Source organism: Pantoea sp. Lij88 (genome assembly GCF_030062155.1).
Lineage (GTDB): Bacteria > Pseudomonadota > Gammaproteobacteria > Enterobacterales > Enterobacteriaceae > Pantoea.
In genome coordinates this window covers 450097-565439 of the sequence record NZ_CP118267.1, presented here as the reverse complement: position 1 = coordinate 565439, position 115343 = coordinate 450097, and the positions used below count along the sequence as shown (strand labels likewise).

At 57.2% G+C, this 115343-nt stretch carries 97 protein-coding genes (2 of these 97 only partly in view); 48 read left to right on the top strand and 49 right to left on the bottom strand.

The annotated features are described in order from the left end of the window. Window positions 1-425, top strand: partial view of a DeoR/GlpR family DNA-binding transcription regulator gene (locus PU624_RS02870; RefSeq protein WP_283544782.1) — the 3' portion only. It extends 346 nt beyond the left edge of the window; 425 of the gene's 771 nt are visible here — the last part of the coding sequence; its start codon lies beyond the left edge, outside the window; the stop codon is at window positions 423-425. Between the two features lie 143 nt (window positions 426-568). Continuing rightward, the gene (locus tag PU624_RS02865) at window positions 569-973 is read left to right on the top strand and encodes a GFA family protein (protein WP_283544781.1); all 405 of its coding nucleotides are present in this window, start codon (window positions 569-571) and stop codon (window positions 971-973) included. A gap of 22 nt (window positions 974-995) precedes the next feature. On the opposite strand, the gene PU624_RS02860 is transcribed toward PU624_RS02865, so the two are convergent. Next, entirely contained in the window at window positions 996-1481 is a 486-nt protein-coding gene (locus PU624_RS02860) for a helical membrane plugin domain-containing protein (protein ID WP_283544780.1), read from the bottom strand. Next, a complete protein-coding gene (gene fdhF, locus PU624_RS02855) occupies window positions 1481-4453 on the bottom strand; it encodes a formate dehydrogenase subunit alpha (RefSeq protein ID WP_283544779.1) in 2973 nt (990 codons plus the stop codon). Before fdhF ends, PU624_RS02860 begins: the two co-directional genes overlap by 1 nt. Window positions 4454-5282: 829 nt before the next feature. On the opposite strand from fdhF, the gene PU624_RS02850 reads away from it, so the two are divergent. Continuing rightward, window positions 5283-5903: a response regulator transcription factor gene (locus PU624_RS02850; RefSeq protein ID WP_283544778.1), complete on the top strand. Its 621-nt coding sequence runs from the start codon at window positions 5283-5285 to the stop codon at window positions 5901-5903. 28 nt (window positions 5904-5931) lie between these two features. Here PU624_RS02850 and PU624_RS02845 read toward each other — a convergent pair whose 3' ends face one another. The 5 genes from PU624_RS02845 to PU624_RS02825 form a co-directional block, all read right to left on the bottom strand. Then, the gene (locus PU624_RS02845; RefSeq protein ID WP_283544777.1) at window positions 5932-11472 is read right to left on the bottom strand and encodes an AAA family ATPase; all 5541 of its coding nucleotides are present in this window, start codon (window positions 11470-11472) and stop codon (window positions 5932-5934) included. Next, window positions 11472-11855, bottom strand: coding sequence for a response regulator transcription factor (locus PU624_RS02840; protein WP_283544776.1), 384 nt, complete (start codon window positions 11853-11855; stop codon window positions 11472-11474). The genes PU624_RS02845 and PU624_RS02840 overlap by 1 nt, the downstream gene beginning before the upstream one ends. A 43-nt stretch (window positions 11856-11898) precedes the next feature. After that, a complete protein-coding gene (locus PU624_RS02835; protein ID WP_283544775.1) occupies window positions 11899-12153 on the bottom strand; it encodes a XapX domain-containing protein in 255 nt (84 codons plus the stop codon). 2 nt (window positions 12154-12155) lie between these two features. Then, complete coding sequence (locus PU624_RS02830) at window positions 12156-12380, bottom strand: XapX domain-containing protein (RefSeq protein ID WP_283544774.1); 225 nt, start codon at window positions 12378-12380, stop codon at window positions 12156-12158. A 61-nt stretch (window positions 12381-12441) separates the two neighbouring features. Further along, window positions 12442-13134: a hydrolase gene (locus PU624_RS02825; RefSeq protein WP_090965561.1), complete on the bottom strand. Its 693-nt coding sequence runs from the start codon at window positions 13132-13134 to the stop codon at window positions 12442-12444. 287 nt (window positions 13135-13421) lie between these two features. On the opposite strand from PU624_RS02825, the gene PU624_RS02820 reads away from it, so the two are divergent. From PU624_RS02820 to PU624_RS02805, 4 genes are read left to right on the top strand one after another with little or no spacing between them, the layout of a single operon-like run. Then, the gene (locus tag PU624_RS02820) at window positions 13422-15299 is read left to right on the top strand and encodes an amidohydrolase (protein WP_283544773.1); all 1878 of its coding nucleotides are present in this window, start codon (window positions 13422-13424) and stop codon (window positions 15297-15299) included. A gap of 2 nt (window positions 15300-15301) precedes the next feature. Continuing rightward, window positions 15302-15724 carry a DoxX family protein gene (locus PU624_RS02815; RefSeq protein WP_283544772.1) on the top strand — a complete coding sequence of 141 codons (423 nt, stop codon included), beginning with the start codon at window positions 15302-15304 and terminating at the stop codon, window positions 15722-15724. Further along, window positions 15711-17339 (top strand): MFS transporter, encoded by a 1629-nt coding sequence (locus PU624_RS02810; protein ID WP_283544771.1) that lies wholly within the window; start codon window positions 15711-15713, stop codon window positions 17337-17339. The genes PU624_RS02815 and PU624_RS02810 overlap by 14 nt, the downstream gene beginning before the upstream one ends. A 49-nt stretch (window positions 17340-17388) precedes the next feature. Continuing rightward, entirely contained in the window at window positions 17389-18210 is an 822-nt protein-coding gene (locus PU624_RS02805) for an alpha/beta fold hydrolase (RefSeq protein ID WP_283544770.1), read from the top strand. Between the two features lie 304 nt (window positions 18211-18514). Here PU624_RS02805 and PU624_RS02800 read toward each other — a convergent pair whose 3' ends face one another. From PU624_RS02800 to PU624_RS02780, 5 genes are all read right to left on the bottom strand, one after another. Continuing rightward, window positions 18515-19240: a pirin family protein gene (locus PU624_RS02800; RefSeq protein ID WP_003855194.1), complete on the bottom strand. Its 726-nt coding sequence runs from the start codon at window positions 19238-19240 to the stop codon at window positions 18515-18517. A 162-nt stretch (window positions 19241-19402) separates the two neighbouring features. Further along, a complete protein-coding gene (locus PU624_RS02795; RefSeq protein ID WP_283544769.1) occupies window positions 19403-20383 on the bottom strand; it encodes a LacI family DNA-binding transcriptional regulator in 981 nt (326 codons plus the stop codon). A gap of 54 nt (window positions 20384-20437) precedes the next feature. Beyond that, window positions 20438-21499: a sugar phosphate isomerase/epimerase family protein gene (locus tag PU624_RS02790; protein ID WP_283545160.1), complete on the bottom strand. Its 1062-nt coding sequence runs from the start codon at window positions 21497-21499 to the stop codon at window positions 20438-20440. 25 nt (window positions 21500-21524) lie between these two features. Beyond that, a complete protein-coding gene (locus PU624_RS02785) occupies window positions 21525-22754 on the bottom strand; it encodes an MFS transporter (RefSeq protein WP_283544768.1) in 1230 nt (409 codons plus the stop codon). Window positions 22755-22896: 142 nt separating this feature from the next. Beyond that, on the bottom strand, window positions 22897-23808 hold the full coding sequence (locus PU624_RS02780) for a DMT family transporter (RefSeq protein WP_283544767.1): 912 nt from the start codon (window positions 23806-23808) through the stop codon (window positions 22897-22899). A gap of 232 nt (window positions 23809-24040) precedes the next feature. Here PU624_RS02780 and lplA point away from each other — a divergent pair, with 232 nt between their 5' ends. Continuing rightward, window positions 24041-25057: a lipoate--protein ligase gene (gene lplA, locus PU624_RS02775; RefSeq protein WP_283544766.1), complete on the top strand. Its 1017-nt coding sequence runs from the start codon at window positions 24041-24043 to the stop codon at window positions 25055-25057. 172 nt (window positions 25058-25229) lie between these two features. On the opposite strand, the gene cspE is transcribed toward lplA, so the two are convergent. Together cspE and PU624_RS02765 are read right to left on the bottom strand one after the other, a co-directional pair. Further along, a complete protein-coding gene (gene cspE, locus PU624_RS02770; RefSeq protein ID WP_003855207.1) occupies window positions 25230-25442 on the bottom strand; it encodes a transcription antiterminator/RNA stability regulator CspE in 213 nt (70 codons plus the stop codon). 419 nt (window positions 25443-25861) lie between these two features. After that, window positions 25862-27058 (bottom strand): MFS transporter, encoded by a 1197-nt coding sequence (locus tag PU624_RS02765; protein ID WP_283544765.1) that lies wholly within the window; start codon window positions 27056-27058, stop codon window positions 25862-25864. 305 nt (window positions 27059-27363) lie between these two features. On the opposite strand from PU624_RS02765, the gene PU624_RS02760 reads away from it, so the two are divergent. Next, a complete protein-coding gene (locus PU624_RS02760; RefSeq protein WP_283544764.1) occupies window positions 27364-28113 on the top strand; it encodes an NAD-dependent epimerase/dehydratase family protein in 750 nt (249 codons plus the stop codon). Between the two features lie 103 nt (window positions 28114-28216). On the opposite strand, the gene PU624_RS02755 is transcribed toward PU624_RS02760, so the two are convergent. After that, on the bottom strand, window positions 28217-29110 hold the full coding sequence (locus PU624_RS02755) for an ABC transporter six-transmembrane domain-containing protein (protein WP_283544763.1): 894 nt from the start codon (window positions 29108-29110) through the stop codon (window positions 28217-28219). Window positions 29111-29214: 104 nt separating this feature from the next. Between PU624_RS02755 and PU624_RS02750 the strand changes: the two genes are divergently transcribed. The 4 genes from PU624_RS02750 (at window position 29215) to PU624_RS02735 (ending at window position 33841) form a co-directional block, all read left to right on the top strand. Then, window positions 29215-29790, top strand: a complete 576-nt coding sequence (locus PU624_RS02750; protein WP_283544762.1) for a TetR/AcrR family transcriptional regulator — start codon at window positions 29215-29217, stop codon at window positions 29788-29790. A 472-nt stretch (window positions 29791-30262) separates the two neighbouring features. After that, window positions 30263-31648: a diaminobutyrate--2-oxoglutarate transaminase gene (locus tag PU624_RS02745; RefSeq protein WP_283544761.1), complete on the top strand. Its 1386-nt coding sequence runs from the start codon at window positions 30263-30265 to the stop codon at window positions 31646-31648. Window positions 31649-31662: 14 nt separating this feature from the next. Further along, window positions 31663-33129: a pyridoxal phosphate-dependent decarboxylase family protein gene (locus tag PU624_RS02740; RefSeq protein ID WP_283544760.1), complete on the top strand. Its 1467-nt coding sequence runs from the start codon at window positions 31663-31665 to the stop codon at window positions 33127-33129. A 586-nt stretch (window positions 33130-33715) separates the two neighbouring features. Next, entirely contained in the window at window positions 33716-33841 is a 126-nt protein-coding gene (locus PU624_RS02735) for a hypothetical protein (protein WP_283544759.1), read from the top strand. A gap of 62 nt (window positions 33842-33903) precedes the next feature. On the opposite strand, the gene PU624_RS02730 is transcribed toward PU624_RS02735, so the two are convergent. After that, window positions 33904-35217, bottom strand: a complete 1314-nt coding sequence (locus tag PU624_RS02730; RefSeq protein WP_283544758.1) for an MFS transporter — start codon at window positions 35215-35217, stop codon at window positions 33904-33906. Window positions 35218-35424: 207 nt separating this feature from the next. On the opposite strand from PU624_RS02730, the gene PU624_RS02725 reads away from it, so the two are divergent. Further along, window positions 35425-35736 (top strand): VF530 family protein, encoded by a 312-nt coding sequence (locus tag PU624_RS02725; protein WP_283544757.1) that lies wholly within the window; start codon window positions 35425-35427, stop codon window positions 35734-35736. Window positions 35737-35806: 70 nt separating this feature from the next. On the opposite strand, the gene mqo is transcribed toward PU624_RS02725, so the two are convergent. Then, on the bottom strand, window positions 35807-37456 hold the full coding sequence (gene mqo, locus PU624_RS02720; RefSeq protein ID WP_283544756.1) for a malate dehydrogenase (quinone): 1650 nt from the start codon (window positions 37454-37456) through the stop codon (window positions 35807-35809). Window positions 37457-37762: 306 nt separating this feature from the next. Here mqo and PU624_RS02715 point away from each other — a divergent pair, with 306 nt between their 5' ends. Together PU624_RS02715 and dcuR are read left to right on the top strand one after the other, a co-directional pair. Beyond that, window positions 37763-39397 (top strand): sensor histidine kinase, encoded by a 1635-nt coding sequence (locus tag PU624_RS02715; RefSeq protein WP_502921557.1) that lies wholly within the window; start codon window positions 37763-37765, stop codon window positions 39395-39397. Next, complete coding sequence (gene dcuR, locus PU624_RS02710) at window positions 39394-40113, top strand: two-component system response regulator DcuR (protein WP_283544755.1); 720 nt, start codon at window positions 39394-39396, stop codon at window positions 40111-40113. Before PU624_RS02715 ends, dcuR begins: the two co-directional genes overlap by 4 nt. Here the strand turns inward: dcuR and PU624_RS02705 are convergent. After that, complete coding sequence (locus tag PU624_RS02705; protein WP_283544754.1) at window positions 40107-41069, bottom strand: FAD:protein FMN transferase; 963 nt, start codon at window positions 41067-41069, stop codon at window positions 40107-40109. The genes dcuR and PU624_RS02705 overlap by 7 nt on opposite strands. Window positions 41070-41133: 64 nt before the next feature. Further along, a complete protein-coding gene (locus PU624_RS02700; RefSeq protein WP_283544753.1) occupies window positions 41134-43914 on the bottom strand; it encodes a flavocytochrome c in 2781 nt (926 codons plus the stop codon). A gap of 590 nt (window positions 43915-44504) precedes the next feature. On the opposite strand from PU624_RS02700, the gene PU624_RS02695 reads away from it, so the two are divergent. After that, window positions 44505-46013: an anion permease gene (locus tag PU624_RS02695; protein ID WP_283544752.1), complete on the top strand. Its 1509-nt coding sequence runs from the start codon at window positions 44505-44507 to the stop codon at window positions 46011-46013. A 156-nt stretch (window positions 46014-46169) separates the two neighbouring features. Next, the gene (fumA, locus tag PU624_RS02690; RefSeq protein ID WP_283544751.1) at window positions 46170-47816 is read left to right on the top strand and encodes a class I fumarate hydratase FumA; all 1647 of its coding nucleotides are present in this window, start codon (window positions 46170-46172) and stop codon (window positions 47814-47816) included. Window positions 47817-48102: 286 nt separating this feature from the next. Here the strand turns inward: fumA and PU624_RS02685 are convergent, their stop codons facing one another. Beyond that, complete coding sequence (locus PU624_RS02685) at window positions 48103-48759, bottom strand: SDR family oxidoreductase (RefSeq protein ID WP_283544750.1); 657 nt, start codon at window positions 48757-48759, stop codon at window positions 48103-48105. A gap of 88 nt (window positions 48760-48847) precedes the next feature. Next, complete coding sequence (locus PU624_RS02680; RefSeq protein ID WP_283544749.1) at window positions 48848-49915, bottom strand: SDR family oxidoreductase; 1068 nt, start codon at window positions 49913-49915, stop codon at window positions 48848-48850. A 100-nt stretch (window positions 49916-50015) separates the two neighbouring features. Here PU624_RS02680 and PU624_RS02675 point away from each other — a divergent pair, with 100 nt between their 5' ends. From PU624_RS02675 to iolG, 4 genes are all read left to right on the top strand, one after another. After that, a complete protein-coding gene (locus PU624_RS02675) occupies window positions 50016-50918 on the top strand; it encodes a LysR family transcriptional regulator (RefSeq protein ID WP_283544748.1) in 903 nt (300 codons plus the stop codon). 320 nt (window positions 50919-51238) lie between these two features. Then, entirely contained in the window at window positions 51239-52681 is a 1443-nt protein-coding gene (locus tag PU624_RS02670; RefSeq protein WP_283544747.1) for a sugar porter family MFS transporter, read from the top strand. A 97-nt stretch (window positions 52682-52778) separates the two neighbouring features. Beyond that, on the top strand, window positions 52779-53606 hold the full coding sequence (locus PU624_RS02665; RefSeq protein WP_283544746.1) for a TIM barrel protein: 828 nt from the start codon (window positions 52779-52781) through the stop codon (window positions 53604-53606). Window positions 53607-53616: 10 nt separating this feature from the next. Continuing rightward, a complete protein-coding gene (gene iolG, locus PU624_RS02660) occupies window positions 53617-54627 on the top strand; it encodes a bifunctional inositol 2-dehydrogenase/D-chiro-inositol 1-dehydrogenase (protein WP_283544745.1) in 1011 nt (336 codons plus the stop codon). A gap of 110 nt (window positions 54628-54737) precedes the next feature. On the opposite strand, the gene yfiB is transcribed toward iolG, so the two are convergent. From yfiB to malT, 4 genes are all read right to left on the bottom strand, one after another. Then, entirely contained in the window at window positions 54738-55211 is a 474-nt protein-coding gene (yfiB, locus tag PU624_RS02655) for an outer membrane lipoprotein YfiB (RefSeq protein WP_283544744.1), read from the bottom strand. A gap of 13 nt (window positions 55212-55224) precedes the next feature. Next, the gene (gene dgcN, locus PU624_RS02650; protein WP_283544743.1) at window positions 55225-56433 is read right to left on the bottom strand and encodes a diguanylate cyclase DgcN/YfiN; all 1209 of its coding nucleotides are present in this window, start codon (window positions 56431-56433) and stop codon (window positions 55225-55227) included. A 1-nt stretch (window position 56434) separates the two neighbouring features. Next, the gene (gene yfiR / locus PU624_RS02645; protein ID WP_283544742.1) at window positions 56435-56992 is read right to left on the bottom strand and encodes a regulatory sequestration protein YfiR; all 558 of its coding nucleotides are present in this window, start codon (window positions 56990-56992) and stop codon (window positions 56435-56437) included. Window positions 56993-57217: 225 nt separating this feature from the next. Continuing rightward, a complete protein-coding gene (gene malT / locus PU624_RS02640) occupies window positions 57218-59920 on the bottom strand; it encodes an HTH-type transcriptional regulator MalT (RefSeq protein ID WP_283544741.1) in 2703 nt (900 codons plus the stop codon). Between the two features lie 281 nt (window positions 59921-60201). Between malT and malP the strand changes: the two genes are divergently transcribed. Next, window positions 60202-62604: a maltodextrin phosphorylase gene (gene malP, locus PU624_RS02635; protein ID WP_283544740.1), complete on the top strand. Its 2403-nt coding sequence runs from the start codon at window positions 60202-60204 to the stop codon at window positions 62602-62604. An 8-nt stretch (window positions 62605-62612) separates the two neighbouring features. After that, the gene (gene malQ, locus PU624_RS02630) at window positions 62613-64688 is read left to right on the top strand and encodes a 4-alpha-glucanotransferase (protein WP_283544739.1); all 2076 of its coding nucleotides are present in this window, start codon (window positions 62613-62615) and stop codon (window positions 64686-64688) included. A gap of 67 nt (window positions 64689-64755) precedes the next feature. Here malQ and PU624_RS02625 read toward each other — a convergent pair whose 3' ends face one another. Then, on the bottom strand, window positions 64756-65766 hold the full coding sequence (locus PU624_RS02625) for a GlxA family transcriptional regulator (RefSeq protein WP_283545158.1): 1011 nt from the start codon (window positions 65764-65766) through the stop codon (window positions 64756-64758). Between the two features lie 159 nt (window positions 65767-65925). On the opposite strand from PU624_RS02625, the gene PU624_RS02620 reads away from it, so the two are divergent. From PU624_RS02620 to PU624_RS02610, 3 genes are read left to right on the top strand one after another with little or no spacing between them, the layout of a single operon-like run. Then, window positions 65926-66681 carry an alpha/beta fold hydrolase gene (locus PU624_RS02620; protein ID WP_502921556.1) on the top strand — a complete coding sequence of 252 codons (756 nt, stop codon included), beginning with the start codon at window positions 65926-65928 and terminating at the stop codon, window positions 66679-66681. Between the two features lie 45 nt (window positions 66682-66726). Further along, window positions 66727-67350, top strand: coding sequence for an FMN-dependent NADH-azoreductase (locus PU624_RS02615; protein WP_283544738.1), 624 nt, complete (start codon window positions 66727-66729; stop codon window positions 67348-67350). 9 nt (window positions 67351-67359) lie between these two features. Next, complete coding sequence (locus PU624_RS02610; protein WP_283544737.1) at window positions 67360-67677, top strand: YciI family protein; 318 nt, start codon at window positions 67360-67362, stop codon at window positions 67675-67677. 163 nt (window positions 67678-67840) lie between these two features. On the opposite strand, the gene malM is transcribed toward PU624_RS02610, so the two are convergent. The 3 genes from malM to malK form a co-directional block, all read right to left on the bottom strand. Beyond that, window positions 67841-68779 (bottom strand): maltose operon protein MalM, encoded by a 939-nt coding sequence (malM, locus tag PU624_RS02605; protein WP_283544736.1) that lies wholly within the window; start codon window positions 68777-68779, stop codon window positions 67841-67843. 104 nt (window positions 68780-68883) lie between these two features. Further along, the gene (locus tag PU624_RS02600) at window positions 68884-70185 is read right to left on the bottom strand and encodes a maltoporin (RefSeq protein WP_283544735.1); all 1302 of its coding nucleotides are present in this window, start codon (window positions 70183-70185) and stop codon (window positions 68884-68886) included. A gap of 42 nt (window positions 70186-70227) precedes the next feature. Continuing rightward, the gene (gene malK, locus PU624_RS02595) at window positions 70228-71337 is read right to left on the bottom strand and encodes a maltose/maltodextrin ABC transporter ATP-binding protein MalK (RefSeq protein ID WP_179897946.1); all 1110 of its coding nucleotides are present in this window, start codon (window positions 71335-71337) and stop codon (window positions 70228-70230) included. A gap of 362 nt (window positions 71338-71699) precedes the next feature. Between malK and malE the strand changes: the two genes are divergently transcribed. The 3 genes from malE to malG are packed head-to-tail and all read left to right on the top strand — an operon-like array spanning window position 71700 to window position 75395. Further along, the gene (gene malE, locus PU624_RS02590) at window positions 71700-72890 is read left to right on the top strand and encodes a maltose/maltodextrin ABC transporter substrate-binding protein MalE (RefSeq protein ID WP_283544734.1); all 1191 of its coding nucleotides are present in this window, start codon (window positions 71700-71702) and stop codon (window positions 72888-72890) included. Window positions 72891-72945: 55 nt separating this feature from the next. Further along, entirely contained in the window at window positions 72946-74472 is a 1527-nt protein-coding gene (gene malF, locus PU624_RS02585) for a maltose ABC transporter permease MalF (protein WP_283544733.1), read from the top strand. 32 nt (window positions 74473-74504) lie between these two features. Next, on the top strand, window positions 74505-75395 hold the full coding sequence (gene malG, locus PU624_RS02580) for a maltose ABC transporter permease MalG (RefSeq protein WP_283544732.1): 891 nt from the start codon (window positions 74505-74507) through the stop codon (window positions 75393-75395). Window positions 75396-75480: 85 nt separating this feature from the next. Here malG and PU624_RS02575 read toward each other — a convergent pair whose 3' ends face one another. The 11 genes from PU624_RS02575 to PU624_RS02525 all read right to left on the bottom strand — a co-directional run bounded on the left by PU624_RS02575 (window position 75481) and on the right by PU624_RS02525 (window position 86087). Further along, window positions 75481-76089 carry a TetR/AcrR family transcriptional regulator gene (locus PU624_RS02575; RefSeq protein ID WP_283544731.1) on the bottom strand — a complete coding sequence of 203 codons (609 nt, stop codon included), beginning with the start codon at window positions 76087-76089 and terminating at the stop codon, window positions 75481-75483. Next, window positions 76079-76681: an NAD(P)H-dependent oxidoreductase gene (locus PU624_RS02570; protein ID WP_283544730.1), complete on the bottom strand. Its 603-nt coding sequence runs from the start codon at window positions 76679-76681 to the stop codon at window positions 76079-76081. The genes PU624_RS02575 and PU624_RS02570 overlap by 11 nt, the downstream gene beginning before the upstream one ends. A gap of 97 nt (window positions 76682-76778) precedes the next feature. Then, a complete protein-coding gene (locus PU624_RS02565; protein WP_283544729.1) occupies window positions 76779-77849 on the bottom strand; it encodes an iron-containing alcohol dehydrogenase family protein in 1071 nt (356 codons plus the stop codon). 9 nt (window positions 77850-77858) lie between these two features. Further along, a complete protein-coding gene (locus tag PU624_RS02560) occupies window positions 77859-78527 on the bottom strand; it encodes a methionine ABC transporter permease (RefSeq protein WP_283544728.1) in 669 nt (222 codons plus the stop codon). Then, complete coding sequence (locus tag PU624_RS02555; protein WP_283544727.1) at window positions 78515-79303, bottom strand: methionine ABC transporter ATP-binding protein; 789 nt, start codon at window positions 79301-79303, stop codon at window positions 78515-78517. Before PU624_RS02555 ends, PU624_RS02560 begins: the two co-directional genes overlap by 13 nt. Next, the gene (locus PU624_RS02550; RefSeq protein ID WP_283545156.1) at window positions 79296-80099 is read right to left on the bottom strand and encodes a MetQ/NlpA family ABC transporter substrate-binding protein; all 804 of its coding nucleotides are present in this window, start codon (window positions 80097-80099) and stop codon (window positions 79296-79298) included. The genes PU624_RS02555 and PU624_RS02550 overlap by 8 nt, the downstream gene beginning before the upstream one ends. Before the next feature lie 22 nt (window positions 80100-80121). Then, the gene (locus PU624_RS02545) at window positions 80122-81141 is read right to left on the bottom strand and encodes an isopenicillin N synthase family dioxygenase (RefSeq protein ID WP_283544726.1); all 1020 of its coding nucleotides are present in this window, start codon (window positions 81139-81141) and stop codon (window positions 80122-80124) included. Between the two features lie 131 nt (window positions 81142-81272). After that, entirely contained in the window at window positions 81273-83588 is a 2316-nt protein-coding gene (locus tag PU624_RS02540) for a molybdopterin-dependent oxidoreductase (RefSeq protein WP_283544725.1), read from the bottom strand. Between the two features lie 3 nt (window positions 83589-83591). Further along, the gene (locus tag PU624_RS02535; protein WP_283544724.1) at window positions 83592-84260 is read right to left on the bottom strand and encodes a methionine ABC transporter permease; all 669 of its coding nucleotides are present in this window, start codon (window positions 84258-84260) and stop codon (window positions 83592-83594) included. Further along, window positions 84253-85278, bottom strand: coding sequence for a methionine ABC transporter ATP-binding protein (locus PU624_RS02530; protein WP_283544723.1), 1026 nt, complete (start codon window positions 85276-85278; stop codon window positions 84253-84255). The genes PU624_RS02535 and PU624_RS02530 overlap by 8 nt, the downstream gene beginning before the upstream one ends. Further along, entirely contained in the window at window positions 85275-86087 is an 813-nt protein-coding gene (locus PU624_RS02525; protein WP_283544722.1) for a MetQ/NlpA family ABC transporter substrate-binding protein, read from the bottom strand. The genes PU624_RS02530 and PU624_RS02525 overlap by 4 nt, the downstream gene beginning before the upstream one ends. Window positions 86088-86306: 219 nt before the next feature. Between PU624_RS02525 and PU624_RS02520 the strand changes: the two genes are divergently transcribed. Both PU624_RS02520 and proP read left to right on the top strand, forming a co-directional pair. Next, the gene (locus PU624_RS02520; RefSeq protein WP_283544721.1) at window positions 86307-87485 is read left to right on the top strand and encodes an aminotransferase class I/II-fold pyridoxal phosphate-dependent enzyme; all 1179 of its coding nucleotides are present in this window, start codon (window positions 86307-86309) and stop codon (window positions 87483-87485) included. Window positions 87486-87787: 302 nt separating this feature from the next. After that, a complete protein-coding gene (proP, locus tag PU624_RS02515; RefSeq protein ID WP_283544720.1) occupies window positions 87788-89254 on the top strand; it encodes a glycine betaine/L-proline transporter ProP in 1467 nt (488 codons plus the stop codon). Window positions 89255-89306: 52 nt separating this feature from the next. Here proP and PU624_RS02510 read toward each other — a convergent pair whose 3' ends face one another. After that, entirely contained in the window at window positions 89307-89894 is a 588-nt protein-coding gene (locus PU624_RS02510; protein WP_283544719.1) for a CGNR zinc finger domain-containing protein, read from the bottom strand. A 177-nt stretch (window positions 89895-90071) separates the two neighbouring features. Here PU624_RS02510 and PU624_RS02505 point away from each other — a divergent pair, with 177 nt between their 5' ends. Continuing rightward, window positions 90072-90938 (top strand): alpha/beta fold hydrolase, encoded by an 867-nt coding sequence (locus tag PU624_RS02505; protein WP_283544718.1) that lies wholly within the window; start codon window positions 90072-90074, stop codon window positions 90936-90938. Between the two features lie 46 nt (window positions 90939-90984). On the opposite strand, the gene PU624_RS02500 is transcribed toward PU624_RS02505, so the two are convergent. Further along, window positions 90985-91533: a YbhB/YbcL family Raf kinase inhibitor-like protein gene (locus tag PU624_RS02500; RefSeq protein WP_283544717.1), complete on the bottom strand. Its 549-nt coding sequence runs from the start codon at window positions 91531-91533 to the stop codon at window positions 90985-90987. A 255-nt stretch (window positions 91534-91788) separates the two neighbouring features. Between PU624_RS02500 and PU624_RS02495 the strand changes: the two genes are divergently transcribed. Continuing rightward, complete coding sequence (locus PU624_RS02495; protein ID WP_283544716.1) at window positions 91789-92667, top strand: LysR family transcriptional regulator; 879 nt, start codon at window positions 91789-91791, stop codon at window positions 92665-92667. Window positions 92668-92681: 14 nt separating this feature from the next. Here PU624_RS02495 and PU624_RS02490 read toward each other — a convergent pair whose 3' ends face one another. Continuing rightward, on the bottom strand, window positions 92682-94319 hold the full coding sequence (locus tag PU624_RS02490; protein ID WP_283544715.1) for a dihydroxyacetone kinase subunit DhaK: 1638 nt from the start codon (window positions 94317-94319) through the stop codon (window positions 92682-92684). A 258-nt stretch (window positions 94320-94577) separates the two neighbouring features. Here PU624_RS02490 and fucO point away from each other — a divergent pair, with 258 nt between their 5' ends. The 5 genes from fucO to glsB all read left to right on the top strand — a co-directional run bounded on the left by fucO (window position 94578) and on the right by glsB (window position 98858). Beyond that, on the top strand, window positions 94578-95726 hold the full coding sequence (fucO, locus tag PU624_RS02485; RefSeq protein WP_283544714.1) for a lactaldehyde reductase: 1149 nt from the start codon (window positions 94578-94580) through the stop codon (window positions 95724-95726). A 308-nt stretch (window positions 95727-96034) separates the two neighbouring features. Further along, window positions 96035-96208, top strand: a complete 174-nt coding sequence (locus tag PU624_RS02480; RefSeq protein ID WP_008924737.1) for a GhoT/OrtT family toxin — start codon at window positions 96035-96037, stop codon at window positions 96206-96208. Window positions 96209-96312: 104 nt separating this feature from the next. After that, window positions 96313-96486, top strand: coding sequence for a hypothetical protein (locus tag PU624_RS02475; protein ID WP_283544713.1), 174 nt, complete (start codon window positions 96313-96315; stop codon window positions 96484-96486). 174 nt (window positions 96487-96660) lie between these two features. Beyond that, window positions 96661-97860 carry a CynX/NimT family MFS transporter gene (locus tag PU624_RS02470; RefSeq protein ID WP_283544712.1) on the top strand — a complete coding sequence of 400 codons (1200 nt, stop codon included), beginning with the start codon at window positions 96661-96663 and terminating at the stop codon, window positions 97858-97860. 59 nt (window positions 97861-97919) lie between these two features. After that, window positions 97920-98858, top strand: a complete 939-nt coding sequence (gene glsB / locus PU624_RS02465; RefSeq protein WP_502921555.1) for a glutaminase B — start codon at window positions 97920-97922, stop codon at window positions 98856-98858. A gap of 136 nt (window positions 98859-98994) precedes the next feature. On the opposite strand, the gene PU624_RS02460 is transcribed toward glsB, so the two are convergent. Then, complete coding sequence (locus tag PU624_RS02460; RefSeq protein ID WP_283544710.1) at window positions 98995-99948, bottom strand: Rpn family recombination-promoting nuclease/putative transposase; 954 nt, start codon at window positions 99946-99948, stop codon at window positions 98995-98997. A 215-nt stretch (window positions 99949-100163) separates the two neighbouring features. Continuing rightward, window positions 100164-101102 carry a D-2-hydroxyacid dehydrogenase gene (locus PU624_RS02455; RefSeq protein WP_283544709.1) on the bottom strand — a complete coding sequence of 313 codons (939 nt, stop codon included), beginning with the start codon at window positions 101100-101102 and terminating at the stop codon, window positions 100164-100166. Window positions 101103-101320: 218 nt separating this feature from the next. Between PU624_RS02455 and PU624_RS02450 the strand changes: the two genes are divergently transcribed. The 3 genes from PU624_RS02450 (at window position 101321) to PU624_RS02440 (ending at window position 104320) form a co-directional block, all read left to right on the top strand. After that, entirely contained in the window at window positions 101321-101740 is a 420-nt protein-coding gene (locus PU624_RS02450; RefSeq protein ID WP_283544708.1) for a DUF2946 domain-containing protein, read from the top strand. A gap of 45 nt (window positions 101741-101785) precedes the next feature. After that, window positions 101786-103516: a DUF2534 family protein gene (locus tag PU624_RS02445; RefSeq protein WP_283544707.1), complete on the top strand. Its 1731-nt coding sequence runs from the start codon at window positions 101786-101788 to the stop codon at window positions 103514-103516. Window positions 103517-103642: 126 nt separating this feature from the next. Then, the gene (locus tag PU624_RS02440) at window positions 103643-104320 is read left to right on the top strand and encodes a pirin family protein (protein ID WP_283544706.1); all 678 of its coding nucleotides are present in this window, start codon (window positions 103643-103645) and stop codon (window positions 104318-104320) included. 43 nt (window positions 104321-104363) lie between these two features. On the opposite strand, the gene PU624_RS02435 is transcribed toward PU624_RS02440, so the two are convergent. Next, window positions 104364-104591, bottom strand: coding sequence for a hypothetical protein (locus PU624_RS02435; RefSeq protein WP_283544705.1), 228 nt, complete (start codon window positions 104589-104591; stop codon window positions 104364-104366). A gap of 172 nt (window positions 104592-104763) precedes the next feature. On the opposite strand from PU624_RS02435, the gene PU624_RS02430 reads away from it, so the two are divergent. The 6 genes from PU624_RS02430 (at window position 104764) to crtB (ending at window position 111265) form a co-directional block, all read left to right on the top strand. Then, window positions 104764-105294, top strand: a complete 531-nt coding sequence (locus tag PU624_RS02430; protein ID WP_283545155.1) for a YtfJ family protein — start codon at window positions 104764-104766, stop codon at window positions 105292-105294. Between the two features lie 209 nt (window positions 105295-105503). Beyond that, window positions 105504-106412 (top strand): polyprenyl synthetase family protein, encoded by a 909-nt coding sequence (locus tag PU624_RS02425; RefSeq protein ID WP_283545154.1) that lies wholly within the window; start codon window positions 105504-105506, stop codon window positions 106410-106412. A gap of 9 nt (window positions 106413-106421) precedes the next feature. Beyond that, window positions 106422-107717: a glycosyltransferase gene (locus tag PU624_RS02420; RefSeq protein ID WP_283544704.1), complete on the top strand. Its 1296-nt coding sequence runs from the start codon at window positions 106422-106424 to the stop codon at window positions 107715-107717. Beyond that, entirely contained in the window at window positions 107704-108864 is a 1161-nt protein-coding gene (crtY, locus tag PU624_RS02415) for a lycopene beta-cyclase CrtY (protein WP_283544703.1), read from the top strand. Before PU624_RS02420 ends, crtY begins: the two co-directional genes overlap by 14 nt. Further along, window positions 108861-110339 carry a phytoene desaturase gene (locus PU624_RS02410; RefSeq protein WP_283544702.1) on the top strand — a complete coding sequence of 493 codons (1479 nt, stop codon included), beginning with the start codon at window positions 108861-108863 and terminating at the stop codon, window positions 110337-110339. The genes crtY and PU624_RS02410 overlap by 4 nt, the downstream gene beginning before the upstream one ends. After that, window positions 110336-111265: a 15-cis-phytoene synthase CrtB gene (gene crtB, locus PU624_RS02405; RefSeq protein ID WP_283544701.1), complete on the top strand. Its 930-nt coding sequence runs from the start codon at window positions 110336-110338 to the stop codon at window positions 111263-111265. The genes PU624_RS02410 and crtB overlap by 4 nt, the downstream gene beginning before the upstream one ends. Here the strand turns inward: crtB and PU624_RS02400 are convergent. The 3 genes from PU624_RS02400 to PU624_RS02390 form a co-directional block, all read right to left on the bottom strand. After that, complete coding sequence (locus tag PU624_RS02400) at window positions 111204-111731, bottom strand: sterol desaturase family protein (protein ID WP_283544700.1); 528 nt, start codon at window positions 111729-111731, stop codon at window positions 111204-111206. The genes crtB and PU624_RS02400 overlap by 62 nt on opposite strands. 179 nt (window positions 111732-111910) lie before the next feature. Further along, complete coding sequence (locus PU624_RS02395) at window positions 111911-113020, bottom strand: fimbrial protein (RefSeq protein ID WP_283544699.1); 1110 nt, start codon at window positions 113018-113020, stop codon at window positions 111911-111913. A 1-nt stretch (window position 113021) separates the two neighbouring features. Next, window positions 113022-115343, bottom strand: partial view of a fimbria/pilus outer membrane usher protein gene (locus PU624_RS02390; RefSeq protein ID WP_502921554.1) — the 3' portion only. It continues 210 nt past the right edge of the window; the window shows 2322 of its 2532 coding nt (coding positions 211-2532); its start codon lies beyond the right edge, outside the window; the stop codon is at window positions 113022-113024.

Below are 115343 nucleotides of genomic sequence, written 5' to 3'. Positions count from 1 at the left end.
CTGAAATGCGTCTGACCGTCGTCACCAATGCGCCTGATATTGCCGCGCTGTTGATCAACCATCCTGTCGCGGAGGTGATTATGCTGGGCGGTCAGATACTGAAGAGTACGGGCGGCGCGGTCGGGCAAACTGCGATTAACCAGATTCAGGGAATCTTGTTTGATCAGGCGTTTATTGGCGGCTGCGCGATGAGCCCGGAGGCCGGGCTGACTGGTTTCGACTATGCCGATTGCGAATTTAAGAAAGTCGCGATGGCGCAGAGCAATCAGGTCATTGTCGGGCTGACGGCGGACAAAATCCCCGCGGTAGCGCGCTTCAGCGTGGCGAAATGTTGCGATATTTCAACGTTGGTGGTGGAAGAGAAGCTCGATAAAACCCTGCTGGAGGCCTTTGCCGCTGAAGAGGTTACGCTGATTACAGTCTGACAGAGGCGCGATTCATGGCAGAGGTCGCAACGCGAACAGTAAAGCGCGTGCTGAATCGGCGGCAAAACAGTCTCTGATGCTGCCAAATCCCGGGCTTTGGCGTAGGCTGAAACCTGGCGTGTTTCACTAAACAGGAGATCACGATGCAGAATGAAATGACAGCACAATGCCACTGTGGCGCGGTGGCATATCGGGTGACGCTGAAGGACGGATTTAACACGGTGCGCCGCTGCAACTGCTCGTTTTGCCGGATGCGCGGCGCGGTGGTGGTGTTTGCGACGAAGGTTGAGCTGACGCAGGGCGAAGCACAGCTCACGGAATATCGCTTTAACAGCAAAGCGGTGGGCCACTACTTCTGCTCCCTCTGCGGCATTTACACCTTTCATCAGAGCCGCTCACAGCCCGATCAGTTTGGGGTTAATGTCGCCTGTCTTGAAGGCGTTTCCCCGTTTGATTTCATTGATGTGCCGGTCTCCGATGGCATCAATCATCCTAAGGATGGCGGTGCGGGCGGTGTAGCCGGTCATCTGGTCTACACCCCCACGTAATCCTGAACGATCGCAGACTGAGTTACTCCCGGCTGGGCTTGCCACTGAAGCGCGTAATCGGCTTCTCCTCTTCACGGTCGATCTGGTGTGAAAAGACTTCCAGCGCCGCGAAGATCGGGCGCAGCCCGCGCCAGAGATCCTCATCATTCAGTAACCGGATAATGCCGCGAATGCCCGGCGCAGCTTTTCCCTGCCGGGCCTCATCACGGGCGGGTTTCACGGCCATCGCGGCATCACGCACCGCCAGTAGCAGATGATTAAATTGCTCGGGCGGCACGCTGCCCAGCGTCATCATCAGCAACGAAAGATTCTGCAGCGCATTCTGCGTGCCGGGCTGATTAAGCCCGGAGATCAGAATTTTCCCTACCTCGTTGTTCGATTTAACCAGATCGTTCGCCAGTCGCAGAAAGCCATGCTGGTGGAGATTTTCGAGCAACTCATCCATCGCCTCACGAGCGGTCGGTTCGGTGCGCGTCGGCGGGACCTGATACTTCATCCGTTCTGCCATTAAAATTTCTCCGGTTTTTCGACATGTTCAGGCGGTTCACGATAACCGGCCTGCTGCCATTTTTGTTCAATCGGCAGGTGTTCAAGCGGCGTACGACTGCCGTGGCGGAAATTGTGAAGCGGCACCGGATTGGGCTGCGGACGGCGATCGACCCGCTTCATGTTGACCGCGATCTCTTTATAAGCCGGGGTATTCACGTCAGGATCGTGATGCTCACCGGTCAGCGCGTTGACGCCATCCTTACCATGGTGAATCGGCATAAAGAGCACGTTGCCCGCCACGCGCTCGGTGATAACCACCGGCACATCCAGCGATCCGCGTCGCGAGGTGATGCGCACCCACTCTCCTTCGCTCAGCGCGCGTGAGGCGGCCAGTTCGGGTGAGATCTCGACAAAAGCATTGGGCGACAGCGACATCATGCGGCCACCCTGGCCGGTCTGATTCATCGACTGGAAATGCTCCAGCATCCGGCCATTATTCAGCAGCAGATTATATTCGGCATCCTCCTGCTCGGCGGGCGGCTGCCAGCTCAGCGGGTAGAGGCGCGCTTTGCCATCCGGGAAATTGAACCGTTCCGTATAGAGACGCGGCGTGCTTTCGCCTTCGGCGCTGACCGGCCAGAGCTGTGACTGCCAGCCGACCAGATTCTCATAGCTGACGCCCGCGAAAATCTCTGCAATGCCCGCCGCTTCTGCCATGATCGCGCCCGGATTCGGGTAATGCCAGTGATGACCGAGGCGGGCAGCGAGCTCGGTGAAGATCTGCCAGTCGGGACGACAATCGCCCAGCGGTTTCATCGCCGGAGAAAAGTGCTGGATGCGCCGCTCGGTGTTTACAAACGTGCCCTCTTTCTCCACGCTCGGCGCACCGGGCAGAACCACGTCGGCAAACTCGGCGGTACGTGACATAAAGATGTCCTGCACCACCATAAATTCCAGCTTGCTGAAGGCGGCATGCACCGAAGCGGCGTCAGCATCCGCAAACGCCGTCTCTTCGCCGGTGATGTACATCGCGCGGATTTTGCCTTCACCCGCCTCCTGCACCATCCTGAAGTTATCGGCCCCTGGCTTGTCGGAGAGTGCATCAGGAGCGACGCCCCAGGCGCACGCCCATTTTTCCCGTACCGCAGCGTCCGTGACTTTTTCATAACCCGGATAGAGATTGCTCAGGCAGCCGAAGTCACTGGCGCCCTGCACGTTGTTATGACCGCGCATCGGATAGCCGCCGGTGCCTGGCCGGCCGTAGTTACCGGTGACCAGCAGCAGGTTTGACAGCGCGGTGCTGGTGTCAGCCCCGTGGCTGTGCTGGGTAATCCCCATCGCCCACAATATGCAGGCGCTGCCCGCCTGGCCGATCATCTCCGCCGCCTTTGTCAGCTCTGCCTCGCTCAGGCCACAGATCGCGCTGGCAAAAGCCAGCGTAAACGCGTCGAGTGAGGCGCGATACTCTTCAACCTGATTTACCCGCTGCGCCAGAAACGCCTCATCGGCATGACCGTGATCAAACATATACTTCGCCATCGCCGAGGCCCAGACCAGGTCGGTGCCAGGCCGTATACGCAGATAGCAGTCAGCCCGTTCCGCCATTTCATGACGACGCGGATCAACGACCAGCAGTTTCTGACCACGATGTTTATGGCTCTGCTTAATGTGCGACGCAATGACCGGATGATTTTCAGAGAGGTTACTGCCGACCAGCACAATCAGGTCGGTCTCCTGCAGATCCTTTATCGTTCCGGCATCGCCGCCGTAACCGACGGTGCGGAACAGCCCTTCTGTCGCCGGGTTCTGACAATAGCGCGAGGAGTTATCGACGTTGTTGGTACCGAAGATTAAACGGGCGATTTTCTGCGTGAGATAGGCTTCTTCATTGCTGGCTTTGCTGGATCCGATAAAGCCAATCGCATCGCCACCATAATTCTGCGCGATGCCCTGCAAGCCTTCGGCAACGCGCTGCAACGCTTCGTCCCAGCTGGCAGGCCGGAAGCGGCCATTTTCGCGGATCAGGGGGGTAGTCAGGCGCTCCGGGCTGTTGACGAAATCCCAGCCGAATTTACCTTTCACGCAGGTGGAGATGCCATTGGCCGGCGCATCCGCGACTGGCTGAATTTTCAGGATATGGCGATCGCGGGTCCAGATCTCAAAGCTGCAGCCCACGCCGCAATAAGTACAGACGGTTTTGGTGCGGTTGATCTCCGATTGACGCAGCGCCACGTCTATTTTCGACACGCCGGTAATAGGCTCCATGCCGATGCTGTTTTCCAGCGTTTTCACAAAGTCGATCAGGGGACGTTTCAGCCCCTCATCCATTGCGGTGAACGGACCCGCATCGGGCTGCATGGTTTTTTCCAGCAGGGCATTACACGGGCAGACCGTGACGCAGTGGCCACAGCTGACGCAGCTGGAGCCGGCGATTTCAGTGCCGCCATCCCACAGCACGCGCGGATGTGCCTGGGTGTAGTCAATAGAAAGCGTCTCATTGACCTCAACATTCTGGCACGCCTCGACACAGCATCCGCACAGGATGCACTGGTCAGGATCGTAGGTGTAAAACGGGTTGGAGTGATCTTTTGCATACGGCTTGGGCTGATGAGGATAGTACTGAATCGGAATGTGCATATCAGCAACGGCATTATGCAGGGTGCAGTCACCGGTATTGTGCTCGCAGACGGTGCAGTAAAGCTCATGACGGTTGAGCAGCCGATCCATGCCCTCCTGCTGCGCAGCCCTGACCGCACTGCCTTCACTCTGCACCGTCAGGCCCTCTTCAGTGCGAAGCGTGCAGCCGCGTACCCGCTCGCCATTGGCATCCACCCAGCAGACATCGCAGCTCTGCAGCGGTTGCAGCGCCGGGTGATAACAGACATGAGGTAATTTTTTCCCGTGAGCGTCCAGAAAATCGATTAGCGGTTGATTAGCTAACCCTTTCAACCGTTCACCATTAAAGAGAATGGTGCAGTAATTTTCACTCATATAAGCCTCATGACGACAGTGCGTAGAGATTCCGGCTGGAAAAATATCCCTGTATTTAAAGGGTTGCCTCACAAGCTTAGTGAGGATTAGCCACCGCGCCATGAATACCGCTACGCTTATCAAGGTTAATGGCTGACAGTTAAGGGTTTTTTAAATGTAATGACTTTTTACCGCGTGAAGTTCGTCGTGTTTTACAAACGCGTCAGTGACAAAGTGAGCGGGACTTTTGCGGTGATAAGCGATAACTGCTCGGGGGCCGGGTATGCGACTTGATATGAAATATAAAAGTATGTTGTAACTATGAAGCCAGCTTACCTTATCTTCTTTCAGGGCCAGATGCGAGCATCAACACTCTGCACAGTCTGCCCCGTGAATCCTGTGAATTAATCCATTATCCGCCCCGGCCTGAGTTACCGTACCGCTTAATATCTGAATTAATTTCGCACTGCTACTTTCTTATTGTGTATAAACTCCTGCTGAAACGATTTTATCCGGCAAAGCGGTTTATGGACTATTTCCGGTCCTGCTAAGTACTATTCTCCTGGCCGAGATTAAGTGTGCAATGCGTGGCCCGAATATGGCGTTTAAATGACGGTTCACTCCCTTCACAACCGCAATTTCATCCCACACCTCACAGCCAGCCGCTCATGATTTAACCATACCTATCAGTAATTTATCCGAATTTTAACAAGCCGTTAATTATAAGATGATAATGATTACTGTTATGGTAATATCCTGTTAACCCTGCGCGACTCATGCTTATCAGGGCCTCTTTGCACATCATGCTTAATTAAATCATCAGTAAAACTCTGGCTGAAATGAGGTCCTTATGAATCCCATCGTATATATCGTTGACGACGACGCGGCTGTAACTTCTGCACTGCGTAATCTGCTCACCGCCGACGATTACACGGTTATCTCTTTCTCTTCAGCTGATGATTTCCTGGCGCACGCGATAACTCCCCTTCCCTGTTGTCTGATTCTGGATATTAACCTGCCCGGCGCGGATGGATTTGATGTCGCCCAGGCGTTGATCGATCGCGGCTATACCCTTCCCACGATTTTCCTGACCGGTTTCGGAACCATTCCTGTCACGGTGCGGGCGATGAAAACCGGTGCTTATGAGTTTCTGACTAAGCCTGTCGATCCTGAGCGTATTTTGCAGGCGGTCTCGGAAGCCTTAAACATTGCGGAGCAGAATCTGGCCTCTTCTGAGGCGCGGCGCGAGATATTTCAGCGGCATCAGACACTGACACCGCGTGAAAGCGAGGTGATGCTGCTGGCGATCAGTGGCCTGCTGAATAAGCAGATCGCCGCCGAAATGGGCGTCAGTGAGATTACTGCGAAAGTGCACAAGCGGCGGGTCATGGAGAAGATGAATGCGCGCTCGCTGACCGATCTGGTGCGGGCGGCAGAGCGGCTCAATATTGATCACAGCCGACGCCGCTAAGACCAGGCATTCAGCCTGGCCCGCTCGCCTATCCCAGCGGCAGCGTAAACCAGAAACAGCTGCCGCCCTCGGGCCGGTTCTCAGCGCCTAACTCACCACAGTGCTTTTTGATGATCCCTTTGCTGATGGTGAGCCCCATGCCCATGCCGCTTTTTTTCGTGGTGTAGAAAGACTCAAAGATCCGTTCCCGCACGTCATCAGGTAATCCACAGCCGCTGTCCAGCACCTCAAATCTCAGGGTATCAGGCGCAGGATTTTCTGAGGTGAGGCGTAACACCGCCGCACGCGGCAGGTCGTCGGACATCGCATCGATGGCATTGATCACCAGGTTCAGCAACACCTGCTGAATCTGAACGCGATCGCAGACAATATCTGCCTTCGCGGCCCGCAGTTTCAGCTCCAGCGAAATCCCGCGTCGTTCCAGCTCTATCCGGGAGAGCGCCAGAATGTCCCGGGCGATCAGATGCAGGTTTTCCGGCGCAAAGCTCGATTCATGTTTGCGGGTCAGCGCCTGCAGGCCACGGATGATCTCCCCGGCGCGCTGGCCCTCTTTGATAATCTCATCCAGCCCCCTGCTGGCATTTTCCAGCATCAGCGGTTCCCGCTTCAGCCAGCGCAGCGTGGCCCCCGCATTGGCGACGATCGACATCAGCGGCTGGTTAATTTCGTGGGCGATGGACGCGGTCAGCTGCCCGACGGTGGTGGCGCGGGTGACGCGAGCCAGATCCGCCTGCGCCATACGCGCGCTGTCTTCCGCCAGACGCTGCGAAGTGATGTCGGAAATGGTGCCGAAGTACTCTTTAACCTCCGGGAAATTGTCTACCGGTTCCCCGATACCTTTGATGTAGCGACATTCCCCATCCGGTCTCAGCACCCGGAACTCAGCCTGCATGCTGCGTCCCTGACTGACACTGTGCGTCACCAGTTCGCTGATACATTCATAGTCATCGGGGTGAACGCGGGTCAGGAAGTCGGCCATCGACAGTCCCTTCTGTCCGGCTGGCAGCCCCAGAATCCGGCCATACTCTTCAGAGACCATCATCATGTCCTCCGTCACTTCCCAGCGCCACGTACCGGTATGACTGATCTTTTCGCCGAGCATCAGCGAGGTTTTGCTGGCACGCAGCTGTTTCTCCACCCGCCGCCGGTGGGTGTTCTCCTCCAGCAGTTCCGCGTAAAGCCGGGCCGTTTCCAGCGAAACCGCCGCCTGCGCACTCAGGGTTTTCACAATGTGCGAGTGCTCAGCGGTGAACGCATCGGGCATCAGGCGGTTTTCCAGATAAAGCACGCCCACCATATTGGCCTGCCTGAACATCGGAACACAGAGCACCGCTGCGCCCGAAGCGACCAGGTAGGGATCCTGACTGAATGGACTGAACGCCTCGGGTTTGCCCGTGCGAATCTCCTGCCCGGTCCGAATGACTGCGGACAGCACCGATAGCGGCAGGTCGGTCGCGTCGGGTCGCTCTTTGACAATCTGCACCCGCACGCCATCGGCCGTGCTTTCCGCCCAGGCCTGCGTCTCTGGCAGATTGCCATCCAGAATCCGGATGAGGCGACAGCGCTGAGCCCCGGCCCGCTCCAGCAGCATGCGCATCAGGGTGTGAATCAGACGATCAAGGTTGATCTCCTCCGTCAGGGCACGCACAGCGGTCAGCACACTTTCCAGATCGTAATAAGCGGCATCCTGAGTAAAGGGGATGGTCGCCAGCGCGCTGTTCTGCACCGGCGCAGCCAGATGCGGATAATGCTGCTCCAGCTGGCGCACCATCGCCTGCGCCCCCCAGTTCTCCCAGCTGACCATCGCGGCCCTGATGTAAGCATCAGCGGCGGTATCAAGCCGTAAGGCCTTGCAGCATCGGCCCGCCAGCTGATTCGCCAGCGCATGAATGTGCAGATATCCGGCCTGGCGGGAAAGACGAATCGCATTTTCAAACTGCTTCAGTGCCTCGCCTGTGTCGCCCTTAAGGCGGGCACACTCTGCCCTCAGCAGGGCATATTTGTCCGCAAACAGGCCGGGATTAAGCTCAGCCCAGCTGGCAAACTTGTCCAGATGGTTTCGCAGCGCGTCGCTGTCAACAGCATCAGGCTGATGACTCAGGGATAATGCACTGTAAAAATGCATATCCATCAGGTAGATATATGCGGGCACCGCGTTAATCAACAGCTGGATTCCGGTCAGACAGCGCAGCGCGTCACCGTATTCACCCGCAAAGAAATGGGCCATTCCCCGATACAGTCCCGCCCAGAACCGCACCATCGCTTTAGGGCCGGAGACCGGCCCCGGCTCACCGCCCGCCACCAGCGACAACGCCTCGTCGCGCTCGCCTGCTCTGAACCCGTTGCTGTTACGCAGTTGCATGACCAGCTGCTTCTGCATCAGCAGGACGTTCCCGACATCGGGATAAACCGTTTTACGGGTAAAGGCGAGTCCGCGCTCAATGGAGGTCATCACCGACTCCAGATGATCGCCACGGGTCAGCGTGTTCATGATCTGATGGCGTAATGAGAGACAGGCAAAAGAGCGATCGCCGTGCCTCACCGCGACGCGGAAAGTTTCACGGGCACACTCGACGGCGACATCCAGCGGCTGCGTCCAGATCCCCACCTGATCCAGCGGCAGCAGCGTGCGGGCTTTGTAGCGGATAAAGTCATGCCGCTCCACCAGATCACGCGCGACCTGGCCACAGGCATAACTCAGGTGCCAGGCCTGATAGCGTTCCCCCGTCAGCACGCTGAACCACGCCAGGCCAAACGCAGAGGCACCGGTCATGCCGTGCTCCAGCGTCATCTCCAGCATCCGGCAGACCAGAATCAGATGCAGCTGCGGGCAGTCGTAGGCAGAGACAAAAATAGTGCTGGCCATCAGGTTCAGCACCGACTCAATTTCGGGATTGCTGTTCAGCGGCAATCCGGCAAAAGCGGCCTGCGGCGAATCGCCGATCCGGGTCCTGAGCGCCAGCCAGGCGGCGTCGATCTCCGCGTCATCCGGATCCCGGTTGAGATGCACACCAGACACCGCCAGCCAGGCCAGCGCGGTTTCCAGCGCCAGATGGTTGTCAGACTGCCGCATGTGAATTTCCGCAGAGAGGCAGGCGGCCAGTGATTTTTCACTCAGGGTGCCCGGCTCACTCAGCAGTCGGGTACAGAGCGTTTGGGCTGTCGTAAGATTTCCGTGCAGAAACTCGCACTCCGCCTCATCAAAGCCCAGCATAAAGTCATTGCCAGTCACCATCCGAAGGCTGAGGCGCTGGGCAGTGCGCAGATAGCGCAGCGCCGAGAGATAATCCCCGGCACGTTTTGCCGCCTGCGCAGCGCGCAGACAGAGGGGGTAGTAACGTTCACGATCTGCGACACCGAGCGGCAGTTCAGCAATCATGCCAATGTGATAAACCGCCCGGAACAGTGTCTCACTGTTATCCGCAGTCGCAACGGCTGCGGACAGCCAGGCCGCCGCCTGCTGATGAAGATGCTGTTGCTGCCGGAGGTCGGGCAGCAGTAACGCTGCGTTATGCACGCGATCGTGCGTAAAGGCATAGCGCCCGCCGGTCAGGGTGATGAACCGGCTGCTGACGGCCGGTTCAAGCTGAAGCTGTATCAGCGTCACGGGCGTCCCGTTGAGTTGACTTAACAGCGACAGCTCGCCACTGGCTCCCAGGCAGGCCAGCGATCCCAGCAGCTGACGTGTGCTCTCCGGCATCCGCGCCAGCTGATTTAGCACCAGCGAGGCCACATTGTCGGTGTAGTGACGCGCCATCAGCGCCTGCCTGTCGTAATGCCATTTCGGCGGGTTCTGCCGAAAGTTAATCACGCCGTCCTCCACCGCCTGCCGGAAAAACTCCTGCATCGAAAGCGGATTGCCGCCGGTTTTCTCAAAGAGTATCTGTGCCAGCTCGCGATTGCCGCCTGGACGGGTATGCAGCCTCCCCGCCAGCCAGCGCCCGATGCTTTTAACACTCAGCGGCTGCGGCGTCAGGGCGACCACCCGGGGTGCTGACGCTCTGAGCCGTAGCAGGAATCCGGCAATCATCGGACAGGGCATCGATTCACCCTCCCGGAAGGCGAGCACCAGCATAAACGGCAGATGCTCATGTCGGGTTATCAGGTTTTCCAGCAGTTGCAGCGTGGCATTATCCGCCCAGTGCACATCATCAATCAGCATCACCAGCGGGCGACCCGGTGTGGCAAAAGCCTGAATAAGCGCCGAAGCCATCTGATTGAACTGCTCGCGGGCGTCGGGCGCATGGCGGACCACCGGCGGTAAGCTCTGGATATTCAGCAGCTGTTTTAACTCAGGCACCAGCTCAATGGCTAAGTCGGTGTATCCGCCCAGCAGCCGCAACAGTCTTCCCCGCCACTTGCTGACTTCCAGGGCCGACAAGCCCAGCAGATAGAGCGTGACCGTGCGAAATGCGGAGGCCACAGCGGCGTAGGGTGCGGCGGGAGAATGTTGATCGGCCTTGCTGGCGGCCAGCAGAATCTGTCGGTGCTGCAGGCTTTTCAGGGCGGAAGCGATAATGGCGGACTTACCCGAGCCGGGCGCACCGCTCAGCATCACCAGGCTCTGCGTTCCGGTGCGGTTGACCGACTCCAGCGTTGTCAGCAACACGCGGGCCTGTGGATGCCGGGTGAACAGCGTTTCGGGGCGGAAACTGGTGCTGAACCGCTCCTGCAGACCGGGCGTAAAAGGTGCGATGGTGTTCTCCGCTGTCAGCGTCGCCTGACAGCGGCGCAGGTCGGCCATCAGCCCCTGCACGCTCTGATAGCCGTCAGCGGGTGACTTGGCCAGCAGACGCAGCAGAATCACCGAGAGCATCGGCGGTACATCCGCTCTGACCTGATCGGCTGGCCGGGGCGCGCTGGCGATGTGATGGTGGATCCACTCCGCTTCACCCGCAGCCGGTGAGCCAAACGGCAGCTTACCGGTCAGGTATTCATACAGCACCACGCCCAGGCTGTAGAGATCGCTGAGGCTGCTGACCGGATGCGGCGTGCGGCCGGTATGCTCGGGGGACATATAGGCCAGCGTGCCGCCTGAGGCGCGCAGGTTATTTTTCTCCGCCGCCTGCGCCGCCAGCGAGGCGAGTCCAAACCCGCCCAGCCGGAAGCGTCCCTCATCAGTAATGAAAAAATGGCCCGGCTTGATATCCCCATGCACGATGCCCTGATGATGCGCCTGACCCAGCGTGTAGCAAAGCTGCAACGCAACCTGCAGAAAGTCGGCGATGTTGTCGGGAGGGGTGGAGAGAGTGTCAGCCAGGGTGCGAAACGGAAACGGGGGGTAAATCAGCGCATACCGGTTGAGGTAGCGGGTGGTGCCGATGGCGGTAATGGCCCAGCGGGGAGAGAGATACGCGGCCAGCGCGCGCTCATTTTTAAGCCGCTGCGTCGCCTGAAACGTGACATCGTCACTCTGTCCGGTGGCGATAATCACTGACTCGCCAGACGGGCGGCGCGCCAGCATCCAGAGCAGACAGCCCTCGTGCGCCAGCGGTGTCAGTGTATCGACATCTTCAATCGCGATCCCTGCGTCGTCACTCTCCTGGAAATTAACCGAAAGAAGGCTCATCAGCGCACATCTCCCTGAGATAACTCGCAACGGATCAGTGTCAGCAGCGTATCAACATCAATCGGCTTTCGCAAAAAAGTGACGGCACCCAGCGCAATGCCATACCACAGCGTGGTTTCTTCCGAATCCGCCGAGATAAAAATCACCGGCGGCAGATCGGCCCGTTGTTTCAGGATCGTAAATAGCTCAAAACCGGACATGCCCCGGAGGCCGACATCAATGATCAGCATGGCCGCCTCTGAAAGCGCATCGTCGTCGTCCAGCAGCGCCTCACCGGATTCAAATGATCGGGTTAAGTAGCCGTCTGAATGCAACAGATTGCTCAGTCCACTGCGGACCGTGCGTTCATCATCAACAATGACAATACGCCGGGAGAGCGTCATGCAGGTTTCCTCTGAAACGCCTCACCGTGCGGCACGCGAGGACTTAAGGGGTGTTATCGCCATCGGGTGGAGGTGTCCCACTGATTTTTGGTACACACTCATGGCTGAACCACTTCAGCGTCACCGGCTGTCGCCGGAACAGACGTTTAGCCAGCGGAATCAACTGTTCCCCCACCAGCATGCCGAACAGCCCCACCAGCGCAATGATAGGTGGTGCCGGAGAGTTAACGTTGATCAGGGCATAGATTACCCCGGCGAGCAGGCCCACCGCGAGAGAAATAATGTAGGATTTCAACATGTTCAGCTTTTCCGCAATAAGGATGGAACGGGCGGAACATCGGGCTGATGCAGGGCAGTCGCAGGCTTTTCAGCGGGTGAAAACGCATGGACCAGCGCCCCGCCCAGCAGCATGCCCAGCAGGCCCACCAGCGCAATCGCAGGCGGAGCCGGGGAACGCACCTTCAGCAGGCCATAAAGCAGGCCAATCACTACCCCGGCAGCCAGAGATACAAGTAGAGGATTCATGACCCGCTCCTGTGATGCTACTCTGCTGACCGGCAACCTCTGCCGATCAGCAGGACGCCGCTTAGCGGACCGGTGCGTGAACCGGCGCCAGGGTACGGTGTTCACTTTTCTGACGTGAAGGCGCTTTATGCACCATGGTGTAGGCGTAATCCACACCAATACCGTAAGCACCGGAATGCTCTTTGGCGATGTTCATCACCGCATCGTAGGTGTCACGGTTGGCCCAGTCACGCTGCCACTCCAGCATCACCTGCTGCCAGGTCACCGGCACCACGCCCGCCTGAATCATGCGCTGCATCGCGTAGTCGTGTGCTTCTTTAGTCGTGCCGCCTGATGCGTCCGCCACCATATAGATTTCGTAGCCGCCTTCCAGCATCGCGCAGAGCGCAAAGCTGTTGTTGCACACTTCTGTCCAGAGGCCAGACACCACCACTTTCTTCTTCCCGTTGGCGGCCAGCGCATCACGCACTTTCTGATCATCCCAGGAGTTCATTGAGCTGCGCTCCAGAATATCCAGACCCGGGAACACATCCAGCAGTTCCGGGTAGGTGTGACCCGAGAAGCTTTCGGTTTCGACCGTGGTGATGATGGTGGGGATATTGAAGACTTTCGCCGCCTTCGCCAGCGCAACGGTGTTGTTTTTCAGCACCTGGCGGTCAATGGATTGCACGCCAAAGGCCATCTGCGGCTGCTGGTCGATGAAGATAATCTGGCTGTTATGTGGCGTGAGGACTTCAAGTTTAGCGTTGGACATGCGTTCACCCATAGAGGTTATGTAACGGAATTTCCGCCAAACGGCGCGGAGCAAAAAGACGGTCAGTGCAGATTTAACGCCCTGCTGCTGGCTGTCTGGTCGCAGTGTAGGGCGACGTGCAACGGCAAACTATTATCTCTGCGTATAACTATACGAAGGTATAGGTATCCCTCTGTATAACTAGACGCCCCCGCAGCCCGCTCACCATAATCCGGCTTATTCGTGCCCTGTTGTCTGCGGCACTTCCTGTCCCGCATTAAGCCGGACACCCCCGTTGAGGAGCATCTATGGTTACGCTGGGTAAAGCAGAACTAATACTGACCCATGGCAAATTTCATACCGTCGACCGCAGCAATCCGGTGGCAGAAGCGGTTGCGATTCGCGATGGTAAGTTCGTTGCGGTTGGCACGCTGGCTGAGGCGATGGCGTTTCACTGCGACGGCACCAAAGTGGTCGATCTTAAGGGCCATACCGCCGTGCCGGGCCTGAACGATTCACACCTGCATCTGATTCGCGGGGGGCTGAACTACAATCTTGAGCTGCGCTGGGAAGGCGTGCCATCGGTTGCCGATGCGCTGCGGATGCTGAAAGAGCAGGCGCTGCGCACGCCATCACCGCAGTGGGTCCGCGTCGTCGGTGGCTGGACCGAGTTCCAGTTTGCCGAGCGCCGGATGCCGACCCTGGATGAGATCAACGAAGCCGCGCCCGACACGCCGGTGTTCGTGCTGCACCTTTATGATCGCGCCCTGCTCAACCGCGCCGCACTGAAAGTGGTTGGCTACACCAAAGAGACGCCGAACCCGCCGGGCGGTGAAATTCAGCGCGACAGTAACGGCAATCCTACCGGCCTGCTGATCGCCCGTCCCAATGCGATGATCCTCTACGCCACGCTGGCGAAAGGACCGAAACTGCCGCTGGAACAGCAGGTCAACTCGACGCGCCAGTTTATGCGCGAACTGAACCGTCTGGGTCTGACCAGCGCCATCGATGCGGGCGGCGGCTTCCAGAACTATCCCGAAGATTACGAGGTGATCGCTGAGCTGCATCAGAAAAAGCAGATGACGCTGCGTATCGCCTACAACCTCTTCACTCAGCGTCCGGGTCATGAACTGGAAGACTTTGAGAAGTGGACAGATATGCTGACGCCCGGTCAGGGCAGCGACTATTTCCGTCACAACGGCGCAGGTGAAATGCTGGTCTTCTCGGCCGCCGACTTCGAAGATTTCCTGGAGCCGCGTCCGGACTTAGCGCCTGGCATGGAAGACGAGCTGGAGCGCGTGGTCCGTCATCTGGTCGAGCATCGCTGGCCTTTCCGCCTGCATGCGACCTATGACGAGTCGATCAGCCGGATGCTGGATGTGTTCGAAAAAGTCGACCGCGATATCCCGTTCAACGGCCTGCACTGGTTCTTTGACCACGCGGAAACCATCACTCAGCGCAATATCGATCGGATTAAAGCGCTGGGCGGCGGCATTGCCGTGCAGCATCGTATGGCGTTTCAGGGGGAATACTTTGCTGAACGCTACGGCATCGAAGCCACCCGCCACACGCCGCCGGTTCAGAAAATGCTGGAGACCGGCGTGCCGGTAGGACTTGGCACCGATGCGACCCGCGTCGCCAGCTACAACCCCTGGACCGCGCTCTACTGGCTGGTTTCCGGCCGCACCGTGGGCGGCATGCAGATGTATGACGTGAACGCCCGCCTTGGCCGTGAAACAGCGCTCATGCTCTGGACGCAGGGCAGCGCCTGGTTCTCCAGCGAACAGGGTAAAAAAGGTCAGCTTAAAGTGGGCCAGCTGGCGGATCTGGCGGTGCTGAGCAAAGACTTTTTCAGCGTACCGGAAGAGGAGATCAAAGGCATTGAATCGGTGCTGACCGTGGTGGACGGCAATATCGTCTATGCCGCCGGATCGTTCGGTGCAGATGCACCTCCTGCGATTCCGGTCCTGCCTGAGTGGTCGCCGGTAGTGAAGGTGCCGGGTCACTATCGCAGCGCCCCGCCGGTTGCGCAGAGCCGTGCAGGCATGATGCCCGCCGTGCACCACTGCAGCGGCCCGTGCGGTGTTCATCGCCACTCGCATGAGATCGCCCGTGGCTCCAGCGTCCCCGTCGCCGAAGATAACGCCTTCTGGGGCGCGCTCGGCTGCAGCTGCTTCGCGTTTTAACCATGAATAACGCTATCGCTCTTTCGCCCCGCATCAACGCGGGGCTGTTCTTCCTGCGCCTGACCGGCAGCCTGCTGCTGTTACAGGTGCATGGGCTGCCGAAAATTCTGCATTTCAGCGAAGAACTGACGCGCATCGAAGATCCCTTCGGGATGGGCCCGATGATGAGCCTGCTGCCAGCCATACTGGCGGAAGTCATCTGTCCAATCTTTATTATCCTCGGCTGGGGAACCCGGATTGCCTGCCTGCCGATCATCGCGGTACTGCTGGTTGCGATGCTGGTCGTCCATCCTGGCTGGTCACTCGCGGAAGGTCAGTTCGGCTGGCTGCTGCTGATTATCTTTACCACGCTGGCACTGACCGGGCCTGGCGGCTGGCGCATCGGTGCGACAAAACCTCAGGGGAGACGTTATGGCACAGGTTAATGATATCCACCAGCTGGAGCAGGAGCCGCCCGAAGCGCGGCCCGCCAGTGAGGTTTCGCCCTTACAGCCGCTGCGCCAGCCGGTGTTCCGCATGCTGTGGATCGCCACCGTGGTTTCCAACATCGGTTCATGGATGAACGATGTCGGCGTGAACTGGACCATGCTGACGTTAAGTGCCGATCCGCTGGCCGTGGCGCTGGTGCAGGCGGCCAGCAGCCTGCCGATGTTTCTGTTCGCGCTGCCCTCCGGCGTGATGGCGGATATCGTCGACCGTCGCAAATATCTGCTCTTTTCCCAGCTGTGGACTTTTACCGCTGCCGCCGGGCTGACCGTGCTGGCCTGGACCGGCCATGTGACACCTGAAGTGCTGCTGGGCGCTGCCTTTTTGCTGAGCGCGGGCGCCGCCATGAGTTCGCCGCCCTTCCAGGCGATCGTGCCGGATCTGGTGACCAAAGCGGAACTCGGGCCTGCCATTGCCCTGAACTCACTCGGTATTAATATCAGTCGCGCCATCGGACCGGCGCTGGGCGGCCTGATCCTCTCGTTCACCGGCCCCTGGATGGTCTTCCTGCTCAATGCCCTGTCGGTACTGGGCGTCACCTGGGTGCTCTGGCGCTGGAAAGCGGAGCCGAGCGTGCAGCGACTCCCGCCAGAGCATTTTTTCCCGGCGGTGCGGGCCGGTCTGCGCTACGTTCATGCGGCTCCGGTACTGCGTAACGTGCTGGTGCGGACCTTCTCGTTCTTCCTGTTTGGCAGCGCGGGCTGGGCATTGCTGCCGCTGGTGGCGCGCCGTGAACTCGGCCTCGGCCCTGGCGGCTACGGCATCATGCTGGCCTGTATTGGGGTTGGCGCGATCACTGGCGCGGTGCTGCTGCCGCGTCTGCGCCGTCGCCTGAGTTCCGATCGCCTGATGGTGATCGCCAGTCTCCTGTTTGCCCTGACCATGCTGGCGCTGGCCTTTGTGCGCCACTTCTGGCTGCTGAATGCGTTTGAGTTCTTCACCGGATTTGCCTGGATTGCGGTGCTGTCGACGCTGAATCTTGGCGCACAGCGTAGCGCCGCGAAGTGGGTGAAAGCCCGCGCGCTGGCGGTCTATCTCACGGTGTTCTTTGGCTCCATGACCGCAGGCAGCGCCCTCTGGGGACAGCTTGCATCGCACGCCGGCATTCCGCTGTCGCTCTGCATCGCCGCGCTGGGCATGGTACTGGCCAGCAGCACCGTCTGGCGCTGGCGGCTCGATCAGGATCCCGATCTTAATCTCGATATGATCGGCGATGGCGTTAATGCGCCCGCACTGGATATCCGTCACGAACGAGGGCCGGTAATGGTGAATTACGAATACCGGATTAATATTGATGAAGCACATGCCTTTACCGTCTGCATGCAGGATATGCGGCGGGTCAGACGTCGCGGTGGCGCCATCAACTGGTCACTGTATGAAGATATCCTGCAGCCCGGCATTTTCGTTGAGACGTTTGTGGTCGGCTCCTGGGTCGAACATCTGCGTCAGAAAGAGCGCTACACTATCAACGACAAAAAGATAGAGCGGCGGGTTTTCGCTTTTCATCAGGGTGAAAATCACCCCGAGGTTCGCTATCTGGTGGCGCCAGTGTGACTGGCCCCCACCTTCTTTTCATTCATCACGTCATACAGAGGGCAATATCATGAGCACCTTTAAAACGACCGACGGTACACAGATCTACTTTAAAGACTGGGGCACCGGTAAGCCTGTTTTGTTCAGCCACGGCTGGCCGCTGGATGCCGACATGTGGGACAGCCAGATGAACTTCCTGGCCGACCACGGCTATCGGGTTATTGCATTTGACCGTCGTGGCTTTGGCCGCTCTGATCAGCCCTGGACCGGCAATAACTACGATACCTTTGCCTCTGATATCAACGATCTGATCACCCATCTCGACCTGCAGAACGTGACGCTGGTGGGCTTCTCCATGGGTGGCGGCGACGTCACACGCTACATCGGCAGCTATGGCAGCGATCGCGTCGCGGCGCTGGTGCTGCTGGGTGCCGTTACGCCGATCTTTGGAAAGACGGCGGACTACCCGCAGGGTGTTGATATGTCGGTGTTCGAGGGGATTCGGGATGGCCTGCTCAAGGATCGCGCGCAGTTCATCAAAGAGTTCGCGACGCCGTTCTTTGGCACCAATGCCGGACAGACCGTCTCCGATGGCGTGATGACGCAGACGCTGAACATCGCGCTGCTGGCCTCGCTGAAGAGCACCGTGGATTGCGTAACCGCCTTCGCAGAGACCGATTTCCGTGCCGACGTGGCGAAAGTGAATGTGCCGACGCTGGTGATTCATGGCAGCAACGACCAGATCGTGCCGTTTGAAACCACCGGTAAAGTGGCCGCGGAGATGATTGAAGGCGCAGAACTCAAGGTCTATGACAATGCGCCGCATGGTTTCGCGGTCACGCATCAGGATCAACTCAATCAGGATCTGCTGGCGTTCCTTAACGCGCAGTGATGCAGTCTGAAGCTGGCCGCAACAAATAAGCTCAACGCGCAGGTAACACGGCCAGAACAGGAAAGCGTCCCGTGCCATGGACAAAAACGCTGGGAGCGTTTTTGAACAACGCTAAGCGTTGGCCCGGCAACGGGCGCACCTCAGGGATGAGGTGCGTAATTGCGCGGGCCGGGCAGTCATGGATGACAGCTTTTGCGTCTTTCCGATCTGGCCGTGTTTTCTGCGCAGGCTTGATCTAAAAGCGGGCATTAGCCGTTGAGTCAACCATCTAAAACTGCGCGGCGAAAGCCGCGCAGTTTTCGTTTTAACGGGTTGGATGATTCACTTCATTGGGACGCAGATCGAACAACAACACCTCCGCCCCTTCACCGTGACTGAACGACAGCGTTTTTTCATCGCGAACCCGCGCGCCATCGCCGGCATTAAACTGCAGGCCATTGACCCTGACACTGCCGCGCGCCACATGAATATAGGCGTAGCGATCGTCCGGCAGCGTGATGGTCTGCTGCTCATCGCCCTGGAACAGCCCCGCATAGATGCGAATATCCTGACGCACCCGTAATGCGCCGTTTTCACCGTCCGGCGAAATAATCAGCCGCAGATTACCGCGTTTATCCGCTTCACTGACGGAGATCTGCTGATAGCCTGGCGGCGTATTTTTCTCTGCAGGTACCACCCAGATTTGCAGAAAATGCACACCCTCGGTGCCCGAGTGGTTGAACTCACTGTGGGTCACACCGCTGCCGGCACTCATCAGCTGCACATCGCCGGGAACAATCACCGAGCCGGTGCCCATTGAGTCTTTGTGCTCCAGCGCCCCTTCCAGCACATAAGAGATAATCTCCATGTTGCTGTGCGGATGCGCACCAAAACCACGTCCTTTGGCAACCCGATCATCGTTGATTACCAGCAGATCGGAGAAGCCCGCCTGTTTCGGATCCCAGTAGTTTGCAAAAGAGAAAGTGTGACGTGAATTCAGCCAGCCGTGATCGCCCACACCGCGTTGTTCTGACAATCTTTGCTCAATCATATTCTGCCCCTTCGTTGATTCGGGAAGTGCGAATGCCCTTCGATGGAAACAGCATATAAGTAAACCAGACAGCCATACAATGGCGTGAATCGGCAATCACTGTCTCGTTTTAGTGGACAATATGGGCGTGGGGATTGGAGTAAGGGTGAGCGGATGACGTACTCAGCTGCTGGCGCGCACCAGCAGTTCGCCCTGCATGATCACGCATTGCGGCGACGCGTCGGGCCGGGCAATTTTTTGCAGCACCAGTTCGCAGGCGCGACGGCCTATCTCTTTTGAGGGCTGAGCCAGCGTGGTCAGCGGCGGTGAGACCATGCTGGCCAGTTCGCTGCCGTCAAAGCCCACCACAGCGATGTCCTGAGGGATCCGCAGGCCCGCCTGCTGAATCGCCGCCATCGCACCGGCGGCCAGCGTATCGGACACCGCAAATACCGCGTCAGGTCGTGTCTCAGCAACCAGAAGCTGATTCATCGCTGCTTTTCCGGCGCTGAAGCTCAGATCACTGGCGTACGCGATAGCCTGAAAGGCCAGCTGCTGTTCATTAAGCTGAGCGGAATAGCCCTGCTGACGCAGACGGGCATAGCGATAGCTCAGGTCATGATTGATCAGCGCGATACGCTGTCGTCCCTGTCCGGCCAGATAGCGCACCACGGACTGCGCAGCGACTTCATCATCAATGCCGACACAGGAGATCTGGCCGTCATCATCATGTTCGGCGCACTGAACCCAGGGTGCCGCGCCAATCAGCTGGCTCAGCTCCGGCAGTTTGCTGAAGGCATCCATGGTGATAATGCCATCCACCATCTTGCCGGAGAGCAGTTGCAGGCTGGATCGCGAACGGGCGATATCTGTGCCCGAGTTACACAACAGGATGCGATAACCGTTTTTCTCCGCCTGCTCCTCAATGCCTTTAACCACCTCGGCGCAGAACGGGTTGGAGATATCGGAAACCAGCACCAGAATCATCGAGCTGCGCGCCGTGCGCAGCTGACGCGCCAGCAGGTTGGGCTGATAGTTGCTCTCTTTAATCGCCGCGAGGACTTTCTGCCGGTTCGCCGGTTTGACGCTGTCGCTGTTATTCAGCACCCTGGAAACGGTAGCGACCGAGACGCCCGCCATCCGCGCGATTTTCTGAACTGACATAAAGATCCCTCTGTGTTGACCCGTGCCCTGCCAGTGCCACAGCCTGCTGACGTTTCAGGCGTTGCGATCCAGGCCCAGCTGATGACGAACAGATGGGCCGCTCTCTGCCAGAGCAAAATCATCAAACGCGCGATCGGACACCGGAATGATATGCCGACGAATAAACTCCGCGCCTTCACGCGCCCCGGTCTCACCCTCCTTCAGGCAGCACTCCCACTCGAGCACCGCCCAGCCGTCATAATCGTACTGCGCCAGCTTGCTGAAGATGCGGCTGAAGTCGATCTGGCCATCGCCCGGCGATCGAAACCGTCCGGCGCGGGCCAGCCAGGGCTGATAGCCGCCGTAAACGCCGCTGCGCCCGTTAAGCTGATACTCTGCATCCTTAACGTGAAAGGCTTTGATGCGCGAATGATAGAGATCGATGAACTGCAGATAGTCGATGTGTTGCAGCAGGAGATGGCTGGGATCAAACAGGATATTGCAGCGAGGATGGTGATTCACTTCCTTAAGAAAGCGTTCAAACGTGACACCGTCATGCAGGTCTTCGCCGGGATGAATCTCATAGCAAAGGTCAATGCCGTGATGGTCAAACACATCCAGCACCGGCAGCCAGCGCCGCGCTAGCTCAGCAAACGCCTCATCAAACAGCGCGTCATTCTGAGGTGGCCACGGGTAAAACCAGGGCCAGGCGAGCGAACCGGAAAAGGTGGCGTGTGCGCGCAGGCCCAGCTTCTCAGAGGCAGCGGCTGCCCGCTTCAGCGTGGCAATAGCCCAGTCGGTTCGTCGGGCAGGATCGCCGCGCAACGCCGCTGGGGCAAAATTATCAAACGCGAGGTCATAGGCCGGGTTCACCGCAACCAGTTGCCCTTCAAGATGGGTGGAAAGCTCGCTAATCTCCAGCCCGAAACCGGCCAGCTCGCCCCGTACTTCGTCGCAGTACGTCTGGCTGACCGCCGCCTTTTCAAGGTCGAAAATAGCGGGCTGGTGACACGGAATCTGCAGCGCCCGGTATCCCAGCCCGGCAGCCCACTCAGCCAGACCCGCCAGCGAGTTAAACGGCGGCTGCGTGGTGATGAACTGTGACAGGAAGATGCCCGGACCCTTAACTGTTTTCATCATTAACTCCTGTGTTCCGCTACCACTAATCGCGGTATCTGAACGAGAAGAAGAAGATAATCGCAATCACTGCAGCGGCAATCGCGGGGATCCACCAGAAGATGGCCCAGCTCTGCGCGCTGGCGTAACCGGCGACCAGATGGTTATAGAGCGCACCGGAGATTTGCGATCCCAGCAGCATGCCGATGCCATAGGTGAACATCACCACCATGCTCTGCGCCTGGCCCTTCACCTTTTCACCGGCAATCCGATCGGTGTAGATGAATCCCACCACGAAGAAGAAGTCATAACAGATGCCATGCAGCAGGATGCCCAGGTAGATCAGCGTGCGCGTCTCATCGCTCATGCCCAGCGCGAACAGGGCGTAGCGAATGAACCACGCCATCATCCCAATCAGCAGCATGGTTTTGACGCCAAGGCGACGAAACAGCAGCGGGATGAGCAGCATGAAGGCAATTTCAGACATCTGACCCAGCGACATCAGGGAGCTGACGTCCCGGATACCGGCATCGGCCAGCCAGGAGGCGGTAAAGGCGTAATAGGTGCCGAGCGGAATGGAGATCAGCGTGGCACACAGGGCGAAAACCATGAAATGACGCTGTCGCAGTAGCGCGAACGCATCGGCGCAGAAGAGATCGCGGACTTTTAACGGTAAACCTTTGGCGGGTGCGGGCGTATGCGGCAGCGTCAGGCTGTAAATCGCCAGCAGTACCGAGCAGAGCGCCGCCAGCTGGAACACCGCCACGCTGTCAGCAATGCCGGTCACGCCGATAAAGATCCCCGCCACGATCCAGCCGATGGTGCCGAAGACCCTGACGATCGGGAAACTCCGCTCACTGCTGGCGAGGCTGTGAAAGGCGATGTTATTTGAGAGTGCCAGCGTTGGCATAAAGCAGAGCGTGTAGCCAAATAACAGGGCGATCAGCAGCGCCCCGTTCTCCGCAATCAGTGCCTGGGGCACGAACCAGAGGATGGCTGCGCCCGCCAGGTTCATCACCGCCATCACTTTCTGCGAGGGAAAGAAACGATCCACCAGCATGCCGAGCACAAACGGCGAGAGAATCGAGGCAATCGGCCCGGCTGAGAACGCATCCCCAATCAGCAACGGCATATTGTGTCGGGTCATCACCAGCCCCAGCGTCACCGACCAGCTGCCCCAGATGAAGAACTGCATGAACATCATCAGGGACAGGCGCGGCACCAGCAATTTATGCTGCACCCGCTGGCCTGCACTCTCCTGCACCGTTGCAATCATGGGAACCTCACGAATAAGTAATCGATTACTTTGTGTTAATTTAACGTAATCGATTACCGCCACCCTTTCTCTTGCCGCGATCACAAATTATTAACCCTGCGTTATCATTCTGGCAGCGATAACGCAAAACCGGGTCCTGTGATCAGCTGGTGGCATTCATTACCCGCGCTTTCCGGAAGCGGTAGCGCTCATAGAGCACCGAATAGAGGCCGCCGATCAAGACCAGAACCGCACCGATTACCGTGGTGGAGGTTGGCAGATTACCGAGCAGCAGATACCCCACCGCGACTGACCAGATCAGAGTGGTGTAGTCGAACGGCGCCAGCAGCGAGGCTTCGGCATAGCGCAGACTCAGGGTCATCAGAATCTGCGTGATCCCGCCCAGCAGTCCGCATCCCACCAGCAATGCCAGCTGATTGCCGTGCGGCACTTTCCACCCGCCTGGCAGGGTGATCAGCGACGTTAACGCCGTGGTGACGGCAAACCAGAAGGCGATAGCGCCCGGCTTCTCTTTGCCGTTAAGAAAACGGATTTGCACCAGTGCGCAGGCGGTACAGAAAGCTGCCATCAGCGCCAGCAGAATGCCCGCCGATGCGGAGAGCGAGAATGACGCCGACCGCGTCAGCGAAAGGTGCCCGGAGAACATCACCAGAATGCCGCTGAAACCGGTAAAGACCGCAACCCAGCGATGGTGCCGGACTTTTTCACGCAGCAGCAGCGCCGCCAGCAGCACGGTAAACAGCGGCGCGGCATAGTTAATCGCGGTGGCATCGGTCAGGGAAATGTAGAGGAGCGACAGATAGCTGAAATAGAGACCGCCGGTGCCCGCCAGTCCGCGCACAAAATGCCCGCGAATGTTGCGGGTGCGGATACCATCCAGCACGCTGCCCTGAAAGCGCAGCCAGATGAGCAGCGGCACCAGTGCCAGCAGCGAGCGGAAAAAAATCACTTCACCAACAGGAATTGCGCCATCCAGTCCTTTTACACAGGCCAGCATCAGCGTGGTGCTCAACGCAGCTGTGATCTTCATCGCTATGCCAGCGGACGCGTTCATACGGTTTGTGTTCTCTCAATGGGGAAAATACGCAGGGGAATCAGCACGCTCAGTATCCATACTGGCATAAAGCGATAAGGCAATCTGCCGCGATCGGGCAGCTGACGGCATTTTATCTTTTTTTGTTGCCGCATCACGGCATGAACAGGCATGTGGGTCTGTGCCCCGGCTGATACACTCAGCCTTCTGCCCTGCTCTATGGGCCGCATCTCTTAAGGAACGGGAGTTACCGATGTCCACGCTGCGTTTACTGTTATCTGAATCCAGTGATCCCTGGTTTAATCTGGCGGTTGAAGAGTGCATTTTCCGGCAGATGCCCGCCACCCAGCGGGTGCTGTTTTTATGGCGTAATGCGGAGACGGTGGTGATCGGGCGGGCGCAGAATCCGTGGAAAGAGTGCAATACGCGGCGCATGGCGGAAGATGGCATCCGGCTGGCGCGTCGCAGCAGCGGCGGTGGCGCGGTATTTCACGACCTCGGCAACTGCTGTTTTACCTTTATGGCCGGTAAACCGGAGTACGATAAAAGCGTCTCGACGGCCATTATCCTGCGTGCGCTGAACGCGCTGGGTATCCCTGCCGAAGCGTCCGGGCGTAACGATTTAGTGGTGAATACCGCTGAGGGACTGCGCAAAATCTCCGGCTCTGCGTATCGTGAAACACCGGACCGCGGCTTTCATCACGGCACCATTCTGATCGATGCCGATCTTTCCCGGCTGGCAGACTACCTGAATCCTGATGTAAAAAAATTGCAGGCCAAAGGGATTACCTCGGTGCGCGCCAGGGTAACCAATCTGGCGGAGTTAACGCCGGGTATAAGTTATCAGGCGATCTGCTCTGCCGTGACGGACGCATTTTTTGATCATTTCGGTGAGCGTTGTGAGCCGGAGATCATTTCGCCTGAAGCCCTGCCCGATCTGCCAGGATTCACTGAGCAGTTCGCAAAACAGAGTAGCTGGGAATGGAATTTTGGTCAGGCTCCTGACTTCTCGCACCTGCTGGACCAGCGCTTTGTCTGGGGCGGCGTGGAGATTCATTTCGATGTGGAGCGCGGCGTGATCACCCGCTGTCAGATTTTCAGCGACAGCCTCAATCCCGCGCCGCTCGAAGCGCTGGCGCAGCGGATGCAGAACGTCACTTACCGGCCAGATGCACTGGAGCCGGTGCTGAATCAGCTGGTTGCAGATTTCCCGGCGCAGCAGGCGGAACTGACAGAGTTACAGCAGTGGCTGATCGCCAGCGTGCGCTAGCGTTTTACTGGCCCGCGCACACCTGTGTTGCGGGCAAAACATGCGCCAGCATTTCGCAAATCACAAACGCAAAAAACCCGCACAAGGCGGGTTTTATTCATTATCAATTTCAGGCTTATCTGCTCAGGCTGGTGCCGTCATCGCGGTTATAAGCATGATTGATAACCAGGGCTTACATAGGGACTACGTTTGCCGCTGAAGGACCTTTAGCGCCGTTTTCAATAGTGAATTCGACCTGCTGGCCTTCGTCCAGAGTTTTATAATCGTTGCTCTGGATTGCAGAGAAATGTACGAATACATCTTTGCTGCCGTCCTGAGGAGAGATAAAACCGAAACCTTTACCAGCGTCAAACCATTTTACTAAACCAGTCATTTTATTAGACATCGATAATTCCTTAATTTATGAGCCACTAAGTGGCGAAGATGGCCTGTCTTTCAGAAGGTAACTTACCAGGCTTTTAGGAGGAGACTCATGAATAAGGGGTATCTTGTGATATCGCTTGCACTGAGGACTGCTTTACTAAAACTGCTTTGATAAGGTCTGTGTTCCAAACCGATGACGCTATTAAGCCAGACCTTACCGACTTTAGCAAACATTATTTTAATTTACTTTTAACATCCAGACGTCCGGACCGCCTTTATTGATTTTCTTAGCCTTTTGAAAATTCCGGGCTGGCCGAATGATAATTTTCACTGAACGGTCAGCGAGCAGAAAGCGTTGGGGATAAGGGTTGCTGAAAAATCATACGGATAAGCTGTACGAATAACGCGCAGCGATAAGGGTATCGCTGCGCGTTGATTGTATCAGGCCAGCTGCGTCTGCTGACGGGCAGCATGGCGGGCCGTCATCACAAACACCATCAGACCCGCCACGCCTAGCGCAACGCCGACCCAGGCGGTGGAGATCCAGCCATAGCCCAGTGACACCGTCAGGCCACCCAGATAAGCACCCATCGCATTGGCGATGTTCAGCGCCGAATGGTTCATCGCGGCCGCAAGCGTCTGCGAGTCATTGGCGACATCCATCAGGCGAATCTGCAGCGACGGCAGCAGTACCGAGCAGGTGCCGATCAGGAAGGTCGCCAGCAGTCCGGTTGCCACATGCTGAACCAGCACCGGGAAGGCCAGCATCACCATTACATTCCATAACAGCGTCCAGCCAATGATATTCAGCACCGAACCATCAGCCAGACGGCCACCGACCAGATTACCGATGATCATCCCCAGCCCAAATGCCACCATTGCCCATGGGATCAGCGAAGGAGCAATGCCCGCGATGTTAATCAGCGTTGGTGCGATATAGCTGAAGATGGCAAACATCCCGCCAAAGCCTACCGCGCCCACCAGCAGGGTCAGCAGCACCTGTGGGTTTTTCAGCGCGCCCAGTTCGCGCAGCGGATGCGCATCGACATCACCCGGCGTGTAAGGCACATAGCGGCCAATCAGCAGGCAGGTCAGCAGACCAATCGCGCCGACAAAGGTGAATACCACGTGCCAGCTGAATAGCTGTCCTATCCAGGAGCCCAATGGCACGCCAATCAGCGTCGCGACCGTCAGTCCCAGCATCAGTGACGCCAGCGCACGGCCACGCCGTTCAATCGGCACCAGTGAAGCCGCCACCAGCGACGCCACACCAAAATAGGCGCCATGCGGCAGTCCGGTCAGAAAGCGCGCCACGAGCAGGCCGTGATAGCTATCGGCCATCGCGCTGGCGACATTCCCGATGCTGAACAGCGCCATCAGGATCAGCAGCAGTGACTTACGCGCCATCCGCGCCGCCAGTACCGCAATAAACGGCGCACCCACCACCACGCCCAGCGCATAACTGGCGATGGCGTTGCCCGCCTGCGGTTCGGTAATTGCCAGAGAGCGTGACACATCCGGCAGCAGGCCCATCATGATGAATTCACCGGTGCCGATGCCAAAACCGCCCAGCGCAAGGGCCAGCAATGCCCAGCGGACAAAACCGGCATCGTCGGTTTTATGATTTTTTCTTAACAAAATTGATTCCCAATGGCCTGAACTGATAAAACGGAAGTGATCCGGGCGGGAGAAAGCAGAACGTGTTCCCGTCCGGATGAAGCGGTCAGACTATAAAAAGGAAGAACGCGCTTAGCAATCAATTTTGTGATCTGGCGCACACTTAAGGGCGGACTCGCGCAGCCTTTCATCAGAGCAGCCATTGAGCGGAACAGGCTGCGTCAGCTCACAATCCGGCAAGGTCATCCCGCCTGTGTCAGGACTGTCTGCTTAACTCATCGGTTAGCGCTTCTTTACTTACCCGGATACAGAACAGGAATCAGCAGATGACGACCAGAGTTATTCTTCTTACCGGTGCCAGCGGGCGAATCGGCCGGACGTTCTTCGCAGCCCGCCAGACTCGCTACCGTTTTATCCTGACCGATCTGCGCGAGCCGGACTACGCGATCCCTGCCCCGCACCGTTTTATCGTGGCGGACCTGTCACAACCTGGTCAGGCGGCGACGTTGCTGGCAGAAGAACCTGTCGATACGATTATCCACCTTGCCGGTATTCCCGATGCACAGGCCAGTTTCGAGGATCTGCTGCCCGCCAATATTCTCTCCACCACCTGGTTACTCAAGGCAGCAGCGGAACATCGCTGTCGTCGTCTGGTGTTTGCCAGTAGTGCACAGACCATTGAGGGCTATCCGAAAGATGTGCAGATCCATCCCGGCATGGCAGTCTCTCCCGCGAACCTCTATGGCGTCACCAAATGTTATGGGGAAGCACTCTGCGCTTTCTATGCCAGCCAGCATGGTCTGAGTAGCGTGGCGCTGAGAATCGGGGCATTTGAGCCTGAACTGGATAACAGTCAGCACAATGCGCGGGATTACAGCGCCTGGCTGAGTCCGGATGATGCCGTCAGACTGCTGACCGGCGCGGTCGAGGCAGAGAAGATTTCCTTCTTTATCGGCTATGGCATTTCCGATAACCGCTTTAAACGCTTCGATCTGACACAGACGCGTGAGGTGCTGGGCTATACGCCGTCTGATAACGCCTTCAGAGCCTTCAGACCGGGCGAACTGGATTATTAAAACCGGGCGTCATGCTTAAGATGAATGACCGCCAGAAAGTGCGGCGGTCATTTATCTCTGCCGGAAACGGAATCCAGACGAAGCAGAAGCGGAATCAGGCCAGTCACTGCGTGCCGGTATTCACCCGGCGACCGATGTCTTTCAGCTGTGAATATTTCTCCAGCAGCTGCGGGCCATCATCCAGGCTCATGGCAAACATCCACATATAGGTCATCACCGAATAGATGTGACCCGCATTGGTGCCGCCACGGCTGGACATCACCGCGATGGTCACGGCAAACAGCAGAGCCGCCACGCTACCAATCGCCAGATAGCCGCACGCTTCCCGATCGGAGAGGCGAATCCGCAGGCTGGCCAGCACGCCATAGTGACGGCCAAGTGATGAAGCGTTCGCGTTGCTGACAAAGCTCACCTCTTTCTCCAGCCGGTTATTCAGACGACCAAACAGCGCGTCGTTTTTGCGGGTAAATCCCGGCAGGAAACAGGCGAAGAACAGGAGGATCGCCAGACAGCCCGCGCCGGTCCAGAACTCGATAGCCAGCAGCATGACCGCCGCACCGGTCATCGACGCCAGCGAGGTAATCAGCACCGGCAGATGCTTCTCGAAAAAGTCGACAAACTCCCGTGACAAGGCGACCCGCGCGGCAATGGTAGACGCGCTCTGGTTTTCGCTGCGTTGCGCCACGATCACCGGCACGGCCAGTTCGGCATAGATACGGGCAAAGGTGCGGGTATCGACGCTGCGGCGTGCCGCGCCGATGGCCCACATGGTAAAGACCATCGCCGCATAGAGCACCGCATGCCAGGTTCTGCCGGAGATAATGGCATTAATCGCGAAGCCCGCCAGCAGCGGATAGAGGAGATACATGACATTCTCCGCCACCACCAGCAGCAGCGTGAGGAACAGCTTACGGCTATGGCGACGGCCGAGCATTTTTAATGTCAGAATAGCGCTGCGGGGAGCCGCAACAGGAAGGATCGTTTTTGAGGAAGGCATAGTTTCTGTTTCTGATATAGTTATTCTTGAGCGGTTGCTCAATTATGAAAAGCAGTCTATTTGAGCAATTGCTCAAAGTCAACGTAAGCGTAATCGGGAGATTGATGAAAGAGTCAGCGGAAGCACTGAGAACCAAAATACTGGATGCGGCGATCGTGCTGTTTATCGAGAAAGGGATCGAAAAAGTAACCACGCGGGAACTCACCGAATCGGTGGGCATTTCACGCAGTCATATCTACCACTATTTCAGCAACTGGCAGACGCTCTGCCTGGCGGCGCTGGAGCGCTTTATGCGGGTCGATTTCGAAACGTTCGCTGAATCTCTGACCACGCTCACGCCCCGCCAGCGGCTGCTTACTCTGTTCGAAAGTCATCTGCCGAGCGCACCGGATGCCACCTGGCAACTGTATGCCTCGTTCTGGCAGACGGCTGCACATAACGAAACCTATGCGGTGCTGGCAGATGAGATGACGGCGGCGTGGCAGGCATTAGTGGAGGGTATTATTCGTGACGGCGTCACGGATGGCGCACTGCGCTGCCGTGACCTGCCCCGCACCGCCAGGCAGATTAGCGCCATGCTCAATGGCTATGCTGATCTGCTGACCATCAACCCGTCAGAAAAGAAAGCCAGTGAAGCGCTAACGGACTTAACGCAGTTTATTGATGTTGTGCTGTCATAACGCCGATTATGAAAGTAATTAGCGGTACGGCAATGGCGATATATTAATTAAATGTTAATGAAAGGTTTATTATTTTAATTACTCTGCACTTTTTGCTGGCTATAAATGCTGCTTCGGCAGTTAAACAGACTTATGCTTTTTACGTCTGAGAAGCCTGCTTTTTGATAGCGTTTTTCGCCGGAAACAGCTATTTACACAGATTATTATCATTGACTTAGCGCATCTCAAGCCGGGTAAGCTGGTGTTTTTACGCCATTTATTAACAACCGGCTTCAGAAGCAGTCATAATGTATGCGGTCACAATCCCACCAAATGATTGATTCCTATAGCAAAGAATCGGATATCTGCCGATAAAATTAAACATTGAGTCGGACCTTAAAAACCCCTATATTGGCCGCGCTTTATACACCGACCCCCATTTAATTCATTTATTCAACTGTGACGCTACGCCCGTCACGGTTGTAGGAGAGATATGATGACGGATAAAGTCCGTATTGATAGTTTGAATGCACAGAACGTAAACGCAACCAACGAAACCTATTTAGCCCGTCAGGCTGAATTTGAATCAAACGTTCGCAGTTATCCTCGCAAATTGCCATTCGCGATTGCGAAAGCTCAGGGTGTCTGGATCACCGACGTCGAGAATAATCAGTATCTCGACTGTCTTGCAGGTGCAGGAACGCTGGCACTGGGACATAACCATCCCGATGTTCTGCAGAGTATTCAACATGTCATTACCAGCGGCTTGCCGTTACATACTCTTGATTTAACGACGCCGTTAAAGGATGAGTTCTCTGAGTACCTGCTCTCCTTATTACCGGGCCAGGGCAAAGAGTACTGCCTGCAGTTTACCGGCCCGTCCGGTGCAGATGCCGTTGAAGCGGCGCTGAAACTGGCGAAAAAACACACCGGCCGTTCCGGTATCATCAGCTTCTCGGGTGCCTATCACGGTATGACCCACGGCGCGCTGTCGGTCACCGGCAACCTGTCTCCGAAAGAAGCCGTTGACGGTATGATGCCGGAAGTGCAGTTCATGCCTTATCCGCACCTCTACCGCTGCCCGCTGGGCATTGGTGGTGAAGCGGGCGTGAAAGCGCTGACCTATTACTTCGAAAACCTGATCAACGACGTTGAAAGCGGCGTTCGCAAGCCAGCAGCGGTGATTCTGGAAGCGGTTCAGGGCGAAGGCGGTGTTAACCCGGCTCCGGCTGAATGGCTGCAGCGCATCCGTAAAGTGACCAAAGAGCATGGCATTCTGCTGATCATCGACGAAGTCCAGGCGGGCATCGCCCGTACCGGTAAATTCTTCGCCTTTGAGCACGCGGGTATCGAGCCAGACATCATCGTGATGTCCAAAGCGGTCGGCGGCGGTCTGCCACTGGCGGTACTGGGCATTAAGAAAGAGTTCGACGCCTGGTCTCCGGGTCACCACACCGGCACCTTCCGTGGTAACCAGCTGGCAATGGCCACCGGCCTGACCACGCTGAAACTGCTGAAAGACAACAATATCGCTGACAAAGTGGCGGCACAGGGCGAATGGCTGAAAGGCAAACTGGGCGAGCTGCAGCAGCGCTACCCGGTCATTGGCAACGTGCGTGGTCTGGGTCTGATGATCGGCATTGAGCTGGTGAAACCAGACGAGCCTGCTGACCACATGGGCAGCTTCCCGGCTGACGGCGAACTCTCTGCTCTGGTTCAGAAGAAGTGTTTCGAAAACGGCCTGATTCTGGAGCGTGGCGGACGTCACGGCAGCGTATTACGTCTGCTGCCTTCCCTGCTGATCACGGATGCAGAACTTGACGTGTTCATGGATAAATTTGAAAACGCCCTGCTGTCAGCTGGCGTGAAACCAGTTTGAGTGGAGTGAATGCAATGTCCCGGTTAAACCCGATTCTGGCGGCCTCAGCACAGAGTACCGAGGCCTACCAGCAGGCGATTGCCCAGAGTAGCGCGGCCGTCGTTAAGTGGCTGGAACAACCTGAGATGTATCAGGGAAAAACCGTCGCAGAGCTGCGCGAGCGCATCAAGCTGGACTTCAATCCTCAGGGCCTGGGCAACCAGGCCGCGATTGAACGCGCCATTGAGTACTTCCTGAAAGACAGCCTGTCGGTGCATCACCCGCAGTGTGTGGCGCACCTGCACTGTCCGAGCCTGGTTATCAGCCAGGCGGCGGAAGTGCTGATCAACGCCACCAACCAGAGCATGGATTCATGGGATCAGGCACCGTCTGCCACCCTGATTGAGATGAAACTGATCGAGTGGCTGCGCACCCAGGTGGGTTATCAGCCGGGCGACGCGGGTGTCTTCACCAGCGGCGGCACCCAGAGCAACCTGATGGGTCTGATGCTGGCGCGTGACGCCTGGTTTGCCCGTCAGGGACATTCTGTTCAGCAGGATGGCTTAACCGGCGATCTGAAGAAGATCAAAGTCTTCTGTTCAGAGAACGCACACTTCTCCGTACAGAAGAACATGGCGCTGCTGGGTCTGGGCTATCAGTCCGTCACCCAGGTGAAATGTGACCGCTTTGCCCGCATGGACATGGATGACCTGCGCCACAAGCTGGCCGCCTCCAAAGCCAACGGCGAAAACATTCTGGCGATTGTTGCTACGGCCGGTACCACCGATGCCGGTGCGATCGATCCCCTGCGTGAAATCGTGGCGCTGGCAGCGGAAGAGAACATCTGGGTGCACGTCGATGCGGCCTGGGGCGGCGCGCTGCTGCTCTCAGAGAAGTATCGTGACTATCTGGATGGCATTGAGCTGGTGGACTCCATCACTCTGGACTTCCACAAGCAGTTCTTCCAGACCATCAGCTGTGGCGCATTCCTGCTGAAGGAAGCGCGTCACTATGAGCTGATGCGCTACCAGGCGGCATACCTGAACTCAGAGTTCGATGAAGCACAGGGCGTGCCGAATCTGGTCTCCAAATCGCTGCAGACCACCCGCCGTTTCGATGCACTGAAACTGTGGATGGGTCTGGAAGCGCTGGGTCAGAAGCAGTATGCCGAAATCATCGATCACGGTGTGACGCTGGCGCAGCAGGTTGCACAGTACGTTGATGAGCAGCCTGCACTGGAGCTGGTCATGAAACCGCAACTGGCCAGCGTGCTGTTCCGCTATCGTCCGGCGCATCTGGCTCACCTGAGCAGTGCGGATATCGCCCTGCTGAACCAGCGTATCGGTGATGCCCTGCTGGAGTCAGGCCGCGCTAACGTCGGTGTGACCGAGCATGATGGCGTGACCTGTCTGAAGATGACGCTGCTGAACCCGACTGTGACGCTGGAAGATATCAAAGTGCTGCTGACGCTGGTGGAAACCACGGCACAGCAACTGGTGTAACGGAACTTAAGTCACACCCGAAAAGGCGCCTCAGGGCGCCTTTTTTATTCTGCGCCTCTTCTGTTTCACTATCAGGCAGGTCATTAGTGAGTCACCGACCTCAAACGTGCTGAGCTTATCATCCTTTTGTTTTTCATCTTGCCTGTTAACTTCCTGATAAGGTGAAAGCGCCCTTCTGGCGGGATAAATTACCTGGCCTCGACTGACGTGCTTATTTTAAGGGAAACAAAAGCCGGCCCCGATATTCGCCACTGACCGGCTGAAGCTGACTACTATTACACGCAACGGAATACGTTTTCCGCCGCAGCACAGCGCCCGGCATGCGCCAGAGTCCCGCAGCGCCTGACGTTTCAGTCCGTTGAGCATACCCAAATCCATACTTAAGAATTCACCTGGTTTAGCGCAGGTTTATTTTCAAATCCGCACCGCACTATTATTCCCGCATAAGCAGCGGAATCTGGTTTTCGATCAAAAAAAACAGCGCGCCTTTCAGCAATAATCTCTCACCTGATTAATTAACGTCCTGATTAACCGCCTGACTGCTCCGGTTGATCGGGATTCATTTACACCATGGAAATTATCGCTCATGCTCCTGCGTAAACTTTTTATTATTATTCTGGGCCTGATTATGGCGGCTGTGATTATTATTGCCGACAAGCACGGTCATAAAGTTCATCAACGCGATCAGGTGTTCAGCCTCTCTTCATCCTGAAAAAACCCATTCCGGCTAAGGGATGGCTGCAGGTTGCCTGCGCAGACTGTCAGATACACTGCTTAGCGCGACGGCGGCTCATCCAGCAGCCGCAGATGGTCATCTTTGTTCAGCGTCATCAGTGCCACGATACTCACAAGCGCCGTCGCCATCACATACCAGGCGGGAATATCGGGATTACCGGTCTCTTTGATTAGCCCGGTGATGATCAATCCGGCGCAGCCGGAGAAGACCGCATTGGAGAGCGAATAGGCCAGACCCAGCCCGGTGTAGCGAACCCGTGTCGGAAACATCTCGGCCAGCATCGCGGGGCCGGGTCCGGCCAGCAAACCGACCACCCCGCCCGCGATAAACACCACCAGCGCTTTCAGCAGCAGTCCACTGCTCTCTGACTGCAGCACGTTGAGCAGCGGCAGAGAGAGCACCAGCAGCAGCACCGCCGCTGAGACCATAACGGCGCGGCGGCCAATCCTGTCGCTCAGCATCCCGGCCGGGATGATGGTGGCGGCAAAACCGAGGTTTGATATCACCGCAATCAACAGCGCCTGATTAAAGCCGGTGTGCAGCGACGCCTGCAGGTAGGTCGGCATAATGACCAGCCAGGTGTAACCCGCTGCCGACCACACCATCAGACGACAGATACCCAGCAGAATCGTTTTCAGCGTGTCGCCCAGGCTGGCGTCAACTTTTGCCACAGGTTGTGCCTGCTGCTGTATAAACGCCGGAGTCTCCTCCATCTGCACCCGCAGCCAGAGCGCCAGAGCGCCCAGTGGCAGGGCGATAAAGAACGGGATGCGCCAGCCCCAGCTCAGCATCTGCTCCGGCGTCAGCAGCACGGAGAGCAGCGCCACCATGCCCGCACCGGCCAGCAGTCCCAGCGCCACGGTAAAGGATTGCCATGCGCCATACAGGCCCCGCTTACCGCGCGGTGCAAACTCAGTCATCAGTGACACTGCCCCGCCATACTCGCCCCCGGCGAACAGTCCCTGCAGAATACGCAGACCGGTCACAATTAGCGGTGCCAGTACGCCCAGCTGGGCGTAAGTGGGAACCAGCCCGATAGCGGCCGTCGCCAGCGTCATCATGATGAGCACAAAAATCAGCGTGGGTTTGCGCCCGAGGCGGTCCCCCATCCGGCCAAAGATGATCGCGCCGAGCGGACGGAAGAAAAAAGCGACGGCGAAGGACGCATAGGTCAGCAGCAGCCCGGTCAGCGCGGATTCCCCCTGCAGGCGGAAGAAGTTCTGTGCAATCACGGTGGCCAGAAAGCCATAAACCGCAAACTCATACCATTCAATGAAATTCCCCACCGAACCGGCAAGCAGAGCACGTTTACGGCTGGCGGAGCTGAGCAGATTATCGGCAGGTACCCTCATGGCAGGCGATCCTTTTCAGTGCATCATCAGTTGCTTATGCTTAGCACAATCGCTGCATGCCTGCGCACTCTTCTGCCCGTCGCGTTAACCCAGGCACATAAAAACAGCGATGACACGCCGCCAGAGCGCTTTTTCACCTTCAGTCCTTGCACAACCGCTTTACGATTGTCAGGATGTGCGGCATTGACTGAATCAGGCGGATAGACGATGAACGCACACACCTCAAAAGATCCTCTGCACGGCGTAACGCTGGAAATGCAGATTAACAGTCTGGTCGCTCAGTATGGCTGGGCGGAGCTGGGTAAACGGATAAACATTAACTGCTTTAAAAGCGATCCCAGCGTTAAATCGAGCCTGAAATTTTTACGCCGTACGCCCTGGGCACGGGCTGAAGTCGAAGCGCTCTATCTCGCTTCGTTAAACGCGCAACCCGTAACGCGTGAAGAACCGGCTGACGACGCAGAACAGGCTCCGGCGGAAAATCCGTGGGGCAACTGGCGCGGTAACACGCCGGAGTAACGCAGAAAAACAGCAATAAAAAAGCCCGCACAGGCTAACCTGTGCGGGCTTTTTTTACGTCAGGTCGCGGTTACAGCGCCATGTCGTGTTTCGCTGAAGGCGCAGCCTTCTCTGGCTGTGCAGCCGGTGCGTCTGTCGCTTTGCCATCCATGTTGATCACAGGAGGTGTGGTCAGCTGCAGGGTCGCTGCGGTCTCATTCCAGACCTGCTGCAGCAACGGCACGTTGTCATTCAGCTTCTGACCGTAGCCTGGGATCATCTTGTGGATCTTGGCCTGCCACTCCGGTGACTTAAACTCTTCCGGGAACAGTTTCTGCATCACGCTCAGGGAGATAGGCGCGGCGGTTGAGGCACCAGGAGAAGCACCCAGCAGGGCTGCAACAGTTTTCTGCTGATCGGTCACAATTTCTGTGCCCAGTTTCAGCACGCCACCTTTGTCAGCATCTTTCTTGATGATCTGCACACGCTGACCGGCCTGAATCAGTTTCCAGTCCTCTTTCTTCGCGTCCGGATAATATTCCTGCAGCGCTTTGAAGCGATCTTCATCACTCAGCATGACCTGTCCAATCAGGTATTTCACCAGATCGAAGTTATCCATACCCACATCGGTCATCGGCACGATGTTATGGGTGGTGGTAGTGCTCAGCAGATCAAACAGCGAACCGTTTTTCAGGAACTTGGTGGAGAAAGTCGCAAACGGCCCAAACAGGACGACGCGTTTGCCATCCAGATAACGGGTATCCAGGTGTGGCACGGACATCGGCGGTGCACCGGTAGATGCCTGGCCGTAGACTTTCGCCAGGTGACGATCGGCAATCGCGCTGTTTTCGGTCACGAGGAATGAACCACCGACCGGGAAGCCTGCATAGTTATCTGCTTCCGGAATGCCGGTCTTCTGCAGTAATTTCAGCGCGCCGCCGCCTGCACCGATAAAGACATATTTCGCGTCAACAGCACGTTCGTTGCCGTTTTTTGCGTCTTTAATGGTGACGTGCCACGAGTTGTCGCCGTTACGTTTGAAGTCGGTGACTTCAGACGAGGTTTCCAGACGGAAGTTGTCATTCTTCTTCAGGCTGCCGATCAACTGACGGGTGATTTCACCGTAGTTAACGTCGGTGCCCACTGGCGTCCAGGTAGCGGCCACTTTCTGCTGTGGATCACGACCTTCCATCACCAGCGGTGCCCACTGCTCGATCTGCTTGTGATCGGTAGAGAACTTCATGCCCTGGAACAGCGCGGTTTTCTGCAGCGCAGCATAGCGTTTGGTCAGGAAGTCGACGTTGTCGCCCCAGACAAAGCTCATGTGTGGCGTTGAGTTGATGAAAGAGCGTGGATCGTGCATCACGCCCTCTTTAATCTGTGAACTCCAGAACTGACGCGAAATCATAAAGGCTTCGTTGATTTCCAGCGCTTTGGAGACGTCGATAGAACCGTCTTTACGCTCAGGCGTATAGTTCAGCTCCATGTTGGCAGAGTGACCGGTACCGGCATTATTCCAGCCGTTAGAGGATTCCAGCGCCACGCCATCCAGCTTCTCAACCATGATCTGTTTCCAGCCAGGCTGCAGCTCTTCCAGCATGGTGCCCATTGAGGCGCTCATAATGCCGCCGCCGATTAACAGGACGTCGGTTTTTTCTGGTGCCGTTTCAGCATGAAGTGCCGAGGAAACTAACAATGCCGCGAGGGAAAGGGTGGGAATAACGTTCTTTGAATTCATCATTTTAATCTACAGCTCAGACGGTACTGGTTAAAAAAAGTCCCGAAAGTTTAAAATAATGTTATTTATGAGTTAATGTGAAAATAGTTATAAAATTAAAAATAGCAATTTATCCTTATTTTAATTACAAAAGGCTTACTGAATTGCTCACATATTTTAACCACACATTAAGGGCGTCCTTTGAATTATACAATCCCCTAACACAAATATTGTTATCCGGCGATTGCCCGCGCGCAGACCGCTAAAACTGTACTGATGCGGTGAGTTAGCGTATGTTTCCCGGCGATCTCCCACCCGTGCTGAACACCCATGACAAGCCAACCACAGAACCGACATGCCGTGACTAAACGACCGATGAAACTCAGTACCCTGACCACGCTGATGATGACTGCGGTGATCATTACCGTCCTGTTCGCTGTCCATCTGCTCTATTTCGTGCAGATCGATAATTTTGCGCAGGCACATCTTAAAGATAAGGCGATGGCCGTGGCACGCACGCTGGCAGATTCGCCGGAAGTGCAGCGTGGTTTGCTGTTACCGGACGGCAGCAGCCAGATTCAGCCCGTGGCGGAGGCGGCGCGCAAACGCAACGGGCTGCTGTTTGTGGTGGTCACCGATATGAAAGGCATTCGCTTCTCCCACCCGAATGCGGCGGTGATTGGCAAACATTTTGTCGGCAATGATATCTACCCCACGCTCGGGGGCCGGGAAAATGTGGCGGTCAATCATGGCGTGCTGGTGGAGGCTTTGAGGGTGTTTACGCCGGTCTATAACGCACAGCATCAGCAGATTGGCGTGGTGGCGATCGGCATCGCGCTGAATGATGTGGCGGCGCAGATCGCCAAAAGCCGCTGGAATATTGTCTGGACCGTCCTGTTTGGCGGCATTGTGGGCCTGCTGGGCATTCTCATTCTGGTGAGGCGACTGAAAACTATCCTGCTGGGGCTGGAGCCGCACGAAATTTCCAGCCTGTTCGAGCAGCGTCAGGCGATTCTCAATTCTATTAAAGAGGGCGTGATTGCGGTCGATGATCAGTCACGCGTCAGCCTGATTAACCATGCGGCGCAGCAGCTGTTACATGAAACTACCCGCAAAATGCCGTTAAGCGGCGATCTGATTGCCGAAGAGAGCGTGATGCACCGCCATCAGCAGGATGCGCTGCATGCGGGCATAGCCTGGCACGATCAGGAGCTGACGCTGGGCAACCGCATTCTGATCAGCAACACCGTGCCGGTTCGCAGTCGTGACCGCATTATCGGCGCCGTGACCACCTTCAGGGACAAGACCGAGATCAGCCAGCTGATGCAGCGTCTGGACGGCATGGTAAACTATGTCGATGCATTACGAGAGCGGTCCCATGAGTTCATGAATAAGCTGCATGTGATTCTGGGCCTGCTGCATATGAAAAATTATGCACAGATGGAAGAGTACATCCTGAAAACGGCTAACGCCTATCAGACCGAGATCGGATCACTGCTGCAGAAGATCAAATCGCCGATCATTGCCGGCTTCCTGCTCAGCAAAATCAACCGGGTGACGGATGAAGGCCATCAGCTGATTATTGATGAGGCAAGTTTTCTGCCCGACTGCGGCAGCGAAGAGCAGAACGCTGTCCTGATCACGGTGCTGGGCAATTTAATTGAAAATGCGCTTGAGGCGCTGGACCCGGAAACCGAAGGGGAAATTCACCTCATGCTGCACTATCAGAACGGCTGGTTAGCCTGCGAAGTGAGTGATGACGGGCCAGGCATTGACGGCACGCAGATCAGCGCCATTTTTGAGCGAGGCGTCTCGTCAAAAGGCGACGATCGCGGTGTCGGACTGTTTCTGGTTAAGCAGCAGACCGAAAGCCTGGGCGGCAACGTCAGTGTCGAGTCGGAACCGGGTGTGTTTACCCAATTCTTAGTGCAACTTCCGTGGGAGAGAGGAATGATTACCCAATGATCAATGTGTTAGTTGTCGATGATGACGCCATGGTAGCCGAGCTGAACCGCTGCTATATCGGGCAGATCCCAGGCTTTACCTGCTGCGGCACCGCCTCAACCTTACAGCAGGCCAAGGAGCGGCTGGCGCAGGACGAACCGCCAATCGATTTGATCCTGCTGGATATCTATATGCAGCAGGAAAACGGTCTCGACCTGCTGCCGGAACTGCGCAGCGCAGGCCGTCCGGTTGATGTAATTATTATCTCGTCGGCCGCCGATGCCGCCACCATCAAAACCTCGCTCAACTATGGCGTGGTGGATTATCTGATCAAGCCATTCCAGTTTGCCCGCTTTGAAGAGGCGCTGACCGGCTGGCGACAGAAAAAATCGCTGATGGATAATCATCAGTTCTATCAACAGTCGGACGTTGATCAGCTGTTACACGGTAATCCGCCTGGCGCCAGCGAGCAGAAACGCCTGCCGAAAGGATTAACGCCGCAGACACTGCGCACGCTGTGCCTGTGGATCGACGCGCATCCGGGCACCGAGTTCTCTACCGATGAGCTGGCGACCGAGGTGAACATCTCCCGCGTCTCCTGCCGCAAATACCTGATCTGGCTGGCGCAGATAAATATTCTGTTCACCAGCATTCATTATGGGGTGACGGGGCGTCCGGTTTACCGCTATCGCCTGCAGCCGGAGTATCACACTTTACTCAAACAATACTGTCAGTGAACCAGCCGGTAATCCGTGTCCAGTAACTGAAAGGAAAAGTGACGTTGTGACGAGCAGATCACCTGCCTGTCACGGGTCACAAAGATCGCTTCAATGCCCGGTTTGTCGGCGAGGCAGGCAATGCCCTTTTCGACGCCCAGGCCATAAAGGAGCGTGGTGTAGATATCGCCATCCAGCGAACGATCCGAGATCACGGTGACGCTCAGCAACTCGTTATCCAGCGGATACCCGCTACGCGGATCAAGAATGTGGTGATAACACTCGCCATCCAGTTCGAAATAGCGTTCATAGATACCCGATGTCACCACCGAACGGTTATTTACGCCGATTACCCCGATCAGTTCATCGGCCTCACCAAAAGGTTTTTTCAGGCCGATTGCCCAGCCCGCTTCTTCGGGCGGCGCGCCCACCGTCTGCACATTTCCGCCCAGATTAATCAGGGCACTGCTGACCTGCTGCTGGCGTAAAAACGCCTGTACTACGTCGGCGATATAGCCTTTGGCAATGGCCCCCAGGTCAATCTCCATCCCCGGCCGGGTCAGCATGACACTGCGGCTTGCGGCATCAAGGATCACCTCCTGCGGATTTGTCAGCGCCCTGCGCGCCTGAAGATCGCTTGATGACGGGACGCTGTGGCCCTGAAAGCCGATTTTCCAGCACTTCACCAACGGGCCAATAGCCAGATTAAACAGGCTGTCGGGTAGCAGGCTCACCGCATGGGCACAGGCGATCAGATCAAACACCGGCTGGCTGACCACCACCGCGTGCTGTCCGGCCGCGTGATTAATGGCCATCACTTCTGATTCCGCGCGATTAACCGTAAAGAGGTTCTCCTGCTGTTTGATCAGGCGAAAAACCTGTCCGGCCAGCGTCTGGTTGTCATCGAAGAGTTTGAGCAGGATGGGCGAACCCATTAAGACGGCGGAGTAAGCATAGACACGCGCTTCAGTTAACATAGGCGACTCTGCTTTTGAAAGGGAAAAACCGGCACCCGCAGGACGCGGATGCCGGAGACTGCCGTTAACGTCGGGCGTAAGCGGCGGCGTTACCACCGGCAAGAATACCGAAGATGATGATATCCGCCACAGCGTTACCGCCGATACGGTTCGCGCCGTGGATACCACCAACCACCTCGCCACAGGCCCAGGCGCCGTTAATCACCTGTTTCTGGCTGTCCAGCACCGCTGTGGTGGTATCGATAGTGACGCCGCCCATGGTGTGGTGAACGCCCGGTGCGACACGAATCGCATAGAACGGCGCTTCACTCAGTGGGTGACGCAGCGCGGTCTGGCGACCGAAGTCTTCATCTTTCTGCATGATAACGAAGTTGTTGTAACGGGCCAGCGTCGCTTCCAGGGTATGATGCTCACTCATATTGAGTTTCACCGCCAGTTCCGCCACGGTGGGGGCGCTGATCACAAAGCCTTTGGCGATATATTCGTCAGCCGCTTTGTTGTTCATTCGCACCTGCTCGTCAAACACAATCCAGGCACTCTTCTCTGGCAGCGCGATAATCTGCGCCGAGACTTTGTCGCGGGTTTCCATCTCATTGTAGAAACGTTCGCCCGCCTGGCTGACCAGGATAGCGCCGCCGCCACGAATGGATTCGGAAACCAGATAAGAGGTGGTCTGTTCGACCGTAGGGTGAATCTGGATTTCGCCCATATCCACCGTACCGGCACCAATTTTTTCCAGCATCGCAATACCGCTGCCGGTCGCGCCTGCGTGGTTGGTGGTCACGAAGCCATCCAGTTCAGGACGGTATTTCACCACCAGCTCACGGTTCGCACTGAAGCCCCCGGTTGCCACAATCACGCTTTTAGCATTCAGGATTCGGCTGTCGTTGTATTCATCGACCACTTTCACGCCCGCGACGGCGCCATTCTCATAGAGGATCTCGGCAACGGAGGTTTCCAGCAGGACTTCAATGTTGCGGCTGTTGATATTTTTTACCAGGCCGCTAATCAGGAAGCCCCCCACCGCTGAGCGGTCAGCCGGACGGTGCGTACGGTCGATGCTCATCCCGCCGGTGATGGTGATGTCGTTAAGCTCAATGCCTTTACCCGCCAGCCACTCAATCGCTTCAGGTGCCAGATCAACAAACTCGCGCAGCAACACCGGATTGTTTTTGAACTGACCGCCCTTCAGCGTTTCTTCGTAGAACAGCTCTTTGCTGTCTTCGATGCCTTTGAGTTTCTGGAAGCGGGTTTCCGCTGCGTTCATGCCCACTGACGCCTTAATGGTGTTACCGCCAATGGTCGGCATCTTCTCGATGATGACCACGCGCGCGCCTTCATCGTGCGCCTGAATCGCCGCCGCCAGACCCGCCCCGCCGCTGCCGACAATCACCACATCGTAATTCTGTGGTGCGTTAGGGTTACCGCCCTCCTCGATCACATGCTCTTTGCTGGAGGTGGTCATCGCGCGTGAAACCGCTTTTTTCAGCGCCTCACTCTGCGTGGTCGCACCGGTAATGGCATCGACGTGTGGGCTGTTCGCCACCAGAATGCGGCTACGCAGGCTCTCAAAGGTGGTGGTGAAGTCCACATCCAGCGTGTCATCCGGCACCAGTGAGATGTCGGTGATACGGTCAGTATCCAGCGTGACGTTGATTTTCAGCTTAAGCGCTTCGGCTTCGACTTTTTCCTGATAAACGCCCGCTTTGTATTTACGACCCGATTCGCTGGTGTCGCGGATCATCGCATCGACCAGTGAGAAGCGCCACAGCGGTTCCGGAATCTGCAGCTCTTCGCGTTTGTTGCTGTCGATGTAGAGATCGAGATGTTCGTTATTGATGATGCGGTCAGCCCAGTTCGGATAGGCGATACAGGCTTTACCAATCGCCACCAGATCGTAGCCCTTCTCCAGCGCCAGCTCCGCATCGGCTTTGTTCACCACGCCGCCGACACCAATCACCGGCACTTTTGCCAGCGCAGGTGAACGCATCGCGACGAATTTCTCAATCAGCGGCGTCGGGTCCTGCGTATCGACAATCGACGGACGCAGCAGCTGACCCACGGAGAAGTGAACGTAATCGAGTCCACGTGCGGCCAGTTTTTCCAGCAGATAGAGCGTGTCATCAAAGCGGATGCCGGGGACTTCGATCTCTTCGGGCGAGAAGCGGTAGCCGATGATGAAAGAGTGAGGGGCGAAGCGCTCCGCCATTTTATGGGTGATTTCCAGCACTTCCAGCGGGAAGCGCGCGCGGTTATCGCGGCTGCCGCCCCACTTATCATCGCGCTGGTTTGAGTTCGGAGAATAGAACTGCTGAATCAGGTAGGTGTTGGCCCCATGAATTTCGACGCCATCGAAACCGGCCTTGATGGCGCGGTTCACCGCATCACCAAATTTGGTGATCATGGTATCGACTTCTTCGGCACTCAGCGCCAGAGGTTTGGTTGCGCCTTCACGCGGTGCCGCGATGGCACTAGGCGCAACCGGCGTTTTCCCGCCAATCAGTTCCGGCTCGACCATGCGGCCACCGTGGTAGATCTGCAGAATGGCCGTAGACCCTTCCGATTTAATCGCGTCCGCAATGCGTTTCAGACCGGGGATTTTGTTGTCGCTGTCGATAGCAATGGCACCCGGAAACGCCGGGCCACGGTTATCAATAAAGCAGCATTCAACGATCACGGTGCCGATGCTGCCAGCGCGTGCGCGATAGTATTCGACCAGCTCGCTGGTGACCGTGCCGTCATAAAAACCGGTACAGGTGGTCATCGGTGCCATCACCAGTCGGTTTTTTAAAACAGCGCCATTAGGCAGGGTCAGTGGATTAAGGATGGGAGTGAGAGATTTCATTGCGATAAACTCCAAGATTTAAAAGTCTGGAAATTTTTTAGCGGACGCAAATTATCGCTTAATTAAGTGGTCCGATGTCATGCAATTAATATACACCTTTCTTTACTTTCATAAGCGATGAATTTAGTTTTTTAACTTTTAAACCATTCAGAGTTTTTATTTGCTGAAAGTATGAACTGAAGTTATATTAATTGTTAACCAACAGTTACTAAAAATCAACCAATCATTCACATAAAAAATAAAAACTTTATAATCAATAGCTTATTTAGCATCATTCGATTTTATCACCCTGGGAATTTGTCGACAAGCTTCACAAAAGTGTCAGAATAGCGAGGGTGAGAATATAAAATAAAAATAAATGTTAAAAAAAAGAATAATGAATTAATTTCTTTGATCTGGATCAAAATCTATATTTGCAGAAATCGCATCATATTTACATGGATTTAAAAATGCTGCTCAATAGTCAGGCAGCCGATTAAAAAAAATCAGTGCATCGCGGTTTATTCACACAATTAAGAATAAAAAAGAAAAGTCTTCAGTGAAGGTCCGGGGCGCAAATCGCATTCTTCTTAACTTGCAGATAAAACACTATGAAAACACTCTCAGCTGTTACTGAACCCCCAAAACCCGCACCAGCGGCAGCGGGTAAAAAGAAAGCTATCATGCTGGCTCTGCCGGTGATCGTGGCCATATTGCTGTTGCTGGTACCGACACCCGCCGGACTCGAACCCTACGCGTGGCACTTCTTCGCCATCTTCGTCGGGGTGATTGTCGGACTGATCTTTGAACCGCTGCCAGGCGCGGTGATCGGTCTGACCGGCGTGGTGGTGATCGCGCTGTTCAGCCAGTTTCTGCTCTTCAGCCCGGCCGAGCTGGCTAATCCGAAATTCAAAGTCGCCAGTGAGTCCTTTAAATGGGCGGTCAGCGGTTTCGGCAACTCTACGGTCTGGCTCATCTTCGGGGCCTTCATGTTTGCTGCGGGTTACGACAAAACGCAGTTTGGTCGTCGCCTGGCCCTGATTCTGGTGAAGTATCTGGGTCGCCGCAGTCTGACGCTGGGTTATGCCATCACCTTTGCTGACCTGCTTCTCGCACCGTTTACCCCATCCAACACCGCGCGCAGTGGCGGCACCATCTACCCGATTATCGCCAACCTGCCTCCGCTGTATGGCTCAAAACCCAACGACCCGAGCGCGCGTAAAATCGGTTCGTATCTGATGTGGGTTGCGATTACCGCAGCCTGTATCACCAGTTCGATGTTCCTCTCTGCCCTGGCCCCTAACCTGCTGGCACTGGCGCTGGTGAAAAGCATCATCGGTTTTGATATCTCATGGGGTATGTGGTTCCTGGCCTTCCTGCCACTGGGCGTGCTGCTGATTCTGACCATGCCGCTGCTGGCTTACTGGTTCTATCCACCTGAAGTCAAAATCAACGATGAAGTGCCGAAATGGGCTATCGCAGAACTGGAGAAACTGGGCCGGCTGACCCGTAACGAAATCCTGCTGCTGGTGTTTGTGGTCTGTGCTCTGCTGATGTGGATTTTCGCCACCTCATGGATTGAGCCTGCTCTGGCTGCCCTGCTGGTCGTGGTGCTGATGCTGTGGACAGGCGTCCTGAGCTGGAATGACATCACCAGTAATAAACCGGCCTGGAACACCTTCGCCTGGTTCGCCACCCTGGTCGCGCTGGCGGATGGCCTGGCGCGCGTCGGATTCATCGCCTGGTTAGGTAAAGAGGGAGGCATGCTGCTACAGGGCTATGACCCACAGATTTCCGCTGTCGTGCTGTTGATTGCCTTCTTCCTGCTGCACTACCTGTTTGCCAGTACAACCGCGCATACCACCGCGCTGTTACCGGCCATGCTGACCATCGCAGCGTCAATCCCAGGCATCAATATGCCGGTCTTCTGCCTGATGCTCTGTACCTCTCTGGGTGTGATGGGCATCATCACACCTTACGGTACTGGCCCAAGCCCGATTTACTACGGTAGCGGTTATCTGCCGACTAAAGATTACTGGCGCCTGGGCACGATCTTCGGTGCCATCTTCCTGGGCTCCATGATGCTGATTGCCTATCCGTGGATGGTGTGGATGTTCTGACGGATACAACATGCAGATCAACGCGTTATAAGATACCATTCCTGCACTTCCCCACCGCATCCGCGGTGGGGAAGCATAATAAACGATTAATTCGCCTATGATGTTGCGCCCCGCAGCCTGCACGCGGAGGTTCAGCCGGTCATTAAGTGAGAAAAAATGTCGAACAAACCTTTTGTCTATCAGAACCCTTTTCCGCTGTCCCACGAAGATACTGAATACTATTTGCTGAGTCGCGAGCATGTCTCGGTCGCTGAGTTTGAGGGTCAGGAGATCCTGAAAGTCGACCCGCAGGCACTGACGCTGCTGAGTCAGCAGGCCTTCCACGACGCCTCTTTCATGCTGCGTCCGGCCCACCAGCAGCAGGTTGCCTCCATCCTTGAAGATCCGGACGCCAGCGACAATGACAAATATGTCGCCCTGCAGTTTTTGAGAAACTCTGAAATTGCCGCGAAAGGCGTGCTGCCGACCTGTCAGGATACCGGCACCGCGATCATCATGGGCAAAAAGGGCCAGCGCGTCTGGACCGGCGGTGGCGACGAGGCCGCGCTGTCACAGGGTATCTACAACACCTACATTGAAGATAACCTGCGCTATTCACAGAATGCCGCGCTGGATATGTACAAAGAGGTGAATACCGGCACTAACCTGCCAGCGCAGATCGATCTCTACAGCGTCGATGGCGATGAGTACAAGTTCCTCTGTATCGCCAAAGGTGGCGGCTCCGCCAACAAAACCTATCTCTATCAGGAAACCAAAGCGTTGCTGAGTCCGGGCAAGCTGAAAAATTACCTGGTCGATAAGATGCGTACCCTCGGCACCGCGGCCTGTCCGCCTTACCATATTGCGTTTGTTATCGGCGGCACCTCGGCTGAAAGCACCCTGAAAACCGTTAAGCTCGCCTCGACGCACTATTACGATGGTTTACCGACCGAAGGCAACGAGCATGGTCAGGCGTTCCGCGACGTACAGCTGGAGCAGGAACTGCTGGAAGCCGCGCAACAGCTCGGCCTCGGCGCGCAGTTTGGCGGAAAATATTTCGCCCACGACATCCGCGTGGTGCGTCTGCCGCGTCACGGTGCGTCGTGCCCGATTGGCATGGGCGTCTCCTGCTCGGCTGACCGTAACATCAAAGCGAAGATCAACCGTGAAGGTATCTGGATTGAGAAACTGGAATCAAATCCAGGCCGCTTGATCCCGGAAGCGCTGCGTCAGCAGGGCGAAGGTGAAGTGTTGCAGGTCAATCTTAACCGTCCGATGGAAGAGATTCTGGCGCAGCTCTCTGCTTATCCGGTCTCTACCCGCCTGTCACTGACCGGCACCATTATCGTGGCGCGTGATATCGCGCATGCCAGGCTCAAAGAGCGCATCGATAACGGCGAAGGATTACCGCAATACATCAAAGATCACCCGGTCTATTACGCCGGTCCGGCCAAAACGCCAGAAGGTTATGCGTCCGGTTCACTCGGCCCGACCACTGCCGGACGTATGGATTCCTACGTGGATCTGCTGCAGGCCCACGGCGGCAGTAAAATCATGCTGGCGAAAGGCAACCGCAGTCAGCAGGTAACCGATGCCTGTCATAAACATGGCGGCTTCTACCTGGGCAGCATCGGCGGTCCGGCCGCGGTTCTGGCGCAGCAGAGCATCAAAAGTCTGGAATGCGTGGAGTATCCTGAGCTGGGCATGGAAGCGATCTGGAAAATCGAGGTGGAGAACTTCCCAGCCTTTATCCTGGTCGATGACAAAGGTAATGACTTCTTCCAGCACATTGAGCGCGCCCACTGCGCGAAATGCGTTAAGTAAACCCTGCGTCAGATAAGACAAAAGCCCCGGATTCGGGGCTTTTTTGTTGAAAGAGTAAGGGCTATTGGCGGTCAGAGAGTCTGCGCAGGGAGCATGCTTAGAACCTGAATCAGTATTCGCCTTGCAGCAACGAAAAAACTCAATGCGCAGGGAGCACGGTCAGAGGAGGAAAGCGTCCCGCACCAGGGACGGTGCGGGTCGAGCGTGTCATGGATGACGGCTTTTGCGTCTTTCCGATCTGACCGCGTTCCCTGAGCAGGCTCGATCCAGCAACAACCCTACCTTTCTATCCCCGCTGCAACCTCTGCAACGCTACCTCAATCGGCACATCACCTTTGGTGAGTTCAATGATCTGATACTTAATCGCCGGATTCTCAATCAGCCCGACCAGCGTTGCCGCCACATCTTCGCGTGGGATCTCACCATAGGGAATCGCCAGGTCAGCATGAACCCGACCCGTACCGGCTTCATCGGTTAGCGTACCCGGCCGCATGATAACCCACTCCAGCGGACTCGCCACCAGCTCGGCATCCGCCAGGCGCTTCACCCGCATGTAATTCTCAAATCCCTCTGACGGGGTTTTGCCACGACCGGCATCGGGAAAAGCGGACACCAGCATAAAGCGGGAGACCCCCGCCTGCTCAGCTGCGGCTACCGCCAGTTTCAGCCCTTCACCGTCAATCGCATTCGTCAGCTCGATGCCTGCTCCGCCCGCGCCCGCCGTAAAAACGGCCACGTCGTGACCGGTCATCAACTCTGCCAGTGCCGTCACGCTCAGCTGCTGAATATCTCCGGCAACAGGCTTTGCGCCTGCGGCCTGGAGCGTCTCCGCCTGTTCCGGTTTACGGTGCAAGGCCGTCACTGCATGGCCTTTGCTGCTCAGCTGACGGGTCAGCTGTTGGCCAACCTTGCCCGCCGCGCCGATAATGAAACATGTCGCCATAGGATCCGATCCTCCTTTCGCTGATGGGGTGCCAGAGTATAGCCTCTGCCAGAAACGAAACAGGCGCCTGTTACGGCGCCTGATGGGTTTATTCCGGAATCACTTTTTCCGCTTTTAGCTTATCAAACAGCTGAGTAAAGGCGTCGAGCGTGCTGCGGTAGCCGATGAAGCCCGCTTTACGGCTTTTACTCATATCGGTAAAGGCTTCCATCGGACGACCCAGGTCGGCATCGGTATGCCACCACGAGGCCAGCTTAGTCACATCCGCCTCACGCAGCTGATGCTGCTCTGCAATCGCCTGCCATGCACTGGCGGCTTCCTGCATGCGATTTTCCAGCGGCATCATCTGTGCCGGGAATTCTGCGGCTTCGATACCGAAATACTCAGCCAGTTTTGGCCACATCCAGTTCCAGCGGAACACGTCGCCGTTTACCGCATTGAAATCCTCATTAGCGCCATTCGGGGAAGTGGCCGCCCAGTGCAGCTGCTCAGCCAGCAGACCCGCATCGGTCATATCAACAATGCCGTTCCACTGCTCTGGTGAGCCTGGGAAGATAAACGGCCAGCCCTTCTCTTTGCACAGCGTTGCGTAAACCGCCAGCGTCTGACCCATATTCATCGCGTTACCCACAGCATGACCGATAATGGTATGCGGACGGTGCACGCTCCAGCGGTAGTCATACTTCTCTGCGCCCGCGAAGACTTCATCTTCCTGCGCGTAGTAGAAGTTATCGACCGGCTGGCGGCCCTGCTCTTCACGGAACGGTGTTACCGGCACCGCGCCTTTACCGTACGCTTCAAACGGACCCAGGTAGTGCTTCAGGCCAGTCACCAGCGCCACGTGTGAACCCTTCAGGCGATCGCCCAGAGCTTCAATCACATTGCGCACCATGCCGCCGTTCACGCGGATATTCTCTTTCTCATTTTCCTGACGCGCCCAGACACTGAAGAACAGCGCATCGGGTTTAACTGATTTCAGTGCGTCACGGACGGCTTCCGCGTCGGTCAGATCGGCGGTCAGGCTGGTGGCGCCCTCAGGTACTGCACCGCGTCCGCGAGACAGACCGGTGACCTCCCAGCCTTCATGTTGTAATTTTTCTGCCAGTGCGCGGCCGATAACGCCGCTGATGCCCACAATCAAAGCCTGCTTTTTCATTTGATTTCTCCTCATTTTGCGTAATGCTAAGCCTAATAGAGAATTCAGTTCTTATCTCTGGCATTTATTCACAGCATTCTCAACCTGAGTTCATTAATCGATGCACGATCATCGCCTCAAAGATATTCTGCCGTTCGTTGCCAGCGTTGAGTGTGGCAGCTTTACCGCCGCGGCTGAGCGTCTGCACGTAACCGGATCGGCGGTCAGTAAAAGCGTCAGCCGCCTGGAGACGCGCCTCGGCTCGCGGCTGCTGGAACGCACGACGCGCAGCCTGCACCTCACCGACGCAGGTAGTGCTTATTATCAGACCTGCCTGCGCATTCTGGAGGATCTGGCCGAAGCCGAAGCGGTGCTGGCTGCCCAGCGCATTATTCCCTCTGGTCGCCTGCGCCTGGCAGTGCCCACCACCTATGGCCGCCTCAACGTCATGCCGCTTATGATGCCCTTTTGCCAGCAGCACCCGGAGCTTGCGCTCAGCCTGAGTCTGTCCGATCGCTTTGTAGACCTGTTTGAAGAAGGCGTGGATGTGGCAGTGCGCATCGGCGGCGCGCCCGACCTGCCAGCTTCGCTGGGCTGGCGTAACATGGGCCGCGAGCAGATGCAGTTCTGTGCTTCTCCCGCTTATCTTGATCGCGTGGGACGTCCGGAGAATGAAGCAGAACTGCTGAACCATCCCGCGATCCTTTATGAACGCGTGGATGGCACGACCAAACCCTGGCTGTTTACCACCGAGGATGGTCAGCCAAACTGGCGTGAGGTGCCGTTCCGGCTGGCACTGGGCGACGTCGATGCCCAGCTTCAGGCGGTTATCGCCGGGCTGGGTGTGGCCCAGATGCCCTCCTGGCTGATTCAGCGCGCCGTAGCAGCCGGTGAGCTGGAGATTATTTTGCCGCATTTGCAGCCGGACGGACTCACGCTGAGCGTGGTGTGGCCACGACGCAAACAGTTCCTGCCGAAAGTGGACGCACTCCTGTCGGCATTAAGTGCCCTCGCCATTCGCTGACCCTGCTTAATACACCTTATCGCGGTTGGGATATTTCATCCTGACCGTATTTCATTTATTCACCCTGCCGCTATTTCCCGCCTGTTTTGTCCTGTCTGAAACGCGTCCATCTTATTAACACGCACAATAACCCGCTTAAATTTAATGCTTTTATTTTCACTCTGATGGAATCCCATCAAAATAAAAAGGGCGAAAGGCTTGAGCTCACATAATGAAAACTAAGTTTCAAATATAATTTAACCCGAAATAAAAATATCAGTAGGGTGATGGCTTCTTCATGTTCTGACGTTTTGTCTTTGCCGTTATTACCAGGAGTATGCATGGAAAAAGAACTCTATATCTCGTCGAACCCGGCCTCCGGTCCAAATAGCGCCACCCGCACCGAGCCTTTTGTGAAGATTATTGCGCTGGTCGCCACCCTGGGCGGATTGCTGTTTGGTTATGACACCGGCGTGGTCTCGGGTGCGCTGCTGTTTATGCGCGGGGATCTGCATCTCACGCCGTTTACCACCGGGCTGGTCACCAGCTCCCTGCTCTTTGGCGCGGCCTTTGGCGCGCTGGCGGCTGGTCATCTGGCGGATGGCCTCGGCAGACGACGCATTATCATCGCGCTGGCACTGATCTTCGCCCTGGGGGCCGTCGGATCAGCCCTGGCCCCGGATGTCACCTGGATGATCGCCTCACGCCTGTTCCTGGGCTTTGCCGTAGGTGGCGCAGCGGCCACCGTGCCGGTCTACATCGCAGAAATCGCGCCCGCCAACAAACGCGGCCAGTTGGTCACCCTGCAGGAGCTGATGATCGTCAGCGGTCAGCTGCTGGCCTACATCTCTAACGCCACCTTTAACGATATCTGGGGCGGCGAAAACACCTGGCGCTGGATGCTGGCGCTGTCGATTGTCCCCGCCATTCTGCTCTGGATCGGCATGATATTTATGCCTGAAACCCCACGCTGGCACGTCATGAAAGGCCGCAGTCAGGCCGCCCGTGAAGTACTGGAGAAAACCCGTGCCGCCGAGGATGTGGAATGGGAACTGGAAGAGATTGATGAAACCATCGAAGAGAACCGCCAGCGTGGCAAAGGCCGCCTGCGCGATCTCGCGACACCCTGGCTGATGAAAATCTTCCTGCTGGGCGTGGGTATCGCCGCCATTCAGCAGCTGACCGGCGTCAATACCATCATGTATTACGCCCCTACCATGCTGACCGCCGCCGGGCTGAGTAACGATGCCGCGCTGTTCGCCACTATCGCTAATGGCGTGATTTCGGTGGTGATGACGCTGGTGGGTATCGGGTTAATCGGCAAAGTGGGCCGTCGCCCGCTGGTGCTAATCGGGCAGATGGGCTGCACCTGCTGCCTGTTCTTCATCGGGCTGGTCTGCTGGCTGATGCCGGAATACCTCAATGGCGCGGTCAACCTGCTGCGGGCTTATCTGGTGCTGGCGGGCATGCTGATGTTTCTCTGCTTCCAGCAGGGCGCGCTGTCACCGGTCACCTGGCTGCTGCTGTCGGAAATTTTCCCCGCGCGGATGCGTGGCATCTGTATGGGCGGCGCGGTCTTCTCGCTGTGGATCGCTAATTTCGCCATCTCCATGGCCTTCCCGCTGTTATTAGCCGCATTTGGTCTGGCCGGTGCCTTCTTTATATTCGCGGCAATCGGCATCGGCGGTTCTGTTTTTGTTGTGAAGTTTATTCCCGAAACCCGGGGAAGAAGTCTTGAGCAGGTCGAGCACTATTTCTATGCGCTTTATAACGGCAAAAAATAGTGCCTGAACGCTGCGCAGAAAAAAATCACGGCCTTCGTCATTTCGCTGACGGCCCGATTGCTATTAACACCGACACCCTACATGCAAGGAAACAGTTATGAGCCTGAATATTCCCAACGCGCGCTTTTGCATCAACCGTAAAATAGCGCCCGGCCTCACCCTTCCTCAGTTTTTTAAACTGGTCAGCCAGCTGGGTATTCACAATGTCGAGCTGCGCAATGATATGCCCAGCGGACGCGTGACCGACGATCTCACCGGCGATGAGGTGAAAGCGCTGGCGCGTGAGTCAGGCATCCGGATTGTCACCATCAATGCGCTCTACCCGTTTAACCAGCTGAATGAAGAGGTGCTGCAGCGCGCCCGCCAGCTGTTAAGCGATGCGCAGTCGGTCGGTGCAGAATCGCTGGTGCTCTGCCCGCTCAATGACGGCACGCCCATCAGCGCCGCCGACACCGTGAGCGCACTGAAAACCCTGGCCCCGCTGTTCGCCGATGCGGGCATTCAGGGACTGGTCGAGCCGCTGGGCTTCCCGCAAAGCTCACTGCGCTCGGCAACCCAGGCGCAGACGCTGATCCGTGAAGCGCGCGTGCCGTTCAGATTACTGATCGACACCTTCCATCATCATCTGTTTGAGGATGCGGAGCAGACCTTCGAACAGGAGATAGACATTCAGCAGATCGGTCTGGTTCACCTCTCCGGCGTCACCGACCCGCGCCCGCTCAGTCAGCTCACCGACGAAGAGCGCATTATGCTCAGCGCAGATGACAGATTGCGCAGCAAAGAGCAGGTCGGGCGGCTGGAGAAGATGGGCTACACCGGCCTTTACGCCTTTGAGCCGTTCTCCTCCGTGATGAACAGCTGGCAGGCAGCGGACATCACCCGTGAAATTCGCGACAGCATCCAGCTGTTGAACCACTCAGCTTAAGGAGATCATCATGACAATTAACATGGGTGTTATCGGCACCGGCGCAATCGGCCGCGAACATATCCGCCGTTGCAGCACAGTTTTACAGAATGCGCGCGTGGTGGCTCTCAACGACATCAACCGCGACAACTGCCAGCAGATTGTGAACGAACTGACGCCGGAAGCGCGTATTTATGACCATGCGATTGATCTGATCAACGATCCGCAGGTCAACGCGGTGCTGGTCACCTCCTGGGGTCCGACGCATGAAGCCTTTGTGCTGGCCTGTATCGAGGCAGGCAAAGCGGTGTTCTGCGAAAAGCCGCTGGCGGTCACCGCACAGGGCTGTATGAACATTGTGAAAGCAGAAATTAAAGCGGGTCGTAAGTTGGTGCAGGTCGGCTTTATGCGCCCCTATGACAGTGGCTACCGTGCCCTGAAAGCGGTGATCGACAGCGGTGAGATTGGCGAGCCTTTGATGCTGCACTGCGCGCATCGCAACCCGGAAGTGGGCGACAGCTACACCACCGACATGGCGATCACCGACACACTGATCCACGAACTCGATGTGCTGCGCTGGCTGCTGAATGATGACTATGTCAGCGTGCAGGTGATCTTCCCGCGTAAAACCCGCAAGGCGTCGTCACACCTGCGCGATCCGCAAATCGTGCTGCTGGAGACCGCTAAAGGCGCGCGCATTGACGTCGAAATCTTTGTGAACTGTGAATATGGTTACGACATTCAGTGTGAAGTGGTGGGTGAAAGCGGCATTGCCCGCCTGCCGGAGCCGGTTTCTGTGCAGACGCGCAGCGCGGCAAAACTCTCGACCACCATTCTGACGGACTGGAAAAAGCGCTTTATCGATGCGTATGACGTGGAGTTGCAGGCATTTATTAATAACGTCATCAGCGGTGAGATGACCGGTCCTTCAGCGTGGGATGGTTACGCCGCTGCGGTTGCGGCAGATGCCTGCGTCGCGGCGCAGACGTCCGGAGAGATTGTACAGGTTAAGATGGCGGATAAACCGGCGTTTTATCGCTGACAAAAACAGTGCACGGCGGGCTCCGCCGTGCGTTTACCTTTCCCCTTAACAGCAACGGGTCACGCTTTTAACACCCCCGCAGAACCGCACTCAACATGGCCACTCGTCTGTCACGGGGCCGTGATCACAATCGCTACGCGCCGGTTTTGTGCACGCCCTTGTGCGCTGTCATTGCTGGTCACCGGCGCACTCATGCCCAGGCCACGTGTGACGATATTTTCGCGGGGTATCGCCGCGCCGACAGCCCACTGTGCCGCAACCGCATTCGCTCTTTTTAACGACAGCTGCTGGTTGTAATCGGGCTTGCCGTAATTATCGGTATGCCCGTCGATGCGCACATGCTCAATACCGGTCGACGCCAGGTTCTTCGCCATCCCCTGAATCGTGCTTTTACTGGCCGGAGTCAGTTCTGATTCATTTACGCCAAACAGAATCTTGTCGGATAAGCCTAATCCCCAGCCTTCCATGTTCTGAGTGAATCCGGCACTTTTCATCGCGGCGATTTGCGCCTCACTGAAACGCTCTTTCGACTGACAACCGACCAGCGCCAGAGTAAGCAGCATCAGGGAAATGTTCTTCTTCATATTCACGCCTTATTTACGCTTTATTTGTTCGCTTATTCTTGTACATATTCATATCGGCTCGTTCGAGAATGGACTCGACCGTGTCACCGTGCTGTGACCAGGCGTAGCCGATAGTCACCGAGGTCGAAATCGGCATGCCTTCTGCAATGATAATTTTTTCCATAATGACGTCATGAATGCGCTGCATAAGTTGCTGTAACGCCGCCTCACTGGCCTGGCTGCTGACCAGCATGGCAAACTCATCCCCGCCTAATCGGGCGACTAAATCCTGCTCAGACGCGAGTGACAGCAGGCGCGACCCTATCGCTTTTAATACCTCATCCCCGGCGGCATGGCCCCAGTTATCATTGATGCTCTTGAAGCGATCGCCATCCAGAAACAGCAGAGCAAAGCGCTCGTGGGCATATTGCTGATCGAGCAGCTGAGTCAGTCGGGCGGAGAAGGCACTGCGATTCGCCAGGCCAGTCAGTGGATCTTCCAGCGCTTTGGCGGCCAGCGAGAGATTGTCACGCATCAGCGACGCCTTCAGCGACTGCATCTCCATCAGCAGCGAGTTCAGGTCATCTGAAAAGAGCTGAAATTCCCGGATCGGGCCACCCGGAATGCGCAGCGAAAAATCGCCAGAATGAATCACATAGTGAATCGAGCTGGTGATGGTGCGCAGCGTCGCGATCATGCCCCGATGCAGAAATTCACTCAGCAGCAGTGAGATAAGCAGTACACAGAGCATCCCGCTGGTCAGAATCAGGAATGAGTAACGAATAAAACTGACCGCGCCGGTCACCGTGCCTTCCAGCGTCAACGTGCCGACAGCCGCGTCAGCGTGAATGATATTAACGTTGAGCGGTTGGTGATAAATCCATTCACGTAACAAACGCGAATACCAGCCCGTCTGTTCCTGCCGCGCATTCCACCGGACCAGAACAATCTGATCACGGGTGACCAGCTTCGCCGAGGCGTACATGCCCTGATCGCCAAGCCGTTCGATTTTATTTCGCGCGTCGTAACTGTCGGCAAAAACGGTAGCCGCCGTCAATGTGGTACTTAACGTCGAGCCAATTAATTCGAGATTTCGTTTCTCATAATTTTTAATAAACAGCAGTGATGTTGATGAAAGCAATATCCAGCACAACAGTAATATCACCGCTGAGTTGATGGTGCTTATTTTCCGCAGTTTATTGCGGATAGAGGACTTGTCATGTCTTAATTTATCGAATTTCATCTTATTCGCTTCCCTCACGGGAGAGCAAAAGCACATCCGGACTCACCCTGACACCGCTTCGGGAGAGCGAATCAAGATTAACGGAAAAATGCGTATGGTCAGGTTGAAAAATCAGGCAAAAAGCCGCGCCCACAGTGCACTCCGCATTGTTCTCAGCAAGCGTCAGAACGGCTTTGCCCTTAAACTGCTGAATAGCCTCTACCTGCTGCTGCGGCGTCTGATCGCCGAAATAAACCACATCGCATCGATGCTTTCCGATATCGCTGACGTCAGCCAGATAGATAACGGTGAATGTCGGAGCCGGAGGTGCGGATTTTTGCGGCAAAGAGAGATGCCGGGCGGAAGATAACGCGCATAATTCAGGGCTTTTTACACCCGGCCATTGGGTAAAACTGATAATACCGCTGACAATACGATTGGCTTTGCCATCGTTAATCTCGGCCCAGGCAAAATGCGGGACAAACAGCAGCAAAATAAGAGACGTAAAAACGATTTTGCAGATGTGGCGCAGCAGAAGCAGCACATCGATTTCATGATGAATCTGATATTTATCTATCATACTGCGTTCCAGTAATACTACGCACGGCAGGAGACCTGAATAAGCGCGAAAATATTAGCACAGCGGCAGTTACAATTGTAAACAGATTTTGGATCGCTGTAGTTATTAATGGCACTATTTTGTTGTGTGATCGCGCCTGTATTCGCGCGATACACGTCAGATCATCCCGGCATCCAGACGCCCGTCAATGACATTCCTGCATCCTTCCCCGGAGGGCCTGTTAATTCAGACGTAGCCCATCATTTTCAGCAGTGACTGCACCTGATTCATCGCTTCGCTGCGGTGGGTTACGCCCAGTTTTTGGTAGAGGTTGCGGATATGCGTTTTGATGGTGGTCGAAGCCACCGCCAGCTCACCGGCGATTTGATCGTTACTGTAGCCCGAATAGATCAGTCCCAGCACCTGCCATTCACGTTGCGTCAGCGGGCTGGTGCGGATCAGTTCCGGCACGTCCGGATGGTTGAGCAAACGGCTGACGAATCCTTCATCGAAATGGGCGAATTTGTGACGGTGATATTTGTTGATCTCCAGCAGGATGCGGCGGGCGCGGTGGCTGTCCAGCTCATTCAGGGTATTCAGCTGAATCAGCTGCCGCAGTTGCTGCGCCATCATCTCCCCTTCAATCACAAAATGGCTGATAAAACCGGTGCTGCGCGCCAGTTTAAGCGCTTCAATCAGCACGCGCTGCGCCTCCGCTTTGCGGTCGGTCTGCCAGAAGATCTGATTCAGCAGCAGCAGATTACGGTTTAAATCGCTCATCAGCCGCAGGGCGCGGGCATTCTCATTCAGCTCCTCCAGCACCACTTCTGCCTGACTGACGTCACCCAGCAGTATCTGCGCGCGGGCGATGTTACGCCACTGCCCCTGCAGAAAATGGTTGTTGGCGAAGGCGGGTTTAGGGGTCTGCCGCATCCAGTCGCGGGCGTTCTGGCTGTCGCCGGTCATCTGCCAGTAGATCACCCGGACTTTATCGGCATTGGCGATCCAGTCGCTGTGCCAGTTGCCGTTGTTCAGCAGGTTTTCCAGCCGGTTCAGGTAGCTGCGGGCGTTATCAATATTGCCGCGCGCCAGTGAGCACTGCACCAGCAGTCCCAGACACTGAATCTGCTGCTGCGGCTGATAACCGTTCAGCACCTTAATGCCTTCGCGCGCCGCCTGCTCCGCCTCTTCCAGCCGGCCCCAGGCCCACAGCAGCTGAGCGCGAATGCGCAGCAGAAACTCATGCAGCGGGAACTGCGCCAGATGCTGCTCTTCCACCAGCACAAAGGCCCGGCTCTGAATCTCATAAGCGGCCTGCAAAAAGCCCTGCGCAAACAGAATCTCACTCTGCTGAATCATGCTCCAGAGGGCGTAATGCCACACCTCATCACGACGCGCCATCTGTTCGGTCTGCCGCATCAGCTTGAGCGAATCATCCAGCTCGCCTTTACAGTGCATCACTTCGCCATGCACTGAGGTCGCCACAATGCGGCTGTAGTGACGGCTGGCTGGCAGCGTGTCGAGTGCCACTTTCGCCAGCCGCTCCGCTTCATCGGTATTACCATCGTTGATCGCCACCTGGGCGCGCAACGCATTAAATTCACCGCGCAGGGCTGCATCAATGTCGCAGCGGCTGGCCTGTTCAAATCGTGCCAGCAGACTGTCAACTTCAGAGAAGCGATGCTGAGTCTGCATCAGCCACGCCTGCAGCAGCACCAGCATCGGATTCTCCAGCATCATCTCCCACGGCAGCGCTTTCAGGGAGTTCTCCAGCAGCGGCAGCTCGCTCTGATTAAACAGCGTCCAGGCGTGCTTCAGCAGCACGTCCCGCAGCATAGTGGCATCGCCGGAGGCGAGTGCATGATGAATCGCCTCGCCCGGAAATCCCTGTGCCATCCAGCTCTCTGCCGCCGCCCGATGGAGCACAGGCAGCTCCGCCGCCAGTTCCCACTGACAGCGCTGACGCAGGAAGTTGCCAAACAGCGGATGGTAGCTGAACCAGCAGCCGGAATCGTCCATGCGCTGCAGAAACAGCCCCTGACGCTCGATCTCCTCCAGTCGCATCTGGCCGTTCTCTTCGCGCGTCACGCAGCCGATTAACTCATCGTTCATCGAGCGCAGCAGCGCGGTTTTGAGTAAGAAATGGCGGGTGGGCAGATCGACGTTATCCAGCACCTCCTCCACCAGATAGTCGGCGAGATGGCTGGCGTTGATTCCGGAGAGACGCCGGGCGGAATGCTGAGCCGAACTGGCACCCTGTCGCGCCGACAGCACGATCAGCTGCAGCGCCGTCGCCCAGCCCGCGACATCATCACAGAGCCGGCTGCTCTCCTCACTTTCCAGCGGCGCCGCCAGCCGGCAGTCAAAAAACTGACGCGCTTCCTGATGGGTAAAAGCCAGCTGCTGGCTGCCCAGTTCAATCAGTTGCTCACGTACCCGCAGGTTAGCGATACCGAGCTGCGGCAGATTACGTGACATCAGAATCAGGGTGAGATTTTCAGGCTGATGGCGCAGGAAAAAGCGCATCGCGTCGTGAATGACCGGATTGGTGATCAGATGGTAGTCATCTACGATCAGCCACAGCGGCTGCTGCCACTCCACCAGTTCGATAAACAGCTGAGAAAACAGCGCATTGAGATTCACATACTGCCGCTTCTGCGCCAGCAATTCACTGCGGGGACAGCCGCCGTGAGTTGCCTGTTGCAGTGCTGCGATCAGGTAATCGGCAAAGCGCTCCGGCTGATTATCGCCCTCGTCTAAAGAAACCCAGCCCAGATCGCTTTTGCCTGCCGCCCACTGCGACACCAGTGTGGTTTTGCCGTAGCCCGCCGGACTGGTGACCAGCACCAGCCGGTAGTTACCGGCAGCGGTGAGCTTTTGCAGCAATCTTTCACGGATGACGGTGCCTTCAAGACGGACCGGGCGGCTGAGTTTGGCGGGTATGAGCATGGGCGCGCGTTTCTCCATTCGTCGAGCGCATCATTATTTTACGCTTCGTAATTATTCCTTACACAGGTTCAGCATTTCGTCTGATGAATGCAAGCAAACCCATTAACTAAACTTTACAAAAGCGTGCGCTATCACACTCCTTCAATGATTTAGGAAAAGCCTCATCCTCTCCACCCTCCCTATCCTCCTGCCCTAATTCTTTGCAGGAGGATGAGCGCGCGTTTCCGCACGGGCAGACTGTCGTCACATTGACCTACTTTCTGTTTTTACAGGACATAACCATGACACAGCCCGACTTCAACCCGATTCAGTTCAATGCTGCCCTGACACGTCAGTGGCAGCGTTTTGGCCTGCGCGATGCGCAGGAGATGACCCCTGCACAGTGGTGGCAGGCACTCAGCGGTGCGCTGGCCGATATGCTGGCCGCGCAGCCTGCTCCGCCGGCCGCGACAGAACTGCGTCACGTTAACTACCTGTCGATGGAGTTTTTAATCGGCCGCCTGACCGGCAACAACCTGCTGAATCTGGGCTGGTATGACGCGGTTAACGACGCGCTCTCTGCCTGGAATATTTCACTGACCGACGTGCTGGAAAACGAAACCGATCCGGCGCTGGGCAACGGCGGCCTCGGTCGTCTGGCGGCCTGTTTCCTGGATTCGATGGCGAATGTGGGCCAGCCTGCAACCGGCTACGGCCTGAACTATCAGTACGGGCTGTTCCGCCAGCGTTTCGAACAGGGTGCGCAGGTAGAAGGCCCGGATGACTGGCAGCGCGATTGCTACCCGTGGTTTAACCATAACGCCGCACTTAACGTCCGTGTCGGACTGGGCGGCAAGGTGGTGACGGTGGCGGGTCAGCCACAGTGGCAACCGGCGTTTGAGCTGATCGGTGAAGCCTGGGATCTGCCGGTAGTTGGTTTTGAAAACGGCATCAGCCAGCCACTGCGTTTGTGGCAGGCGAAGCATGCTCAGCCATTTAACCTCAGCCGCTTTAACGACGGTGATTTTCTGCGTGCCGAGCAACAGGGCATTGATGCAGAAAAACTCACCAAAGTGCTCTACCCCAATGACAATCATCAGAACGGTAAAAAACTGCGTCTGATGCAGCAATATTTCCAGTGCGCCTGTGCGCTGGCTGACATCCTCCGTCGCCATCATCTGGCCGGACGCCGCATCGAAACCCTGGCCGATCACGAAGTGATCCAGCTTAACGACACCCATCCGACGCTGGCGATCCCGGAGTTAATGCGGCTGCTGCTGGATGAGCATCAGCTGAGCTGGGAGCATGCCTGGCAGATCACCCGGCACACCTTTGCCTACACGAACCACACCCTGATGCCGGAAGCGCTGGAGTGCTGGGATGTGCGGCTGGTGCGCAGCCTGCTGCCGCGCCATATGATGATTATCAACACCCTGAACGCGCAGCTTAAGGCGGCCGTTGCGGCACGCTGGCCGGATGATGAGGCGAAATGGGCGAAACTGGCGCTGGTGCACAATAACCAGCTGCGGATGGCTAACCTCTGCGTCACCAGCGGCTTCGCGGTCAATGGTGTGGCGGCGCTGCACTCGAAACTGGTGGTGCAGGATCTCTTCCCGGAATATCACCAGATGTGGCCGGAGAAATTCCATAACGTCACTAACGGCATTACGCCGCGCCGCTGGATTAATCAGTGCAACCCGGCACTCAGTGCGCTGATCACCCGCACGCTGACAAAGCCCTGGCTGAACGATCTTGATGCCCTGCAGGGACTGGAAGCCTTTGCCGATGACGCCGCCTTCCGCGCAGAGTATCGCGCCATCAAGCAGCAGAACAAACAGGCGCTGGTCGGCTGGATCAAAACCCGGACCGGCATTGAGATCGACCCTACCGCGCTGTTTGATGTGCAGATTAAGCGCCTGCATGAGTACAAACGTCAGCATCTGAGCCTGCTGCACATCATTGCGCTGTGGCAGACGCTGGTCATCGATCCGCAGGCGAACCGCGCGCCGCGCGTGGTGCTGTTTGGTGCCAAAGCTGCACCGGGCTATGCGCTGGCGAAAAACATCATCTATGCCATCAACAAAGTGGCAGAGGTGATCAATCAGGATCCACGCATCGGCAACCGCCTGAAAGTGGTGTTCATTCCCGATTACAACGTCTCCGTCGCCGAGCGGCTGATTCCGGCCGCTGACCTGTCTGAACAGATCTCTACCGCCGGTAAAGAGGCCTCCGGCACCGGTAACATGAAGCTGGCGCTTAACGGTGCGCTGACCATCGGCACGCTGGATGGGGCAAACGTCGAGATCGCCGAGCAGGTCGGCAGTGAAAATATCTTTATCTTCGGGCATACCGTGGAACAGGTGGTGGCGTTAAAAGCGGGCGGCTATGCGCCGGACAAGTGGCGCAAAAAAGATCCGCAGCTTAATCAGGTGTTACAGGCGCTGGAAGATGGCACCTTCAGCCAGGGTGATCTCCACGCCTTTGACGCGATGCTGCACAGCCTCGGCCCGGAAGGCGGCGATCCTTATCTGGTGCTGGCTGACTTCCAGCCCTACCTGGACGCGCAGGCGCAGGTGGAACGGCTGTGGAGCGATCAGGAGGCCTGGACGCGTGCCACCATCCTCAATACCGCTCGCTGTGGCATGTTCAGCTCCGATCGCGCCATCCGCGATTACCAGCAGCACATCTGGCAAGCGAAACGCTAAGGAACGCCATGAAAAGAGATCCGGTTATGGATGATTTTTCCCTGGCGGGTATTGCCGCTGAGTATATCAATGCTCACGGCAAGCCGCAGGCGATAACGAGCCAGACCCGCCAGCGTTTGCTGGCGGTGATGCAGCCTCCGAATCCGCTGAGCACGCCGTTGCCACCGGTGGTGATTTTTCGCAGCGGCGAACTGCTGAGCCTGTCGCCCCAGCTGAGTGATGATGCCCACTGGCACCTCACCAGCGAGGCGGGTGAGATCAGCTCGGGTCGCTGCCAGCCCGCGCAACCGCTGCATCTGCCGCCGCTGCCCGAAGGCTATCATCAGCTGACCCTGCAACAGGGCGCGCTGCAGTGGGCGTGCCGGGTGATCATTGCCCCGGCCCGCTGTTATGAACCACCGGCACTGCTGGCGGGTGAATCGCTGTGGGGCGCCTGCGTGCAGCTTTATACCCTGCGCTCGGCGCAGAACTGGGGCATCGGCGACTTTGGCGATCTGCGCCGGATGCTGCCGGAAGTGGCCGCGCGCGGCGGCGCGTTTATCGGTCTTAACCCCATCCATGCGCTGTTTCCCTCCAGCCCGGAGAGCGCCAGCCCTTACAGCCCTTCGTCACGGCGCTGGCTCAATGTGATCTACATTGATGTGAGCGCCGTGCCTGACTTCCAGTTGAGCACCGCCGCGCAGGCCTGGTGGCAACAGACGGAAACGCAGCAGATGCTGGCGCAGGCACGCGCAGCCGAATGGGTCGATTATGCGGCGGTAACCCGGCTGAAAATTCAGGCGCTGAGCCTGGCGTGGCCGCAGTTTACCCAGCGTGACGCCGCCGATCCTGAGGTGCAGGCATTTAACGCATTTATCCGTGAAGGAGGCGAAAGCCTGCTGCATCAGGCGCTGTTTGATGCGCTGCATGCCGACCAGATGGCGCAGGATAGCGGGCGCTGGGGCTGGCCGGTGTGGCCGGAGGCGTTGCACAATCCCGGCAGCCCGGCGGTGCAGGACTTTTTGAAACAGCATCAGGATCAGGTGCGCTTCTGGCTCTGGCTACAGTGGCTGGCCGCTCAGCAGTTTGAAAGCTGCTGGAACAGCTGCCAGCAGCAGAAGATGCCGATTGGCCTTTACCGCGATCTGGCGGTAGGCGTCGCGCAGGGTGGCGCAGAGACCTGGAGCGAACGGGATCTTTACTGCATGGATGCCAGCATCGGTGCGCCGCCCGATATCCTCGGCCCGCGCGGCCAGGACTGGGGATTGCCGCCCATGGATCCGCAGGTGATGCGTCAGCGTGCCTGGGAGCCGTGGATCGCCCTGCTGCGCGCCAATATGCGCCACTGCGGCGCGCTGCGTATCGACCATGTGATGGCGCTGATGCGGCTATGGTGGATCCCGGCCGGTGAAAGCGCGATGCACGGGGCTTATGTGCACTATCCTATCGACGATCTGCTGGCGATTCTGGCGCTGGAAAGCCAGCGCCATCGCTGCATGGTGATTGGCGAAGACCTTGGCACCGTGCCGGAAGCGATTGTCGATAAGCTGCGGGATGGCGGGGTTTACTCCTACAAAGTGCTCTGGTTCGAACAGACCTCAGAAGCCGGTTTTCGTCCGCCCGCCAGCTGGCCCCGGCAGGCGATGGCCGTCGCCACCACGCACGATCTCCCGACGCTGCGCGGCTGGTGGCAAAGTGACGATCTGACCACCGGCGCGCAACTCGGTCTCTATCCGGACAAAGTGGTGCTGGCCGGACTGTATCAGGATCGACTCCGGGCGAAACAGGCGCTGCTGAATAGTCTGCATCGGGTCGGCGCGCTCCCGAAACGTGCCGGCCGCGATGCACGCCGAACCGGCATGAGCAAAGCATTAAACCGGGCGATGCAGCGCTATCTGGCGGACAGCCACAGCGCCCTGCTGGGTCTGCAACCGGAGGACTGGCTGGATATGGCCGCGCCGGTGAATATTCCCGGCACCAGCGACGAGTATCCGAACTGGCGTCGCAAGCTGAGCGTCGATGTTGACACGCTGTTCGGCGATACGGAAACCGGGACGTTGTTGCGGGATCTGACGGCACGCCGCAGGCGGTCAGTGCAGAACTGAGGCGGAGCGCTTCAGTACACCATAAAGCCAAGCCAGCGCGCGCCAGGGAGGGCGTGCGCCGCCAGCATCAGATCGGCCTGCCGGTCCCGGCGTTTCTCTCCGTGATCCATTTTCGATACTGCACCGGCGTCATGCCGAGCGTCTGGGTGAACGCCTTGCGAAACGCCGTATCCTCTTTGTAGCCACATTCAGCAGCCACTTCCCGGATGTTGGCCTGCGGGTTGGCCAGCAACACACAGGCGGACTCAATCCGCACCCGCGTAATAAAGGCTTTCGGCGTCTCCTGGGTCAGTGCTTTGAGTCTGCGCTGCAGAGTGCGCTCAGTAGTGTGCAGAGCGGCCGCCAGCATTTCGGCGGTAATGGCGGGATTGCGATAACGAATAATCTCTTCTGCGCGCATCAGCAAAGGATGGCGGGTGTTGACGAAACCCGGTGGCGCATAGACCTGCTGTGACAGGGGCTGGCTGTCGGCCACGGCCATGTCTGCGGTGAGTCTGGCAATGTCACCACCCGCTTCACGACGGATGATCTGCAGCGCCACGCTCACCCACGACAGCGGCCCGCCGGTCGTCAGCACGCGCCCGTCCTCTTCCATCGCCTTGCCCCACACCGGTTTCGCGGCCGGATAACGTTGCTGCAGGGTATGGAACAGCCACCAGGTTGTGGTGCAGTGTTTGCCATTTAACAGGCCCGCCTCGCCCAGCAGCAATGCCCCGGCGCAGGCACCTGCCACTCTGGCGCCCCGCTCATACTGCTGCCTGATCCAGCCCGCGGCCTGGACAAAACCGGGCATATGAACCGGCAGGCGATCCGCGCCCAGCGCCATGCCGGTCGCGATGACGATATCTGGCTGGCCTGCGGCGGCAAAAGCACAATCCACGGTGATCATCCGTCCCTGCGCATCCCGCACCGGGGCACCGTCGGCACTGACGATCTGCACATCAAACAGGTTTCCTGCCGTCCCGGTGGACTGTTCTGGCTGGCTTTGCATGGCCTGACGGGTAATCCAGAACATGTCGGACAAACCTGAGATCGACGAGTGCAGGCTTCCTTCAAGCGCAATGATTGCGATGCGTATCGTCATGAACAGGCGATCCGTTTTGTCGTTTTTTGCATGCTTATAGTCCCTCTTCTCACCTTACTCAACGCCAGGCCGCAGCTTACACTGGATTCAACACAGCAGGGGCCAGATACACCCCCTCCTCACTGCAAAAGATACCGGAAGGAAACAGAATTAATGAAGCTCTTTCGATCACTCTGCGCCATCACCCTCTCCGCTCTGATGAGCGCGCCCGGAATGGTCAATGCACAAGGCATCACTAACATCGTGCTGGTGCATGGCGCATTTGCCGATGGTTCATCCTGGTCTGCGGTTATTGAACGTCTGCAGGCTAAAGGCTATCACGTCACAGCGGTGCAGAATCCCCTGACCTCACTGCAGGACGATGTTGACGCCACCGAGCGGGTTATCGCCCGTCAGCACGGCGACGTTCTGCTGGTGGGACACTCCTGGGCGGGTGCCGTGGTGACGCAGGCGGGCAACAATGAAAAGGTGCGGGGGATCGTCTATCTCTCGGCGCTGGTGCCCGACAGCGGTGAATCGGTCAGCGATCTGTTAACCCGCCTGGGCAGCCCGATGGAGGGTATGACGCCAGACCCGCACGGCCTGATCTGGCTCGACAGCCCGGCGGCATTTCAGCACGTCATGGCGGCAGACGTCGCAGCAGACAAAGTGCAGCAGCTGGCAGCGGTTCAGCAGCCCATCGCGGCCCGTGCGTTTAATGACAAAATTAAGCAGGCGGCCTGGCGAAATAAACCCACCTGGTATCTGCTGACCCAGAATGATAATGCCCTGCCTTATAGCGTGCAGAAAAAAATAGTGGCCCAGACAAGCTCTGAAACGAAAACCCTTCGCTCCAGCCATCTTTCACTTATTTCGCATCCCGACGACGTTGCCCGTTTTATTGCAAAAGCAGCAAAAAGCCTGAATTAACGTTCAGCTCATTGAGTTATTACTACGCCTGCACCAGGAGGATTCATGTCAGTTATTCTTCATCTTGATTCCAGTATTTTAGAGGGGAAGTCGGTTACGCGCTTATTATCGGCGGAAATTGTCCGGCAGCTCCAGGCGCGGGACAGCAATGCCCGCATTCACTATCGCGACCTTACAGAAGATGCCATACCGCATTTAACCGCCAGTATTGCTCAGGGGTTCAGGCCGCTGGGTGTTAACGACGCGGATGAAGAGACGCAAAACCAGCATCGCTTATCGGATGCGCTGGTCAACGAATTTATGGCCAGCGACATCATTGTGATAGGTGCGCCGATGTACAACTTTTCGGTTCCTACTCAGCTCAAAGCCTGGCTGGATCGTCTGGCTCAGCCGGGTAAAACCTTTCGCTATACCGAAAAAGGCCCGGTCGGGCTGGCAGGCGGACGAACCGTGATCGTCGCCTCAGCGCGGGGCGGGTTTTATGAAAACGGCCCCTTTGCCTCAATGGATTTCCAGGAGCGCTATCTCAGCGCGTATTTCGGTTTTCTCGGCATTGATAAGATTCATTTTATTCGCGCCGAGGGTGCGTCCAAATCTGACGATATCCGCCAGCACGAAATTGAACGGGCGCTGAATGCCGTTTCTGACATCGTGGCCGCCGTTAATTAAGGAGTGACCATGTTATATGCCATTACGCTGACATATCTGCACAATCAGGATGAACTGGCCCACCATACTGCGGGGCATAAAAAATGGCTCGCCGATAATATCGTGAGCGGGAATATTATTTTCGCCGGTCCCCGCGTTGATGGAACGGGCGGCTATATTCTGGCGAATTATCCGGACGACGACGCGGTTAAAATAGCGCTCTCTGAAGATCCCTTTATTCTGCATAACCTCGTCAGCGTGCAAACCGATGCCGTTATTGCCGCCATCGCTGCCGAACCTTTTGCCAGCCACTGGGCAAAAGAGGCGGTCTCCCTTTCCATAAAATAGCGGCCAGGTGAGTTTTATTGCTCCTCAATAACCCTGCTCCGGTTGTGAAAACCGCCGGAGCAGGGTTTTCTGCTGCCCGCCTGTCGCACGCTGAAACGCCGTAAAGAAAAAAGGTGCGCCAGAGCGCACCAGATGGGACAACATCAATAGCGTCGGGGCAGCTTCACCCCTTGCCTTTAACACTACTGATAAAGGTTTGCCGTGCAGAGGTCGATCCCAGCCGCTCGGCTTCATCCAGCAGTTTCAGCGCCTTGTCGATATTGCCGCTGTTCACCGCCTGGGTGATCTTCTGATTAAAGTAACGCTCGGTGTCGCTCATGATCGGTTCCGCCCGGGCTTTTGGCGCGGGCGCTGCGGCCGGAGCAGGGGCAGGCGCTGCGCTGTAAGCCGCCGCCGGTGCACCGTTACCTACGGTGACCGCACCCGGACCGGATGATCCAAACAGCGGCCCGACCAGAATTGAGGAGCCGGAACTGGTCTGCATCTTCAGCTTAATCGTGCCTTCGCGGCTGTGGCTGGCGATCGGATCGGGAATATCCGGCACGGCATGGCCGGTGCCCTGGGCGTAGGCTTTAGCCGGATCGAGCAGCGTGGTGGTCCGGGTCAAATCGCTGTCGGTGGTGAACACCAGCAGGTAGATCTTTTGCTGGCCCAGCGCCGGAGTCAGTTTCATCACCCCTTCCAGCCGATCTGCCGCCATCACGCCCGGCTTCTGATAGGTAAAGTAGCGGCTGGGGAACCACGCCGCAGGGCGCAGGTTTTCATCCAGCACCAGCACGTTAGGCGCGAAAACCTGACCGTTTGCCACTTCACTGCTCAGCGTCAGCGTCAGTTCGCCGATATTCGCGGGCAGACTGTAAGCCGCGACCGGTCCGGCAATGTGAGGCGCATTCAGCGTCTGTCCGCTGCTGGCGAGTTTTGTGGTCTGCGTCTGAGAAGCCGCCAGCGGCTGCCAGCTCAGGCGTTGCAATGTTTCAGGGGCGACGACGGGTGCGGAAGAGAGATCCTGCGGCACCAGATTGACCTCCGCCAGGGCGGGAAGCGCGTGTCCTGTCAGTAACGCCGCACTCAGGCAGAGTGCAGCCAGTTTTTTCATTTTCATTATGCGTACCTTATTGCAGGTCGCGGTGTGAACCAGGCAATGGCACACCGCGACCAAAGAGATCCATAAGGCGCGTCACCGCGCCCGTCAGAACAGGTTCTGGCTTACCACCAGATTTCCATCTGCGCGCCGAAGGTCACTTCGTCGTCTTTGCCACGGCTGTTGGTCAGGATGCCGTTGCCGGTGGAGTCCGCAGAGGCGAAGGAGGTGAGATCGCCCGAGTTATCTTTGCTGTAACCCCACTTCTCATCCCATTTGGCGTAGGTCGCAAACAGACGCAGCGCCGGACGTGACCAGATGCTGTCACCCGCCTGCCACTGCTGCGCCAGCGTCACTTTGTACTGGCCGTTGCGTTCGTTCGCCTGCTGCGATTTGACGTTGTCGTAGCCCAGCTCCAGCAGGGTGCTCATGATTGGGGTCCATTTGTACATCGGGCGCACACCCACGGTGTACCACTCGGTGCCCCGGTTGTTGTCCAGATCGATGTTCTGATACATGGCGACGTACATCAGATCCCAGCGTTCCGCCAGGGAGATCGCACCGTGATCGAGAACGCGGTACATGTCACCGTTGTTATTGATACTGGTGCCCTGCGGCACGCCTTTGCCCTGCGAAGTCATCGCGTCAGTCGCGTACTGCAGCACAAACTTGTTGTAGCCTTTCAGCATGCTCTGGGTATGTTCAGCGGTGAACATCCAGCCATCTTTAGAGGCACCATCTTCAATACGGTAGCCGTCACGCGCATTGGCACGACCATAATCGACACCCAGTTCCAGCACGCCGTTCGGGTTGGTTTCCATGCCGGCCAGACGCACATCAAACACGTCGTTAGCAGTGCTGGTGGCGAAGTCACGGATACGATCGCTGGAGAAGGTATAAGAGCCACCCGCTTCAGATGACCGGGTTGCGGCGAACGAGAGCTTACCGAAGCCTAAGTCAACATCTTCCAGACCGGCACCCGGACCGGAGATATCCCAGTAGTAGAAGTCGATCATGTGGACGTCATGACGCTGATAGAAACGCTTACCGGCCCAGAGGGTGGAACCTGGCAGTGCATCGATCAGGTTTTTACCTTTAACGTTGGCTTCACGAAAAGCGGGTGATGTCGCTTCCCAGTCATTCTGCTGCGCCACGGAGTAAGCCACGTTGGTGTCGAAATAGAAGCTCTTGTCGCCCTCTTTCCACACTTCCTGGCCTAATTTCAGTTCGGCGTAGGTTTCACATTCGTTGCCCAGACGGTACTTACTTTGGGCGCCGGTGGCCTGGAAACATTGCTGTTCGCCACCGCTGCCGGTCCAGCCAATGCCGGAACGGGCGTAACCGGTAAAATCCACCGCCATCGTCGGGGCGGAAAGGGTGCCCACCGCGACGGCAACGGCGATGGGGAGTTTGCGCAGAGTTAACATTTTCTATCTCCTGAGGTCATTGCTTTTATTGTTTTGGCAGGGCTAAACACCCGGCTCCTGATACAACCTGCGGCACGCGCTCCCGTCCTCACGGAACAGGTGACAACGCTCGGGCGGCAGGCCAATACCGAGGATGGCGCCCTCTTTTACCAGCACGACGTCCTCCTGGCGGTAGACCAGGTTCTGACGGATAGCGGGAATCTCGATGTGGATTTGTGTTTCATGCCCCAGCTGTTCCACCACCTGCACTTCCCCTTCCAGGGTGACGTCGGCGATATCGCTGGAGAGCAGATGTTCCGGGCGAATACCCAGTGACATGTTGCTGCCGACCTGCACCCCGGCACTGTCAACCGGCAGCCAGACCAGCTGCTGATTCGGCAGCCGCACCTGAACCTGATCGATGGCGGTGGCGGTCACTTTGACCGGCAGGAAGTTCATTTTTGGTGAGCCGATAAACCCGGCGACAAAGCGGTTAGCAGGATAGTGGTACAACTCAAGCGGCTTGCCGACCTGCGCAATGCGCCCGGCATCCAGCACCACGATCTTGTCAGCCAGCGTCATCGCTTCGATCTGATCGTGGGTGACGTAAATCATGGTGCGCTTCAGGCGCTTATGCAGACGGGAGATCTCAATCCGCATCTGGACGCGTAGCGCGGCATCGAGGTTCGACAGCGGTTCATCCAGCAGGAAGACGCGCGGTTCGGCCACCAGCGTGCGGCCAATCGCCACGCGCTGACGCTGACCGCCAGAGAGGGCTTTGGGCCGGCGATCGAGCAGGTGCGCCAGTTGCAGAATTTCTGCCACCTGATTAACGCGCTGATGGATCTCCGCTTTTTTCACGCCAGCCAGCTTCAGGCCGAAAGACATATTTTCCGCCACCGACAGATGGGGATAGAGCGCATAGGACTGAAACACCATGCCGATGCCGCGTTCAGCGGGCGGCACGTCATTCATCCGCTGGTCGCCGATTAACAGCTCGCCGCTGGTGATGGTTTCCAGTCCGGCAATCATGCGCAGCAGCGTCGATTTGCCACAGCCTGATGGGCCGACGAAAACAACAAATTCCCCTTCACGAATAGTGAGGTCGATATCTTTCGACACCACCGTATCGCCCCAGGCTTTCGTGACATTGCGTAACACAACGCTCGCCATGATCCCTTCCCTCTTAGCTGCATAGTCGTGTCTGCCCAGCGGCAGACGGGTTCCGGGGCTCACTATGCGAGAGGAAACAATCGGTAACATCCTCCGCCATAACGCAAACTGCTGGGGGAGGAGGCGGGAGGAGGAGAAACGTATGCTGAGGGCGCGGCCCGCGCGCTGCGGCGCTTTTTTGTGATCGCTGACGCAGACCCGAGGAATTTTTTGCCGCGTAACCCCCCGCTTCAGGCGCTTTTTGCCAGCGCGATCACAGCGACAGGGTGAGGGGCGTAGAGCGGAGGAGGATGAGATGCCGGTGTGGATACGCACAATGATGCCGACAGAGCATTCACCACTTCCGCTAACAGGATGGATTTATGACGAAGAAAACCGGAGCAAGAATTCTGGCCCTTTCGACCCTCTCTGCTGTGCTCTTTTCAGCAAGCGCGATGGCAAAAATTGAGGAAGGTAAACTGGTCATCTGGATTAACGGTGACAAGGGCTACAACGGCCTGGCCGAAGTGGGTAAGAAATTTGAGAAGGAGACCGGCATTAAAGTCACGGTCGAACATCCTGACAAAATGGAAGAGAAGTATCCGCAGGTCGCGGCAACCGGCGATGGCCCGGACATTATCTTCTGGGCGCATGACCGTTTTGGCGGCTATGCGCAGTCGGGCCTGCTGGCGGAAGTAACGCCGGATGCCAGCTTCCGCGAGAAGATCGTCCCGTTCACCTGGGACGCGGTGCGCTTCGACGGCAAGCTGATTGGCTATCCGATTTCGGTTGAAGCGCTGTCACTGATCTACAACAAAAAGCTGCTGCCAAACCCGCCAAAAACCTGGGAAGAGATGGCGGGTCTCGACAGGCAACTGCGCGCCAAAGGCAAAAGCGCCATCATGTTTAACCTGCAGGAGCCCTACTTCACCTGGCCACTGCTGGCCGCTGGCGGGGCCTACGCCTTTAAACTCACCGACGGACATTATGACGTGAAAGATGTCGGCGTCGACAACGCCGGGGCGAAAGCGGGCATGCAGTTCCTGGTGGATCAGGTCAAAGCCAAAACTCTGAATGCCGACACCGATTACTCCATTGCTGAAGCCGCCTTTAACAAAGGCGAAACCGCCATGACCGTTAATGGTCCGTGGGCGTGGGGCAACCTCGACAAGAGTGGCATCGACTATGGCGTCACGGAGCTGCCCACGCTGAACGGTAAACCCTCGAAAGCCTTTGTCGGCGTGCTGAGTGCCGGGATCAACGCCGCCAGTCCTAATAAAGAGCTGGCGAAAGAGTTCCTGGAGAACTATCTGCTGACCGATTCCGGACTGGAAACGGTGAACAAAGACAAGCCGCTGGGTGCCGTGGCGCTGAAATCTTACCAGCAGATGCTGGAGAAAGATCCGCGTATCGCCGCCACCATGAGCAACGCTAAACAGGGCGACATCATGCCGAACATCCCGCAGATGGCGGCCTTCTGGTACGCGATGCGCACCGCCACCCTGAACGCGCTGGGGGGACGTCAGAGCGTTGACGCCGCACTGAAAGATGCCCAGGCCCGTCTGAAGAAGTAATCCTTCCCTGCCGGGGTCATCCCCGGCCTGAGTGACCGTTAAGGAAAACCGCATCATGTCAGGAAAACCGAAAACGCGCAGTCTGTTGCTGAAAAGCGTTCTCATCGGGATCTGCTGTCTGCTGGTCGGCTATCTGCTGGTGCTGATGTACGCGCAGGGCGAATATCTGTTTGCGCTGCTGACGCTGATCCTCAGTGCGACCGGGCTGTGGATTTTTGCTAATCGTCGCGCCTATGCGTGGCGTTATGTTTATCCCGGCGTGGCCGGAATGGCGCTGTTTGTGCTGTTCCCCCTCGCCTGCACCATCGCCATCGCCTTTACCAATTACAGCAGCACCAACCAGCTCACCTTTGAGCGGGCGCAGCAGGTGCTGCTGGGCCGCACCTTCCAGTCGGGTGAGGCGGTCAGTTTCTCACTGTTCCCGGCTGGCGATCGCTGGCAGCTGGTGCTGAATGATGGCAAAGCCGACTTTGTCTCGCCGCCCTTTCAGTTTGGCCCGGAACAGACGCTGAAAATGGCAGCCACGACGCCACCCGCTGGTGAACGCGCGACCTTAAGAGTCATCACCACGAATCGTCAGGCGCTGAGCCAGATCCGCGCTGAGCTGCCGGATGGCCGTCAGCTGCGGATGAGTTCGCTGCGTCAGTTCTCCGGCACCCAGCCACTCTATCGGGTTGGCGCGCAGGACGAGCTGATTAACCAGCAGAGCGGCACGCATTACCGTGCCAATCCGCAGACCGGCTTCTATCAGGCCGTGAACGCGGATAATAACGGGGGCAACGAGACCTTAAGCCCTGGCTTCACTGTGAATACCGGCTGGAAAAACTTTGTGCGGGTGTTTACTGACGAAGGGATTCAGAAGCCGTTCCTGGCAATATTTGGCTGGACGCTGCTCTTCTCGCTGATCACCGTGGTGCTGACCGTCGCCGTGGGCATGGTGCTGGCCTGTCTGGTGCAGTGGGAAGCATTGCGCGGCAAAGCGGTCTATCGGGTGATGCTGATTCTGCCCTATGCCGTTCCGGCGTTTATCTCGATTCTGATTTTCAAAGGGCTGTTTAACCAGAGTTTTGGTGAGATAAACGTGATGCTCAGCGCGCTGTCTGGTGTGAAGCCCGCCTGGTTCAGCGATCCGACGCTGGCGCGCGCCATGCTGATTATCGTGAATACCTGGCTCGGCTACCCCTACATGATGATCCTCTGCATGGGGCTGCTGAAAGCGATTCCGGACGACCTCTATGAGGCCTCGGCAATGGACGGTGCTGGGCCGCTGCAGAATTTCTTTCTGATTACGCTGCCGCTGCTGCTGAAGCCACTGATGCCGCTGATGATTGCCAGCTTTGCCTTCAACTTTAATAACTTTGTGCTGGTGCAGTTACTGACCAACGGCGGGCCGGATCGCCTCGGCACCACCACGCCAGCCGGTTATACCGATTTGCTGGTGAACTACACCTGGCGTATCGCCTTTGAGGGCGGCGGCGGGCAGGACTTTGGTCTGGCGGCCGCCATTGCGACGCTGATCTTCCTGCTGGTGGGTGCGCTGGCGGTGATTAACCTCAAAGCCTCGCGGATGAAATTCGATTGATAGCCTGACGGACCGGGCGCTAAGGAGTTGTTATGGCAATGGTACAACCTAAATCACAACGGCTGCGTCTGTTCACCACGCATCTGCTGCTGCTGTTATTTATCGCGGCGATTCTCTTCCCGCTGCTGATGGTGATCGCGATTTCCCTGCGTGCCGGTAACTTCGCCACCGGCAGCCTGATTCCGGAGCAGATCTCCTGGGAGCACTGGCGGCTGGCGCTGGGTTTTAGCGTGGAACATGCGGATGGAAGCGTAACACCGCCGCCCTTCCCGGTGCTGCTGTGGTTATGGAACTCGATCAAGATTGCGGCGATCAGTGCGCTGGGCATTGTGGCGCTCTCCACCACCTGCGCCTATGCGTTTGCCCGCATGCGCTTTACTGGTCGCGCCAGCCTGCTAAAGGGGATGCTGATTTTCCAGATGTTCCCGGCGGTACTATCACTGGTGGCGCTCTATGCCTTATTTGATCGTCTCGGCCAGTATCTGCCTTTCATCGGGCTGAATACCCACGGTGGGGTGATCTTCGCCTATCTGGGGGGGATCGCGCTGCATGTCTGGACCATCAAAGGCTATTTCGAAACGATCGACGGGTCACTGGAAGAGGCCGCCGCGCTGGATGGCGCAACGCCGTGGCAGGCGTTCCGGCTGGTGCTGCTGCCGCTGTCGGTGCCGATTCTGGCGGTGGTGTTTATTCTGGCGTTTATCGCTGCGGTGACGGAAGTGCCGGTGGCGTCGCTGCTGCTGCGCGACGTGAACAGCTACACCCTGGCGGTCGGCATGCAGCAGTACCTCAATCCGCAGAACTATTTATGGGGAGATTTTGCCGCCGCGGCGGTGCTCTCTGCGATTCCGATTACCCTGGTGTTCCTGCTGGCACAGCGCTGGCTGGTGAGCGGCTTAACCGCGGGCGGGGTGAAAGGCTAAACGATCATCATTGTACGTTGCCACTGCTTACACAACGCCTGTTGTGGTTGAATGATTCGGCGGCCTGCGGGCCGCCTTTTTTAGGCTACGCCGATCCCGACGCACGACTGCCTGCCACCAGCGCCACGACCATGGCCGTGATCGCCTGCTCGCCGTCCGGTTTGCCAACATCGCCGCGTGCCACCGCGCCGGCGATGGCATCTGCGCCGCCCAGCAGGCCCCACATGCCGGCTTCAGGAATCCTGCGGCGGTCAGCGAAAGGCGCAAACCAGCGCTGACAGCGGGCGATATAGTCGAGCTGATAGTGGCGTTTAACGGCCGCCAGCTCCGGTGAGGTGCTCAGCGCTGAAATGAGTTCCGGTATTTCGCGCCCCTCGGTCATCACGCAGTCGACGTAGCAGGCAGCGAGCACTTCCGCTTTTTGTTGCAGCTGCATCGGTGCGGCATTCATCGCCGCTTCCATGAGTTCGGTCTGGCGGCGATCAAAATCGTCATACAAGGCCGCCAGCAGCCCATGACGGGTGGTGAAATGGTCATACACCACCGGTTTACTGACTCCCGCCGCTTCGCCGACCCGCGCCAGGGTCAGCGCCTCGCTGCCTTCGGTTTGCAGAATCTGCCACGCGACATCCGACAACTGCCTGCGTCGGGCCTCGCGTGACAGACGCTTACGGGGTGTTTTTTCAACGGTCATGTTTTTCCTGAGGGGTGAACACACGCTGACCCAGTTGCTGCGCCAGCTGATAGTGCGACTCAGGATAACCTTCATCGCCGCTCAGCAACAGCTCGCTGGTGACCACCGGCGCACCACAGAAGTCAAAGATGCCGTTATCAATCTGATTCCGCATGCTGGCGAAATAGCCGCGCCGCAGAAAAGTACGGGTTTCCGCTGCACCAATTGCCACCAGATGGACGGGAAGATGCCCAAGGCGTTTAACCAGCTGGCCATCCTGCTCATCAAAGGCCCAGCCCGCGATGAAGACCCGGTCGATCCAGCCTTTGAGCTGTGCCGGGAATGACCACCAGTAAACCGGATAGACCAGCACCAGCGCATCGGCGCGATCCAGCCGCTGCTGTTCAGCCAGCACATCGGGCGTCGCCACCCCCTGCCCGTTGAAAAGCTGGTGATCGCTGAGCGTGAAACGGGGATCAAACCCTTCAGCCGCCAGATCGGCCTTTTCCGCCGTGTGCTGGCCGGTCGCCATGATGCCCTGCGCCAGCTGGTCCGCTACGCGGTGGGTATGCGCATCCTGGTTGGGATGGGAAGTTACTATTAATGCATGCATCGTCGTCACCTTACCTTGTCAGCCATTAAGCTACTAAAGGTAAGTTACTATTGGTAGGTTATCAAGCCGTAACGACTGCTGAATTTGCGGACCGCATTTACTGTTCAGGCGCACCGGTCGCCAGAAAGGCCTGCTCAAGCAGATGAGAGTCGAACGTAAAAGGAAGATGCGCCAGGCTGGCCGAAGGAAAGCGGATCTGCTGCGCAATCTGCCGGACTCTGTCGGCATTGATTGCCGCGGGCAGCGTCAGGGGCGAGTGAAAACGGCGCAGCAACGCCATCAGGTCCGGATCGACCTGCTTTCCCTGCTGTTCAATCCAGGATTGAATCAGCAGGCTGAAACCGACTTTTTCGCCATGCAGCCAGTGATGCAGTTCAGGCTGGTGAGTGAGACGATCGTGGATAACATGGGCAAAGCCGGGGGTCGCCATCGCATCCTGAATACTGTTTGCCAGTCCCGCCAGCACAATGTTGGCTTCGATCACCTTCTCCAGCGCTGGCGTGACCTGCTGACTGATGTTGTCGGCCACAGCCTTTTCGCCCCACTGTTTAAGCACCGTCACCGCCTGCCAGGCGGCAGAGACTTTGAGATCCATCGCCATCCGGTGCGGCGTCTGTCGCTGATAAGGCTCAAACTCAAACCATTTCGCCAGCGCATCGACAATACCGGACCGCAGATAGCGCACATCGCTTCGGGCGATCACTTCGCTATCCACCAGAATCCACTCCGGCATGGCGTTGAGAGGCTGGCTGCGCAGATGGCCGCCCTGTTCATCATAAATAATCGCCAGCGGCGACCAGGCGGCACAGGTTGCGGCCAGCGTCGCAACGTTCACCAGCCGGATATCCGGCAGGGCGTCGTTGACCGCTTTGGCACAGTCCAGCACCCGCCCGCCACCGACGGCCAGAATCAGGGTAGCTCCGTGCGTCTGCACCTGTTGTTGCAGCGCCGCGATCGCCGCATCGGTACACTCTCCGGTCAGAAAATCGAGCTGCCAGCGAATACCCGCCTGTTCCAGACTGATGCTCAATGCCGGGTTTACCGCTTCCCAGGCGCGCGGCGACGTGAAGATATGAATATGCGAGGCCAGCGGCCGGATAATCTTCCCTGTCTCAGCCCGAAGGCCGGGCCGCTGCAGATAGCCTTTCGGCGACATCACACGAAACATAGTTACTCCTTAACGACGATAAGCCAGCGAGCGCACCAGCCGGTCGCCGAGTTTCTGAATCAGCATCACCAGTGCCAGCAGCACCACAATGGTGGCCGCCATGATCTGATTGTCGAAACGCTGATAGCCGTAACGAATCGCCAGATCCCCCAGTCCGCCGCCACCGACCACGCCCGCCATCGCCGAGAAGCCAATCAGCATCACAATGGTCAGGGTAATTCCGGCCACCAGCGCGGGCAGCGCTTCCGGCAGCAACACCCGGCTGACGATATGCCACAGCGTGCCGCCCATCGAGACCACCGCCTCGATGCGGCCACGATCGACCTCATCCAGCGCGTTCTCTACGATGCGGGCAAAGAAGGGAAATGCGCCCAGGGTAATCGGCACAATCGCGGCGGTGCTGCCCAGGGTGGTGCCGACCAGCAAGCGGGTAAAGGGGATCAGCGCGATCAGCAGCACCACAAACGGCAGCGCACGTCCGGTATTCACCAGCGCATTCAGCAGCAGTGAAATTGCGCGATTCGGCAGAATACCTTTCGGCCGGGTCAGAAACAGCAGTACGCCCACCGGCAGGCCTATTGCCACCGTAAAAAGGGCCGCCAGCAGCACCATGTAGAGGGTTTCGCCCGTGGCGTTCAGCAGCAGTTCCTGAAACCGTGCACTACTCATGCTACGCATCGTGTTAATGCCTCACGCTGATATTTTTCGATAAACGCCCGGTCTGCCTCGCCATCTTTCAGCAACATTTTGCGCAGGCGACCTTCTTCACGTCCCATAATCTGGCTCAGCGTGCCGCTTTCGATCAGCTGGCCATTCTCCAGCAGCGCCGCACCGTCACAGATACGCTTTACCACCGCCATTTCATGGGTAATCAGCACGATAGTGATACCGAGCTGCTGCTGAATGTCGGCCAGCAGATCAAGAATCGAGGTGGTGGTTTCAGGATCCAGCGCGCTGGTCGCCTCATCGCACAGCAGATAACGGGGTCGGGCGGCCAGGGCGCGGGCGATGCCGACGCGCTGTTTCTGTCCGCCTGAGAGTTGCGACGGCCAGGCTTTGCCAGACGATTCCAGCCCCACCAGCTTCAGCAGCGAGGCGACCCGCTGACGGCGCTCCGCCGCTCGCACACCGGCAATCTCCAGCGCCAGATCGACGTTGTCATGCACGTTGCGCGAATGCAGCAGATTGAAGTGCTGGAAGATCATCCCCATCTGCTGACGTTTCTGACGCAGTTGCGCCAGGCCCATCGTGGCGAGATCCTGCCCGTCAATCTCAATCCGCCCGCTGGAAGGGCTTTCCAGCCGGTTCAGGCAGCGCAGCAGCGTGCTTTTACCTGCCCCGCTCCGCCCGAGGATGCCAAAGATGGTGCCCTCTTCAATGGTGAGTGAGATGTCGTCCAGAGCTGGCGCGGGTGCGCCAGCGTAGTGTTTGCTGAGGTGGCTGATTTTAATCATGCTGCTCGTCCGCAACCGGAATCACAGAGCCCTGATAATTTTTACGAATGAACGCCGCCACCTGCGGCGAGCGCAGATCTTTTGCCAGCTGTAACACGCGCGGATCTTTCGCCAGTTCAGGCGTCGTCACCAGCAGGTTGGCGTAAGGGTTATGGGCCGCCGACTCCAGTCCCAGCGCATCTTTCGCGGGGGTCAGCCCGGCTTCCAGCGCGTAGTTGCCATTAATGACGGCGGCATCCACGTCATCCAGCGAACGCGGCAGCTGTGGCGACTCGATCTCAACGATTTTAATTTTCTTCGGGTTTTCACTGATATCTTTCGGCGTCACCAGCGTCGAACCCGCTTCGCCCTTCGCACTCAGTTTGATCACTCCTTTGTCCTGCAACAGCCAGAGCGCACGGCTCAGGTTGGTGGTGTTGTTCGGCACAGCAATGCTGGCGCCCTCTGGCAACGCCGCCAGCGACTTCACCTTGCGCGAATAGATCCCCAGCGGCTCAATGTGCACGCTGGCGACCACCGCAAAGGTTTTCCCCAGCGCTTTCTCCTGATCTTTTAAGTAGGGCAGATGCTGGAAGTAGTTGGCATCAACGTCCCCGGATGCCAGCAGTTCATTGGCATTCACGCCGCCGCTCAGCTCAACAATTTTGATATCCAGTTTTGGATCCAGGGTTTTGACATACTCCAGGATTTCCGCGTGCGGCAAGGGATCCGCCGCCACGCGCAGTGGTGCAGCCTGCAGGCTTTGAGCAATCAGCAGTGAAAGACCGGCAAGTAACAGAAAGCGCTTTTTAATCATCATCATTTATCTCTTATCGTTATCAGTGGGTGTTGTGTTCAGGATAGAAACGCTGGGCGACTTCCGGATGCGAACGCAACCGGCCCTTGAGGTAGTTCCAGCCGACTTCGCGCAGCAGTGGGTTAAGCGGATCGCTGCTCGGTCCCTGTGCCAGCCGGGCCAGCTGAGGTGGAAGCTGGTAGACTGGCACCACCGCATCCAGCTGGGCACCCAGGAAGAAGGCGATCGAAAGACGCTCATTGTTCTGCTGCGGTGACACCACGCGATGCACGGTGGCGCGCAGATAGCCGTTGGTCGCCAGCTCCAGCAGTTCGCCAATGTTCACCACAAAGGCACCCGGCAGCGGCGACGCATCGATCCAGTTGTCCGGTGTGACTTCAACCTGCAGGCCCGGCTGGTCATCCTGCAACAGCATGGTCAGGAAGCCGGAATCTTTATGCGCACCCACGCCCTGGCGTGATTCACCTTCGGTGCGGCCCGGATAGCGGATCAGTTTGATATGTTCGTTGGGATAGTCGCCGTAGAGGTTGTCGAAGGCGTTGCGTGGCAGATTCAGTGCTTCCGCAAAGGCGCGCAGCAGTTCCAGCGCCACCGCCGTCATCTGCTGCTGCCAGCGGGTGACCACGGTCTGCAATTCCGGTAAGGCTTTCGGCCACTGATTCGGCCCCTGCATCCGCTGCCAGGTGGGCGAATCGGCGGTGACGGGCAGCGCATCGCGTTCCGCGCCGATATCAAACTGCTCGCGGAAATCAGGATGACTGCGGGTGATTTCCACACCCGCCAGGTTATAGCCGCGAAAATGTGGGGAGTTGGCCATCGCCACCGCCGTTTTATCCGCCTGCGGCAGGGCAAAAAATTTCCGCGCGACCTGCTGAACCTCATTTAGTAGTGCCTGGTCGATCCCGTGATTGATTAAATAGAAGAAACCGACGTCACGCGCGGCCTGGCTTAATGTATCCAGAGCCTGTTGCTGCTCCTGTTGATTACCTGACAATAATGCGAAATCAATTACCGGCAATTCTGCTGTGGTTAACGCGCTCATGATAAACACTCTGTTGGCATGGAATAGCCTTACACTGCCATTTGGTTTATGCGTTAACTACCAACTAATCCTGCTATGGATATGCGGCGGATGGGAATATCCCACCACCCCTCAGGCACCCTACCCGCAGATTACTCTGCGCTTTGGACCACAAATTCTGGCGGTGACCACGCCGTAATCTCAGGCAGCGGCGCCTGAAAAAGTATGATTTCTACAAAGCAGGTCTGCGCGCTGCACCCCTGGCCCAGCCGCGAACTGCCGGTATCCTGCGTCAGCACATTAGGATTGCCATGTTTATCCAGCGGCAGGCCATCAGGCTGCTCCTGCGGGTCATACCAGGCACCGGTCGACATCTGCACCACGCCCGGCAAAATATCCTGCGTCAGATGGACGCCCGCCAGCAGCGCACCGCGGCCGTTGAAGACTTTTACAATGCTGTTCTCCTCTATGCCCCGCGATGCCGCATCCTCAGGGTGCATCCAGAGGGGCTCGCGCCCGGCAATTTTGGTAGCCCTGCTGACCCGGCCATGATCGTACTGACTGTGAAGGCGGGTTCGCGGCTGACTGGAGAGCAGATGCAGCGGCCACTGCTGCTTCTCCTGTTGCTGCGCCTGATATTCCGGCGGGTACCAGAAGGCAAAGCCGGGCGCTTCTTCATAGCCAAAGTCAGCCACCTGCTGCGAAAAGAGTTCGATTTTTCCCGATGGCGTGCTGAGCGGGGCCAGTTCCGGATTCTCCCGAAACGCTTTCAGCATGATCTCCGGTGTTTCAGGCGCGGGATATTCCCACATGCCCTCTGACCAGAACGTCTTAAACGGCGGGAGTTCAATGCCCTGCGCCACCGCGCGAGGCCGGGAGTCTTCGTAGATGGCTTCAAGCCACTGGCGCGCATCGCGCCCCTGCGTAAAAGCGTCAGCAAAACCGAGCCGCTCTGCCAGCGCGGCGAAGATCGCATAGTCAGACTTTGCGGCGGCAAACGGCGGCAGATGCTGTGGCATGGCGATGATAAACCCGTCGTTGCTGGCGCTGCCGATATCTTCACGCTCCAGCGACGTGGTGGCGGGCAGGACGATGTCGGCAAATTTTGCCTGCGCTGTCCAGAACTGCTCGTGCACAATCAGCGTGTCCGGCTGCTGCCAGGCGCGTATCAGCTTGTTGATATCCTGATGATGGTGGAAAACATTGCCGCCCGCCCAGTAGACCAGGCGGATGTCGGGATAGACCCGTTGCTGACCGTCAAACTCATAATGACCGCCGGGATTCAGTAACATGTCGGCGATGCGAGCAACCGGAATAGCCTGCGCCACCGGGTTATGACCGGCAGGCAGGCGCGGCCCGGAAAACTGTCGCCGCGCCGCACCGGCCAGATTGGTCGAGGCGTAACCAAAGCCCAGCCCGCCGCCGGGGGTGCCAATCTGTCCCAGCAGCGCGGTAGTCGCGACCGTGGCCCAGAACGCCTGCTCACCCTGCCGCGCCCGCTGCACGGACCAGGCAATATTCACCATCGTTTTGTGTGATGCCATTTGCCGTGCCAGCGTCCGGATGCGCTCAGCCGCCAGTCCGGTAATCGGCGCGGCCCATTCCGGCGTTTTGGCGATGCCATCGCGTTCGCCGCGGAGATAAGCCGCGTAGGGTTCGAAGCCTTCAGTACAGCGTGCGACGAACGATGCGTCGTAGAGGGACTCCGCAATCAGTACCTGCCCAATCGCCAGTTGCAGTGCCGTATCGGAACCGGGCTGAATCGCCAGCCACTCTGCATCGGCCACCCCGGCGAGATCGTTTCTGACCGGGCTGATATTGATAAACCGGGTGCCGTTCTGCCGCAGCGTGGTCAGCCAGTGCGCCAGAGCATGATCGTTCGCGCCGCCGCCATTGACCTGAGCATTACGCAGCGGCAGCCCGCCAATGGCCACAAAGAGTTCGCAGTGCGCTGCCAGTACCGGCCAGTGAGTGTGGTGACGTTGTAACTCATCCAGATCGCCAATGATATGCGGCAGCGTACGCTCACCGGCGGCGATGCTGTAAGTGTTGGTACTGGCGGTGTAGCCGCCAAAATGGTTAAAGAACCGATGAAGCTGGCTCTGGGCGTGATGGAAGCGCCCGGCACTTGACCAGCCATATGACCCGGCGTAAATCGCCTGATTGCCATGCTCTGTTTTCACCCGCGTCAGCTCATCCGCTACCAGTTGCAGTGCCACCTCCCAGCTCACCTCGACAAACGGCTCTTTGCCGCGTCCCCTGCGTGAGGCGCTTCTGTTCTGCAGATAACCCAGCCTGACAGCCGGATTTCTGACCCGGGTTTCGCTTTGCACTGCGCCAGGCAACGACTGCCCGATAGCAGAGGGATTACGATCCCACGCCACCGGCCTGACCGACGTCAGCGTGTCGCCGTCGGTGGTGACGTGATAGGTACCCCAGTGCATCACCGCTAAATCATTCTTTTTCATGGTTTACTCGCGTCGGATGCGCCGTGACAGCCGCGTACCCAAGGTTTGCAGAAGCTGGACTATCACGATCAGCACCAGCGCCGTTGAAATCGTGGCGAAAGCATCGAAACGTTGATAGCCGTAAGTAATGGCGAGATCGCCGATGCCGCCGCCGCCCACCGTGCCCGCCATCGCCGTGGCACCCAGCAGCCCAATGGTGGCGGTAGTCAGGGCTAACACCAGCGAAGAAGCCGCTTCCGGTATCATGAAATACCAGATGGTCTGAAATGGGGTTGCGCCCATCGCATTCGCTGATTCCAGAATCCCTTCATCGACCTCCAGCAGCGCACTTTCCACCAGCCGCGAAATATAGGGGGCGATGAAAATCACCAGCGGCACAATGGCCCCGGCGGTGCCGATGGTGGTGTTCACCAGCAGGCGCGTCAGTGGCAGGATGGTAATCAGCAGAATGATAAACGGCAGTGAACGAATGACATTGACGATCGGGTTCAGCAGCTGATGCACCAGACGATGCGGGCGGATACCGCCCGGACGACAGACCACCAGCACAATGCCGAGCGGCAGGCCCAGCAGCGAACCAAAGCCCAGCGACAGCGCCACCATGATCAGCGTGTCCTGCATCGCCATCAGGAACTGGTCGCCCGTCACGGCGGTTTCAAAGAGTTCAGACATCACTGATTTTCACTCCGGTCGCGATGAGAAACTGGATGGCCGCCGCGCGCCGGGCGGGTTCACCGCTGATCTGCACAATCATGAAACCCAGAATGGTGCGCTGCACCTCTGTCATGCTGGCGAACAAAATATTCACTTCAACGTCATGTTCACGGATCAGACGATTGATGATCGGCTGCTGTGCCGTCTCGCCGACAAACTCCAGCCGCAACACGTCGATAGACGGCGACTGGCTCAGCAGCGCCAGCGTCTGCTGTGGCAGGCGATCGTGAATGACCGACTGCACAAAGCTGGCGCTCACCGCCTGTTGCGGCTCAGCGAACAGCGTCAGGACATCGCCCTGTTCGACGATCCGACCCTGGGCCATGACTGCCATCCGGTTGCAGATTTTCTGCACCACCGACATCTCATGGGTAATCAGAACAATGGTGATCCCGTAACGCTGATTAATCTCCTGCAGCAGCAGCAGGATCTGTTCCGTGGTGTGGGGATCGAGCGCAGAGGTCGCCTCATCGCACAGCAGAATCGCCGGATTGGTTGCCAGCGCGCGGGCGATCCCGACGCGCTGTTTCTGACCACCGGAAAGTTCGTCCGGATAGCTGTCGGCCTTATCGCTGAGGTTAACGAACGCCAGCAGTTCCGCCACACGAGCAGCGATAAAGGCTTTATCCCGCCTCTGTAAAATCAGCGGAATCGCGACATTGTGAAACACCGTCCGGGCATTGAGCAGGTTGAAGTGCTGAAAGATCATGCCAATCTGCTTTTTGACCTCAATCAGCCGCTTTTTAGTGATTCCCTGTAACGCTTCCCCCTGCACCTCGACCGTGCCTGCCGTAGGAGTCTCCAGATGATTAATCAGACGCAACAGCGTACTTTTTCCGGCACCGCTGGTGCCGATCACGCCAAAGATATCCCCCCGATTGATGCGCAGATTAATGTCCTGCAGCGCCTGAACTTCAGCACCGTTACGCGCAAAGGCCTTACTGACCTGACGAAAATCTATGGCCGCCTGACTCATTTGAAATAGTCTGGTAACAGGTAGCCCGTATATTGCGCATCACCGGTTATGTACGCTTTAAATTCGGCCGAGTGATAGCCGGCAATAATGTCACGGGCAAACTCAGCCTGCTTATTTTTACCGGCTACCGTCACCACATTAATAAACTGGCTGGTCGGGGATTCCAGCTTCAGTGCCGAATTGAGTTTCAGACCACTGGAGACGGCGAAGTTGCCCTGAATGACACCATAATCGACGTCAGGCAGTGCGCGCACCTGCTGGGCATTATCTATCTCCTTCAGCACGATTTTATAAGGATTCTCCGTGATGTTTTTTTGCGAAAAGGTTGCGGCATCGCTGTCAGGGCTGATTTTCAGCCAGCCAATGCTCTGCAGTAGCAGCGCCGCACGATACTCATTGGAAGGCTGATTCGGCACCGACACGGTACTGCCCGGTGCGGGCTGATTCAGTGTTTTCACGCGCGCAGAATAGAGTCCCATTGGAGGGGTCGGCACCTGCACTATCCCGACGTTATCAATGCCAAGCCGCTCATTAACTGACTTGAGATAGACCGGATGCTGCATAATATTCGCGTCAATCGTACCGCGATGGACGGCATCATTAACCTGAATCCCATCGCTGAAATCTTTATATTCCAGGGTATAGCCCTGCTTTATTAAGCCGGGTGCCACGCCTTTTTCAAACTGCTCTTTATAAGGCCCAGGATTAAATCCGATGCGTATTATCTTCTGTTCGGCTGCCTGAGCGACTGAAATAAAAAGGCTGGCGGAGGTGAGTGCCAGAATAATTCCCCGGGAGGTGATGTGCATAGCGTGACCTGATTCATTATTGTGAGAGCGATCGATTTAATCACAGCCATCGCGGCCAGGAACAGGCAAAACCCCCTCCCGACTTGAGCTTATTTATGCTAACGATAGTTGCAGGCTGAATATCCATTTACTGGCTTAAGACAGCGTTTTTTCTGCTAAAGATTTACCTGCTGGCTGTGTCATTCTTTTTCGCCTCACCCTTTCTATTGCGGAATGAATATGGCGGAGTTTGCAGCTTCAGAGTTGGTCGGGGCGCTGGAAGAGAACCTCTTCAGCCTGCTGGAAAAGCAGGCGGCAGAGCTGGATGATGCGCAATTACCGTTGATCGACCTCTCCTCTGGCAGTCCGCGTCAGCCGACGCCGCCCGACGTCATTGCTGCCCTGCAGGCAGCGGCGGCGCGGCCGGAGAACCATGAGTATCCCTCTTTCTGGGGCAAACCGACCCTGCGTCAGACGATCGCTGATTTTTATCAGCGTCACTACGGCGTCACTCTCGATCCCGACACCGAAATCGCGCTGTTTCAGGGCGCGCACATTGGTGTCAGCGGCTTTCCCCGTGCGCTGCTCAATCCGGGTCAGGTGCTGATCTCGACCGATCCCTGCTATCCCCTTTATCGTTCAGCAGCGCGTCAGGCCGGTGCCGATTTTTATGGTATTCCGCTGGAGGCGCGCAACGCTTTTCTGCCCGATTTCCGCCAGGTGCCGGATGAGATAGCGGCGCGTGCCGGACTGCTGCTGCTCAATTACCCCCACAATCCCACGGGCGCACTGGCGACACCCTCGCTGTTCGCCGACGCGCTGGCCTTTGCCCGCCAGCATCATATTCCGCTGATCCATGACTTCGCCTACGCCACGCTGGGAAGTGAGTCGGGCGAACAGCCGCTGAGTCTGCTGGCCCTGCCGGATGGCAAAGAGTGGGCCGTGGAGATTTATACGCTGTCCAAGAGCGCCATCATGGCAGGCTGGCGTGTCGGTTTTGCCGTGGGAAACGCCTCAGTGATTGCGGCTTTTAAAAAACTGCATACACACAGTTACAGCACGGTATCTGGCGCGATACAGGATGCCGCCATCACCGCCCTGTCGCTGCCTGCAGAACAACTCACCCAGCTGGCAGAACCTTATCATCAGCGCCGCCGGGTGGTTTTAGCCAGGCTGGCAGAAATGCACTGGCCGGTTCGCGCCCGTCAGGGCACTTTTTTCCTCTGGCTGGCCGCGCCACCGGGTTTTACCGGTGAGCAGTTTGCCGCGCTGTTACTGGCAAAGTGCCATCTGCTGGTAGCGCCAGGCCACGCTTTTGGCGCAGCGGGACGTGATTATATTCGTATCAGCCTGACGGCCGGGACGACCTCTTTGCTTGAGGCGCTGGATCGCATCGACGCACTGCAACTGTTCAGATAGCCCCACCGCGTTATCCACGCTGGTGATAACCCGGAGGGCAGGCACGCGACATTACCAGATGTTCAGGGTCGTAAGCAGACATGAACAGGTGGTCCATGCTGGGTTTGTCAGGAAAGGCAGTTATTTCGGCTGGAAACTTGCAAAACCTTACAATCGTGGTCTATGGTTTAGCGGCTGCGGTTTTGCCGCTTCACTTAAAACTTATTCGGCTTCTTATAGCTTTCATTTCCACGGTTTCTTCTGAACATTGTTTGCGGCTGCGAAAGCTATAAGACTCCTTCATTGATGCACCTGAGGAGATTATGGACACCAGAAACTCATCGTCTGAACACCCAAAGAAACATTTCTGGAACAGGAAGCCTAAAGAGCTGACTGTCGACGACATTACCGTGATCGATAACGACATGCTGAAGCGTGCGGTTGGCGCAGCGGCGTTAGGTAATGCGATGGAATGGTTCGACTTTGGCGTCTACAGCTATCTCGCCGTGATCATCGGCAAAGTCTTCTTCCCGGATGCCAACAACGCGGTGCAGCTGATCGCCACCTTTGGTACGTTTGCGGCGGCCTTCCTGGTACGTCCGATTGGCGGCCTGGTCTTTGGCCCGCTGGGTGACCGCATCGGCCGACAGAAAGTGCTGGCGATGACAATGATCATGATGTCGATCGGGACATTCTGTATCGGCCTGATCCCGGCCTACTCCTCAATCGGGATCATGGCACCGATTCTGCTGCTGGTGGCCCGTCTGATTCAGGGCTTCTCGACCGGCGGTGAATATGGCGGAGCCGCGACCTTTATCGCAGAGTACTCGACCGACAAACGCCGTGGCTTTATGGGCAGCTTCCTGGAGTTCGGCACCATCGGGGGTTATCTGATGGGTGCCAGCCTGGTAACAGTGATGACGACCGTGATGTCCAATGAGGCCATGATGTCCTGGGGCTGGCGCGTGCCGTTCTTTATCGCCGCGCCGCTGGGCCTGTTTGGTCTCTATGTACGGCTGAAGCTGGAAGAGACCCCGGCATTCCAGCAGCATATGGAAAAACAGGAGGCGCTGGAACAGAGCAAACCGCGTCTGACGCTGATGCAGATGCTGAGCAAATACCGTGCGCCGATGATGAAGTGTATCGGTCTGGTGCTGTTGTTTAACGTCTCCAACTACATGCTGACGTCTTACATGCCGAGCTACCTGACCGGCGTGCTGGGTCTGCCCGAGCTGAGTGGTCTGCTGCTGGTGATGGTGGCGATGTTCGTGATGATGCCGCTGACGCTGCTGTGGGGCCGCTGGACTGATCGCATCGGTCGTCGTCCGGTGATTGCCTTTGGTGCGGTGGGTCTGATCCTGCTCGCCATCCCGAGCTTTATGCTGATCGGTTCAGGTAATATGTGGGCGGTCTTTGGCGGCCTGATGATTCTGGGTGTGCTGCACACCTGCTTCAGCGGCACCATGCCTTCGACGCTGCCCGCGCTGTTTACCACCGATATCCGATACAGTGCGCTGGCCATCGGCTTCAACCTGTCGGTTTCGCTGTTTGGGGGTACGACACCGCTGATTACCGCGTGGCTGGTGGATACCACCAAAAACAACATGATGCCGGCTTACTACATGATGGGCGCGGGTGTGATTGGCCTGCTGACGATCCTGACGGTTCGTGAAACGGCGCGTCAGCCGCTGACCGGTTCATCGCCTGCGGTGGCAACCAAAGCGGAAGCGCATCGCCTGATTGATAAGCTGCGTAAACGACATAAGCCTGCCGCAACAGCGGCGAAGTAAGTCACCTGACACCCTGCTCTGCAGGGTGTTTTTTTATCTGCCGCCTGACGCTCTACCCACCTGATTTAACCGCCCTGAAACGCGCGACTTTTGCCCGATTACCGCACAGCGCCATGCTACACCAGCGGCGGCGATGCGCTTTGGTGCGATCGTAAAACCACAGGGTACAGGCGGGATGTTCACAGGGGCGGACTCTGCTGAAATCCTCCTGCGCCAGCAGCATCGCAGCCTGCTCCGCAACCTGTCCCAGTTGCTGCATGACACTCTGGCCTGCATAGACGCGCCTGAGCTGTAATTCACCTGGCTCGCCGGTCAGCTGCAGATGGCTGGTTGCTTCGCCCAGCCAGGCATTCAGGGCCTGAATATCCACGGCTTCACCCGCTTTATGCTGCTGTACACTATTACGGATGATCTGACGTAACTGACGTGCGGCCTGCAACAGCGCATCCGGTTCATGCTGCGACGCCAGGCCATCTGCTGCCAGCCCGGAATGCTGCAGCCACGCTTCAACATCCTGATCGGTTTGCCAGAAATCGTGCGGATGGCCCTCGACAATGGCCTCAGTGTTGATGAAATCCAGCGCCGGATGATCGGCCAGAAACCACGGCCCCTGGCCGCTCTGCGATTGCGTTTCCGCCATGATAGTGCTCCTCCCGTTCAATTCTGTTGGCGCTACTGTAACCGATAAAAATGCAATTGAGTAGTTACCTCATGCTTATTGTAACCGTTATTAATTAATTTGACAGGTTACATTATCGCGGCATACTTAGCTTCAGGTAACCCCTTAAAAGTAATTTACCCAGTTACAGGAGTTCGCATGAATGCACAATCAATTTCTTACCGCTACCAGCAGGCCGACGGCATCAATATTTTTTACCGTGAAGCCGGCGATCCTTCCCTGCCCGTGCTGCTGTTATTGCATGGTTTTCCCACCTCTTCACATCAGTTCCGCAATCTGATTCCGCTTCTGGCCGACAAATTTCATCTCATCGCCCCGGATATGCCGGGCTTTGGTTTCACTGAGGTCCCCGCTGAACGCGATTATTCATGGACCTTCGACGCGCTCGGTAACACGCTGACCGCCTTTGTCGATGCACTGGGGCTGAAACGGTATGCGATGTATGTTTTTGACTATGGCGCACCAGCAGGCCTGCGGCTGGCGCTGGCCTATCCTGACCGCGTCAGCGGGCTGATATCGCAGAACGGGAACGCCTATCTGGAAGGATTAGGAGAAGCATGGGCACCGGTTCGCGCCTATTGGGCGGATCCCAGCGAGACAAACGGTCAGGTGATTCGCGACGCCATTCTGACGCTGGAAGGTGTGAAGTGGCAGTATCTGCATGGGGTCAGCGATCCGCAGCAAATCGCTCCTGAAACGTATACCCTGGACACGCTGCTGATGGAGCGCCCCGGCAACAAAGCTATTCAGCAGGCACTGTTTCTTGATTACGCAAATAACCTGAAACGCTATCCGGAATTTCAGGCGTTCTTCCGTCAGCAGCAGGTTCCGACGCTGGTGATCTGGGGCAGAAACGATCCGTTCTTTATTCCACCGGGCGCAGTGGCCTGGCAGCGCGATAATCCGCAGGCGGTGGTTGAGATGCTGGATAGCGGCCATTTCGCGCTGGAGACGCACACCGATCACATTGCATCACGCATCCGGGAGATGTTCAGTGGCGACTGAGGCATAACGCGCAGAGGCAGGCTAACTGCCTCTGCAAACCTGCAGATTACTCATTACTGAACCGGCCGACCGTGCTGGCCGCGCCGAGCGCATGGCCTTTCAGCTGAGCCACCAGTTCCGCCTGGGTGAGTCCGGCTTTCAGCTGGCCCACCGGTAAATCGGTGGCAATCAGCACAAAGTTATAGTGATGCAATCCACTGCCTGCTGGCGGGCACGGCCCGTAATAGTGCAGCGTGCCTGGCGTATTTTTTCCGCCGGTGTAGTCCTTGCCCTGCGTCAGCGCACCCTGCACAAACGACGAACGGCTGGGGGGAATGTTATAGGCCACCATGTGGGTGACGCCCAGCCCTTTCGCGCCGACAGGATCGGTCATCAGCAGCGCCAGACTGCGCGTGCCCGCTGGCGTCGCAGACCAGTTCAGTTCGGGAGAGATATTCTCGCCGGTACAGGAAGGATTACTTTTATTAGCACCGGCAAACTTCTTATCCAGTAGCGCATTGTCGCTGAAATCCTGCGATTGCAGCGTAAACACCGACGCCGCCAGCGTGGTCAGAGGCAAAACGGCCAGCACCGTCGCGCAGAGTAATTTTTTCACCAGCCACTCCTTATCAGATTATCCCGGAAATCTCTCCAGACCTGTTTCGTCACTGCCTGCTTACTATAACGGCTTTAGCGCAATTAACCCGCCAGCCTGCCTGTTTAGTGGCAGCGGAACGGCAAATCTATGATCTCTGTCGCGCAGGCACGGTCAGCGGACGCGTTGCCCTGTCGCCCATTACCCGATATAAGTTAACGCCTGCGGCTGAACTATCGCCTGAATCCCCGTGACTGTCACCGATAAGTGGACACTATGCAGATTGAAGACCTCCGGATTTATGTCGCCGTGATGCATGCTGGCAACTTTACTGCAGCGGCTGAGCAATTGATGTTATCGAAGCAATATGTCAGCCGCCGCATGGCCGCGCTGGAGGCTTCGTTAGGCGTCCGCCTGCTGATCCGCAATACCCGCAAGCTGTCAGTGACCGATGCGGGACTGCTGTTTGCGCAGCATGCCCAGCGTATTCTGGATGAGATTCAGGAAGCCGAACTGGCGGTCTCGGAGCAGCAGCAGGCGCTACGCGGTACTTTCCGCATCAATATGCCGATGTCTTTTGGTATGAGCCACCTGTCACCGCTGATCGCCGAATTTCTGCGTCACCATCCGGCCCTGCAGTTTCAGATTGAGCTGGCTGACCGCTATGTTGATGTCATTGGCGAATGCGTGGATATGGCAATTCGCATCGGCACCCTGGCAGATTCCACCCTGATTGCCCGTCCGCTGGGTGAGCTGAAGCGGGTAATCTGCTGCAGTCCCGACTATCTGAAACGGGCTGGCACGCCGCAACAGCCAGAAGCGTTGCTGCAACACGCCTGTCTGCGCTACGGACGTGAAGGTCAGAATGGCTGGGAACTGCAGGTTAATGGCAAAGCGAAATGGCTGGCGGTTCAGGGGCCGATGGTGAGTAACAACGGCGAAGTACTGCGGGATGCCGCACTGGCGGGTTTAGGGCTGGTGTTATTACCGGCCTTTATTGTAGAGAACGCGCTGCAGCGTGGTGAACTGGTGACGGTACTGGACGATTGCCAGCCGCCACCGCTCTCCCTGAATGCGGTTTACCCACAGCACCGTCAGCGCAGCGAGGTAAACCGTCAGTTACTGGCCTTTTTACAGGCGCGTTTAGCGCCATAAGTCAGCAGAAATGCTTAAAGCTGTTTTAATGCCGCAAAGACTCTGGCGACCGCGACGGCACCCGGATCGGGCACGCCGTTGAGGTTAGCGCTGTTAAGGTAGGATGAACGCCCTGCCTTTGCTTTCCCCATGCTGGCCGTCGCATCACTGCCCTGCTGCGCGGCATCAGCCGCCCCGGCCAGCGGTTCACCCGCCACCAGCGCCTCGATGGCCGGTTGCAGCGCATCGATCAGCGTACGATCGCCGGGTTGCGCCCCACCATACTGCTTCATCTTTTCCAGACCCTGCTGCAGGGCCTCGGGCAGCGCCCCACCTTCCGCCAGTTGCTGCGCAGCAGCCGTGAAAAAGATCGCCATCAGCACGCCGCTGGATCCACCCATCACCGTCGCCAGTCGCTCACCCGTCACCGCGAGCAGATCGGGCAAGGCATTCAACGGCAGTTTCTTATCTGCACATTCGCGCTGGATCTGGCGCGCGCCAGCAGCAAAGGTTGAACCGGTATCGCCGTCGCCGACCTGCGCATCCAGTTTGTTCAGCTCACCTTCGCAGACGATCAGCGTTTCACAGATGCAGCTAACAAAGGCCGCGACTGTCGGGTTATCGGAAGGTTGCGCAGGATGCGCCGTTGCCTCTTTTGTCGCGATCACCGGCTGCAGCGGCGCGATCTTAACCGCCGGAAGCCAGCCTGTGACTTCAACCGGCGCGCAGATCGCCTCTTCAAACAGCGGTGTCAGCGTCATGCAGGTGACGGAAAAGCCTTTCATGTCCAGCGCCGTCATCAGCGGCGCCGGGCCGATCAGATAATTACTGCCACGACTGAGGGGCGACTCGATCAGATCCCGTGTGACCAGACTCATCTCCAGCGCCGACATGCCGCCAAGATTATTCACCAGCAGTGCGCGTGGCTGGTCGTTGTCCGGCATGACCTTCTCCAGCAGATGCTGCACAATCTGCTGACTGTTCTGCGTCTGCATCACGTCAACGCCCGGCTCGCCGTGGATCCCCAGCCCCATTTCAACGCTGCCGTCCGGGACACGCTGGCCGGTCTGTTCATCCGGCAGATGACAGCTTGAGAGCGCAACGCCCATGGTGGCGATCGCATGGCTGGCCGCCTCTGCCGCTTCGGTCACTGCCGCCAGGTCATCACCGCGTTCAGCGACGAAGCCCGCCACTTTATGCACCAGCAAGGTGCCCGCTACGCCGCGTGGCTGAGGATTATCGGGCAGCGCAACGTCGTCACCAACAATGACCATGTTGACGCTGAATCCCGCTTTTCGGGCTTTCTCTGCCGCCAGCCCAAAATTGAGCCGATCGCCGGTGTAGTTTTTCACAATCAGCAGACATCCCGCCTCACCGGTAATGTTAATGATGGCGTTATAAACCGCGTCCACGCTGGGAGAGGCAAATACATCCCCGCAGACGGCCGCCGTCAGCATCCCTTTGCCGATAAAGCCGACGTGCGCCGGTTCGTGGCCGGAACCGCCACCGGAGATCAGCGCGACCTGCTGTTTGGTCCAGTCCCTGCGCATCACGATGCGAATGCGCGGATCGACCTGCAGCCGCACCAGATTGCGCCACGGGCTGGCGTAAATCATGCCATCCAGCGCGCTGTCGACGAGATCATCCTTTTTATTCATTACGAATCGGGTCATGTCTTCATTCCTCATGGGCATGCGTGATTGCTGATGCAGCAGTGTGGCATACCTCCAGCGATTGACGGAAACCCCCCGACAGGGCCGTGAGTCTGATGTGCGACATCCCGCACAAAACCCGCTGGCGCAGACACCGCCTTTTTTGCTAATTGATTGATTTTTATCAACTGTCATGGCCCGGAACTGAGAGCTTCTGCGCAGAAGCTGAAGCGGGGATCGCCGATGGTGAAAATTCATTTGTTAACAGAGGATGTTTTGATGACCCAACGTATGATTCTGAATGAGACGGCCTGGTTTGGGGCCGGTGCTTTACGTCATTTGCCCGAAGAGGTGGAGCGTCGCGGGATGCGGAAAGCGCTGATCGTCACGGACGAAGCGCTGGTGGCAGCGGGTGCGCTGAAGCGGGTAACCGATCTGCTGGATCAGCACCAGCTTGCGTGGGCGGTTTATGATGAGGTGGTGCCGAACCCTACCATCCGGGTTGTGCAACAGGGCGTTGCGGTGTTCCGACAGTCAGGCGCTGACTACCTGATCGCCATCGGTGGCGGCTCACCGCAGGATACCAGTAAGGCGATCGGCATTATTATTAACAACCCGGAGTTTGAAGACGTCCGCAGTCTGGAAGGCGTCGCGCCCACCCGGCATCCCTGTGTGCCGATCATCGCGATCCCGACCACCGCAGGCACGGCCGCAGAAGTCACCATCAACTATGTGATTACCGATGAAGAGAATCGTCGCAAGTTTGTCTGTGTCGATCCCCATGACATTCCGAAAGTGGCAATTATTGATGCGGAGATGATGGCGAGCATGCCCCCCTCGCTGAAAGCCGCAACCGGCATTGATGCCTTAACGCACGCGATTGAAGGCTACATCACGCGCGGTGCCTGGGCTATGACCGATATGCTGCACCTGAAAGCTATCGGGATTATCAGCCAGTCGCTGCGAAAGTCAGTCGCGGGCGATAGTGAGGCGGTCGAGCAGATGGCGCTGGGGCAGTATGTCGCCGGAATGGGCTTCTCTAATGTCGGTCTCGGTCTGGTGCATGGTATGGCACACCCGCTGGGGGCCTTTTATAACGTCCCGCACGGCGTAGCAAACGCCATTCTGCTGCCGCAGGTGATGGCGTGGAATGCCTCCTGCACAGGCGAAAAATATCGCGATATCGCCCGCGCGATGGGCGTGAAACAGATCGATACCCTGTCACTGGATCAGGCACGGGAAGCAGCGGTCGCCGCGGTTCGCAAGCTCTGTCGCGATGTGGGCATTCCGCGTTCCCTGCGTGAGGTGGGCTTACAGGAGGCGGATATCCCGGCACTGGCACAGGCGGCGCTGGATGATGTCTGTACCGGCGGCAATCCCCGCACGCCTGACCTGGAAGAAGTGATGGCGCTGTACCGGCAGAGTTAACTCACCTTTTTTACTCTCACATATTGCCCGCCCACGCTGGCGGGCTTTTTTACGGCCTGGAGACAAATAATCGGGGAGTCTTCGCCAGCGGTAGCCAGGAAGCAGTTCCGGCGTCAGCAAAGGTTTGAGCGGCAATTTTGCGACCTGGTTTCAGCCTGAAATCGCCTGCGGTGAGATTACCGGTTAGCGAGCGAATCGGGGGCTTACCCCATGATTTCTTTAGATCCTAAACCCTGCAGCTCTTGATCTGGATCACAAAAATCCGCATCATGCGCAGCGAAAACCTTAATGACGCTGCGGAGATAACGATGACACTGTACCAGGGTATGCTCATTTTCTATGCCGTTGTTGCACTGGTCGCTACGCTGATCACGTTCTTCATCGCCAAAGATAAGTTAAGCATCAAACTGCTGAGTGCCTTTTTAGTAGGTGCGACCTGGCCAATGAGTTTTCCTGTCGCGCTGATGTTTGCGCTGTTTTAATTGACAGAATTTCCTTAGCGACCACACTCAGATAAGACGTCCCTGACCCGCAAACCGCCGATCACCGACGTGACCTTGTTCATGATGGTTAATAAGGAGCGGCTATGCGCGTTGTCAGTGTGATGATTCTGGTTTCCCTTCTCAGTGCCTGCAGTGCCGCCCCATGGCACGCTGAAAAACCGGTCCCGGCGGCCGAAACCCGTCAACAGACCTGCCAGCCCGGCACCAATCCCAGCCAGAATGACTGCGGTCACTTCCCGGAACCTGAATTCCATTGATCGGTAAAGCGATGAAGCCTGTAGCGAGATCGCATTTGCGCTAATTCATCGCATAACAAGGCTTTACACTCCACCAGCCGGTTAGTAGAGTAGCGCCCAGACATCAATTCTGATGCGTAAGCGTTAACGTCAAGCAACGCCCCCGCAGCCCTGCTGCCTGTGATGATCCCTGCCATGATGCCTGTACAACACCCAGCTAAACCTCTCGCTGTGTTTTCCAGCGCCACGTTTTTTTTGTTCGTCCTGCTGCTCACTGCGGCTAATCTTCGCGCGCCGATTACCGTCGCGGGTCCGGTACTGCAGGATATCCGCGAGACTTTTGGCCTCAGCGCCGGTGAAGCGGGCCTGTTTAATTTTATTCCCCTGATGCTGTTTGCCCTGCTCGCGCCGCCCGCCGCCTGGCTGGGTCATCGCGTCGGGCTGGAACGCAGTTTATGGGGCGCGCTGTGCCTGATTACGGCCGGTTCGCTGTTGCGCTGGCAGCCCGCTGAAGCGGCGTTGTGGGGCGGAACACTGCTGCTGAGTGCAGGCATTGCCGCCGCCAACGTGCTGCTGCCGCCACTGATTAAACGCGATTTCACCGCCCAAACGGCTAAATATATTGGCCTGTATGCCGCCACCATGTCGATTACTGCCAGCCTCGCTTCAGGCATTGCCGTACCGCTGAGCCAGCTCTCCACGGCGGGCTGGCGACTCTCGCTGGTGGTCTGGGCGCTGCCGGGGCTGGTTGCGCTGCTCGCCTGGCTGCCGCTGCTACGTCAGCGGCAATCAACCTTAGCGCCTGCCGATGCGCCCGTCGCACATCGTCATCCCTGGCGATCGGCTGGCGGCTGGCAGATCGCGCTATTTATGGCGCTGCAATCGCTGGCGTTTTATACCCTGATCGACTGGTTTACCGTGTTTGCTCAGGATAATGGCTTCAGCCAGTCCAGCGCGGGCTGGCTGCTGTTCTGGTATCAGGCGATTGCGATCGTCGCTAACCTGGGCTGTATGATGGCGCTGAAGCGGGTTAAAGATGCCCGACTCACCGCGTTCATTGCCTCAGCGGGTATTTTTCTCGGCATGCTGGGTTTGCTGCTTAATCCGCAATGGGCCGCCGTCTGGCTGACACTCGCCGGACTGGGCGCAGGCGCATCACTGGTGCTCTGCCTCTCGCTGTTTAATCTGCGAGCCACCAATCACCGCCAGGCCTCACAATTGTCTGGCATGGCGCAGTGTGTGGGTTATGCGCTGGCGGCGCTCGGGCCGCTGTGCTTTGGCATGCTGCATGAGCAGAGCGGTAACTGGACGCTGCCCTTCAGCGTGCTGGCACTGCTGAGCCTGTTGCAGATGCTGCTGGCTCCGCTGGCAGCGCAGTCAAAACCTATCAGCTGAAATTGCGGCGGAGCCGCTAACAATTAATGATTCGCCGGTCGCAAATGGGGACCGCGAGAATGGACGGGAGAAGGTGCGTGTCTGAACTGAATAATGCTCTGCTGCAGGAGATCCTGGACCAGGTGCGTCCGCTGGTTCATCAGGGAAAAGTGGCTGACTATATCCCTGCGCTGGCCGATGTGGCGGCCGACAATCTGGCCATTGCGGTTTGCCTGCGTGACGGCACCCTCTTTCAGGCGGGCGATGCGGAGACGCGCTTTTCGATTCAGTCGATCTCCAAGGCGCTGTCCCTGACCGTGGCGCTGACCCGCTATGAGGACAGCGAAATCTGGCAGCGGGTCGGCAAAGAGCCGTCAGGCCAGCCCTTTAATTCGCTGGTGCAGCTGGAACTGGAACAGGGCAAGCCGCGTAATCCGTTTATTAACGCCGGTGCGCTGGTGATTTGCGATCTGCTGGAAACCCGACTGACCGCCCCGCGTCAGCGCATGCTGGAAATTGTGCGTCAGCTGAGTCAGCAGCCCGATATCAATTATGATCGCCACGTCGCCCGCTCGGAGTTTGAACACTCTGCCCGTAATGCCGCCATCGCCTGGCTGATGAAGTCGTTCGGTAATTTCGATAACGATGTCACCAGCGTGATGCAGACCTATTTCCACTATTGCTCGCTGTCAATGAACTGCATTGAGCTGGCCCGCACATTTATCTATCTGGCGAATCAGGGCAAAACGCTGGATGGCAGCCAGATGATCACACCGCGTCAGGCACGGCAGATTAACGCGCTGATGATCACCAGCGGAATGTACGACGGCGCAGGCGAATTTGCATGGCGCGTCGGGATGCCAGCTAAGTCAGGTGTGGGCGGCGGGATTATTGCTATCATCCCAGGCGAGATGAGCATTGCCGTCTGGTCGCCCGGACTGGACAGCGCGGGTAATTCGCTGGCCGGAACTGCCGTGCTGGAATTGCTGACCGACAAGCTGGGGCGCTCGATATTCTGATTCTGAGCGCACAACTAACTTCTCGCCGTGATGAGATGCGATGGGGTTCCCATGATCCCGGCAAGCTGATTTTACATTTTTCGTGCAGTGCGCTGGCGAGATGAGTCGTCAGCGATAAACAGCGCTTAACTGATTCTCAGTGAGAAATCTGCGCCAGCTCATCTTCTGCAAGGCCGGTCATTTGCATAACCGTATTGCGATCCATGCCACTCTTTAGCATGGTGCGGGCAATTCTGTGTTGCATGACCTGCCCGCCTTCCTGAAGGCCGATCTCTATGCCTTCCATGCGTCCCAGTTCAATGCCTTGCTCAAGCCCTTTCTCAAGCCCTATCTGCTCAAGCTGTTGTGCGATCGTCATAAGTGCGTTCTCGTGTTGGGGCACACGCTGTGCCAGCTGCCGTACAAAGGTTTTGGCGTTTGATACTTCGCCCGCCTGCACAATGTAGTTTACCAGTGATATCACCTGTGATGAAGAGTGATCGCCAGCTCTCAATAGGGTTACCAGCCTGTCCATCAGTTCTTTAAGATCCCGCTGACGAATATGTTTTTGCAACAAAGTCAGTGCCGCCATGCTGCGGTGTTGCATGATCTCATCATCAGGAATCACCGTGACATCGACCAGCGGAAAACTGTGGCTGTAAAGGCTGTCGGCCAGTACCGAATCGTCAAATTCATCCAGCCACCGGGTCGAATAGGGATAGGGCGAACGTCTGCCGGTGTAGAAAAGGATGGGAATCACCAGCGGCAATCTCTTATGTCCCGCTTCAAGATGGCGCTGCATGGCGGCCACTGCATAGCGCATCAGCCGAAATGCCATGTGTTTGTCAGGTGAGGACTGATGCTCAATGAGTACATGGATATAGCCTTCGCCAGCGGTTGTTTTAAGGCTGTAAAGCACGTCGCTGAAATACTGCCGCAGGTCATCCTCGACAAATGAGCCCGACTCCAGCTTCAGCGTACTGAGATCACAGCGTTCGCGTAGCGCTGGCGGCAAGTGCAGCGCCATAAAATCCCGGGCAATATCCGGCTGCGTCAGAAATTGCCGGAATGTCGCATCATGAGGCGTGGACGTGCTGTTCTCCTTTTTCACTGACCAGAATCCTTTCTGTTCCTGAAGCGCTTACAACGGCTGAATCAGCCAGTAAAGGGCGCTAAATCCTGTCGCCCCTGAGCGTTTAACGTACTGATGCACCTGACGAAATTAATACTCTGATTAGTAAACCCCGTAAAACTGTTTACCTGAATTCTACGAGGTTGCTCTGAATATCGACGAAGGTCGGGTGTTAAAAGACCATCAGGCCTGACTCAGCTCACTACGTTAATCGGCTCGCCCTGAATAAAGGCCGCGATACTGGCCATTACGCCCGTGACCAGATTCTCCACGCCGCTGCGACTCGCCCAGGCGATGTGTGGCGTCAGCAGCAGATTTGGCAGATCAGCCAGCAGTGGGTTATCAATTGCAGGCGGTTCGCTGCTCAGCACATCCAGCGCCGCGCCTCCGATGACACCCTGCTTTAATGCATCAGCGAGATCGGCCTCGTTAATCAGTCCACCGCGAGCGGTATTAATCAGCAGCGCATGGGGTTTCATTTTCTCCAGTGCCTCGCGATCGATCATCTGGCGGGTAGTGTCACTCAGCGGACAGTGCAGCGAAATAATATCGCTTGTCACCAGCATCTGCTCAAAGCTGACATACCCCTCACGCACCCTGTCACGGCCTTTGCGCTCTGCATATTGCACCTGCATACCAAGGGCCTGCGCAAGCCTGCCGACCGCCAGACCGATGTCGCCTTTGCCCGCGATACCCAGCATAGCGCCGCCAATGTCACCTATCGGCTGACGATGCAGACAGAAATGCTGAGCCTCAGGCCAGTCGATGCGGGTATTGCTGGCATAAGCGATCGTCTGACGGCGCAGGGCAAAAATCGCGGCGATTACCGCCTCTGAAACACTCTGGGTGGAGTAGCCAGGAACATTACTGACCACGATGCCACGGGCGCGACAGGCGTCGAGGTCAATACAGTCATAACCGGTCGCCGCGACACAGATAAAGCGCAGTTCGGGTAGTTGCGCCAGCGTGCTGGCACGTAATGGCACCTTATTGGTGATCGCGACAGTAGCTCCAGCAAGCGCCGACACGATGTCACTGACCGGCGTATGCGCGCGAATCTCCCAGTCAGCATTCTGCTGCCCGGTTGGCAGCGATACAGGCAGCGTGTCACCATCCAGCATTACAATTTTCATTCTCTGTCCTTTATGGGTTCGGTTTGATCGCAGCCGAATCATTAATGTTATTTGTATGTATTAGGTGGGTAACAACTAAGTTAAATGATGCTAAAATTAAAGTGAATATGTTCAAAGAGTGCGAATTTTCCCGCAACAGACGCCACTTTATTTAACCCTTTTATTCCCTTCGCGTTACACTGCCGCCCTCAATTCTGACCCTTGCGCCCGTTAAAATAATGCAGAGATCTTCCATCAGACAACGATTCACTGCCGGTATTGCGATACTGGCCGTGCTGCTGTTGTTTGTTGCCCCGATGATCTCAAAGAATCTGGCTGAACATCGCGCCGCGATGCAGGATGCCTCTGCGATGAGTGCAGAGATGCCGATGATGGATCATCACAGCGAGATGACGATGGCAGACCACGGCATGATGATGGGTTCGGGCTTTGCCTGTGGCTACTGCGATTTACTGGTGCATGTGCCGCTGATGCTCTGGGTGTTTATCCCATTCAGCTGGTGGATGTGCCTGGTCAGCCGCGCCCCGCCGCCTTCTGCCATTAATCCGCCTCAATGGCGACGCCTGTTGCGCCTTCATCGCCCGCGCGCGCCACCCTGTTTCGCGTCACACTCACTGCTAACTGATTCGATTGCGTGACAACGTCACCTGATCGCCTTTGTCTTTTGAAAAGTGTGGAATGCTATGTCCTCTAATCGGGAAATGTCCCCTGCACCACGCGGCACCCTGTTTAATCTGTTTCGCCGCCTGCATTTTTATATTGGCCTGTTCATTGCGCCGTTTATTTTTGTCGCCGCCCTTACCGGTACGCTCTACGTTCTGACGCCGCAACTGGAACAGGCGATTTATCACGATGCCCTGACCACCGACGCGCAGGGCGTGGCACACCCCCTGTCAGCCCAGATTGCCGCCGCCCGGGCCCGGGCCGGTGAATCCGCACGCATTTACGCCGTGCGTCCTGCGCCGGGTCCGCAGGATACAACCCGGGTACAGTTTGCTGAACCTCAGCTTGGCCCATCTGAGTCGCGCTCCCTGTTTATCGATCCTTACACCCTGCAGGTGAAAGGCGATATGACGGTGTATGGCACCAGCGGCGTGTTGCCGCTGCGGATGTGGCTGGATCAGCTGCATCGCGGCCTGTTGCTGGGCGATTTTGGCCGTAACTACAGTGAGCTGGCGGCGTCGTGGCTGTGGGTCGCCGCGCTGGGTGGGATTGTTTTATGGGCCGGCACCCGCCCGCCACGCACCCGTAAGAAAGTGCGCAGCGGCTTTGCGGCAACGCGTCACTGGCACGTCACGCTGGGTCTGCTGCTGGCTATCGGCCTGGTCTTCTTCTCCGTCACCGGGCTGACCTGGTCACAGTGGGCGGGCAACAAAATTGATAAGATGCGCAACGACTTCGGCTGGACAACGCCGCAGGTCAATACTGCGCTGAACGGTACAATGCCTGCCGAACCTGCCGATCCGCATGCTGACCATCGCGGTGCGATGGAGGGGATGACGATGTCCGGAATGACCATGCCTGCGAAAACCGCCGCGCCGGTGATTCTGAATCAGCCGAATGCCCGCTGGGATCAGGCACTGACGGCGGCACGTCAGGCCGGACTGCACGCCACGAAACTGGAACTGCGCCAGCCTAAAAACGCGCAACAGGCGTGGACGGTTTCGGAGATTGATCGCAGCTGGCCCAGCCAGGTTGATGCGGTTTCGCTCAATCCGGTTAATTTCAGCGTGGTGGATCGCGTTGAGTTTGCCCGCTTCCCGCTGGTGGCGAAACTGACCCGCTGGGGGGTGGATGCGCATATGGGCGTGCTGTTTGGCCTGCCTAACCAGCTGATTCTGGCGCTTTTTGGCTTCGGACTCTGCACGATGATTGTGCTGGGCTATCGCATGTGGTGGATTCGCCGTCCGGCTGTTCCACAGCTCAGCCCATCGCAGACGCTGTTAGCTGCCTGGCTGGCGCTGCCGCGCTATGCGCAGGGCACCAGCCTGATCGTGATGCTGGCGCTGGGCTATGCTCTGCCCGTCATGGGCGTCAGTCTGCTGGTGCTGATACTGCTGGATATTCAGCGCTGGCGTAGCGCGCAGCGGGCGTCCATCGTGCGGGTTGAAATCGCGCCGGATAAGCAGTCACCGCTGGCTATCGTGCAGTCGCGCTTTGCCGGTAAGCGCAAAGAGATGCGTTATTTTCTGCGCAGCGTGACGGTGCTGGCGCTGATTGTCATTTCGGTGATGGCGAATGCGATGATTGGTGGCGTGATTGATCAGTATCAGATTCCCTTCAGCCACTGGTCACTGACGATGTATATCACTCAGGCGATGATGATCCTGCTCTACTCCACGGTCTTTACCGGGCTGTTGTCGATTCCTCTCTGGTATTTCTTCCTGGGTGAGAGCGATGAACAGGGCAAGTAAGCTACCAGCACACCAGACAGCGCTTTAATCAAAATAACTGATGAAGCCGGGCAAATCTCCCGGCTTCTCATTCTCCGCCTGAGGTCTATGATCGTTGTTATCAGTCACTTTATTTAAGAGCTAATCATGAACATTGTGCGAGCGAATCCTGAACAACTGTTTGAATACGGTCCTTTTACCGTCCGTCGTCAGCGGCCCGGTGAGGCGTTAAGCCCGCTGCTAAGCGTTGACCTGATGTCACTAAAACTGGATGCCCGTATCCCGATGCAGCAGCATCAGGATGAAGACGTTTTCACTTACCTGTGGCGCGGGTCGATGCAGCATCAGGACAGCAACGGCGAGCGTACCCAGCTTTCCGCAAAGCGGGTGATGGTGGTGAATGCGGGTGATGGCGTTCAGTACGAAGAGTCAGTGCCGTTGTATGAAGCGGAGCTGTTGCAGGCTGTTATCCGGCCTTCACAGCCGGGCGGTGAGGCAATGACTCAGGTGCTGGAGCGCGATCAGGGCATTATGACCAATGGCTGGACAGAACTGGCCGGGCCGGAAGAGTCTGACGCCCCGCTGGAACTGCGCCAGGACGTGTATATCTTCGACACGCTGCTGGAGCGTAACCATACGCTCGACGTGCCGTCGATGCCGGGTTTTGTTGCTTACCTCACCGTACTTGAAGGGATTATTCGCGTCGGCGATCACCGGCTCGGTCGCGGAGATGCCGTCAGCGGGCTGGATTCCAGCATTGAAATCGTGGGCGATCGGGATGCCAATCTGGTCTGCTTCCTGGTCAAGCCCGATAATGCTGTATAAAAAAGCGCGGGAACATTCCCGCGCTTTATCCTGAGCAACAGGGCTAACCTGCATTACGTTGCTGCATCGCCTGAACCCGTTTATAGGCATGGTCAAACTGACGGACATCGTCGCGCAGCCAGTGGCGCTGTGTCAGCGGTGCATCGTCCAGCGCCTGTGGCAGCGGCACGCCCGCCAGCGATCCCCGGCAGCAAAAGGCGCGTGCGAGTGTTGGCGTGGCGATCCCGATATAGCGGGCAAACTCAGGTAACGTCATCAGTGCTGTAGTCATTTCACACCTCATGTAAACAAATCCTCTCCTGTATTGTCAGTCCAGTTCTTAAATGCTTTTATTGATCTGAAACATAGATGTGGTACTAATCTTCTGCCTGCTGATGAGAAAGCTCGCCTCGCCTGACGCAAACTGAGAAAGAAGTGAGGAACCCGTGCGCCATTATGGATTGATGATTGCCCTGCTGTTTTCCGGTTTTGCTACTGCTCACACGCTGACCACAGGCCAGCCTGTCCCGCCCGTCTATGTTGCCGATAAAGGCGAAATGATCCTCAATCAGGGCGATATAAATTATCAGCGCTGGAACAGTCAGACACTGACCGGAAAAGTGCGACTGGTGATTCATGTAGCGGGCCGGCTTTCTGCTAAAGACCAGAGCGAACCCTTAATCAAGGCCATTCAGCAGGCCAGTCTGCCGCGCGACCGGTTTCAGACCACTACCATCGTCAATACGGACGATGCCCTGCCTGGCAGTGCCATTTTTGTGGTGCGCAGTATCGCCTCCAGTAAAAAAGCGGCACCCTGGCAGCAATTCATTATCGACAGCAGTGGTGTCACGGCTCACAGCTGGCATCTTCAGCCGGAAAGCGCGTCCGTTGTGGTCATTGATCCGGAAGGGATTGTGCGCTTCGCTAAAGATGGCGCATTATCTGACGAGGATGTCGCCGGCGTGATGAAAGCGCTGCGCGCATTACTCGGCTGATTCAGGCAGAATGGCCCGCTGCAAAATGCGGAAGGCTGCTGAATTTGCCGACATTTTTAACACTGTGGACTACGCTTAGTTGTAATGGAACTACCCGCCGTTCTTTGAAAACCTGCCAACTATGCTGTGGCAGTCGGGGACGATTATTGAAGATGGCATCGAATCATTTCGACCTGCTGTGACTTCCTCTGTAGATAAGGACAGCCATGATGACGGTCTGTGCAGAACAACACGTCAGTTTCATATACAGCGATGCAGCCAGGCTGTTAAACGACATTGAGCAACGGCTTGATCAGCTTTTACCGGTTGAAAGTGAACGTGACCTGGTTGGCGCGGCAATGCGCGACGGTGCGCTGGCACCGGGAAAGCGTATTCGTCCGCTGCTCCTGCTGCTGGCGGCGCGCGATCTGGGCTGCAACGCCACCCCTGCCGGGCTGCTTGACCTCGCCTGCGCGGTGGAGATGGTGCATGCCGCCTCCCTGATTCTGGATGACATGCCCTGCATGGATGATGCGCAGCTGCGGCGCGGACGTCCGACCATTCACTGCCAGTATGGCGAACATGTGGCGATACTGGCCGCAGTGGCCCTGCTGAGTAAGGCGTTTGGCGTGGTCGCAATGGCAGAAGGCTTATCAGCCGCCGCCAGAGCAGACGCAGTCGCGGAGCTATCGCACGCTGTCGGCATGCAGGGACTGGTGCAGGGGCAATTCAAAGATCTCTCAGAAGGCGACAAGCCACGCAGCGCCGATGCCATTCTGATGACCAACCACTTTAAAACCAGCACCCTGTTCTGCGCCTCTATGCAGATGGCCTCTATCGTGGCGGAAGCCCCGGGAGAGGCGCGCGAACAGCTGCACCGGTTTTCGCTGAATCTCGGTCAGGCTTTCCAGCTGCTGGACGATCTCACCGACGGCATGGCCGATACCGGCAAAGATGCCCATCAGGATGATGGGAAATCGACGCTGGTCAATCTGCTCGGGCCACAGGCGGTTGAAACACGACTGCGCGATCACCTGCGCTGCGCCAGTGAGCATCTGCTCTCGGCCTGCCAGGACGGTTATGCTACTCATCATTTTGTTCAGGCCTGGTTTGAGAAAAAACTCGCTGCCGTCAGTTAAGGATGCTGCATGAGCCACTTCGCGGTCATTGCACCGCCCTTCTACAGCCATGTGCAGGCGCTTCAGCATCTTAGCCAGGCCTTACTCGCTCGCGGACACCAGATTACGTTTATCCAGCAGACGGATGTCAGCGCGCTTCTCACCGATAAGCGGATCGGCTTTTTCCCGCTGGGCTTAGCCTCCCATCCGGCGGGCAGTCTGGCGCATACCCTGCAGCTGGCCGCGCATCCTCTTGGTCCGTCGATGCTGAAACTGATTAATGAGATGGCCCGCAGCACCGATATGCTCTGTCGTGAACTGCCGGTGGTGCTGAACACTCTGGCGATCGATGGGGTGATCGTCGATCAGATGGAGCCTGCCGGTGCCTTAGCCGCAGAGTCGCTGAACCTGCCTTTTGTTTCGGTCGCCTGCGCGCTGCCGCTTAACCGGGAGGCGGATTTCCCGCTGGCCGTCATGCCGTTTGACTATGGCAACAGCGATCAGGCGCGCGATCGTTATCGTACCAGTGAGAAAATCTATGACTGGCTGATGCGGCGTCACGATCGGGTAATCGCCCGTCACGCCCATGCGATGGGTTTAGCGCCACGCGAAAAGCTGCATCACTGTTTTTCACCGCTGGCACAGATCAGCCAGCTGATCCCAGAGCTGGATTTTCCCCGCCAGGCGCTGCCCGATCATTTCCATTCGGTTGGGCCGCTGCGCGCAGCGGAATCCTCACCCGTTGCGTCATCACCACGCTATTTCCCGCATGGCGACCGGCCGCGCATTTTTGCCTCGCTCGGCACGCTGCAGGGACATCGCTACGGCCTGTTTAAAACCATCGTCCGTGCCTGTCAGGAAATTGACGCGCAGTTATTGCTCGCGCATTGCGGTCGCCTGACACCGTTCCAGGCGGAGAAACTGGCGCAGGCCAGCCATGTTCAGGTGGTCGATTTTGCCGATCAGCCTGCTGCACTGGCGCAGGCCGATCTGGCGATCACCCACGGCGGGATGAATACGGTGCTGGATGCGGTTAACCATCTGACGCCGCTGCTGGCGATCCCGCTGGCCTTTGACCAGCCGGGCGTCGCGACCAGAGTGGTCTGGCACGGAATCGGACGACGCGCGTCACGCTTCACCACCAGCCACGCCATGGCCCGTCAGCTTCAGACCTTACTGGCCGATGAAAGCTATGGTCAGCAGATGAAAACAGTGCGCACCGCCCTTCGTCAGGCGGGCGGCACCACGCTGGCGGCGGACATCGTCGAACAGGCGATGCTGACCCGCAAACCGGTCATCACCAGGAGAGATTATGCCGCAGTATGATCTGATTCTGGTGGGTGCCGGGCTGGCGAACGGGCTGATTGCTCTGCGACTGCGTCAGCAGCGGCCCGCCCTGCGCATTCTGCTGATTGATGCCGAAAGTGAGCCGGGCGCGCATCACACCTGGTCGTTTCATGCGGAAGATCTCACTGAAACGCAGCATCACTGGGTTGCTCCGCTGGTGGTTCACCACTGGCCCGGTTACGAGGTGCGCTTTCCGCAACGAAACCGTTCCCTGCAAAGTGGCTATTTCTGCGTAACCGCAGAACGTTTCGCGCAGGTTATCCGCGACCGGTTTGCACCGGATCTGCTGCTGAACACCAGGGTGGCGAGCATCGCTTCACGCTCAGTCACGCTGGAGGATGGACGGGTACTGGAAACAGACGCGGTCATCGATGGCCGGGGCTATCAGCCCGATGCCGCGCTGCGGATGGGCTTTCAGGCTTTTGTCGGGCAGGAGTGGCAGCTCAGTGCGCCACACGGTCTGACCGCACCGATCATTATGGACGCGACGGTGGATCAGCAGGCAGGCTATCGCTTTGTCTACAGCCTGCCCTTTTCAGCCGATACGCTGCTGATTGAAGATACTCACTATATTGATAACGCCACGCTGGAGGGCGAGTGCGCCCGTCAGAATATCCGTGACTATGCCGCGCAGCAGGGCTGGCAATTAAACCGGCTGCTGCGCGAAGAACAGGGCGCATTGCCGATTACGCTGACTGGCGACATTGCCGCTTTCTGGCAGAAACGCGATTTACCCTGCAGCGGTCTGCGTGCCGGGCTATTCCATCCCACCACCGGTTACTCACTGCCGCTGGCGGTCGCGCTGGCTGATCGGCTGGCGCAGATGCAGACGTTTACCTCTGAGACTCTGCACGCCACCATTGCGCAATTTGCTTCACAGACCTGGCAGCAGCAGCGCTTCTTTCGCATGCTGAACCGGATGCTGTTTCTGGCCGGTCCGGCGGATCAGCGCTGGCAGGTGATGCAACGTTTTTACGGCCTTCCCGAAGGTCTGATCGCCCGTTTTTATGCGGGAAAACTCACTTTGCCTGATCGGCTGCGTATCCTGAGCGGCAAGCCACCGGTTCCCGTACTGGCGGCATTACAGGCTATTATGACCCCTCACCGTCAACAGGCGATGCAATGAATAGAACCACAGTAATTGGCGCAGGCTTTGGTGGTCTGGCTCTGGCCATTCGCCTTCAGGCGTCAGGCATTCCCACCCGTCTGCTGGAGCAGCGTGACAAGCCGGGCGGCCGGGCATATGTCTACGAAGATCAGGGCTACACCTTTGATGCCGGCCCGACGGTAATCACCGATCCCAGCGCCATTGAAGAGCTGTTCACCCTGGCGGGCAAAAAGCTCTCTGACTATGTCGAGCTGATGCCGGTCAAGCCGTTTTATCGCCTCTGCTGGGAGTCCGGCAAGGTGTTCAGTTATGACAACGATCAGCCCGCGCTGGAAGCGCAGATTGCTGCGTTTAATCCGCGTGACGTTGAAGGCTATCGTCGCTTCCTGGATTATTCGCGCGCGGTGTTTGCGGAGGGTTATCTGAAGCTCGGCACCGTGCCGTTTCTGTCGTTCCGCGACATGCTGCGTGCCGCACCGCAACTGGCGAAACTGCAGGCGTGGCGCAGTGTCTACAGCAAAGTGGCCAGCTACATTGAAGATGAGCATCTTCGTCAGGCCTTCTCTTTCCACTCGCTGCTGGTGGGCGGAAACCCGTTTGCCACCTCATCTATCTATACCCTGATTCATGCGCTGGAACGCGAATGGGGTGTCTGGTTCCCCCGCGGTGGCACCGGCGCGCTGGTGCAGGGCATGGTGAAACTGTTCGAGGATCTGGGCGGCGAAGTGGAGCTGAATGCCAGCGTTGCCCGGCTGGAGACGCTGGAAAATAAAATCACCGCCGTGCATCTGGAAGATGGCCGGGTATTCCCGACCCGCGCGGTTGCCTCCAATGCGGATGTGGTTCACACCTATCGCGATCTGCTGAGCCAGCATCCGGCCTCGATGGCACAGGGGAAATCCCTGCAGAACAAGCGCATGAGCAATTCGCTGTTCGTGATCTATTTCGGCCTGAATCACCATCACGATCAGCTGGCGCACCACACGGTCTGCTTCGGTCCGCGCTACCGCGAATTGATTGATGAGATCTTTAACAAAGACGCCCTGGCAGAAGACTTCTCACTCTATCTGCATGCGCCCTGCGTGACCGATCCCTCCCTGGCACCCGAAGGCTGCGGCAGTTATTACGTGCTGGCTCCCGTGCCGCACCTTGGCACTGCCGATATTGACTGGGCCGTTGAGGGTCCGCGCCTGCGCGATCGCATCTTCGACTATCTGGAACAGCACTACATGCCGGGCCTGCGCAGTCAGCTGGTGACGCACCGCATCTTCACGCCGTTTGATTTCCGCGATGAGCTGAACGCATATCAGGGTTCGGCATTCTCGGTGGAGCCGATCCTGACGCAGAGCGCCTGGTTCCGGCCTCACAACCGCGATAAGAATATCAATAACCTGTACCTGGTCGGGGCTGGCACCCATCCGGGTGCGGGTATTCCCGGCGTGATTGGTTCGGCTAAAGCCACCGCAGGATTGATGCTGGAGGATCTGGCTTGAATAGTCCGTCACTGCTCGATCATGCTGTAGAAACTATGGAAGTGGGTTCGAAAAGTTTTGCCACCGCATCGAAGCTTTTTGATGCCAAAACCCGGCGCAGTGTGCTGATGCTCTACTCCTGGTGTCGTCACTGTGACGATGTGATCGACGATCAGGTACTGGGCTTCAGCAACGAGACCCCGTCGCTGCAATCTGCCGAACAGCGCCTGGCGCAGCTGGAGATGAAAACCCGTCAGGCCTATGCCGGTTCGCAGATGCATGAACCCGCCTTTGCGGCCTTTCAGGAGGTGGCAATGGCGCACGACATTCTGCCCGCCTACGCCTTTGATCATCTGGCAGGCTTTGCGATGGATGTGCAGGAGACCCGCTATCAGACGCTGGATGATACGCTGCGCTATTGCTATCACGTAGCGGGCGTGGTGGGTCTGATGATGGCGCAGATTATGGGCGTGCGCGACAACGCCACGCTGGATCGCGCCTGCGATCTCGGCCTGGCGTTTCAGCTGACCAATATTGCGCGTGATATCGTTGAGGATGCTGAAGCGGGGCGGTGTTATCTGCCCGCAGAGTGGCTGGCTGAAGAGGGACTGACGCGGGAGACGCTGGCCGCGCCGCAAAATCGGCAGGCGCTCAGCCGCGTTGCCCGTCGGCTGGTGGAAACGGCAGAGCCTTATTACCATTCGGCATTGGCAGGCCTGCCAGGTTTACCGCTGCGCTCAGCGTGGGCGATTGCGACGGCAAGGCAGGTCTATCGTAAGATTGGAATGAAGGTGGTTCAGGCGGGTTCACAGGCGTGGGATAAACGCCAGTCCACCAGCACGCCTGAGAAACTGGCTATGCTGGTAGCGGCATCAGGTCAGGCGGTTACTTCCCGGATGGCGCGTCATGCTCCACGCCCGGCTTCCCTCTGGCAGCGCCCCGTTTGACACCGTGACGTTCCCGCAGCGTCGCCTGCAGTTTTGACAGCGGCGGCGCATAAAGGAAACCAAACGACACACAATCCTCTTTCCCGCGTACCGCATGATGCATGCGGTGCGCCATGTAGAGTCGGCGCAGATAACCCCGGCGCGGAACATAGCGGAATGGCCAGCGCTGATGGACCAGGCCGTCATGGACAATAAAATAGAGCAGGCCGTAGAGCGTCATCCCTGCGCCGATCCACTGCAATGGCCAGACACCAGTGCTGCCCAGATAAATAAGCAAAATCGACAGGCAGGCGAAGACGACAGCATAGAGGTCGTTAACCTCAAACCAGCCTTTATGCGGTTCATGATGTGACAGATGCCAGCCCCACCCCCAGCCATGCATAATATATTTGTGCGCCAGTGCAGCCGTTATCTCCATACCAATAACGGTGACCAGAACAATCAGGGCATTCCAAATCCACAACATAGTTTCTCCCGAGCATGCATCCTGCAAAGTGGCGCAGAGGGATAATTTTAACAGAGATTAGAAGAAACCGTGGGTCGGGGTTGCCGGGTTTTGACGATTGCTGCAGGAGATGAGGCTGAGCGTGTTTTTATCAGCCTGAGCGTGCATCACCTGGCTTGCCCCGGTGATGCACAGATCCGTTAGTTATAGACCAGATTAAAGGTGACGGTGCTGTCTGCTTTCCCCGCCATCACCTGGCCGTCTGTCTGAATATATTGCGCGTTAAACGCCATCGACGCCGCCTGATTGGGTGTGGAGACGGTGGTCAGCACCGGCAACTGGTCGGTTGAGACATTCAGCGGCACCCGCTGCCCTTCCGGAACCTGCAGGCCGGGCCCATAGGTCAGGGCGATGCCTACGCCGGAAGCAGAATTACTCTGCGGCGTCAGGCTGATGGCATCTTTATCGCTCTGGGTCGCCATACCGAAGAAACCGACTTTCACCGCCGCGCTGTGCTCGCACATCACCTGAATCTGAAAGCCCTTCTGGCTTCCCGCCCGGCTGCCGATGCCGGTAAACTCGGCCTTACTCACTTTACCCATATCGACATTAATGGCGGACTGCGAGGTAACTACAGCACAGCTGCCATACTGCACGGTAAAGCTGGAGAGGAAAATCAGCGGCTTGTCATTGATGGGCTGGCTGCTGGCGGCGCTGTCCCCCACGTTTAAGCTGGCATTGCCAATGTTAGCCTCACCCACGCTGGCCGGCTGATCGCCAGGATTCAGCGGCGATCGCTGACCGGGGATTTTATAGAACACCACGTAGGACTGAAGGGTGATGACATTCGCAGAGTTAAACTGCGGGCTGGTCTGAGCGTTACAGACTGAACTGATTTTGCCCTTGCCGGTGGTATCAGAGAAGGCACCGCCACAATAAGACGGCTCTTTGAAACCGATAGCGAAACCGATGCTGTCGACACCCGGAACACGGTATATCGGCGTATTGTGTCCGCCTGCAATAGTCGTCTGTAACCCGGACTCTTCCGCGTTAATCTGAAATCCCATGTCTTTGTAGTTATAGCCCTGCTCGCCGCTGTTCTTGTTACAGGTAAAGGCATTGGTACTTTGCAGTGGCATCTGCGCCGAAATAGGTGTGCCATCGGCTGCACCCGGCACATAGTTGACGTTATGCACCTGTACCACCACCTGGCTGACACCCTGACAGGACTCCTGCGCCAGTGCGGGCAAAGAGACAAGAGCCGGGAGAACCAGCAGGGTACCTTTCATTAAATGCTGAGCTGATTTCATCTTAAATTCCTGTGGATGACTGGCAAACCGCCGGAACCAGTCTGACCGGATTGGTGCCGCTGGCGGCGGACAGGCGGAATGGCGCTCGACAGCTTTTCTGCACCCCCTCTTCCTGCCACATCACCTCAATGACGCCCTCAGCGGGCACACCGCTCAGATAGAGTTCGCCTTTTTCAGCGACGATGCCGCTGGTGCTGCTATTTTTATCTTCTGCAGCGAGTGCAATTTTCCCCGTCGCGCCAAAAGGCGGGAAGGCGTCCTGCCAGGTCAGCGTGAACAGCACCCGATTCCCCACGTGAGTCGCGTAGTCGGCCATCACAATCGCTCCACGTGTTGGGATAGCCGTTTGTCCATCCAGTTCGACATCAACGTTGTCGGGCAGCGTTTCCGTTTCCAGTTCAATCGCATTTTCATGGTAAGGCGAGAGTGAAGGCACAATGGCATAGCCACGACCATCGGTGACCACATTACTGCTGCTCTGAATCCCCACATCTGCCGTATCCGGCACCCGAACGATGGCGAATGTGTCGCCCAGAGGCTGGCTCAGCGTAATGCCGTTTGCATGCGCGACGATGCCGCCCGACAGACCATAGTTAAACTCGCTGCTGTGCCGATCGTGACTGACTCCGGCACTGACGCTGCCGCGACTGCCGCGATAGTCCAGCGAGCCGTTGCTGTTCACATTCTGTCCCTGGCTGTCGTGGCCCTGCTGCAGGTTGTAATGCAGGTTGTTGTTCTGCAACGCACTGCCCGACAGGCTGACCTGCTGCGAGACATCCCCATCATTGCTGGCATTCATGCTGTAGCTGACGGCGCTGTCTGACAGGAATGCGCTGAGGGGGATGGAGACATTGAACGAGACCGCGCGGTCAGCTTTACGTGCGCGGGTCGAGTCGGTGTAAAACCCGGCCACGCCCCATGAAATGCCTTTGACATTGCTGTAGAAACCGAGATGCAGAGTGCGATCTTCACTATTTGATCGCCAGTAGCGCTGCACATAGGCAGAGGCGCTGAGGCTGCCATAGTCACCGATCCCCTGAGAGATCGAAATCTCCGAGCGGCTGCGTTTGTTAGCCACATAGCCTGCCTGGCGGGTCATCGCATTCGCTTCGCTGAAGGCATAGAAGCCGCTGGAAGAGTAGCGATAGCTTGCCATGCTGAAGGTGGTTTGGGTTGAGGCGAAATTTTTTTGATACTGCGCGCGCACGGACTGACCACGGCTGCTCTGGCCCTGTGGCAAACGGGTTCTGGCCACGGTGACATCGGTCCCCAGCGAGCCAAAATCGCCCAGGCTTTTACCCAGGCCCACCGCCACAGCGTGATAGTTCTGCGCAAGCTGTGCGCCACCAAAGGCGGTAAAGTCATGCGGCAATCCATAAAACAGGGTGGATTGCACAAACTCAGGCGAACGCAGATTATTGCTGCCGGAATAGTGATAACGACCGCCACTGAGGCTGTATTTCAGATGTCCCTGCCGCAGCATATAAGGCACCGCAGAGTAAGGCTGGGTGAAGGTGCGCACCGAGCCATCGCTTTCATTAATGGTGATGTCGAGGTCACCACTCTGCGCCGTGGGATAGAGATCTTTGATTTCGAATGCACCCGGCGCGACCACGGTTTCATAAATCACATAGCCATGCTGACTCACCGTCACACGGGCGTTGCTATGGGCGATGCCGTGGATCACCGGCGCAAAGCCGCGCTGACTTTCGGGCAGCATGGTGTCATCAGACATGATCTGCACACCGCGAAACTGCACGCTGTCAAAAACGTCTCCGGAGGTGTAGGTATCCCCTACCCGAAACTGACTTTTCAGTGTCTTAAGATCGCGCTCCAGATACGTCGTCTGGGATTGCCAGTGGCTGACCAGATCGTAGCGCCAGGTGGCGATGTTACGCAGCCGCCATGCACCAAAATTGGCCCCGCTGCGCAGGCTGAGCAGCGTCGCGTTCCAGCGCTGGCTCTCAGTCCGGCTGCTGCTTCCGGTAAGGTTGTAGTTCACAAAAGCGGCAGAGACGCCCTCATCCCAGCTCGCAGGATCGACATAACCGCGATCTTTCATCTTCAGGGCGATCTGGGGGATTGAGAGGTTCAACTGCTGATGCGCAAAATCAAAGTCGGTCGAGGCATCGGGGATGAAATCACCCAGCTCATCAACCGCCTCATCTTTCTTCAGATGGCTGAACGCAGAGAAACCTTCTACGTTTACCCCCATCCCTGACAGATCTGCCACCGTCAGTTGCGGAACCAGCCCGTTTTTGCCCTGCACAAAAGTGACATCCCGGCTATCGATGACTCTGTTATTGAGCAACAGCGTGACAGG

Bases quoted from the DNA above. Each gene is read 5' to 3' on its own strand.
- PU624_RS02865 (WP_283544781.1), top strand. From the start codon at position 569: ATGCAGAATGAAATGACAGCACAATGCCACTGTGGCGCGGTGGCATAT.
- PU624_RS02860 (WP_283544780.1), bottom strand. From the start codon at position 1,481: ATGGCAGAACGGATGAAGTATCAGGTCCCGCCGACGCGCACCGAACCG.
- fdhF (WP_283544779.1), bottom strand. From the start codon at position 4,453: ATGAGTGAAAATTACTGCACCATTCTCTTTAATGGTGAACGGTTGAAA.
- PU624_RS02850 (WP_283544778.1), top strand. From the start codon at position 5,283: ATGAATCCCATCGTATATATCGTTGACGACGACGCGGCTGTAACTTCT.
- PU624_RS02845 (WP_283544777.1), bottom strand. From the start codon at position 11,472: ATGAGCCTTCTTTCGGTTAATTTCCAGGAGAGTGACGACGCAGGGATC.
- PU624_RS02840 (WP_283544776.1), bottom strand. From the start codon at position 11,855: ATGACGCTCTCCCGGCGTATTGTCATTGTTGATGATGAACGCACGGTC.
- PU624_RS02835 (WP_283544775.1), bottom strand. From the start codon at position 12,153: ATGTTGAAATCCTACATTATTTCTCTCGCGGTGGGCCTGCTCGCCGGG.
- PU624_RS02830 (WP_283544774.1), bottom strand. From the start codon at position 12,380: ATGAATCCTCTACTTGTATCTCTGGCTGCCGGGGTAGTGATTGGCCTG.
- PU624_RS02825 (WP_090965561.1), bottom strand. From the start codon at position 13,134: ATGTCCAACGCTAAACTTGAAGTCCTCACGCCACATAACAGCCAGATT.
- PU624_RS02820 (WP_283544773.1), top strand. From the start codon at position 13,422: ATGGTTACGCTGGGTAAAGCAGAACTAATACTGACCCATGGCAAATTT.
- PU624_RS02815 (WP_283544772.1), top strand. From the start codon at position 15,302: ATGAATAACGCTATCGCTCTTTCGCCCCGCATCAACGCGGGGCTGTTC.
- PU624_RS02810 (WP_283544771.1), top strand. From the start codon at position 15,711: ATGGCACAGGTTAATGATATCCACCAGCTGGAGCAGGAGCCGCCCGAA.
- PU624_RS02805 (WP_283544770.1), top strand. From the start codon at position 17,389: ATGAGCACCTTTAAAACGACCGACGGTACACAGATCTACTTTAAAGAC.
- PU624_RS02800 (WP_003855194.1), bottom strand. From the start codon at position 19,240: ATGATTGAGCAAAGATTGTCAGAACAACGCGGTGTGGGCGATCACGGC.
- PU624_RS02795 (WP_283544769.1), bottom strand. From the start codon at position 20,383: ATGTCAGTTCAGAAAATCGCGCGGATGGCGGGCGTCTCGGTCGCTACC.
- PU624_RS02790 (WP_283545160.1), bottom strand. From the start codon at position 21,499: ATGAAAACAGTTAAGGGTCCGGGCATCTTCCTGTCACAGTTCATCACC.
- PU624_RS02785 (WP_283544768.1), bottom strand. From the start codon at position 22,754: ATGATTGCAACGGTGCAGGAGAGTGCAGGCCAGCGGGTGCAGCATAAA.
- PU624_RS02780 (WP_283544767.1), bottom strand. From the start codon at position 23,808: ATGAACGCGTCCGCTGGCATAGCGATGAAGATCACAGCTGCGTTGAGC.
- lplA (WP_283544766.1), top strand. From the start codon at position 24,041: ATGTCCACGCTGCGTTTACTGTTATCTGAATCCAGTGATCCCTGGTTT.
- cspE (WP_003855207.1), bottom strand. From the start codon at position 25,442: ATGTCTAATAAAATGACTGGTTTAGTAAAATGGTTTGACGCTGGTAAA.
- PU624_RS02760 (WP_283544764.1), top strand. From the start codon at position 27,364: ATGACGACCAGAGTTATTCTTCTTACCGGTGCCAGCGGGCGAATCGGC.
- PU624_RS02755 (WP_283544763.1), bottom strand. From the start codon at position 29,110: ATGCCTTCCTCAAAAACGATCCTTCCTGTTGCGGCTCCCCGCAGCGCT.
- PU624_RS02750 (WP_283544762.1), top strand. From the start codon at position 29,215: ATGAAAGAGTCAGCGGAAGCACTGAGAACCAAAATACTGGATGCGGCG.
- PU624_RS02745 (WP_283544761.1), top strand. From the start codon at position 30,263: ATGATGACGGATAAAGTCCGTATTGATAGTTTGAATGCACAGAACGTA.
- PU624_RS02740 (WP_283544760.1), top strand. From the start codon at position 31,663: ATGTCCCGGTTAAACCCGATTCTGGCGGCCTCAGCACAGAGTACCGAG.
- PU624_RS02735 (WP_283544759.1), top strand. From the start codon at position 33,716: ATGCTCCTGCGTAAACTTTTTATTATTATTCTGGGCCTGATTATGGCG.
- PU624_RS02730 (WP_283544758.1), bottom strand. From the start codon at position 35,217: ATGAGGGTACCTGCCGATAATCTGCTCAGCTCCGCCAGCCGTAAACGT.
- PU624_RS02725 (WP_283544757.1), top strand. From the start codon at position 35,425: ATGAACGCACACACCTCAAAAGATCCTCTGCACGGCGTAACGCTGGAA.
- mqo (WP_283544756.1), bottom strand. From the start codon at position 37,456: ATGATGAATTCAAAGAACGTTATTCCCACCCTTTCCCTCGCGGCATTG.
- PU624_RS02715 (WP_502921557.1), top strand. From the start codon at position 37,763: ATGACAAGCCAACCACAGAACCGACATGCCGTGACTAAACGACCGATG.
- dcuR (WP_283544755.1), top strand. From the start codon at position 39,394: ATGATCAATGTGTTAGTTGTCGATGATGACGCCATGGTAGCCGAGCTG.
- PU624_RS02705 (WP_283544754.1), bottom strand. From the start codon at position 41,069: ATGTTAACTGAAGCGCGTGTCTATGCTTACTCCGCCGTCTTAATGGGT.
- PU624_RS02700 (WP_283544753.1), bottom strand. From the start codon at position 43,914: ATGAAATCTCTCACTCCCATCCTTAATCCACTGACCCTGCCTAATGGC.
- PU624_RS02695 (WP_283544752.1), top strand. From the start codon at position 44,505: ATGAAAACACTCTCAGCTGTTACTGAACCCCCAAAACCCGCACCAGCG.
- fumA (WP_283544751.1), top strand. From the start codon at position 46,170: ATGTCGAACAAACCTTTTGTCTATCAGAACCCTTTTCCGCTGTCCCAC.
- PU624_RS02685 (WP_283544750.1), bottom strand. From the start codon at position 48,759: ATGGCGACATGTTTCATTATCGGCGCGGCGGGCAAGGTTGGCCAACAG.
- PU624_RS02680 (WP_283544749.1), bottom strand. From the start codon at position 49,915: ATGAAAAAGCAGGCTTTGATTGTGGGCATCAGCGGCGTTATCGGCCGC.
- PU624_RS02675 (WP_283544748.1), top strand. From the start codon at position 50,016: ATGCACGATCATCGCCTCAAAGATATTCTGCCGTTCGTTGCCAGCGTT.
- PU624_RS02670 (WP_283544747.1), top strand. From the start codon at position 51,239: ATGGAAAAAGAACTCTATATCTCGTCGAACCCGGCCTCCGGTCCAAAT.
- PU624_RS02665 (WP_283544746.1), top strand. From the start codon at position 52,779: ATGAGCCTGAATATTCCCAACGCGCGCTTTTGCATCAACCGTAAAATA.
- iolG (WP_283544745.1), top strand. From the start codon at position 53,617: ATGACAATTAACATGGGTGTTATCGGCACCGGCGCAATCGGCCGCGAA.
- yfiB (WP_283544744.1), bottom strand. From the start codon at position 55,211: ATGAAGAAGAACATTTCCCTGATGCTGCTTACTCTGGCGCTGGTCGGT.
- dgcN (WP_283544743.1), bottom strand. From the start codon at position 56,433: ATGAAATTCGATAAATTAAGACATGACAAGTCCTCTATCCGCAATAAA.
- yfiR (WP_283544742.1), bottom strand. From the start codon at position 56,992: ATGATAGATAAATATCAGATTCATCATGAAATCGATGTGCTGCTTCTG.
- malT (WP_283544741.1), bottom strand. From the start codon at position 59,920: ATGCTCATACCCGCCAAACTCAGCCGCCCGGTCCGTCTTGAAGGCACC.
- malP (WP_283544740.1), top strand. From the start codon at position 60,202: ATGACACAGCCCGACTTCAACCCGATTCAGTTCAATGCTGCCCTGACA.
- malQ (WP_283544739.1), top strand. From the start codon at position 62,613: ATGAAAAGAGATCCGGTTATGGATGATTTTTCCCTGGCGGGTATTGCC.
- PU624_RS02620 (WP_502921556.1), top strand. From the start codon at position 65,926: ATGAAGCTCTTTCGATCACTCTGCGCCATCACCCTCTCCGCTCTGATG.
- PU624_RS02615 (WP_283544738.1), top strand. From the start codon at position 66,727: ATGTCAGTTATTCTTCATCTTGATTCCAGTATTTTAGAGGGGAAGTCG.
- PU624_RS02610 (WP_283544737.1), top strand. From the start codon at position 67,360: ATGTTATATGCCATTACGCTGACATATCTGCACAATCAGGATGAACTG.
- malM (WP_283544736.1), bottom strand. From the start codon at position 68,779: ATGAAAATGAAAAAACTGGCTGCACTCTGCCTGAGTGCGGCGTTACTG.
- PU624_RS02600 (WP_283544735.1), bottom strand. From the start codon at position 70,185: ATGTTAACTCTGCGCAAACTCCCCATCGCCGTTGCCGTCGCGGTGGGC.
- malK (WP_179897946.1), bottom strand. From the start codon at position 71,337: ATGGCGAGCGTTGTGTTACGCAATGTCACGAAAGCCTGGGGCGATACG.
- malE (WP_283544734.1), top strand. From the start codon at position 71,700: ATGACGAAGAAAACCGGAGCAAGAATTCTGGCCCTTTCGACCCTCTCT.
- malF (WP_283544733.1), top strand. From the start codon at position 72,946: ATGTCAGGAAAACCGAAAACGCGCAGTCTGTTGCTGAAAAGCGTTCTC.
- malG (WP_283544732.1), top strand. From the start codon at position 74,505: ATGGCAATGGTACAACCTAAATCACAACGGCTGCGTCTGTTCACCACG.
- PU624_RS02575 (WP_283544731.1), bottom strand. From the start codon at position 76,089: ATGACCGTTGAAAAAACACCCCGTAAGCGTCTGTCACGCGAGGCCCGA.
- PU624_RS02570 (WP_283544730.1), bottom strand. From the start codon at position 76,681: ATGCATGCATTAATAGTAACTTCCCATCCCAACCAGGATGCGCATACC.
- PU624_RS02565 (WP_283544729.1), bottom strand. From the start codon at position 77,849: ATGTTTCGTGTGATGTCGCCGAAAGGCTATCTGCAGCGGCCCGGCCTT.
- PU624_RS02560 (WP_283544728.1), bottom strand. From the start codon at position 78,527: ATGCGTAGCATGAGTAGTGCACGGTTTCAGGAACTGCTGCTGAACGCC.
- PU624_RS02555 (WP_283544727.1), bottom strand. From the start codon at position 79,303: ATGATTAAAATCAGCCACCTCAGCAAACACTACGCTGGCGCACCCGCG.
- PU624_RS02550 (WP_283545156.1), bottom strand. From the start codon at position 80,099: ATGATTAAAAAGCGCTTTCTGTTACTTGCCGGTCTTTCACTGCTGATT.
- PU624_RS02545 (WP_283544726.1), bottom strand. From the start codon at position 81,141: ATGAGCGCGTTAACCACAGCAGAATTGCCGGTAATTGATTTCGCATTA.
- PU624_RS02540 (WP_283544725.1), bottom strand. From the start codon at position 83,588: ATGAAAAAGAATGATTTAGCGGTGATGCACTGGGGTACCTATCACGTC.
- PU624_RS02535 (WP_283544724.1), bottom strand. From the start codon at position 84,260: ATGTCTGAACTCTTTGAAACCGCCGTGACGGGCGACCAGTTCCTGATG.
- PU624_RS02530 (WP_283544723.1), bottom strand. From the start codon at position 85,278: ATGAGTCAGGCGGCCATAGATTTTCGTCAGGTCAGTAAGGCCTTTGCG.
- PU624_RS02525 (WP_283544722.1), bottom strand. From the start codon at position 86,087: ATGCACATCACCTCCCGGGGAATTATTCTGGCACTCACCTCCGCCAGC.
- PU624_RS02520 (WP_283544721.1), top strand. From the start codon at position 86,307: ATGGCGGAGTTTGCAGCTTCAGAGTTGGTCGGGGCGCTGGAAGAGAAC.
- proP (WP_283544720.1), top strand. From the start codon at position 87,788: ATGGACACCAGAAACTCATCGTCTGAACACCCAAAGAAACATTTCTGG.
- PU624_RS02510 (WP_283544719.1), bottom strand. From the start codon at position 89,894: ATGGCGGAAACGCAATCGCAGAGCGGCCAGGGGCCGTGGTTTCTGGCC.
- PU624_RS02505 (WP_283544718.1), top strand. From the start codon at position 90,072: ATGAATGCACAATCAATTTCTTACCGCTACCAGCAGGCCGACGGCATC.
- PU624_RS02495 (WP_283544716.1), top strand. From the start codon at position 91,789: ATGCAGATTGAAGACCTCCGGATTTATGTCGCCGTGATGCATGCTGGC.
- PU624_RS02490 (WP_283544715.1), bottom strand. From the start codon at position 94,319: ATGACCCGATTCGTAATGAATAAAAAGGATGATCTCGTCGACAGCGCG.
- fucO (WP_283544714.1), top strand. From the start codon at position 94,578: ATGACCCAACGTATGATTCTGAATGAGACGGCCTGGTTTGGGGCCGGT.
- PU624_RS02480 (WP_008924737.1), top strand. From the start codon at position 96,035: ATGACACTGTACCAGGGTATGCTCATTTTCTATGCCGTTGTTGCACTG.
- PU624_RS02475 (WP_283544713.1), top strand. From the start codon at position 96,313: ATGCGCGTTGTCAGTGTGATGATTCTGGTTTCCCTTCTCAGTGCCTGC.
- PU624_RS02470 (WP_283544712.1), top strand. From the start codon at position 96,661: ATGATGCCTGTACAACACCCAGCTAAACCTCTCGCTGTGTTTTCCAGC.
- glsB (WP_502921555.1), top strand. From the start codon at position 97,920: ATGGACGGGAGAAGGTGCGTGTCTGAACTGAATAATGCTCTGCTGCAG.
- PU624_RS02455 (WP_283544709.1), bottom strand. From the start codon at position 101,102: ATGAAAATTGTAATGCTGGATGGTGACACGCTGCCTGTATCGCTGCCA.
- PU624_RS02450 (WP_283544708.1), top strand. From the start codon at position 101,321: ATGCAGAGATCTTCCATCAGACAACGATTCACTGCCGGTATTGCGATA.
- PU624_RS02445 (WP_283544707.1), top strand. From the start codon at position 101,786: ATGTCCTCTAATCGGGAAATGTCCCCTGCACCACGCGGCACCCTGTTT.
- PU624_RS02440 (WP_283544706.1), top strand. From the start codon at position 103,643: ATGAACATTGTGCGAGCGAATCCTGAACAACTGTTTGAATACGGTCCT.
- PU624_RS02435 (WP_283544705.1), bottom strand. From the start codon at position 104,591: ATGACTACAGCACTGATGACGTTACCTGAGTTTGCCCGCTATATCGGG.
- PU624_RS02430 (WP_283545155.1), top strand. From the start codon at position 104,764: ATGATTGCCCTGCTGTTTTCCGGTTTTGCTACTGCTCACACGCTGACC.
- PU624_RS02425 (WP_283545154.1), top strand. From the start codon at position 105,504: ATGACGGTCTGTGCAGAACAACACGTCAGTTTCATATACAGCGATGCA.
- PU624_RS02420 (WP_283544704.1), top strand. From the start codon at position 106,422: ATGAGCCACTTCGCGGTCATTGCACCGCCCTTCTACAGCCATGTGCAG.
- crtY (WP_283544703.1), top strand. From the start codon at position 107,704: ATGCCGCAGTATGATCTGATTCTGGTGGGTGCCGGGCTGGCGAACGGG.
- PU624_RS02410 (WP_283544702.1), top strand. From the start codon at position 108,861: ATGAATAGAACCACAGTAATTGGCGCAGGCTTTGGTGGTCTGGCTCTG.
- PU624_RS02400 (WP_283544700.1), bottom strand. From the start codon at position 111,731: ATGTTGTGGATTTGGAATGCCCTGATTGTTCTGGTCACCGTTATTGGT.
- PU624_RS02395 (WP_283544699.1), bottom strand. From the start codon at position 113,020: ATGAAATCAGCTCAGCATTTAATGAAAGGTACCCTGCTGGTTCTCCCG.